The sequence below is a fragment of the Polynucleobacter sp. MWH-HuK1 genome (assembly GCF_018881815.1).
GTDB lineage: Bacteria > Pseudomonadota > Gammaproteobacteria > Burkholderiales > Burkholderiaceae > Polynucleobacter.
Genome location: NZ_JACVPP010000001.1, coordinates 521162 through 635840, shown reverse-complemented (window position 1 = coordinate 635840; position 114679 = coordinate 521162). Strand labels below are relative to the sequence as shown.

Here is a 114679-nt window from a genome sequence, read left to right as displayed (position 1 = left end):
GAAGATGCCGAACGCTGGGCAAGAAGCGTTGAGGTGGAATGGGACAAGGGAACATATACCAACATTCACCAAGCCCAGAAGACTGCTTTTGGCGAACTCATCGAGCGCTACCTACGTGAAGTTACTCCACTGATGCGTGGAGCTAAAGCAGACTCTATTCGCCTCAAAGCCATCATGCGAAAGCCAATTGCTAAAGAAAATATGGCAACGCTCACATCACACAAGATTGCCAAGTACCGTGACCAACGCTTACTCGAGATTAAGCCCAGCACCGTTGTGCGTGAGCTATCCTACTTTTCCTCAATCATTAACCATGCCCGCAGAGAATGGGGTTTAAACATCCCTAATCCTGTTTTGGGAGTGCGGAGACCAGCGCAACCACAAGGCAGGAATCGGGTACTTACCTATGATGAGGAGAGAATTCTGCTCGAAGCATGCACCCCGATAGCCAACCGTAACATTTATACTAAGCCGTTTGTCATCATCGCCATTGAGACTGCGATGCGAAGAGGTGAGATATTGAGCCTTCGTTGGGAGAACATCAATTACCAAACCAGAACAGCCTACCTAGCGCTTACCAAGAATAGTGAGTCTAGAAGGGTTCCACTATCTACAAGAGCCATAGAGACCCTACAGTTACTGCCAAGGAGTATTGATGGAAGAGTATTCCCGATCAACTTTGCAGCCCTAGAAACCAACTTTAAACGGGCTGTAATACGAGCCAAGCTAACTGACTTACGCATCCATGATTTGAGACATACGGCAGCCACCAGACTATCTGAAAAGCTACCAAACTTGCTGGAACTCTCAGCGGTTACTGGACACAAAAGTCTAGCCATGCTCAAGCGTTACTACCATCCAAACGCAGAACAGCTAGCTCTAAAGATCGGATAGCCATTTCGCCAAAATTAAACGAAGCAGCGTAACTGTCTGTATTTATTGATGTTTTCTGAATTTACTCAGAGTTTTCTTCACATAATGGAGGGAAAGAGCAGGTTGATAATAGCTGTTTGAGGCACCCTACTCTTTTTGCTGATATTTCCAGTAGCTACTGAGGAACTGATCATGCTGAGAACCCTGTTGCTGATTCTTCATATAAGTTAAATCTAAGTACATATCATTTGGGTAAGGGTAGAAGACTGGCTCAAAATCAGTCAAAAACTCCTCTGGATCCTTCAGTTGCGGAACTACTCCCAGCACTTCCTCGTAGGCTTCATTCATAGCTATTTGCAATTCAGGTAGATGATGCTCTTGGCAGACAAATGAGTCATGCACAGGCAGGCAGAGAATCCCTTGGCTTAACAATTTCATCATCACCTTTTCGGCTACCTGAGAGTCAATAAATTGATACCGTAGGCCATGACCCTTCCCTTTGATATCTTTTATGATTGGGTGCTTTTTATTGACCCATGCTCCCAACGAAGCCGTATTCATCTCTATCGTTTTAATCTGCCGATTATTTAGCTTAAAGTTACCCCGATCATCATTGATCATGGCATTGATATAAGTCTTAATTACCTTCCTCTTTGATTTATATGGCTCAATGTCCTTGTCATACTCCTTACCGTCAAAACGAAGCCCCAAGTCATATAAGTCACCCTCTGGCAACGGCAAATTAGCCTCTCGGTACATCATCCTTGGATGAAGTTCTGAATAATCTACCTCTACAGTTGGCAAGCCGTTGATAGTGATGTATCTACGATATTCGCTAGGTATGAACTGCCACCAACCCCCGTAAAAACGACCGCCCTTTTGAAAGCTGCCTCTAGAGAAAATTCGCCTTAACTGGACATGGAGATAGTTAAAAATCCGCGGCTTCTTTTTGTTGTCTCCAAAAACTGAATCCAATTGATACTGATCATTTGCCATCTTGGCAATGAGGCCTGCTTCAAGATGATGTTTGTCAATGGATAAACAGATGGCATGCTGGGTAATAAAGCTATTGTAGATTTGGAGATTTTTCCGCCACCTACGTATATCGTTGTTATCCTTAAATTGGCAATAAACTTTTGACTTCGTTTTACGATCAAAGTCCTTAAGGACAATGACATCTCGATGCTTAGGCCCCATTTTTCGCCATACATACTTAGTGCGCTCAAACTCCTGCAAAAGCCTGCCTTTAGCCCGCAACCTAGTCGGAATATTCTCTCCGCCCCAATTTTTTATGCCCTTCTCAAGATCAATCCAGCCAAGAGATTCAAGGGCATCCAACACCCGTAAGACAGCCGTATGACTATATTCAGTCAATTGATGATCTTTACTGCCATAAGCTCCATCACTTTTGGGAACGGCTAATTTACATTGCTTATGCCTACTTCCAAATACTTGATACAGACCTTCGATGATTGAACGAGCAGCAAGTTCGTGAGCAACCAGCATTTTGGCTTGGGGCTTATTTTGCAGCCTTAATCTTGTGAGAAGATGCTCTAAAACAATAGAGATTAACTCCCCGAACATCTGGTCTTCTGGCAAATGAATATATTTCAAATGTAAGTTATACGTCTTATATTGTTTACGCATATTTTTCATTCCGTTCTAACCCGTCAGGTTAAATAACAGTTACCTGTTGAGATCAATAGGTATAAAGCAGGAACAAAAGGAGAGTATTGCTTGGATGACATCTATAGGGTAGCGAATTAATCCGTCAAGAAAGATTTAAAAATCGCTAAACATACAATTAAGCCACTTAAGATTCGATCATCCCCAAATTGATTACAAGCTGTTTTAAAAGCTTAATGCTGGCACTTGTCTCTGCAGATCTTTGACGTTCTGCTTTGGTGCATCCTTTACCTTGATAGTTCCAGTGATCTTGATTTTTTGGAGAAAGCCCGCCATGAAGACGGCAACGGCCATTAAGCATGCCATGCTTCTGGCAATAAGATTCCTTACCTCTGAGCTTAGCCCCACACAACATTCATTGGCCTCTTGAGTGGAATGGCCATCATTTGCTTAGCCTCAAAACGCAATTACCAAAAGCCTCTGTGCCTGATTTAAAACCTAGATCTGCACACTTCTTTTTGGCATCATCCATTCCAACAGTTGCAGGTGGTGATGGTTGATAAGCTGGTGCTTGATAGACCGATACTGGCTTCGAAAAAGTATATTCACTATCCTTATGGCACAAACGAAGTTTGGTTGAGGCCAAGCTTACGCCATCAGGCCAACGAACGTTCGGACTTTGGATTTCAAGACAAGTATTGGTTATGACCAAATCTGGGTAACTTAGTTTCATGGGGGTGTAATAGGAGAAAGTTCCTCCTCCATGCTGGCTACCCGAAATAATTGCACCAGGAGGGTCTGACTTATACATAACCGTAGGTGCGCACCCCGTTAACAACAAAAGAAGCGAAAGCAAAAAGGTTTTGATCTTATTAAATGTTAAAAGCAATTTGTAACAGTTCCTGTGGTACTACAGTTCATTGTTCTGCCGCCAGGCAAAATATATGTTCTATTGGGATTTGGCGGGGTTGGCACTGTGCCATAACTATTATTTGCGTTATAAGCTCCCGAAGCAATCCCCGTCCCCATTTGGAATAATGCCATTCCTGCTGCAACGCTTCGCTGACGTTGTTGCTCATCCAGTTGCGCCTGATACTGCCTTTGTTGTTGCAAATACTGCGCCTGCTGTTGGGCGGCCTGAGATCTTGCCTGATCAATTTGCTGGCGACAAGTTGCATACTCATTTGTTTTGGGCTTAAAACCATATTTTCGACAAGTTGCATCATCTGGATCAGACGCATTCTGGGGAACATTTGCTTCTTTTCGCACAAGCAGCTCTAAAACGCAGCTAGCATAAGCCTCAGTCTTCTTTTTAAAACCTAATTCTGCACAAGTAGCTTCCTCTAGAGATGAATCAATACCGCTAGTCTGGATTGGCTTTTTATTAGAAGACTGCCCCATGATTTGATTATTAGAGCCTAACACTGGTCCAATGTAATTGTTGTCTTGAAAAATTCCATCCAAGACTCGTCCATCAGCAAAATAAAGGACTCCTTTGCCATTCTTCTTGTGATCAGTCCATTCACCAACGTATTTAGATCCATCGGAAGCAGTCCAATACGTACCAGTTCCGCTAATTTTTCCGTCTAACCAGCCACCCTCATACCTATCTCCATTTGAGAAAAAATAACTCCCTTTGCCATTCATTAAATTTTTTTTAAAAGTGCCTACATATTTATCTCCCATCCATGACCCTGGACCATAGGTTAGGCTGCCTTGTCCATGCATATGCCCATCCTTAAACTCTCCAACGTACAAGTCGCCAGCACCAAGCGAATATTTCCCAAAACAATTATTCCACTGATCAGAATATTCACCTTTGCATGCAGGAAGCTTGCTTTGAGCATTTATGTCTAAACATCCAAGCGAAAGTACGGCAAGCATAAAAAAACTGCGAAGCAGTCTATGACCACCAGATTTGGTTGTAATGACGTATTTCTTTTTCATATCCCATGAATATACTCTCACACATATCGAACAAAATACTGGGTAAGCCCCTACCTATTAGTTGGGGGGTATTTTAGGGGGTGGGGGTACGGTAGGGTCTGGGATTCCAAAAATGCACATGGGGGCTGCCAACTCTAACACTGTTAGGGTGACTTAAGCCCTGTGATAACCTTTGTCCAAATGTTGTCCAAGTAAACCTAAAGATTTGGTCAAGATTGAAGTTACAAAGTGTAGAAATGGAAGCCCTCACCGCAGTCCAAGTTGCCCTACTCACAATCTACGATATGTGTAAAGCAGTTGACCGAGGAATGGTAATGGGTGACGTGAAGCTCTTAGAAAAGAGTGGTGGCAAAAGTGGCGAATGGAAGTCTTCATAAAAAACTTCAAGTTCCACCCAAATAAAAGCCGCCTCATGAGCGGCTTTTTAATACTCCAAATTACTTGCTGATTCTGCACTCCGACGGCAACAACTGAGGAATTAAATTAGTCTCCGTTGATCTACATGACCATCCGCCAGCCCAAGCCGCGCCTTCTGGCTTTGACAGATCCAATGGCTTAGGAGAATTGGCATCAGGCTCATTGGTAGGGACTAAATGCAGGGTGTTTTTACCCTCTGGCGCAACACTTACCTGGTAGTCGATTGCAATCGCTCCTGACGGAGTGATTTCAATTAACTTAACGCTGCGAGTTGGTGTAAATGTAAAAGATCCATAGGTTGCCTCATCCATTACCACAGTGCCACGACTTGCAAAGGCCTCGGTTACCGCTAACTTCGCGCTTGAGGATAAATTCATACCTTCCACAACACGACTGCGAGCAATGTAATCTTGATATTGTGGCACTGCTACTGCAACTAAGATGCCAATAATCGCCACAACAACCATCACTTCAATTAAGGTAAATCCAGATTCTGATATTTGATCTTGATGGGTTTTTATATTTTCAAATTGATTGCTGGTACTCTGCATATTTTCTAGCTCCTGAGACGAAATACCTCATGATCCAGTCTACGCCCTTTGCATTCAAGGAATGTCATAAGTAAAAAAGCCGGCTTTGAAGGCCGGCTTTTTTGATTCATTCGTAAGAAAATTAATGCTCTTTTACTGCGTTCTTTTTCTTTAGATAGGTACCAACTAAAATCACAATAGCAACACCAATGATCTCAAAAGCAAGTTTGGCATCACCCATCGCAGCTTGAATACTATCCTTGATAGCAGGATCATCAACCAACATTCCACCGGCTAACAGACCTAAAAGGCCAGCACCTAAAGTAATGATGATTGGGAAACGCTCCATTACCTTCAGCAACATAGCGCTACCAAAGATGATCAATGGAATAGACATTCCCAAGCCAATAATCAACAGGAGCAGGCGAGTCTCTTCTGGACCTTTTTGTGCTGCAGCAGCAACTGCCAATACGTTATCTAGGCTCATTACTAAGTCGGCAATCAAGATCGTACGAATAGCAGCCCAGATGCTGGATTTGGCTTCCATATGCTCTTCACCACCACTATCCGATAAAAGCTGAATACCGATATAGAGCAATAGCAAACCGCCAACAATTTTTAGATAGGGCAAAGTAAGCAATGCTACCGCTGTAATCGTGAGTACGACACGCAAAATAATTGCAGCAGCGCTACCCCAGAAAATCGCTTTCTTTTGTTGTGCTGGTGGCAAATTACGTGACGCCAAAGCGATCACAACTGCGTTATCGCCTGATAGCAAAATATTTGCAACGATGATTGATAGAAGTGCCGCCCAAAAGGTGGCATCTGAAAATGCTGATAAATCCATGGTGTCTCCTACGTTTCTCTTATGTCTTATTTTATTTTTAACTACTGGGCACTACAAAAAGGATGCTGTTTTATCAGCACCCTTTTCCAAAACACTAATTACAACATGGCTTTCAATAAAGCAGCCATTTCTGATGGGTTCCTTGTTACTTTGAAGCCACACTCTTCCATAACCGCAAGCTTGGCATCTGCAGTATCGGCACCACCAGAAATCAACGCTCCTGCGTGACCCATACGCTTGCCTGGAGGCGCTGTTACGCCAGCAATAAAACCAACTACTGGCTTTTTCATGTTGTCTTTGCACCAGCGAGCAGCTTCAGCTTCGTCTGGACCGCCGATTTCGCCAATCATGATCACAGCATCAGTCTCTGGATCTTCATTGAACATTTTCATGATGTCGATGTGCTTCAGGCCATTGATTGGGTCGCCACCAATACCTACTGCTGTGGACTGGCCTAAACCAATTGCTGTCAACTGACCAACCGCTTCATAAGTCAATGTGCCGGAACGACTAACAACGCCAATGCGGCCTTTCTTATGAATATGACCAGGCATGATGCCGATCTTAATTTCATCTGGAGTAATAATGCCTGGGCAGTTAGGGCCAAGTAATAAAGTCTTTTTGCCACCAGCTTTTTCTTTAGCATGCATCTTGTTGCGAACTTCCAGCATGTCACGCACTGGAATACCTTCAGTAATACAAATCACGAAGTCGAGGTCAGCTTCAACCGCTTCCCAAATCGCAGCAGCCGCGCCTGGAGGCGGAACGTAGATAACAGAAGTGGTTGCACCAGTTTGCTGTGCAGCTTCTTTCACGGTTCCATAAATAGGAATATTAAAGATGGACTCGCCAGCTTTTTTAGGATTTACACCGGCAACAAAACAGTTTTTGCCGTTTGCGTATTCCTGACATTTTTCAGTATGGAACTGTCCTGTCTTACCAGTAATACCTTGTGTAATGACTTTGGTGTTTTTATTGATCAAAATAGACATATTGAAATTCCTGGATTATTTGTTTTTGGCAACAGCAGCAACTACCTTAGTAGCAGCTTCAGCCATTGAATCGGCACTAATAATTGGCAAACCAGAGTCTGCAAGAATCTTCTTGCCCAACTCTTCGTTAGTGCCCTTCATGCGCACAACCAAAGGTACTGTGAGGTTTACTGCTTTACATGCAGTAACAACACCGTCAGCGATCACATCACAACGCATAATGCCGCCGAAAATGTTTACCAAAATAGCCTCAACACTCTTGTTCTTCAACATGATCTTGAATGCCTCAGTTACTTTTTCTGCTGTAGCACCGCCGCCAACGTCCAAGAAGTTTGCTGGCTCGCCACCGAACAACTTAATAGTGTCCATCGTAGCCATCGCCAAGCCTGCACCGTTCACTAAACAGCCGATATTGCCGTCGAGAGAGATGTAAGCCAGGTCAAATTTAGAAGCTTCGATTTCGGCAGCATCTTCTTCATCGATATCGCGATAAGCAACGATTTCTGGATGACGGAACAATGCGTTAGGATCAAAGTTGAACTTTGCATCCAAAGCTTTAATCTTTCCGTTGCCTTCGAGAATTAATGGGTTGATTTCAACCAATGATGCATCGGTATCCCAGTAAGTCTTGTAAAGGTTTTTGAATACGTCGCGAGCCATTGGAATAGACGCCTCAGGAACGCCAATACCTTTAGCAACGATATCGCAATCAGCGTCTGTCAGACCAACCATCGGATCAACAAATACTTTAATAATTTTTTCTGGATGAGATTCAGCAACTTCCTCAATATCCATGCCGCCTTCGCTAGAGGCCATGATCACATTCTTTTGTGTGCCACGGTCTGTAACGATACTGAAGTAGTACTCTTTTTTAATATCAGCGCCATCTTCAATTAAGAGACGATTTACTTTTTGACCTTCTGGTCCAGTTTGATGCGTCTTGAGCTGCATTCCCAAAATTTCAGAAGCATACTTCTTTACTTCGTCCATGCTTCTAGCCAATTTCACGCCGCCGCCTTTACCGCGACCACCAGCATGAATCTGTGCTTTCACAACCCATACTGGGCCACCTAATTTTTCAGCAGCTTTGACTGCCTCATCAACACTAAATGCGGGAATGCCGTTAGGAACAGGCACATTAAATTGGCGAAGAAGTTCTTTGCCTTGGTACTCGTGAATTTTCATAATTACTCCGAAACGGTATCTTTTTTAGCAAGCGATGAGGATTAGTAAAACCGATGTCGCCACAATCTCATACTTACTCTAGAAGCTGGCTATATTTGCCAAATTTGAATAAATGCGAACGGCTTGACCGACTCCATAAGTCTATCATGCTGCAACGCCGCAAATAGCGTTTTTCGATCCGTAATTGCCCTAATCAGGGGTTTGTCCGCCTATAACCTTGGCCACAATATCGGATCCAAACCCCTTGGACGCTAGGAATCGGTATTGTCTGGCGCGTTCTTTTTGTTCAGTGGCACGCTGGCCATACTTGCGCATCCAAAGGCCATAAGCACGCTGGAATTCGGTCTCTTTCAGGGCTCCCAGCAATTTGGCTGACTGCCTAGAATCTACCCCCGCCCTTTCAAGTTCGTCGGCAATCTTTCTCATGCCGTAGCGCTCACTGCGGCGGCGAACCAAGGCTTCAGCAAAACGCTCGTCAGACAACCAGCCGCGAGCCTCAAAATCATCCAATACAGCTTCAATCTGAGAATTTCTTGATTCCGGAGTTTGCTCGGCCTGATCTCCACCCAACTTGCCCCATCTAGCCTCAGATTCAGCTAATTTTGTGGCCAAGCCCTTGCGGCTGTATTCCCGGAGCGATAAAAGGCGCAAAGCCCGAGCTTTGAGACTCGGGCTTTGTTTGGACTTTTTATTACCACTTGATTCTGACATTGAAATATTCAACGCAGTTATTCAACTTCTTCCTCAGCCAGCACATCAGTTACCACTGCTGAACCGGCTTTAACACCAAGCTTCTCACGAATCTTTTTCTCGATATCTTGAGAGATGGCTGGATTCTCTTTTAAGAACTCACGAACATTGTCTTTGCCTTGACCAATGCGATCACCGTTGTAGCTATACCAAGAGCCTGACTTTTCAATGAGGTCTGCTTCGACACCCATATCAATGATTTCACCTTCTCTAGAAATACCAGCGCCGTACATGATGTCAAAAATGGCTTCACGGAATGGAGGAGAAACTTTGTTCTTCACAACCTTGACGCGAGTTTCATTACCTACAACCTCATCACCTTTTTTGATGCTGCCGATACGACGAATATCTAAACGCATAGAGGCATAAAACTTCAAAGCATTACCGCCAGTAGTTGTTTCTGGTGAACCAAACATCACACCAATCTTCATACGAATCTGGTTAATGAAGATCACCGTAGTGTTCGTGCGCTTGATTGCGCCGGTCAATTTGCGCAATGCCTGACTCATCAAACGAGCTTGCAAACCAGGGAGGGAATCGCCCATATCGCCTTCAATCTCAGCCTTTGGAACCAAGGCAGCAACAGAGTCGATCACGATTAAGTCAATAGAACCTGAACGCACTAAGGCGTCAGCAATTTCTAAAGCTTGTTCGCCGGTATCCGGCTGAGAGATCAACAAATTATTTACATCAACCCCCAGCTTGCCAGCGTACTGAACATCTAATGCATGCTCTGCATCGATAAATGCGCAAGTGCCACCAAGCTTTTGCATTTCTGCAATTGCATGCAATGTGAGTGTTGTTTTACCTGAAGATTCTGGTCCGTAAATTTCAATTACGCGCCCACGCGCTAGACCACCAACTCCAAGAGCAATGTCTAACCCTAGTGAACCACTTGATACAACCTGAATATCTTCGCTAATTTCAGCGTCGCCCAATCGCATGATTGAGCCTTTACCAAACTGCTTCTCAATTTGCGCCAGCGCTGCTGTTAGTGCTTTTTGCTTGTCTCCGCTCATTCCTTCAAATTCTGAAGAGGCTGATTTTCTTTTGTCATCCAAGGCCATTTTTGATTCCCTTTTCGCTATGTACTGGGCTTTTTCCCGAAGTTTTATCTACTGTGTAACAACTTAGGAGTTACTGTATATAAAAACAGTAGTCTTTGCAAGCGACTTTTAAACGGAATTTACGGATTTTTTATTAAGCCGATCGTGATTGGCACGGTCCCAGTAAAAAAAGAGGGGTATAGCAATAGCCCAGACCACTCCAACAAGGATAAATCCAGTGATTTGACCGCCCGAACCCCAACCTCCAGCGCCCATCCGAATACCAGCCTCATAGGACATGGGACCAGCAATACCCCCTAAAACAGCCCCTAAAACCGGTCTGCCACGCAACCAGGTCAAGGAACCATTAATAGTGGTGGCAACCAGTACCCACAAAACCCACATCCAGAGCGGCGACAAATAAGGGGACGGCCAGTCATCCCGAAAGTCCAGGTAGCCTAGATGCATGATGAGGGTGTCTGCCACCAACCCAAAGAAAAAAGCTTTACATAAGAGGCTTATTTCAGTTTTTGGCGAAGGGGAACGCCAGGCATGAAAGGCTATATAGGCCAAGGTAGCAATAATTGCCCAAAAGACTTGTTTATTGGCCGCGCCCAGAACACAGGCAAACCAACCAAGCTGGAAAATTACAAAGTTCCAAAATTTAGCCATACCAAGCATCCTAAGAAAAAAGCCACTGCCGAGGGGCAATGGCTTTTAGATTTGGTGGCGAATCAGACATTCATATTTGGCTTGTAAGCCATTGATTTATATGAGTGTTCTTCATCACACCTTAATTTATTACTCACAATATTACTCACAATTCTCAATTTGCCCCATTTATTTCCCAAATCATGAGGCGGAAAAATTGGTGCTTGCCATCTTTATAACAGACATCACTTTTTTTCCATTTCCACAACAGCCTATCTATAAAATAAATTGATTACAAAATTCAAAACAATTAAAAGGTTTCAAATGAATATACCTCTAAAGTCTTTAGCGCTAATAATTGGCATTGTTTTGGCAAGTGGATGCACCATCAAAGCAAATGTTACGAAGCATGACGAGCAATCATCTATTGCCGCCAAAAATTTCACACCTCATGAAAAATTAGCCAAGGTTTATTTTTTAACAACCTCCAAAGATAATTGGCTAAGTATTAAAGGAGGCTATTCAGCTGACTTGAAAATCAATGGCGCCTTAATTGGGTCAATAAATGACGACAATGTAATGTATTTCAACCTTGCTCCAGGCACTTATACATTTGAATGGTTTATGCGGTCATCGGATTTCATTGAGAGCAGGGCTACAAGTGTTGAATTACCCTATAGAGTTGCCGCTGGGGATGTTGTTATATTGCGAGGTAAATACAATGCAGGAGGGAGTGCTGGATTTGGTTTAATTGGCGCACTAATTTCACCGCCCAAATACGAAATGGAAATAAGCAAAGATAGAGATTTAATTAAAGAGCTAGTCATTGCCGCTCCGCAAAGTTGTCCACCTACTATTTGCATATCCGCAGACCCCACTGCACAGAAATCTCAAGATAAAAATAAAAGTATTTCAGCCCAAGAGAGGCTGAATGATTTAAATGAGATGCGAAGAAAGGGTTTGATTACACAAAAAGATTACGACACCAAGAAAGCGGAAATACTAAAAAGTATGTAGTAATCAATCTATGATTCAGATGTTGCCATGTAATTCCAATAATTAAATTTTCCAGCCGATAAAAAAGCCACCTAATATTTGGGGTGGCTTTTTTATTAAATCAACTCTTAACTTAGAACTTGTAGCCAATACCAACCAAGAAATTGTAGGCATTTGCACTCGAAGTGACTGACGATGTATAGCTACCGCCACCACCCCATGGCCCGGAACTTGTTTCAGTTTTATTGCCATAACTCATGTAATTGCCCTCACCAAAGGCATACAAATTGCCAGCTATAAATCGTTTATATCCTAAGCCCAGCGAGTAGCCTGTGTAATTTGTTGTGCTTCCACCCGATTCAATACCAGCTCCGGTATATCCAACCTTTGCATAAGCTACGCTTTTGGTATCAATCACAATTCCCGGTGAAAGAAAGAAGTTATAGCCATTCTTGAACTTGTATGTACTACTAAGTGTTGATGGAGAAAGTTGTGAATTTGTATAAGTGGTATTGCCAGACTGTCCAGAAAAAGGTGAATACTCCCCGCCAAATCCCAATAGAAAGGATGGTGTAACTAAAAAGCTATATCCCAATGTTGCTGTACCAGTAAAGTTATTAGTAGTATCAGCGCTAGTGCCCATGTTATATCTTGTTCCACTGGGGCTTGTAATACTTGCGTTTGAGACTGATGGAACGATACTTTGGAAACCCACACCTACCTGTCCATAAAGCCCCTCAAATGATTGAGCAATTGCGCCTGAAGCCGATATAGAACAAAGCGCCGCTACCAATAATTTCCTTTTCATCACATAGCCCCTTTTAAGTGTTATAGATACTATATTAGTTTTAACACTTATAAATAACTTTTTCAACAATTAGTTTCCAATGTACTCAAGTATTCATCACATTAGTCATTAGTCTGTGCAAATGCAAATAAAGGCACAAATAGGACGAAGCCCAATAAACCAGTTTTTATAGATTTCATTACTACCCCGGAATTTCTTTCAATCCAGTACCGAAAAAATACATTAACTCAATTGCAAGCCTATTGATTTAATTGAGTATATTTAGAACCTTTAAATCCTCTGACTCCTTACCATCAGGCGATACAAAAATTATCTTTACAGCCTTTAGCTCAGGCTCACCAGAAGCCTCGAGGGCATTCGTTTGTTTCGGTCTGCCATCAAGCCTATCTGCAAGTTCTTTTATCGCCCAAGGCTCACCTTTTGATGCCAGATTTAACAATTGATCAATGGAAGCCCTTAATCGCCTTCCATCGTCCTGGGCAATAGCTTTTCTTAAAGCATCATTCCACAATCGCCCTTTTTGAGCATTGGTGTTTCCAATGGGTGCGCCACTCATATCACCCCCTTGAAGCCTTGAAATATGAAATGGCTTCAGGAGCCCTATCGTAATCATCAATCCATGATTGAATTTCTTTGCTTTGTAACTCTTTATTTAAAAGCTGATTTAAATTAACGGAATTTGAATTGACTTGAACTAAAGAACCTTTAGGTTGACCTTCAGGTATACCTTTGCCCCCACCTTTTTCCTTGTCTTTTTTTTGCTTCGCACCCTTGATTCCACCGAGGCGCTGCTTTTCTCTTGTCTCTAAATAACCTTTTCTGTAGCCCTCTAGTTCATGTGAAATGATTTGCCCTCCTTGCTGATGAAAAAAGGCAGAATGCAGGTTGGTATAGGCAGATTTCACCTCATCAAAGGTAAATCCTAAAATTTTCGACATATCGACAAATTCCGAGGGAATGCTTCCATTTATCCAGCATTCCATTAAAAGGGTTATGAATAGACCCCTTTCCTTTAATGACATGAGTCTAAATGCTCTATTAGACATAATGTTTGCGGCATAAAAAGGGAAATACGGGACATCTTTAATCATGAGCGGCCTCCTCAAGATTTATGCGATATTCCAATGGGTTTTCTAAAAACCTATGCAACTCTTTGTTTTGATAAAAAGTGCATCGAATGCCTAAACGAATCGGTTTGGGCGCTTTTCCAACCAAACTTAATTGTCTAAATTTTTCTTTTGAGAATGGTACAAAATGTTTTATTTGACTCCAGCGACTCATGCCTATGGTGGGCAAAGTCAATCTTTCATCGGAGCAAGAAGAAATGGGGTAAGGTTTATACATGGCGATTCCATACGAGCAAATGTAAGAGAGCCAACAAAATAAAGTTAGCTGCTTAGCAAAAAAGCTCAATCCCACTGTCTATGGAACGCCAATTTCTACCACAAGTGAATACTAATATTGTTAACTTTTAAAAGCAATAGATTTTCTAGATTGACAAGTCTTTTTAAATTTATCGACTCATGATCAAGCCTTCAATCCATCCAAATAATCCGCCCAAGACTGAAGCATCTTGGCTCTAGGTGCTAAATACTCTGCATAGTTGTAGGCACTAGATACCTTGTCCTTCTCACTATGGGCTAACTGCAATTCAATATGAGCATGGGGGAAGCCTTGTTCATGCAAGATAGTTGATGCAATTCCCCTGAAACCATGCCCAGTCATTTTGGAGTGATAGCCAAGACGATAGAGGGCATAAATCAAAGTGTTATTACTCATTGGCTTCTTGGGATTGTTTGCATTGGGGAATACTAATTCTCTTCCACCAGTTATTTCATGCAATCGTTTGAAAATTGCTAGTGCCTGAGAAGATAGCCGAACGATATGAGGATTTTTCATCTTCATTCTTTCGGCTGGAATCTGCCATACACCCTTCTTGAGGTCTATCTCATCCCACCTTGCACCGATTAACTCCGAGGTCCTAACAAAGGTATAGGCAAGCAACTGCAAGCCAAGTCTAGTGAGTTCAGTTCCAGCAACTTCATTAGTCCCATAGGTATCAATATCCCTAAGCAGGGCTGGTAACTCTTTGGCGGTCACCCTTTTGTAATTCCTTTCAACATGGGGCTTGAAAGCTAAGTTGGCATCAATACTCTTTGCTGGGTTAATTTCAATTAACTCCTCATGCACCGCATAGCTGAAAACCTGTGAGCAAGTGTTCAAGACCCTTCTTGTCATGGAGGTTGCATCTCTTTCCTCCATCTTCTGAATAATCTGTTTCATAGACTTTGAGGTGATTTCACAAATTGGCACATTTTTAACATGGGGAAATATGTTCAATTCCAGCCTTCTCCAAACTCTTTTAGCATGGTCAGAGGTCTTATTAATCTTCCATCTTTCGTGCCATACCTGGGCCACACCTTCAAAAGTGTTCGCTAGGGCTTGCAACTTCTCTTTGGAGGCATGTTTGCGAAATAGGGAAGGGTCTTTGCCTGACTGGAGGATTTTCTTGAGTTCATCCCTATCCTCTCTAGCCTGCTTTAGAGAAACTTCAGGGTAGCCTCTCAAGGAAAGCATCTTTGCTTTGCCTGCAAACCGATATCGATACCGCCAAGACATTGATCCATTGGGCAATACGAGCAAGGAAAGGCCATCCCCATCATTTTGAGCATATTGCTTGGGCTTACCCCTCAAGGACTTAATCAACGAGTCTGTAAGCAGTTTTGAAGCCATTTGAAGCCTTTTTATGAGTAATTTTGGTAGGTAGCTGGAGAATTACTCACATTCCTACTCACATGGGGTTGATATTACTCACATTTCCCATCGTTGACTACAGAAAGCAAAAAACCCCTGAAGGCTTTAATCTTCAAGGGTTTCTTGGGTGATGCTAGGCATCAGTACAACTGAATATGGTGGCGAATCAGGGATTTGAACCCCGGACCTGCGGATTATGATTCCGTCGCTCTAACCAGCTGAGCTAATTCGCCGAAGGTGAGATTTTAGCTTATTTGACCAAAATGCTCAAAAAAACTCCCTTTGGACTCAATATTTAGGCGCATCAAACGATCTTTATCACCAAATCCGGCAAATTATCGATACTGCAACGAACAATGTCCCCACGCACAACTGGGCCGACATTCTCAGGCGTTCCTGAGTAAATAATATCCCCAGGGAACAATTCATTTGCCTCTGAAAGCTTCGAAATCTGCTCTGCGACAGACCAAATCATTTGATCTAGGTTGGCTCTTTGCTTTGTAACCCCATTGACTGAAAGTGCAATTGTTCCCTTGGTGAAATGCCCAACTTGATTCACTGGAAAAATGGGTCCTATCGGTGCAGAGTGATCAAATGATTTACCAATCTCCCAAGGCTTCTTCTGGTCACCCATAAAGCGCTGTAAATCGCGGCGCGTCATATCAAGACCCAAGGCATAACCGTATACATGCTCAAGGGCTTTTTCAACAGAGATATTTCTGCCACCCTTATTTAGCGCTGCAACTAACTCAACTTCGTAGTGATAATTTTTGGTCAGCGATGGATAGGGGTGATCTACTATCTTGTTTGGCGCTACAAACTGAATAGCGTCTGTTGGCTTTTGAAAAAAGAATGGTGGTTCACGCGTTGGGTCTGAACCCATCTCGCGAGCATGCGCCGCATAATTTCTACCGATGCAATAAATACGACGTACCGGAAACTCTGCATTACCGCCTGCAATCGGTATCAATGTTTGAGTTACAGTAAATGGGGTCGTAATTGCATCCGCCCCTTTATGAGCCTGAGCGCCCGCTGCAATACCTGTCAAAGAAAGTGAAGCAACGCCAAGCTTGATTGCATTACGGCGAGTTAACACATCATTATTTTGAACTGACATTACCTATCTCCCTTAATAAACGGACTTTACCGTCTTTCTATTTATTTACACATTACAGCAACATTACACCCGGAAATGGCATTGGTAAATTATTTAATGAGAAAAACACTCTCAGCTTGGTCGCGACCATACAAGACATTAAATTCAATTTTCTTAGCTAAAAAGAGCTTTTTGAGCACCTCATCTTTGTTATCAAAAATAATTGCTGTTTGCTCTGGATAGCGAGAAAAAGGGTCGCTAGTAACATCCACCACTACCCCATCGATCTTGATTTGTTTGATAGAGCGTTTATATAGTCTGTCAGGGCGTATAAAAATAAGACGTTTCACATACTTATCTAATACAAGCTTTTGTCCTTGCTCATTAGTCTTGTAGTAATAGACCAGCTCTTCTTTGCCGTTGGTAGTCATATCGCGTTCTTCATCCCATTTAGCAAAAGCAGCTTGACTGATGAGTAGACTCAGAAATAGAGTGGCAACAAGCTTATAAAAGTGCATCATTTACCTTCTTCAATAGATAACTTGATCTTATCAGTCATTCTTACTTATGCGCCTTCTCACCATCTCCACTGGCAAAGTCATACCTCTATTTGGCAACCATCACCCTGATTACAAATCCGTTGCTTCGGCAATTCGTAAGAAGGCAGTAAGCGACTTAGATAATCCTGCTCCCGTCGACATTACTACTCTTGGCGTTAAAGATGATGAGCAGGCAGACTTATCAGTACACGGTGGCATTGAAAAAGCCATCTATGTTTATCCGGCAGAACATTACGCGTTTTGGAATGAACTTCTGACTCGTGAGACCAAACAGCCCGTTCATTTGGAGCATGGGGCTATTGGCGAAAATTTCACAATAGAAGGCCTGCTAGAAACTGAGGTGTTTGTTGGTGATCAACTACGGATTGGAGAATTAGAATTTTCAGTCGTTAAGCTACGAGAACCCTGCTTTAAATTTAACGCTGCCATGCGTTACAAAGGAGCTTCAAAAGCAATGCTGCAGTCTGGCTTTAGTGGCTGGTATTTGCGAGTAACTAAAACTGGGGTGCTTTCTGCTGGCGCACAAATTGAACTCATCCCAGGATCAAGAGAAACCTCTATCGCACAACAAAATCAAAAGCTCTTAAACAATCGCAATCAAAAAGATTTGTGGGAATAAAAAAACCCGACCATTTCTGATCGGGTTTCTCATTTGTTGCAGACTAAAGAATCTTAGTCACGTGCGTAGATATCTACGTCTTTGGTTTCTTTAACAAACAGCGTACCAATTACCAATGTCATCGTAGCGATGATGATTGGGTACCAGAGACCGTAGTAAATGTTACCGTTTTGCGCAACCAAGGCGAAGGAGATCGTTGGCAACAAGCCGCCGAACCAACCGTTACCAATATGGTATGGCAATGACATAGAGGTGTAACGAATGCGAGTTGGGAACATCTCAACCAACATTGCAGCGATTGGGCCATAAACCATGGTTACCAAGATCACCAAGTACACCAACAAGAGCAATACAGCTACATAGTTAATGCCAGCTGGATCAGCTTTAGCTGGATAGCCAGCAGCATTCAACGCATCACGAATCTGCTTCTTGAACTCAGCATCTTTAGCTTTCAAATCTGCTGGAGCCATGCCTTTTGCTGTGTATCCAGTGATTTCTGCATCACCGATCTTCACAACAGCAGTACTACCGGCTGGGCCAGGAATAGTTGTGTAGCTCGCAGAGTTAGACGCCATCACTTGTTTTGCAATATCGCAAGAACTTGTGAACTTCGCTGTACCAGTTGGGTTGAACTGGAATGTACATTCGTTCACGTCAGCAGTAATCGTTGCTGGTGAAGTTGCCATTGCCTTTTCCAACGCTGGGTTAGCAAAGTGGGTCAAAGCATTAAATACTGAAACTGGTGTATTTGGGATGTAAGTAATGATTGCCAAGAGCAAACCGCCCATGATGATCACTTTACGGCCAATCTTGTCAGACCAAGAACCAAATACTACGAAGAACGGTGTACCGATTACCAAAGAAGCGGCAATCAATAAGTTCGCAGTCTTAGCATCTACTTTCAACACTTGTGTGAGGTAGAACAAAGCGTAGAACTGACCTGTGTACCAAACCACCGCTTGACCTGCAACCAGACCAAACAATGCCAAGATAACAATCTTCAAGTTCTTCCACTGACCGAATGACTCGGACAAAGGAGCTTTTGACAATTTACCTTCTTCTTTCATCTTCTTGAAAGCTGGAGACTCATTCATGGATAAACGAATCCAAACAGAGATCGCCAACAATGCGATAGAAGCGATGAAAGGAACGCGCCAGCCCCAAACATCAAAGTCTGGACCTGTAAATTCACGTGTGAACAAAATCACGAGCAAGGAAAGGAACAAACCTAAAGTAGCAGTTGTTTGAATCCAAGCTGTGTATGCGCCACGCTTACCGTTAGGAGCATGTTCTGCAACATAAGTAGCAGCACCACCGTACTCACCACCCAAAGCCAAACCTTGAAGCATACGCAATGCGATCAAGATCACTGGGGCAGCAACACCGATAGTTGCGTAGTTAGGCAGAATACCTACGATGAAGGTTGCACCACCCATCAATAAGATGGTGACCAAGAACGTATATTTACGTCCGATCAAATCGCCCAAGCGACCGAACACCAACGCGCCGAATGGACGCACGATGAAACCAGCAGCAAACGCTAACAAAGCAAAAATGAAGGCAGAACCTGCATCTAAGCCTGAGAAGAACTGCTTGGCAATAACGGCAGCCAAAGAACCGTAAAGATAAAAGTCATACCACTCAAAAACCGTACCCAAAGAAGATGCAAAAATAACTTTGCGCTCTTCGGCGGTCATTGGGGCTGCTTTGTGTGCTGTAGACATCAGTAGCTCCTAACTATTTTTATTAAATAAAAAACAACGGGTCGATTATGCTTTGAAAAAAACCAAAGAAATCCACTAGTTAGGGTAATTCCCCATCAAATTAACTCGGGGTTTTCCCGAGAAATGTGGATTTGATGCAACGCATTTAAGCCATGATGCAGATAGGGTTTAGCACTAACTTGAAGCAATGCGCCCTTGTGAGGTGCATTTCTGGAAACCAAGGTGCATACCTCTCGAATAACACTTGTTGTACTTCGCTTTAATCGATCAAGTAGTAATCAGAAAGGCATAAGCAAAAAAAATGCCATCAAATAATCATTAAATAAGGAGCAAGGCAAATGAAAAGACGTGACTTTTTGGGTAAGACCGCACTTGGGGCTGCTGCAGGCGTATTGGCCGCACCAGCAATCGCACAATCCATGCCTGAAGTGAAGTGGCGCTGCGCATCTAGCTTCCCCAAAAGCCTAGATACGATTTATGGTGGTGGCGAATTTATTTCTAAACGGGTAGCCGCCTTAACAGACGGCAAGTTTCAGATTCGTATCTTTGGCGCCGGTGAAATCGTGCCAGCATTTGGAACGGTTGATGCCGTTCAACAAGGCACTGTGGAATGTACACATACGGCTGGTTACTATTTTGTTGGTAAAAATAAAGCTTTTGCATTTGACACGACCGTTCCCTTCGGCATGAACCAGCGTCAGCAAAATGCTTGGATGTACTGGGGTGGAGGCCTAAAACTACAGCGTGAATTCTTACGCGACTACAACATCATTTCTTTCCCAGCAGGCAATACAGGAACACAGATGGGTGGTTGGTTCAAGAAGCCAGTAAAAACCGTTGCAGACCTCAAGGGTCTCAAAATGCGTATCGCCGGCCTTGGCGGCGAAGTTATGTCCCGCTTAGGCGCAATCCCACAACAAATCGCTGGTGGTGACATCTATCCAGCCCTTGAAAAAGGTGTTATTGACGCAGCTGAGTGGGTCGGTCCATACGACGATGAAAAACTGGGCTTTTATAAAATTGCGCCTTACTACTACTACCCAGGATGGTGGGAGGCTTGCTCGATGTACTCCATGTACGTCAATATCAAGGAGTGGGAAAAGTTACCTAAACAATATCAAGAAGCTCTGACCTCAGCCTGCGCCGAATGCAATATCGACATGATGGCTGAGTACGATTACAAAAACCCAATTGCTTTGCAAAGTCTAATCAAGAATGGTGTCAAGTTGCAGTCATACTCCACGGAAATTATGAAAGCGGCATCCAATGCGGCTTTCGAAATGTACGAGGAGGAGGCCGCTAAAAATCCATCCTTCAAGAAGATTTACGAGCCTTGGAAAAAATTCCGCAACGATCAAATGTTATGGAACAAAGTTGCCGAACAAACTCTCATGAGCTTCATGCTAACTAATCCAGTCAAATAAACTTTAAGCGAGTAACTGAAATGCCAAAACAATTTTTAGTTTTTGCAAATTTCGTTGATCGCCTAAATGACCGTTTTGGAGTTTTAGCAAGCTGGATGGTTCTTATCGCCGTACTGGTTAGCACCGCAAATGCGCTAATCCGGTACGGCTTTAACATCAGCTCAAACGGTTGGTTAGAAGCGCAATGGTATTTGTTTGCCGGCATGGTGATGTTTGGTGCAGCCACCACATTTCGCCTCAATGAGCATGTTCGTGTTGACGTGCTCTATGCCATGTATCCCAACAAAGTACGCCTCTGGTTGGATTTTTGGGGGGGAATTATTTTCTTTCTACCCATGACCATCATTATTGGTTACTACTCTTGGGAATTCTTTATCACCTCGATTATTCAAAATGAAACTTCAAGCAATCCTGGTGGCCTCATTCGTTGGCCGGTGCGCGGCATTATTACTTTGGGCTTTTTCTTACTAACACTCCAAGGTATTTCAGAAATTATCAAACGCTACGCAGCAATTATCGGCATGATTCAGATCGATCCTAAATACGAAAGACCACTCCAATGATTAGCCAAGATCTAATGGCCCCCATCATGTTTGGGGGTCTGATTGTATTTTTATTAATTGGATATCCTGCTGCGTTTTCTCTAGGCGCTGTTGGTTTATTCTTCTCTTTCATCGGCATCGAGATGGGCATGTTTCAACCCACCTTCTTGCAAGCACTTCCAGACCGAGTCTTCGGCATTCTCTCGAATGACTTGTTGCTCTCGATTCCTTTTTTCACCTTCATGGGTGCGATTCTCGAGAAGTGTGGATTGGCAGAAGATATGCTCGAAGGCTTGGGGCAATTATTTGGCCCCATCCGTGGTGGCTTAGCCTATGCCGTGATTATTGTTGGTGCGATTCTTGGTGCCATTACTGGAACCGTAGCAGCATCTGTCATTGCAATGGGATTAATCTCCCTTCCGGTGATGCTGCGATACGGTTATAACCCGCGAGTTGCTACTGGCGTAATAGCGGCATCAGGCACGATTACGCAGCTCATTCCGCCATCGCTCGTTTTGATTGTGTTGGCTGACCAATTAGGCAAATCAGTTGGCGATATGTATGCCGGTGCTATTGGACCATCTATCATTCAGATAGCACTATTTTGCTTATTCATTTTCTTCTTGTCGATTTTTAGACCTCAAGATGTGCCAGCGCTTCCACCAGAAGCGCGCCCAAAAATTGATTGGAAGTTATTCAAAAAAATTCTCTGGGGCATTATTCCCTCCATTGCGCTGATCTTCTTGGTGTTGGGAACAATCCTGATGGGTCTTGCAACCCCAACTGAAGGTGGTGCCATGGGTTCTGTAGGGGCATTAGTTCTAGCTGCAATGAATAAGCGCTTACAAAAATCTTTAGTCTGGGAAGCAATGACTTCCACTATGCGCATAAATGCAATGGTGATCTTCATTCTGATTGGCTCCACTGTTTTTGGTCTAGCTTTCCGTGGTGTTGATGGGGATTTGTGGATCGAACATCTCTTATCAGGTCTGCCGGGTGGTCAAGTAGGTTTCCTAATTGCGGTGAATTTATTTGTTTTCTTCTTAGCCTTTTTCTTGGATTATTTTGAAATTGCATTCATCATCATTCCACTATTAGCACCCGTGGCAGAAAAGCTGGGCATTGATCTGATTTGGTTTGGCGTGCTTCTTGGCGCCAATATGCAGACCTCATTTATGCATCCACCCTTTGGCTTTGCCTTGTTTTATCTAAGAGGAGTGGCAGATAAAACCGTCAAAAGCTCAGATATCTACTATGGGGCTTTACCATGGGTTGGTTTGCAGCTGATTTTGGTGGCGATCATCATCTTCATTCCAGAAACAGTGACTTACTTTGTGGACAAACCAACTGTTGCCATAGATGCCAATGGTCCATCGATTGATCCGCTGGCTGGTGTCGAGCAAAATGAGATCACCGTAGACTCCAGCGCCGATATCGAGCGACAATTACGAGAAAACAAATAGCTATTACAAATAGCAAAATAAAAAAATAAAGGGGATTTACGATGCAGGCAAAGTGGGGTATTCGTGGGATGGCGGTAGCACCGCACTCCCTCGCTTCTGAATCAGCTTTAGCAGTTCTTAGGGAAGGTGGCAACGCTTTAGAAGCCATGGTGGCGGCAGCCGCAACGATTGCCGTGGTCTATCCACATATGAACTCGATTGGTGGAGACTCTTTTTGGGTCATTCACTCCCCCGGCAAAGCCATGGGTGGTATTGATGCCTGTGGTGCGGCCGCTGGTTTGGCTACCAAGCAATGGTATGCGGAGCGCGGGATCACCAAAGCAATTCCTTTTCGTGGAGCAGTTGCTGCAAATACTGTCGCAGGAACGATATCTGGCTGGGGTGCTGCTCACAAACTCTCCAAACAAGGATTGGGTGGCAAGATTCCGCTATCTCGCTTGCTAGCTGATGCCATTCATTACGCAGAAGCAGGTGTACCGGTTACTTATAGTCAATCAAGCTTGACCGAAAAAAAACGAAAAGAGTTAAGCCCTATCCCGGGCTTCTCCGAAACCTTCTTGGTCAACGGCAAGGCGCCTGCAGTTGGCAGTATCTTTAAACAAGAACGTCTAGCAAAAACCTTGCGTCAAATTGCCACCAAGGGTACGGACGATTATTACCGCGGCGATCTTGCACACCTTCTTGCAAAAGAGCTAACAGACATTGGTAGTCCATTGCGCCTCGGTGACTTGCATCGTCATCACGCCAAACTTATTGATCCCCTTGAACTCAAACATAGTCTGGGTAAGGTGTACAACATGATTCCACCCACTCAGGGTGTTGTGTCATTAATGATCATCGGGATATTGGATCAGTTGAATTTAAAACGCTTTAAAGTCGACAGCGCTGAGTATGTACATCATTGTGTTGAAGCTACCAAGCAAGCATTCAAAATTCGCGATCAATTTGTCACTGACCCTGCGTACATGACAAAAAATGCTCAATCTTTTTTAGCGCCAGCCTTCCTAAAAAAACTTGCCAAGAATATTGATCCCAACAAGGCCTTACCTTGGGGTCAAGGCAAGGGACCGGCCGATACGATTTGGATGGGCGTCATTGACGGTGATGGCAATTGCGTCTCATTCATTCAAAGTATTTATCACGAGTTTGGCGCTGGTATTGTGCTGCCGAAATCTGGTGTGAACTGGCAAAACCGTGGCTGCAGTTTTTCACTTGATCCTAATACACTCAATCATCTTGAGCCCTATCGCAAACCATTCCATACATTAAACCCAGCAATGACCTTATTTAAAGATGGTCGCTCGATGGTTTATGGAACGATGGGCGGTGATGGTCAACCACAAACGCAATGCGCCGTCTTTACCCGCACTGCCACTTACGGCTTAGACCCACAAGATGCCATTAGTCGACCACGCTGGTTGCTCGGTCGCACCTGGGGCCAAACGAGTGATAGCTTAAAACTCGAGTCTCGCTTTAGTCCTTGGGTTGCAAAAGAACTGCATACCTTAGGTCATGAGATAGAAATGCTTGAGGCGTTTGATGAAACCGTGGGACATGCGGGCTGCATTATTCGCGACCCATCCGGCACTTTGCGAGGCGGATGGGATCCTCGCAGTGATGGTGCGGTTAGCGCGTTTTAGTAATAAACATTTTAGGCACGCGCAGATCCCAATAAATAGCGGCTGCGCGTAGTCCAAAAATTCCGAGCATACAGATGACAGAACCTTCAACCACAAACTGTGGCAAAAAGTTCAGCACCAAAACGTAAGCAACACAACCCAAGGTCACCGGAATCGCATAGAGCTCATGCGACATGATTAACGTTTTTCTGCCTGCCAGCACATCACGCAAGAGGCCGCCACCGATCGCGGTTATTACCCCTAGGATGACTGGCGCAACTGGCAAACCAAAATTCATATTCCACGCTTTATCCGCACCCTGAATTGCAAATAATGCAGCACCAAAACCATCGATGTACAACATCCAACGATAAATTTGCGGTTGGGTAAAAAATGATTCTGCGAAAAATGTCAGCACGCTTGCGCCTAAGGCAAGCCATACATATATTTGATTGTCCGACCAGAAAGTAGGCACTTCCAAAATAATGTCGCGAATAGTGCCCCCACCAATGGCGGTAATCAAACCAAGCACTAGAACACCAAAGAGATCAACACCGCGATCAGCAATAGCCAAAACCCCCGTGACCGCAAAGGCCATGGTTGCAATGATGCCGATCCAGAAACTAATCTCTTCCATAACAAAGAGTCTAAAGCACTTTGCTTGCGTACTAACTTGAATGACGATTCTGAATATACTGTTAGCCATGAACTCCGATAAGGCATCGATATGACCCCCAAGCTATATAGCTTTTGGCGTAGCTCTGCAGCCTATCGGGTGCGTATCGCCCTCAACCTTAAGGGTATGGACTACGAAACCATTCCAATCCACCTCAGTAAAAATGGTGGCGAGCAAATGGGTAATTCATATAGCAGCAAAAATCCTAATCGCTTAGTGCCTTTATTTGAAGATGGTCAGAAAAGTATTCATCAATCACTGGCAATTATTGAATACCTTGAAGAGGTTCAGCCTGAGCCGGCACTTCTTCCCAAAGCTGCGTTTGATCGAGCTTGGGTACGCTCAGTTGCGATGGATATCACCAGCGACATTCATCCAATTAATAACATTCGGGTATTGCGCTACCTTATCAAAAAAATCGGCATTAGCAATGAATCGAAAGATGACTGGTACCAGCACTGGGTCAAAGTAGGACTAGAGAGCATTGAAAAACAATTGAGTAATGATTCTAGGGTTGGTAGATTTGCCTTTGAAGATCAACCAAGCTTAATTGATGTCTGCTTAGTGCCTCAGCTATTTAATGCACTAAGTGCAAAAGTAGATGTAGCACCCTACTCCACACTCATGAGGATTTTTCATGAGTGTATGAAGTTGCCCGCTTTTATTGATGCATCCTGGGAAAAACAAATCGATGCTGAAGGATTAAACCCCGTTGCTCCACCACAGAAATAGTGAGAGCGTAAGCAATGAGCTTACGGTAGTAATGAGAACCACTCTCGAAATAATGCTGCCATCTGCCTTGTAGTACTGGGCCAACATAAAAGGTCCGGTGCCAGTGGGCAACGCGCTCAAAATCACAATTGCGCTTACCCATAATTCAGATAGATCCAAAATTGGATCCGCAATAATCCAAGCAACTAGGGGTTGCAGTATTAACTTTGCCAAACTAATACCCCACGCTCTTTCTGGAGCAGCAGTACTTTTTTGCATGAGAAACAAACCAATTGAAACTAAAGCACATGGCGTAGAAGCGGCTGCCAAAAATGAAATCACTTGGGCAACCGGATCATATAAAGTCAATTCGCTAGCAGCCCATATCAAACCGGCGACTGGAGCTATGAGTAATGGATTGGTGCATAAGGATTTAATAACACTTAAGGCAATCTCATGTGACTTCTTGTGTGACAGAATGCCAATCTCAATAAATACTGTTGCCAAGGCAAACATCACGAACACAATAAAAGTAGAAATAATGGCTGGAGCCAACCCATCTTGACCTAGGGCAAGTGCGCACAATGGAATGCCCATATATCCAGTATTTGAATAAGAAGCACTGAGCCCATCAAAGCTAGCGTCAGCTAAGTCACGACGGTGCATCCAACTCACTAGAAGCACCAGGAAAAAGACAATCAAGCAACTCAGGAAAAAAGCAGCGATAAAGCCAGGCTGCCACAGCGTTTGCCAACCGCTATTAGCGGCGAAGTTAAATAGCTGTGCAGGTAAAGCCAGCCAAACAACAAACCGGTTTAACTCAGTTGATGCATTAACGCCTAACTTGCCAGCGCGCCCACCAACATACCCAATCAGTATGAGTAAGAAAACGGGTAGAACTACATTAAATACGTAGAGCAAAATTTATTGGGGAAAGTTAGGCAATCTTTTTCAGCGTCTTGGCATAACGCTGTGCATTTTTCACGTAACGTCCAGCGATGTCATGAACCCCCGCTATTTGCTCAGCAGTGAGTTCCTTCACCGCTTTTGCTGGAGTTCCCAAAATCATGGAGCCGTCCGGAAACTCTTTTCCTTCGGTCACGAGAGCGCCGGCACCCACGAGACAATTTTTACCAATCTTAGCACCATTCAAAATTACTGCGCCAATGCCAATCAAACTGCCGTTGCCAATCTGACAACCGTGCAGCATCACTTGATGTCCAACAGTGACGTTCTTACCAATCACGAGTGGATAGCCAGGATCGGTGTGTAATACGGATGCATCTTGCACATTACTTCCTGCGCCAATTTGAATGAGGTCGTTATCGCCACGGATCACTACTTTGGGCCAGATACTTGCATCTTGATGAAGCTCTACTTTGCCGATCACTTCTGCACTCTCGGCAACCCAAGCGCCCTCAGCTAAATGAGGGGCATTTCCGTCTAGTTCAAATATAGCCATGACTCATTATAGGTATGAATCAGGCTATAGATGAACAGTCTTGCACTAAAAATCAATTACCAATTAGGTTCGCGATCCGGTGTTGAAGAAATACGGTGCACACTCAAATCAGCACCTTCAAATTCTTCTTCTTGAGACATACGAATACCTAGGGTCGCCTTGAGGGCGCCGTACACGACAAAACCACCGATCAGTGCGATACCTACGCCTAAGGCGCTACCAATTAGCTGTCCGGTAAAAGTGATCCCGCCGAGACCACCAAAAGCTTTGGTACCAAAAATACCTGCGGCTAGACCACCCCACAAACCGCACAGACCATGCAGTGGCCAAACACCGAGAACATCGTCCAGCTTCCAGCGGTTCTGCACCAAGGTAAACATATATACAAACAGTCCACCAGCAACTAGGCCAACAAATAAAGCGCCAAGAGGATGCATTAAATCTGAGCCAGCACAAACTGCAACCAAACCAGCGAGAGGGCCGTTATAAGTAAAGCCTGGATCATTACGACCAACTACCCAAGCAGCCAATGTGCCACCAACCATCGCCATCAAGGAATTCATTGCAACCAAGCCGCTAATCTTGTCGATTGTTTGTGCGCTCATCACGTTAAAACCAAACCAACCTACCGCCAAAATCCAGGCGCCTAAAGCCAAGAAGGGAATGCTTGATGGTGGATGAGCAGAAATTTGACCTTCTTTTGTATAGCGACCACGGCGAGCGCCCAAAAGGATAACGGCCGGTAATGCAATCCAACCACCTACGGCATGCACTACAACTGAACCAGCAAAGTCATGGAACTCTTCACCTGTGAGGCCTTTAATCCAAGCCTGAATACCGTAATGTTGATTCCAGGCAATTCCTTCGAAGAAGGGATACACAAAACCTACCAAGATAAAAGTAGCAATAAGCTGAGGATTAAATTTAGCGCGCTCCGCAATGCCACCAGAAATAATTGCTGGAATAGCTGCAGCAAAGGTGAGCAAGAAGAAAAACTTCACTAACTCATAGCCGTTCTTCTCTGCGAGCAACTCTGCGCCTGAGAAAAAGTTCACACCATAAGCAATGCTGTAGCCAATAAAGAAATATGCAATCGTTGAGACTGCAAAGTCCACCAAGATTTTTACTAAAGCGTTTACCTGGTTCTTCTTACGTACAGTTCCCAGCTCTAAAAATGCAAAGCCTGCATGCATGGCAAGAACCATGATTGCACCAAGCAAGATGAATAAAGCATCGCTACCTGTTTTCAAAGTTTCCATGAAATTTTCCCTCTTATTTTTTGCATCATTATGGGGAATAGAAAAACCCAAAGAAGTGCGATTTGCACTTAATTAGTGCATAAATAGATGTATTTATGGTTTATTATCGTTTTTACACACATCTAAGGGAGAACCCATGAAAAAAATTTTATTTGCTTTAGCCGCGATTAGCGCGTTTTCAGGACTAGCTCAAGCTGAAGAAAAAATTCAAGTATTGAGCACTCAAGAGCTCGTCAATGTCTGTAAATTGCCAGCTAGCCCCGAGTCCCGCAGCTTCTGTATTGGCTATACAACCAGTGTTTATGACACCTACTTAATGACTCGTCATCCACAACGAGCTAAACCATTTATTTGTGTAAAACAGCCAGCTCCGCAACGCGATACCGTGATTGCTGACTTTGTTAAATGGGCTGGAGAAAATCCACAAACTGCAGACAAACCTGCTGCAGGTGTAGTTTTAGGATTCTTGGCTGCTCGCTTTCCATGTGGCAAGAAATAATCCAGAGCGCTTAATCAATTCAAAATATTTAAGGAATTTGATATGAAAAAAATTATCGCAATTACTGCAGCAACTTTAGCAATCGCCGGTTGCTCTAATATGAGTAATACAGAGCAACGCACACTCTCAGGCGCCTCCATCGGTGCGGTTGTTGGTGGTGTCGGCACAGCCATTTTCCACGGCAACCCAATATGGGGTGTAGTCGGTGGAGCAGCAGTTGGCGCAGCATCTGGCTATGCATATGATGCTTACAAGAAAAATGAAGGCGCTAATTACGATGCAGGCTACAACGCCGGCAAAAACAATCAACCTAACAAAGCACCAAACTAAGATTAAATCTCTGATCTTTTGAGATTAGAGATTGCAATTCCAAGCCCAGCTTGTATTAATTTACCAGCTGGGTTTTTATTTGGATTTGTCCAGCTAGCGCTTTGTGAATCGGGCACTTATCAGCAATTTCCAATAAGCGCTCTTTTTCTTCAGAACTTAAATTTCCCTTCAGTTGAATCTCACGAGAAAAGATTTCAACATCATCTGTGCGCTCTATGTCTACAGTGACAATGGCATTTTCTAAATTCATTGCTTTGCGACCGGAATACATTTTCAAAGTCATTGATGTGCACGCAGCCAATGCGGCACCAAGATACTCATGAGGACTAGGCCCAGTTCCTTCGCCACCCTTAGTGGTTTCTGCATCCGATAAGAAATGTAAATCACCAGCAGTCAATTTTTGCTGCAGTGGGCCAACGCCAAACTGTGACACAACTTTTCTCATAAGGATCCTAAATAAATAATTGGTAACTGAGTACTATTAAAGATGACTTTAACCGGAATGAGCCTTGCTTGCTTTTTCCACTGTCGGTAGTTGCGCCTTTTTCCAAGCACTAAAACCGCCCTCCAGATGACAAATATTGGGAACACCCATTCTCTGTAGTGTTTGAGTAGATAGAGCAGACCGCCAAGCGGAGGCGCAATACAAAATAAGCTGCTTACCCTCACCGAAAATTGGCTTGTAATAAGGGCTATCGGGATCAACCCAAAACTCCAACATTCCTCTGGGGGCATGAAAAGCATTAGGAATCATTCCTTCTCGCTCCAATTCACGAACATCACGAATATCCACAAACACCACATTAGGGTCTGTTAATAGTTGTTGCGCTTTTTCCAGAGGCAAAGTCTCAATTTCAGTCATTGCACTCTGAATGAGTTCTTGATACCCAATCTTTAATTTCACCAAAATCTCCTAAATTAACAATGTCACATTTTGATTAAGTAACTGTTACCATTCTGCTATGAACTTTACCCCGACAGAACTTGGCGCAAGCATTATTTTTACAATTGCAGTTTTGCATACATTCTGTACTGGCTATTTTGAATCCATCGCTAAAAAATCTCCGCGGCACGCTGGGCTTTGGCACCTTCTTGGAGAAGTAGAAATTGTTTTTGGCTTTTGGGCCGCCATCCTGGTTATCTTCATTTCCTTAAATGATGGTCTGACTACCGCTAAAGAATTTCTCAATAAACGTAACTTCACTGAGCCAATGTTTGTTTTTGCCATCATGATTGTGGCAGGCACAAAACCCATTTTGTATTTTGCGACAAAAATTCTGCATGCCTTAGCTGTAGCGTTGCAATATCTATTGCGTATAAGGAGTGCTCCCGCTTTGTATTTTCTAACGCTGGCTATTACCCCTCTTTTAGGCTCATTCATTACCGAGCCTGCTGCTATGACCCTAGCAGCATTTCTGCTGCGTGATTTGGTCTATCGCCATAAATGCTCAACAACACTAATGTTTGGAACGCTTGGTGTTCTCTTTGTGAATATCTCCATCGGTGGAACACTGACCAATTTTGCGGCACCGCCAGTACTTATGGTGGCCTCTACTTGGGGATGGAGTTCAGCGTTTATGTTTGCCAACTTTGGCATTGAGTCCTGCATAGCCATTTTTATTAACGCTCTAGCAGTCACACTTCTATTTCATCGCCAACTCATTGAACCCGATTCGGATAAGAAAGAAGTCAAAATTCCATTCACGGTAGTTTTGATGCACCTACTTTTCCTGAGTGGGGTAGTCATCTTTGCGCATGACCCGATTATTTTTACCTGGATTCTGTTGTTCTTTATTGGCTACACCATAGCCTATCCAAAACATCAAAGTCCATTGATTCTGAAGGAAGCTTTGCTGGTTGGCTTCTTCTTGGGTGGCTTAGTTGTACTAGGTTCACTACAAGGTTGGTGGCTACAACCCATTCTTGAGGTGATGAGCCCTACTGCAGTGTTCTATGGCAGTCTAGTTCTCACTGCTTTTACTGATAATGCAGCGCTTACTTATTTAGGCTCATTGGTAACTGGGACATCACCAGAATTCAAGCTTGCCTTAGTAGGAGGCGCAGTGGCAGGTGGCGGTCTAACCGTAATTGCCAATGCGCCCAATCCAGCCGGCATTGCCATCCTGCGACAACATTTCCCAAATAGTGCGGTCTCGGCGCTCTACTTATTAATCGCCGCTTTTCCACCCACAATCGTGGCTATCTTGGCTTATCGACTCATCTGAGGTCTCGACAATTATTAGGCAGTAAAATCTGAGCTTCGCCCCCAGCTATAAACCTGAGAACGGCATATGAAAAAGCTCTATATCAAAACCTTCGGCTGTCAAATGAACGAGTATGACTCGGGCAAGATGGCTGACCTATTACATGCCGATGAAGGCATGATCATGACAGATCGGCCAGAAGATGCCGATGTTGTCCTTCTGAATACTTGCTCTATTCGAGAAAAAGCGGAAGACAAAGTTTTTTCAGATTTAGGTCGACTACGCGAACTCAAGAAAACCAAACCCAATTTATTGATTGGTGTTGGTGGTTGCGTTGCAAGTCAGGAAGGCCAGCAAATTGTCAGTCGTGCGCCCTATGTTGATGTGGTCTTTGGTCCTCAAACATTGCACCGCCTCTCCGATCTCATTGCAGAGAGACGGAAAACCGGCATCTCTCAAGTAGATATTTCATTTCCAGAAATTGAAAAATTTGATCATCTACCAGCATCCAGACAAACGCGCGGCTCAGCCTATGTATCAATCATGGAAGGTTGCTCTAAATACTGCAGCTACTGCGTTGTACCTTACACACGTGGCGAAGAAGTTTCTAGGCCTTTTGACGATGTGCTTACTGAAGTAGCCGGACTTGCCAGCAAAGGCGTCAAAGAAATTGTTCTGTTGGGTCAAAACGTCAATGCATACTTAGGCAAGATGGGTAATACCGAAGACGTCGCTGACTTTGCTCTTCTTATCGAATACATCGCTGAAATTCCTGGGGTCGAAAGAATTCGATTTACCACTAGTCATCCTAAAGAATTTACCCAGCGCCTCATAGATGTCTATGCAAAAGTACCCAAGCTAGTAAGCCACTTACACCTCCCTGTCCAACATGGATCAGATGCTATATTGTCAGCGATGAAGCGTGGCTATACCGCATTAGAGTTCAAAAGCATCATTCGCAAAATGCGTGCAGTTCGTCCTGATCTCACTCTATCGAGTGACTTCATTGTGGGCTTTCCGGGTGAGACTGAAGCAGACTTTGAGAAGTTACTCAAGATGGTCGAAGAGTTAAATTTTGACAATAGCTTCTGTTTTATCTTTAGTCCGCGCCCAGGTACACCGGCTGCCAATCTGCATGATGACACGCCTTACGAAGTCAAACTGAAGCGCCTTCAAACATTACTGGCACTTGTTGAGAGACAGGCGAATCAGATTAGCCACAAAATGTTTGGCAATACCGAGCGGGTGTTGATCGAAGGTCTTGCAAAGGACGGCATTAACCTGCAAGGACGTGCTGAAAATAATCGTGTCATTCACTTTGCGGCACCGGATCAAGACATTGAGAGCCTCATCGGTCAGATCGTAGAAATACGCATCACCGAAGTCCTTAACTACACCCTCAGAGGTGAATTGGTGGAAGTAAATGTCAACTAAGAACAAAGTCAATTCTCCCAAATTGAAAATTGACTTGCAATACGCTAGCAGTGCAATTGAATCCACTCTTAACAAAATCGCTTCGCCCGCTTTAATAAAAAAATGGGTTAAGAGTGCAACACCTCTTGGCGGCTTCATAACACTTCGCTTTGTAAATGCTGCCGAAGGTAAAAAGTTAAATCTAGCTTTTCGCCAAAAAGATTACGCAACTAATGTGCTCACTTTTCCTTACGAGCTTTCAAAAAATGCATTGGCAGCAGATATTATTTTCTGTCTGCCTATCTTGCAAAAAGAAGCAAAAGAACAAGATAAATTACTGAAAGCCCATTTGGCGCATTTAGTTGTGCATGGCTGCCTTCATGCTCAAGGCTATGATCACGAAGTTGTCAAAGAAGCAAGGAAAATGGAAACTCTGGAAATCCAAACTCTCCAAAAAATGGGCTTTGACAACCCTTATCAGTAATTTGACTTATTTCTACGCTATTCTTGCTATATGCCTGACCCCAATAAATCCCTCTTAGACCGTTTAGCTGATTTTTTAACTCCTCAGCCGACGGAGCCCAGCGAACGCCGTCAAGAGCTGATTGAAACCCTGCGTGAGGCACAAGCCGAGGGCTTAATAGATGCAGATGCCCTATCCATGATTGAGGGCGTCTTTCAAGTAGGTCAGTTGTGTGCACGGGACATTCTGGTACCCCGCGCCCAAATTGACTGGATCGACATCGGCCAGGCACTTCCTGAGATTATTAAAAATGTGATCGAAGCCGCACACTCTCGCTTTCCAGTATTCGAAGGTAGCCGAGATAATGTTATCGGCATTTTGCTAGCCAAAGATTTATTGCGTCACGCCACAGAAAAAGATTTCCAAGTGCGAGATTGGTTGCGTCCAGCAGTTTTTATTCCTGAATCAAAACGTCTTAGCGTTTTATTACGCGACTTTAAAGATAATCGCAATCACTTAGCGATTGTGGTTGATGAATATAGTGGCGTAGCAGGAATTATTACGATCGAGGACGTTCTTGAGCAAATCGTTGGTGATATTGAAGATGAGCATGACGTTGATGAAGAGGCGGATAATCTCATTGCTCTAGATAACGGCGACATTCGTGTCAAAGGCATTACGGAGCTCGAGCAATTTAATAAAGCGCTGGGCACCCAATTCAAGCTTGAAGATATCGAGACAGTAGCTGGCCTAGTAATCCAAAATCTTGGCCGCGTACCTAAGATGGGTGAGCTCATTGAAATAGACGGCATTGAATTTGAGGTGCAGCGCGCCGATCCAAGGCAAATTCATATTCTGCTTGCACGCCAAACTAATACAAAATCTGACTGAGATTTACCTTGTTTGATCAGCATCCCCATCAGCAACACAAGAGCTTCAAAATATTTTCAGTGTTTATCTTGCTGTTATTGGGGGCGGCACTTGCGCTAGCTGCAGAGCTCCCTTACGGCGGCTGGTTTCAGATTCCTCTTTTAAGCATTCTTTGGTGGCGTTTTGATTCTTACCCTTCACCGTCAGTCAAAAAGCAATTTGCATTAGGCCTCACATTTGGCATTGGCTATTTTGTCGTAGGTCTATGGTGGCTATACATTAGCTTGCATGATGTTGGTGGCATGAATGCGCCGCTTGCTTGCATGGGAGTATTTTTACTTTCAGCTTACGTGGCCATTTACTTTTCAATAGCCACACTAGCCATTCCTTTATTTAAAAAGAATCGGCTCACTGGTTTATTTCTGGCAGCAAGCTGGGTTATTGCAGAATTTTTGCGTGGATATATTTTTACTGGATTTCCTTGGATGGGTTTTGCTGAAACCCAATTTACAGGACCATTCGCCCTCATTGCACCGTTCTTTGGCGGTTTGACTTGCACCTTCCTAGTGGTCTGGACCTCCTGGGAGCTTTATCAAGCTCACAAACATCCAACTTCCAGTGCACTCCTGATTGTGACCGCAATTAGCGTAGCTCAATTTGCCGGCTTATTTACTTTTACTAAGCCCATTGGAGAACCTATTAGCATTCGACTTATTCAGGGCAACTTTGAACAAAGTCTGAAATTTAATCCTCAAGCAATTGGTCAACAGATTGATTTTTATGCCGGTGAAATTACTAAGCAAGCGGCCAATCTCATCATCATTCCTGAGACTGCATTCCCATGGCCTATTCCGAATTTACCAATCGGTTTACTAAATTACCTACAAGATTTCTCCAACGGCAGTAATAGCAATGTTCTTCTTGGTTTAATTGGCGAAGTGCCTGGAGAACTTGGCATGCAATATTCCAATCGCGCTACTGGACTCTCACCAAATGTACCGGCCTATCAATACGATAAAGCCCACCTCGTTCCTTTCGGAGAATTTATTCCGCCTGGATTTCAATGGTTCGTCAAAGCATTTCACGTACCAATGAGCGACTTTGCTAGAGGAAAATTAGATCAACCTCCGTTTGCGATTGTGCGCAAGGGTCAAGCAGATGTTCATGCAGCTATTACGATTTGCTATGAGGATGTCTTTGGTGGTGAGTTGGCCTCTCGAATTCAGCACAGTGCCCAGCCAGTGAATTTACTTATCAATATGACCAATCTTGCATGGTTTGGTGAATCCCAGGCCTCCACACAGCAACTCAGACTATCTCAGCTGCGCTCTTTGGAAACTGGGCTACCTGCTTTGCGCGCCACCAACACGGGCATTACAGCCGTCCTAGGGCCTGATGGCAAAATATTAGAAGCTCTTCCTGAATTTACCCAAGGCACCCTAAGCACCCAAGTCCAAGCCTATTCTGGAAAAACTCCTTATGTTATTTGGGGCAATTTACCGATTTTGGGTCTTTCTTGCCTTCTCTTGCTCTGGGGTCTCATTCGCCATAGACGTTTTTAGGCATTTTTTAACTCTTGGGTGTCCTAGCCATGTAAAATCAATGGCTTAGCCAGGTTAATCATGCTTACTTTTCAGCAAATCATTCTCAAACTTCAAGATTATTGGGACCAGCAAGGTTGTGCCCTATTGCAACCTATCGATCTCGAGGTGGGCGCCGGTACATCCCATACCGCCACCTTCTTACGCGCCATTGGTCCGGAGCCTTGGAAGGCTGCCTATGTTCAGCCCTCGCGTAGACCAAAAGACGGTCGTTATGGTGAAAACCCAAATCGCTTACAGCACTACTATCAATACCAGGTAGTGCTTAAGCCCGCTCCAGAAAATATTCTCGACCTGTACCTAGGATCTCTTGCTGCACTCGGCTTAGACCTTAAAGAAAATGATGTCCGCTTCGTGGAAGATGACTGGGAAAACCCAACACTTGGCGCTTGGGGCCTTGGCTGGGAAGTTTGGCTTAACGGGATGGAGGTGACACAGTTCACCTACTTCCAACAAGTTGGCGGCTTAGATTGCAAACCTGTCCTTGGCGAAATTACTTACGGCATCGAGCGTTTGGCAATGTATATCCAAAACTGCTCCAACGTATATGACTTAGTTTGGGCAGATGGCATCTCTTACGGCGATGTGTATCGCCAAAATGAAGTTGAACAATCTTGCTACAACTTTGAGCACTCCAATACCGATTTACTCTTTGCTAACTTCACAAACTATGAAATTGAAGCAAAGCGTTTGATGGAAGTTCCACTTGCGCTACCTGCATACGAAATGGTTTTAAAAGCAGCTCATACATTTAACTTGTTAGATGCGCGTGGCGCAATCTCCGTTACAGAGCGTGCGGCCTATATTGGACGCATTCGTAATCTCTCTCGTGCTGTTGCCCAAGCTTACTTTGAGTCTAGAGAAAAGCTGGGTTTCCCAATGTGTCAACGTCAAGCTAAAGCTCAGGCTTAAGCGCATCGAGATTTCTGCACTCCATCTATGAGCACACCTAATTCAAAACCACAATCAGCCACTTTATTGATTGAGGTATTTACCGAAGAACTGCCTCCAAAGTCATTGCGTCGTCTAGGTGACGCCTTTAGCGAAGGTATCTTCACAGCACTTAAGTCTGCTGGCCTTACAACTGAGGGCTCTAAAGTTACTAGCTTTGCAACACCACGCCGTTTAGCAGTTCAAATTACAGATGTTTTAGATCAAGCACCGGACTATCCCGTACGCGAAAAATTACTGCCAACGAGCATTGCATTTGATGCTGAAGGCAAAGCAACTCCTCCCTTGCTTAAAAAATTAAGTTCCCTTGGATATGCGGATGTTGATCTCACCACACTAGAAAAAGCTGGTGAAGGTAAAAACGAAGCTCTCTACCTTAATGTCATTGCTAAAGGAGCTGCGCTTGAGAAAACTTCTCAAACTGCGCTTGAGCAAACATTAAACAAGCTACCCATTGCAAAAATGATGCACTACCAAGTGCTACAGAAAAATGGTCAATTGGCAGACGTGCAGTTTGCCCGCCCTGCTCACCGCATCATTGCACTTCACGGTGGCGTCGTTCTCAATATCAGCGCTTTAGGCATTGATGCCGCCAATCAAACCGAGGGGCATCGCTTCTTAGCTCCTGGCAATGCAACGGTTTCTAGTGCAGATCAATACGAAACAGATTTGCAATTCAAGGCCAAGATTATTCCTAGCTTTAACCTACGTCGCGCACAAATTGAAGCTGCACTTTTAAAGGCGGCTGGCGATGATTTGGTTTTGATGCCTGATAGCCTTTTGGATGAGGTAACTGCCCTCGTCGAATGGCCAGCAATCTATGAGTGCCACTTCGATCAAGAATTCTTAGAGGTTCCACAAGAATGCTTAATTTTGACAATGCAAACCAATCAAAAATACTTTGCATTAACCGATAAGCAAGGTAAATTACGCAATCGTTTCTTGATTGTTTCCAATATTGAAACAAATAAGCCTAATGCGATTATTTCTGGCAATGAACGTGTTGTGCGTCCTCGCTTATCAGATGCTCGCTTCTTCTTCCAGCAAGATCAAAAACGTCCTTTAGCTTCACGTGTAGCTGACCTTAGTAAGGTGGTGTATCACAATCAATTAGGAAACCAGCTTGATCGTACCAAGCGCGTTCAGAGTCTAGCTATAGGCATTGCTAAAAAATTAAGTGCCGATGAAAAGCTGGCATCGCGCGCTGCCGAAATTGCTAAAACAGATTTATTAACCGATATGGTTGGCGAGTTCCCAGAACTTCAAGGAATTATGGGTCGTTATTACGCCACACACGATGGCGAGAATGCTGATGTTGCAAGTGCCTGCAGTGAGCACTACATGCCGCGCTTTGCTGGCGACACACTGCCGCAAACCCAAACTGGAACTATCTTAGCAATTGCTGACAAACTAGAAACTCTAGTTGGCATTTGGGGTGTTGGTCTAGCGCCAACTGGCGATAAAGACCCATATGCATTGCGCCGTCATGCTCTTGGTATTTGCCGTTTGCTCCTAGAAAAAAATCTTTCGCTCAAATTGCCTGAACTCATTGAACTGGCTCGTGCGCAGTTTCCGCAGGTTGATGTGCAAGAGAAGGCAAAGGCTGTCGATATCTACGCCTTCATCATCGATCGCTTGCGCGCCTATTTGCGTGATCAATCGGTCGCTGGCAAAGCATTTACTAGCGCGGAAATTGATGCTGTCTTAAGTCAAGATCCAGCTCAAATTAATGATCTGATCGAACGCTTGACTGCATTGCGTGAATTTAATGCCCTTGCCGAAGCTGCCCAGCTTGCCGCAGCCAATAAGCGCATTAGCAATATCCTCAAGAAAACAACTACCGCCATCCCTGCGACCTGCTCAGTAAAATTACTACAAATTCCAGCTGAAGCCGCATTACATCAAGCCCTTGAAGCGGTTACACCCGCAATCAATGCGGCTTATGAAAAACGTCAATTTGTAGAATTATTGAGATCTCTTGTAGCGCTAAGTGGTCCAATTGATCAATTCTTCGCGGATGTAATGGTCATGGATCCGGATCCTGAGCTGCGCGATAACCGCTTAGCCCTTCTGCAACAACTTCACCAGAAAATGAATCTCGTTGCCGATCTCGGCAAATTAGCATGAGCACCGGCTCTTCTAAACTGATCATCCTCGATCGCGATGGCGTAATCAATGAAGACAGTGATGAATACGTCAAGTCGGTGGATGAATGGATTCCACTTCCAGGCAGTCTTGAGGCAATTGCCCTGCTTAATCAAGCAGGCTACCAAATTGCAATAGCAACAAATCAATCCGGCCTCTCCAGAGGCTACTTCACTATTAATGATTTGCATGCGATGCATGGCAAGATGGAAAGCTTACTTAAGCCGTTAGGTGGTCGCATCGATAGCATCTTCTTTTGCCCCCATCAGGATGCACATCAATGCGATTGTCGTAAGCCTGCGCCTGGCCTAATGAAAGAAATTGCTTTGCGCTACAAAAAGACGGATAGCATAAAGCCGCTTACCGGCACTCCTATTGTGGGTGATTCTTTGCGCGATCTTCAAGCTGGAGTTGCTTTGGGGGCATCACCCCACTTGGTTCTCACTGGCAAGGGCGAAAAGACACTGGCTAAAGGTAACCTACCAGATGGCACTCAAATACATGCCGATCTCTTGGCTTTTGCCAATGCACTACTTTTAGAAGATAAGGTCTAAATACATCATGCAATTCATTCGCTCGATTCTCTTTGCCTTATTTTTAGTAGTGTTCACCCCGATTTGGTCTGTGTTGTGCATGCTGGCATTTCCTTTTTTAAGTCCTGAAAACCGCTATACCTTTATTGGACTCTGGAACAAAATCGTTATTGCGCTACTGAAGCCGCTGTGTGGAATTCATTATGAAATCCGTGGCATGGAAAATATGCAAGCAGTGCTCAATGAGCGCGTCATCATCCTTAGCAAGCACCAGTCTGCTTACGAGACGATCGCCTATATTGCCTTACTACCAAAACAACTTTGTTTTGTGTTTAAGCGTGAGCTACTCTGGATTCCATTCTTTGGTTGGGCATTAGCCTTACTCAAAATGATTCACATTAATCGCTCTAACAAACAGACTGCAGCCCATTCTGTAGCCACTCAAGGGCGCAAGCGCTTAAGCGAGGGCAAATGGATCATGCTCTTTCCAGAGGGCACCAGAACAGCTACCGGCTCAACCAAACCTTATCGCAAAGGCGGTGCACGCCTAGCTAGCGCTACTGACGCACTTGTCATCCCCATTGCACATAATGCTGGGCGCTGCTGGCCAAAAAATAGCTTTATCAAGAATCCAGGCACAGTCATTTTTTCAATAGGGCCTGCGATTAGCTCAGCCAATAAGTCAGCAGAACAGCTTCAGAAAGAGGTTGAAGGTTGGATTGAATCAGAGATGCGCGTTATTGATCCAAGCGCATACAAATAAGAATTAGTTTGAAATCTTGAGTACTTCAGCAATTCATAATGCTGACTTAAGAAGCTAAAACCTTAGCCCATTCAATATAGCGATCCACTGAAATATCTTGTGCTCTTGCTTTGAGCTCAATTTCAGTTAGATTAAGCCTGTCAGCAAACGCTTGTAAATTAGTTCGAAGCATTTTTCTTCTCTGGGAAAAGGCTGCGGCAACTACTTTTTCCAAAGCGCTCCACTGAATATCAGTCAATGTGAAATTCCTTCTCGGAATCATTCGTACCACAGCTGAATTCACCTTGGGCTGCGGATCAAAAGCTTCAGGCGGAACTTCCAGAACCAAGTCCATGTCGTAACGAGCTTGCAGCATGACAGAAAGACGACTGAAATCAGAACTTCCTTCCTTAGCAACCATTCGCTCCACAACTTCTGCTTGCAACATAAAAACTTGTTCATCAATTGAAGCTGCAGCAGAAACTAAATGAAATAGCAGTGGTGAAGAGATGTTGTAAGGTAGATTACCAACTACCTTACATAAGCCTTTCTTACCAGAACGATTCTGCGCCCATGCCAAGAAATCAAACTTCAGGGCATCTCCCTCGATCACCGTTAATCCTTTGAGATTCTTCTCATTCCAGAAGGCGACTAGATCACGGTCAATCTCTAGCAGATCCAAGTGATCAAGATTCTCCAGCAAAGGTAGTGTTAGCGCCCCGAGACCAGGACCAATCTCAATCACATGAGCCTCAGCACTTGGGTTAATCAGAGCAACAATGGAATAAATAACTCCGTTGTCCTGTAAAAAGTTTTGACCAAATCGTTTACGTGCACGATGCATGTATTAGGGTTGCTTTCTTTGATTTACAGCCAATTGATACGCCAAACGTAAAGCCTCAAGCATGCTGCCGGAATCAGCAATACCTTTGCCAGCAATATCTAATGCAGTGCCATGATCTACTGAGGTACGAATAATCGGCAAGCCCAAGGTTATATTTACACCATTGCCAAAAGTGACAAACTTAAAAGGCGCTAAACCTTGGTCGTGATACATCGCAATGAAGGCGTCTACTGTTGCAATTGATTCAGGATCAAACATTGTGTCGCCTGGATAAGGGCCAGATACCTGAATACCCATGGCCTTAGCTGCTTCAATTGCAGGCACAATGATTTCAATTTCTTCGCGCCCCAAGTAGCCAGACTCTCCAGCGTGTGGATTTAAGCCAGCCATACGAATCACTGGGTTTGCTATGCCAAATTTTTCCCGCAAATCTCGATTAACAATTTGAATTGTTTCTAATATCAAATCGTAACTGAGGGCTTTTGGAACATCTTTCAACGGCACATGGGTAGTCACTAAAGCCACCCTTAAATCTCTGGGGGACTTAAGCCCTAAAAATCCAGTTGGCAACGGTGCGCACAACATCATGACCACATGAGAGCTATAGCATCGCTGCGCAAGGTGTTCGGTATGCCCCGTAAAAGGAGTGCCAGCATCGTTAATAATGCTTTTATGTAGCGGCGCAGTTACCATCGCATCAAAACGACCTTGCTGACAACCATTGATTGCTTGATCCAATAGACTGATCACATACCGAGCATTTTTAGAGTTTAAAACTCCTGAAATAACAGGCGTTTCAAGCTTAATAGATTCAACCTGCAATCGACCAACCAATGTTGGATCCATATTTTTTGGCAGGGTCAATAACTGATCATCGCCGAGCAAGGTAATGACAACATCCTTGTGTTCGCGCAAAAAATCGAGGGCAGCAGCAAGAGAAACCTCAGGCCCAATACCGGCTGGCTCGCCGGTGCTTACAGCCAGATTAACGAGAGGCGCTACTTGCTTCATCATCCACGTTCAAAATTTTGACAGTGGCGTTATCACGTAATTCGCGCATCCACTCTTGATAGGCTTGATCAAATTTTCTTTCGCGGATAGCTGCGCGCGCAAATTGACGCTGCTTCTCTACAGTCAGTTGACCTTCACGACGATCCATTACCTGAATCAAATGCCAACCGAATTCAGATTTAACTGGATTGCTGACCTCACCAATTTGCAAACGATTCATGGCCTGCTCAAACTCTGGAACTAAGTCGCCAGGACTCATCCACCCCAGATCACCACCATTTGGCGCTGAACCATCTTCAGAGTATTTTTTAGCCAGCTCAGCAAAATCTGCCGTCTTAGCGCGAACCTGATCGCGATATCCCTGCAAGCGTCTCTCTGCATCTTGATCAGTCAAGCCAGGACGATTACGCAGCAAAATATGGCGCGATAAGGTTTGTGTAATAGGAATATTTTGCGGTGTGGTTGAGCCAGCATCAGGTGCGGCTGCCTGCTGAGGGGGTGCACTCGCTCCTGCTGCTCTGCGGTCCAAAACTTTAAGGACGTGGTAACCAGCAGGACTCTTTACAACTGCATTGGCAACTTGTCCACCGCCAGTATTTCGAATCGCATCATAAAACAACTGCGGTAGACGATCGGGAGTACGGTAACCCAAATCTTGAAACTTAATCTTGGGATTTTCTTTTGCAGCCATAGCGCCCAACTGCAAGAAATCAACATCACCTCGTGCATCTCGCAATAGAGCATCCGCTTTCTTTTTGGCCTCAGCCTGAGCTCCAGCACCAGCTCCGACATCTACAGGAATAAAGATTTGAGCAACATCAATTTCTTCTGGCTCGCCCTTAGCAGCTGGCGCTGATCTTTGCGCACCACCAGAAGTCATTGCCCTGGTCCGCTCGGTAATAAAGTTTTCGATTTCAGCATCAGATATTTTGATCTTGGCCTCTACCTCACGCTCTCGATAACGGGTAATCATCACATCATCACGCAGCAATTGTTTATAGCGCTCAAAAGTCGATCCCGAAGCAATAACTTTTGCTTTGAATTCTGCAACAGTTAATTTATTTTTTGCCGCTATATCACTAATGATCTTGTCGAGTTCTTTATTGCTAACAGCAATACCTTCTTGCTCAGCATTTTGTAATTGAATTTTTTCTAATATCAGTCGATCTAGAATTACTTTTCGTGCTGACCCATCCTCTGGTAACTTCACACCCTGCTTTTTTAGTGCCGCAATTCGATCATCAATTTCTTTGCGAGTGACAAAACCCGTATTGACTACAGCAGCCACACCATCAATATTACGAATCTTGCTCTCAGCAACAGCATTTGATTTTGCTACATCTTGAGCAAATGTGGCATTCACAAATAATCCTAAGCCAACAAATATGGCGTGAGCGCTAATCTTTTTAAAACGATTCATACAAAGCATCATTGATAGTTCTCGTATGTTGAAGGTGGTATAGGCTTAGAGGTGGGCATATATCCAGGAACATTTAACCTCATGATATCAACTGGATTGCTGCCGGCGCTACCAAAGCCCCTAAATTCGATTTGAAATAGCACCTGAGTGGTGGTTATTTGAGATGTATTCAAAACTTGAGAGTAGGCTCCGCGGAAAGTCCAGCAATCTCTGCTCCACTCCAGTGCTAATAGGCTATTTAATGTCTTAGTAGTCAACGCGTCATATCCCCACCGACCTAAGACGGATACCTCCCTTGTAATAGGCCATTGCCCAGAAATATTGTATTGGTCTGTGGTGGTTGCTGCAGGCACAAACGCCTGGTTATTTTGAATAGATGCTTGCACTGGTGGAGACCAAACATTGCGATACCCGAAATTTAAGCTTCTACCTTGAGTTGGACGCCAGCTACCACCAACAGTGCTTTGTACAAAACGATTGAGTTGGGTGTTGTATTGCCCAAAAATATCTGCACTAAAGTTGCCCAACAATCGAACCGATCCAGAGCCTAAGGTATCTGAATAGGTGGTGGGGTTAGCAATTGTGCCATTCAAGCCAACCCGCTGCCCTGTAAATTGTTGCTTTTGAGCTAATGTGACATTGGCACGTTCTGCTCCGGTATTTGCTTCAATCATGCGACTCGTGAGACCCAGAGTGGCTGCATTGTTGTCAGCTATACGGTCATTACCAATAAAAGTATTTTCACTAAAAATTTGTGAGATACCAAAGCCAGCATCTGCCGTATCAAATAAAGGAGTTTGCGCCTGACTTTGGAATGGCGTGTACACATACAGAGCACGAGGCTCCATAGTCAAAAGCATATCGCGACCATAAAAACCTTTTAGTTCAGCAGCATCTCTTTCAAAAGCTAATCCTGAATCTAAGCTTAAAGTTGGAATCGTGAAGCCTTGAGCTACCGGCGCACCAGTTGCTGTAAATGGTGTGGCGTTATACATATTTGACTGAAAACTCACTTTTGGAGTGATGTAATAGCCTGGTGTTATTTGTGGCAGAGCCATAGCACCCTTGATCACCGTTCTATCTGCCTGACTGTAAACACCCGGAGCAGTAGCTGCTAAGTTGCCACCGATGTTGTACGAGAAGCGCGTGTAGTCAGCAGAAAAAGTGGTTGCAGGTCCAGTAGGCAAGGTTACGTACTTTCCGCTGGTATCAGCAACCGCAGGAGTAAGTCGATTGTTATAGGTAGCGGTAATGTTTGGCAATACGTTATAAGGGGCTTGTACTGTAACAGTGGGATCTGGCTGCAAAGTTTGAAACGTTAATGCTCTAGCTGATACAGCCCAGTTACTCAAGCTTCCAGTCAGACCTTTGGTTGTTCCCACCTCTTGACGAAACTGACTTGTAACAGCCCCCGCAATACTTTGCGAGAAATCGGTTGGATATAGATTGTCAGAAACACGAGACATATTGGCGTAGCCCGACCATGAGCCTGGCAATGGAATTCCGCCGGGTGCTACACCGCCACTGAAAACTTGTCGCTGCTGCCAGTCATAACGCCAGCGATCTGTTCCTGTTTTATTGTCATGCGCCAAATAATCCCCAGCCAATGTACCGCTGTACTTGCTGTCTAGAAAGCGGTAATTTGCACCTATCTGCAAACCACGCTCACTCATATAACGCGGAAGAATCAACAAATCTCTATTTGGCGCAATATTGACGTAGTACGGCTGGGTAGCATCAAAACCATTATTAGAGTTATATCCTGCAACCGGAGCCAGAATGCCGGTGCGCCTCTGATTGGATGTAGGCGCAGTGAAATAAGGTACATATGCAATTGGCACATCGAAGAAACGCATCACACCATGCGTGCCAACCATTTCTTTTTGTTCGTTATCAATCTCTAAAGTACTGGCCGAAAAATACCAATCCATATTTTGCGGTGTACATGTGGTGTAAGTAGCTTTATCAAAAACAAAAATATCGGAGTTTTCAATAGTCAGCTTTTTTGCCGATCCGTTACCACGGGTATCGCGAAACTCATATGTAGGCGTCTCCATCTCGCCTTCACGTGCATCCACTTTAAATTGAGCGGTTGGCCCTTTAAAAGTAGTGTTCCCTTTTGTTAGTTCAGCATTTCCAACTAAATCTGCAATATCAGTATCAGGGTCGTAAATAATTTCATCCGCCTTAATCACTCCGCCGTTACGACGCATTTGTGCACGACCCTTGAGCTTCATCTTACGGTCAACAACGCCCTCAATGACATCACTGGATGTAAACGTTAGCGCTTTACTATCGTCAATAGGCAGGCCAGTACGTAACTGGTCATCCAACTTTAAAACAGTCACATTGCCACGATCTGGCAATAAGACAGTGTTCGAGTTAGCCTGTGCATTTGGGGGTAAAGGAGCTGGAGCCTGCGCATACCCCTGAAAAGCAAATTGCAGCAATACCACCCCCGTCATTACGCGCAGGGTTACATGCCAAAAAAGAGGGGCGCAAAGGCCGGCGCGACGGCGATAATGACTCATAGATCCAGACCCGCCTTATTATACGAATCGACCATGACTGACTCACGCCTAAATACCCTCCGAAACTGGCTAAAAGCCCTAGAAGCTAACTGGCAATTAGATCTTGACTCCTTAGTGCCAGCTTCAGCCGATGCCAGCTTTCGACGCTATTTCCGAATTACATCTAAAAACCCCAGTTTTGGGACTTTGATCGTAATGGATGCACCACCCCAACATGAACCCTTAGATACCTTTATTAAGGTCGATTTATTGCTCTCGGAAGCAGGCTTAAATGTGCCAAAAATACTCGAGCAAAATATTGCTGAAGGCTTTTTACTATTAAACGATTTGGGCACTAAAACCTACCTAGCTGAATTGAATAATGAGACTGCAGATCATCTGTATAAAGATGCAACTCATGCGCTAGTTTTAATGCAGTTGGCAAGCAAGTCTGGTGTCCTACCAAACTATGACGAAGCATTGTTGCAACGTGAGCTTGATTTGCTTCCTGAATGGTATTTAAAGAAACATCTCGGCATTGAACTCAATGCACAACAAATTGATCAACTAAAAAAATCATTTGGGCTGATTATTGAAAATAATTTAGCTCAAGCAAAAGTCTATGTTCATCGCGATTACCACTCGCGCAATTTAATGGTGACAGAAAAAAATAATCCTGGAGTTATTGACTTTCAGGATGCGGTTTATGGTCCCATTACCTATGATGCCGCCTCTCTTTGGCGCGATGCCTATATCGCATGGCCAGAAGAACAAGTGATAGATTGGGTGATTAAATTCTGGGAGGCAGGCCGTAAGGCAGGGCTGCCGATGCCAGATGATTTTGGTCACTTCTATCGTGATTTTGAATGGATGGGTTTGCAACGCCACCTCAAGATACTTGGTATCTTTGCACGGCTATACCATCGCGACGGCAAGGACGGCTATCTCAAAGATATTCCTCTCGTGCTTGAGTATGCAATTGCAACAGCCAATCGTTATATTGAATTAAAGCCTTTGGCTCGTATTCTGGAATCGACTCGCACTCATAAAGACTAGTTAGATATACATGACGAATAAGAGCAATCTCATTCCTTGTTTTTTACTGGCTGCTGGTAGAGGTGAGCGCATGCGCCCTCTCACAGACGTCTTACCCAAACCCTTGTTAACCATTCAGAATAAATCTTTACTAGCTTGGCATTTAGAAGCTTTAGCTAAGACAGGAATACAGAATGTCGTCATTAACCATGCTTGGTTGGGTGAAAAAATCGAGGAAGCTCTCGGTAACGGTCGGCAATTTGGTCTCAGCATCCAATACTCCCCTGAGGGCAGCGCTCTAGAGACCGCGGGTGGTATTTGTAAGGCATTGCCCATCATTGCACCAGATGATTACTTTCTGGTCATCAATGGAGATGTATTTAGCCCGAATTTACCCGTAAGCACGCTATTGGAAACAGCCTCCAGAATGCGTGCTGACTCCAGTAAGCCATTAGCGCACTTATTCATGGTTCCCAACCCAGTGCAACACCCTGAAGGGGATTTTTACCTGCAGGGTTCCACTGTGGGAGACGCTGAGTCCATAGACAGTGAGAAGCTCACCTTCTCAGGAATTGGGATTTATCACAAAGACCTCTTTAAAGACCTGGAATTCGGGGCGCCTGCCAAGCTAGCTCCCTTGCTGAGAACCGCGATGGAGCAAAATAAAGTGACTGGTGAAAAATATACCGGTCCATGGCACGATGTAGGTACACCACAACGCTTACAAGAGCTTAATGCAGCATATGAATAAACCAGATATTTATCAGCTTCGTCGAAATGTCTTAGCAAAACAAATATTTGCTAAGACTGGCGGAGGAATTGCAGTCGTTTCAACAGCACCTGAAATTGCTCGCAATCGCGATAGTGAATTTCCATATCGTCACGACAGCGACTTTTACTACCTGACGGGCTTTGAAGAGCCAGGCGCAACTCTTGTAATGAAAGTTGCTGGCGATGGAAAGAATCTTCAGCTTCAATCTCATTTATTTTGCAGACCCAAAGATCCCGAGAGAGAAATTTGGGATGGCATTCGTCTTGGCCCTGAAGCAGCCCCTGAAGTTTTAGGTATTGAATATGCACACAGTAACCAGGAGCTCGATCGAAAACTGGGAGAGCTATTGGCAGATCAAGACGCAGTCTATATTCGCCTTGCCGAAAGTGCTGAGGCTGATAGACGCTTGCGACATTGGATGAAACAAGTTCGCGGTCAAGCCCGCTCAGGCGTGAACCCACCATCAGAGTTTCACGATATCGAGGCGCTTATTCATGAAATGCGCCTATTTAAAGATGCGCATGAAATTGACATCATGCGCCGTGCTGCCGCTATCTCTGCTCGTGCACATATCCGCACCATGCAAATCTGCAAGCCTGGTATGCGCGAGTACCAACTCGAAGCTGAATTGCTCCATGAGTTCCGCAATAGCGGTGCGCAAAGCGTTGCCTACAACAGTATTGTTGCTACTGGCGCTAACTCTTGCATCCTGCACTATCGAGCAGGCTCAACTGAATTACGTAGCGGCGAACTTTGCTTAATTGACGCTGGTTGCGAACTAGATGGTTATGCATCTGATATCACTCGAACATTTCCAGTGAACGGAAAATTTACTGGCCCACAACGTGCTCTATACGACATTACATTAGCAGCGCAAGAAGCAGCGGTTGCGATGACCAAACCTGGCAATACTTTCATGCAGCCGCATGAAGCGGCACTGAAAGTTTTAACCCAGGGCCTACTTGATGAGAAGTTGCTCAATCTTGCCGATCTAGGCTCGCTTGAAAATGCCATAGAAACAGGCGCTTATCGCCGCTTCTACATGCACCGCACCTCACATTGGCTAGGCATGGATGTTCATGACGTAGGCTCCTATCGGGAAGCTAGTCATGATTTATCTACTGAAGATAAGCCATGGCGCGTCCTCAAGAGTGGCATGGTAATGACGATTGAGCCTGGCCTCTATGTCAGACCAGCTGATGATGTGGATGAGAAATTTTGGAATATTGGCATTCGCATTGAAGATGATGCAGTGCTGAATGATTCTGGATGTGAATTGATTTCTCGTGGCGTCCCTGTCAAGGCAGATGAGATTGAAGCGCTCATGAAAAACGCATAAAGACATTCGAATAAAAATGATTTCATCTAGTTGCGATATATTGATTCAAGGCGGTGGCCCGGTTGGACTTGCTTGTGCCGCGTGGACTCTTCAGAAGTTTCCAGATGCAAAGATCACACTACTAGATCGCAATCCAATTAATGATGACGATTTAGCGAATGCTGATAGCCGTGGGATTGCGCTATCACATGGCAGCAAGCTATTACTAGATACGATCAATGCTTGGCCAAATCGCTCTGCACAAATTCATCGCGTACATGTTTCACAAGCTGGACGTTTTGGTAGAGCTCTGATGACCCGCGAAGAACTCAATCAAGATGCACTAGGACACATCATTCGCTATCGCGATATCCACATCACTCTTCGCCAGGCATTAAGGTCCATTCAAGCAAAGTGTCCAAACTTTGTTTGGCGACATTCTGATAAAGAAGCGGAAGAAAATAATATCCACGCCAAATGTATCGTGCATGCTGAAGGCGGCTTATTTAAAAAACAAGATTGGGTTGAATCTGGTCGCGACTATGGTCAGTCAGCCTTAGTAGGGTTAGTAGAAGTTGAAAATGCAGCGCCCCATCAAGCTTGGGAACGTTTTACTGCTGAAGGTCCATTGGCTATTTTGCCAAGTCATTATGGTCCCAATATTTTGAATCTGGTTTGGTGTGGTTCACCAGAGTCATCGGGATATCGCTTGCAACTCAGTGATACTAACTTCTTAAAAGAGCTAGAGAAAGAATTTGGTTCACGCATTGGTCGCTTTCGGAAAATTCAGGATCGTCGTTTATATGAACTTGGCTTGAACTATCGCAAAGAAATTACAAAAGACAGTGAAGTATGGATTGGTAACGCCGCTCAAACTTTGCACCCAGTAGCTGGCCAAGGTTTAAATCTGGGCTTACGAGATGCCTTCTTGCTGGCAGAAAAATTAGTTAGCGTATTTTCTGGTTCAGCAGAAGATCAATCCCCAGTAGATATTCAAAATGCACTTCAGGGTTACGCCCAAAGCCGCAAAATTGATAGAACAACTACGATTGGCCTAACAGACTTCATGGCCAGGGTATTTACCTCTAATATTGCTCCAGTAGTGGTAGCCCGTGGACTGGCGCTAAGCGCCCTTCAGTGGCTTCCACCGTTAAAGACGGCCCTAGCTCGCCAGATGATGTTTGGTAGGCGCTAAAAGGCTTAAATAGCCTTCAAAATACAAGTATTCCCAGTTTGATCCAAAGCAAGGAATCTGCCTAAAAAATAGGCAGATTTCGGGTCGACTGTGCTAAAGTGTCATGCTTTCCGCCCAAGCCCCCATTTAGATGAATATTGGCCCTCACACCCTCGCAAATAGATTATTTGTGGCCCCAATGGCTGGGGTGACGGACCGTCCATTTAGGCAATTGTGTAAAAAATTAGGTGCTGGCTATGCGGTCTCTGAAATGGTGGCATCTAATGCCCTGCTTTGGAAAAGCGAGAAAACACAACGCCGCGCAAATCATGTTGGCGAATTCAAACCGATCGCGGTACAAATCGCTGGGGCCGATCCCGCAATGATGGCAGCTGCGGCAAAAATTAACGTAGATCATGGTGCACAAATTATTGACATCAATATGGGCTGCCCTGCAAAGAAAGTATGCAACGTTGCTGCTGGTTCCGCACTATTGCGTGATGAGCCTTTGGTGCAGCAAATTTTAGAAGCTGTTGTGAATGCTGTTGGTGTTGGACCAGATGCAGTACCAGTCACCTTAAAGATTCGTACCGGTTGGGATCGCGAACATAAAAATGCAATTGAGATTGCACGTCTTGCAGAACAGTCTGGTATCTCTATGCTGACAGTCCATGGTCGTACTAGAGCTGATCTATATCACGGTGAAGCTGAGTATGAAACTATTACTGCAGTCAAAAATAATGTAAGCATTCCAGTGGTTGCTAATGGTGACATCAATAGCCCAGAGAAAGCAGAGCAAGTTTTAAAGATCACGGGGGCTGATGCCATCATGATCGGACGTGCGGCACAAGGTCGCCCTTGGATCTTTCGTGAGATCAATCATTACCTTAAAACTGGTGGTAAGTTGCCAACCCCTGAGATCAATGAGATTCAGGCGATTATGAATGCCCACCTCCTAGATCACTATGAGTTCTATGGTGAACATATCGGCCTTCGCACAGCTCGCAAGCACATCGGCTGGTATTGCAAAGGTTTACGAGATTCTCATGCCTTCCGTCAGCGCATGAACACTGCTGATGATTGCAAAACCCAATTAAAAATGGTGAATGATTATTTTGATGAGATGAAATTACATTCTGAACGCTTGCTATTTTTAGAGGCAGCTTAATTTATACCGAATCACCGCTGTATTTTTTGTATTTTTATTTTCTTGTTTTTGTATTGATAGATTGTTATGACTAATAAGCACCCAATTACCGAATGTATTGAAACCCAATTACAGGGCTACCTAAATGACCTCAAAGGCACAGCTCCAACTGATATTTATCAAATGGTCTTAGCTGTTGTAGAAAAACCGATGTTGGAATTAGTCATGCAACATGCCAAACACAATCAATCACTGGCAGCCCAATATCTAGGCATTAACCGCAACACGCTCCATAAGAAGCTCGTTGAGCATCAGCTACTGAAGTAAACATTCATCACAAAGTCATTTCTTTTAATTAAACCCTCCGAAAACTATGATCCGTACAGCCCTTCTCTCCGTATCCGATAAAAATGGCATTGTGCCTTTTGCTAAAGCCCTCCATGAGCAAGGTATTAAGCTTATTTCTACTGGCGGCACCGCAAAACTTCTAGCTGAAAATAATCTACCAGTAGTTGAAGTTTCTTCGCTAACAAAATTCCCAGAGATGCTCGATGGTCGCGTAAAAACCCTTCACCCTATGGTGCACGGCGGATTATTGGCTCGCAGAGATTTCCCGGAGCATATGGCCGCCCTAAAAGAGCATGGAATCGACACCATCGATATGCTCGTCATCAATTTGTACCCATTCAATGAGACGGTAGCTAAAGATAATTGTTCATTTGAAGATGCTGTAGAGAATATTGATATTGGTGGCCCTGCTATGTTGCGAGCCGCTGCAAAGAACCATCAAGACGTCACGGTTTTGATCTCACCGGAAGATTACGCCCCAGTATTGGCGGAGATAAAAGCCAACAAGAATACTGTTTCTTACAAAACAAATTTAAGTTTGGCAAAAAAAGTATTTGCACATACCGCTCAATATGACGGTGCTATTGCCAATTACCTCTTTGCATTGGGTGATGACTTAGATCACAAGGCACGTTCCGCTTATCCAGAAACTTTGCATCTTGCTTTTGAAAAAGTGCAAGAAATGCGTTACGGCGAGAACCCGCACCAATCTGCTGCTTTCTACAAAGATATCTATCCAGCAGATGGCACGCTAGCCAATTACAAGCAACTACAAGGTAAAGAACTTTCCTATAACAACATTGCGGATGCTGACTCCGCCTGGGAATGCGTGAAGAGCTTTACTGGTAACGCTGGTGGGGCAGCTGCTTGCGTCATCATCAAACATGCCAATCCTTGTGGTGTAGCTGTTGGCGCTAGCGCTCTCGAAGCCTATCAAAAAGCATTTAAGACCGACCCAAGCTCAGCCTTTGGCGGCATTATTGCCTTTAACGTTCCTTGTGATGGCGCGGCAGCAGAAGCGATCTCCAAGCAATTCGTAGAAGTATTAATTGCTCCTAGCTTTAGTGATGAAGCAAAAGCCATCTTTGCTGCCAAACAAAATGTGCGTCTTTTAGAGATTCCATTGGGCACTGCATTTAATACGTTTGATTTCAAACGCGTTGGTGGTGGTTTACTCGTGCAATCGCCCGATGCCAAAAACGTTCTCGAAAATGAAATGCGTGTTGTTAGCAAGCGTCTACCAACCCCAAGCGAAATGCACGACATGATGTTTGCATGGCGCGTTGCTAAATTTGTGAAGTCCAATGCCATCGTCTATTGCGCTAACGGTATGACCCTCGGTATTGGCGCAGGTCAAATGAGTCGCGTTGACTCTGCACGTATGGCCAGTATTAAGGCCGAGAACGCGGGCTTAAGCCTTAAAGGTTCTGCTGTTGCAAGCGATGCCTTCTTCCCGTTCCGTGATGGTTTAGATGTAGTCGTCAATGGTGGTGCAAGTTGCGCCATTCAGCCGGGCGGCAGCATGCGTGATGATGAAATTATTGCGGCTGCGAATGAGCATGGTATTGCCATGATCTTTACTGGCACACGTCACTTCCGTCACTAAGCAAACAGGCAGTAATAAGCAAACTTATGCGCTGGATAGGAATTGACCCAGGTTTACGTACAACCGGTTTTGGCGTCATTGATGTCGATGGCCAAAAACTGACTTACGTAGCTTCTGGGACGATCGAAAGCGGTGATCCAGCTAAGGGCCTTCCTGAACGTTTAGGCACTCTCTATGCCGGCATTAAAGAGGTGCTAGAGACTTACCATCCTGAGTCAGCTGCAATTGAAGAGGTTTTCTTAAATGTGAATCCTCGTTCAACGCTCATGCTAGGTCAAGCAAGGGGTGCTGTGATCGCTGCCCTCGTATCTGAAAAGCTTCCTGTAGCCGAGTACAGTGCTCTACGCGTGAAACAAGCCATTGTTGGCACTGGCAGGGCTGCCAAGCCGCAAGTGCAGGAGATGGTTAAGCGCTTATTAAGACTAAATCGCGTACCCGGAACAGATGCCTCAGATGCATTAGGCGTTGCTATCTGCGCCGCCCATCATGCTCAGATGCCAAAAGTAATTACTTCTGCTTTGGCGCCGAAGTTAGCATCTAAAAAACGTAGCAAGTAAAAACACACTTCACAGGTTAAGATCTCTACATGATTGGTCGCATTCAAGGCACTCTCGTTTCAGTCCATCCCCCTCGTCTTTTGGTCGATTGCCAAGGCATTGGTTATGAGGTTGATGTACCCATGAGTACTCTTTATCAACTTCCTCAAGCTGGTCAAAAAATTACGCTTCTTACGCACTTTCAAGTACGTGAAGATGCACAACAACTATTTGGCTTTGCTACCGAGACTGAGCGCGAGGCATTTAGACAGCTAATTAAAATTAGCGGTGTTGGTTCCCGCACAGCACTAGCAGTCCTCTCTGGCATGAGCGTCAATGAGCTCGCTCAAGCCATCGCCCTTCAAGAGGCAGGGCGATTGACGCAAGTACCTGGCATTGGCAAGAAAACCGCTGAACGTCTTTGCCTAGAACTCAAAGGTAAGTTAGCCCCAGACCTAGGTATTACGGGCGAAAAACCGCAAGCAATTGAAGCTAGCAGCGAAGTGTTGCAAGCCCTGCTTGCTCTGGGCTATTCAGAAAAAGAAGCGCTCATGGCACTAAAGCAAATTCCAGCTGATACCTCTGTTTCTGATGGCATCCGCATGGGTCTGAAATATTTATCTAATGCTTGACCCCAAATAGAAGTAATCCCTAATAAGCACTACACTTGTAGCATGGCAATTCATACAGACGATCTGAGCTCAATTCCTGAAGATTTACCTGAGGATAATGGCCGCATTGTGAGCGGCTCAGCCGGCAATGCTGAGGCCGTCTTTGAAAGAGCGCTACGCCCAAAACAACTTGATGAGTATGTAGGTCAAACTAAAGCGCGCGCCCAATTAGAGATTTTTATCAGCGCCACAAGAGCTCGTCAAGAAGCTTTGGATCATGTTCTCTTATTTGGACCCCCTGGTCTTGGCAAAACCACCTTGGCACACATCATCGCCAGAGAGCTTGGCGTCAACTTACGCCAAACAAGCGGCCCTGTTTTGGATAGGCCTGGCGACCTCGCTGCGCTACTTACCAATTTAGAAGAAAATGATGTTCTCTTTATTGATGAGATCCATCGGCTCTCACCCGTAGTTGAGGAGATTCTTTACCCAGCACTAGAAGATTACAGCCTTGACATCATGATTGGTGAAGGTCCTGCAGCACGCAGTGTAAAAATTGATCTCAAGCCATTCACACTCATTGGTGCAACTACCCGTGCCGGCATGCTTACCAACCCATTGCGTGATCGCTTTGGTATTGTGGCAAGACTTGAGTTCTACACCACCGAAGAGCTGACCAAAATCATTAATCGCTCAGCCAGCTTGCTCAAGGCTGATATTGACCCTGATGGCTCAATAGAAATTGCTAAGCGTGCTCGCGGTACTCCGCGTATCGCAAACCGATTACTACGTCGTGTACGTGACTATGCTGAAGTTAAAGGCACAGGCACGATTACTAAAGCTATGGCCGATGCTGCGCTTAAGATGCTGGATGTTGATCCTAGTGGTTTTGATGTCATGGATAGAAAATTGCTAGAAGCCATCTTGCATAAATTTGATGGTGGCCCTGTAGGTATTGATAACTTGGCAGCAGCTATTGGCGAAGAGCGCGATACGATTGAAGATGTTCTTGAGCCTTATTTGATTCAACAAGGCTACCTACAAAGAACCTCGCGTGGCCGAGTAGCGACGCGCCAGACTTATGAGCACTTTGGTCTAACGCCGCCAAGTAGTAATGCCAGCCTGGATATTTAAGCTAGCGTCACTCTCGCAAACTTCCGTTTGCCCACTTGGACAACATAAGTTCCCGCTTCAACTTTAAGCTGTTTATCAGCAATCGTTGCACCATCAATCTTCACACCGTTTTGCTCAATATTGCGATTGGCTTCCGATGTTGATGGAGCTAATCCAGCAGCTTTCAAAAGATTAGCTATTTGCATTGGCGCCCCAGAGAGATTTACCTCTGAAATGTCATCCGGTACGCCGCCTTTAGCGCGATGATTAAAGTCTTCTAACGCTTTTTCTGCAGCAGCTTGTGAATGGAAGCGTGTCACGATTTCTTGTGCGAGCAGTACTTTGCAATCTTTTGGATTTCGGCCAGCAGCAACTTCTTGCTTCATCAAATCAATTTCAGCCATTGGGCGGAAAGAAAGCAAGGTGAAGTAATCCCACATCAATTCATCGGAGATGCTCAAAAGCTTGCCAAACATTTCTCCCGCTGACTCGCTGATGCCAATGTAATTACCTTTAGACTTACTCATCTTATCCACGCCATCTAAACCAACTAACAGTGGCATTGTCAAAATACATTGAGGCTCTTGGCCATATTCACGCTGGAGTTCGCGCCCAACTAAGAGATTGAATTTCTGATCGGTGCCACCGAGCTCTAAGTCACTCCTTAAGGCAACGGAGTCGTAACCTTGCATTAATGGGTACAAGAACTCATGTACAGAGATGGGTACGCCACTACGGTAACGCTTTGTAAAGTCGTCGCGCTCCAACATCTGCGCAACGGTATATCGCGCTGCTAACTGAATCATGCCGCGCGCACCTAATGGATCACACCATTCGCTGTTGTAACGCACTTCAGTTTTAGAAGGATCAAGCACCATGCTCGCTTGACGATAGTAAGTCTCAGCATTAACCGCAATTTCTTCTGCAGTTAATGGTGGGCGAGTAGCGTTTCGCCCAGATGGATCACCAATCATGCTGGTGAAGTCACCAATCAGGAAAATAACTGTGTGACCTAAATCTTGCAACTGGCGCAATTTGTTTAGAACAACTGTATGACCCAAATGAATGTCGGGCGCCGTTGGATCTAAACCTAATTTGATTCGCAATGGTGTCTTAGTAGCCTGACTACGAGCCAACTTCTGAACCCAATCTGCCTCAACCAATAATTCTTCGCAGCCACGCTTAGTCACTTCAAGCGCTGCAAAGACTTCGGGGGTCAAAGGATATTTTTGTTCTGGTTTGGCCGTCATGCTGATTCGGATTGCTGATTCAGTTAAATTAGTAGTTAAATTGCTAAAGCATAATTGTCGCATTCCTGAGAACTACATGAAAAAACCCCATTCCCTCTATATCGGACTAATGTCTGGCACCAGCTTGGATGGGATAGATGCCGTTTTGGCCAAGATTGGCCCAAGCGGGGAGGCAAGCGCTCTGGATGCGATCAGTGCTCCGTTTTCTCCAGAGCTAAGAAAATCCCTATTCGAGCTCCAAAGCCCTGGGCCAAACGAGCTGCACCGAGAAAAACAGGCTGGAAATACCCTGGCATTGGCTTATGCGCAAGCCGTAGGCCAATTACTCAATAAAGCGAATTTGCAGGCGGCAGATATTGCTGCAATCGGCGCTCATGGACAGACCATTCGTCACCAACCACATCTTGGCAATATGGCCTATACCCACCAAACGCTCAATCCAGCCATCTTGGCAGAAAAAACGGGTATCGATGTCATTGCTGATTTTAGAAGCCGAGATTTGGCTGCTGGTGGAAATGGCGCGCCTTTAGTCCCAGCGTTTCATGCACAGCAGTTTGTAGAAGATAAAAATTTAGCAATCCTCAACATTGGCGGCATTGCTAACTTCACACTACTTCCCAAAGATGGGCAAGTGACCGGTTTTGATTGTGGTCCAGGAAATATGTTGATGGATGCCTGGATACATGAACATCAAGGCAATACATTTGATGAGAATGGAAACTGGGCATTACAAGGCAAAGTTAACGAAGCATTGCTTGCAAAGATGTTGGCCGATCCATTTTTTTCAAAAGCGCCACCTAAGAGCACAGGCAGAGATGACTTTCATCTAGGATGGTTGCAAGAAAAAATTGGTAACGAAAATTACCTCTCTGAAGACGTGCAAGCAACCTTGCTTCATCTAACAGCACACTCCGCCCTAGAAGCTCTAGCGCGTTATGCCCCGCAAACCCAGAAGCTGATTATCTGTGGTGGTGGCGCCAGAAATATAGCGCTTATGAATTTATTCAAGGTTAAAGCGCAACATTTCTTTAAACACCCCCTAGAGATTACAACTAGCGATTCTGCCGGGATCGATCCGCAACTAGTTGAAGGTCTTGCATTTGCATGGCTTGCATGGGCTCATAAAGAAAAACGGCCAGCAAATTTGCCAGCCGTTACGGGAGCGAAGGGCCCTAGAATTCTGGGCGCTTGTTATCCTGCTTAAATAACTAAACTTTTTTCTTAAGCAGAGAAAGAAGATCCGCAGCCACAAGTTGTTTGCGCATTTGGATTTTTAATCACAAACTGTGAGCCGTTGATATCTTCTTTGTAGTCGATCTCAGCGCCAACCAAATATTGGAAGCTCATTGAATCTACTAACAATGTAACGCCATTCTTTTCAAAGAGAGTGTCATCTTCATTTACAGCGTCATCAAATGTGAAACCATATTGGAAGCCTGAGCAACCACCGCCTTGCACGAATACACGGAGCTTTAATTCTGGATTACCTTCTTCTGCAATCAAGTCAGCCACTTTTGCAGCGGCGCTATCCGTGAACACCAAAGGGGTTGGTGGCTCAGCTAAATCTTGTGCGGTTTGCGTAGCTAATTCGGTCATGATTCACTCCTAATTCAAAAGGGTTTGTCTTATTTTAGGCTTTTAATGCCCAGTTTGCTGAAGGGTCATTACGGGGACACGGCTATCTGGGTGAGACCCGTAGTCTCGGGCAAGCCAAACATGAGGTTTAAACACTGAACCCCTTGTCCTGAGGCCCCCTTCACCAAATTGTCCTCAACCACCAAAATGACCAAAGTATCACCACCGCCTGGACGATGGATTGCAATCCGAATGCCGTTGCTTCCACGTACTGAACGTGTTTCTGGGTGACTGCCTACAGGCATCACATCAACAAATGGCTCATCTTTGTAGAAAGTCTCATACAACTTTTGATAATCTACATCTTTACCAGCATCAGTCAAACGCACATACAAGGTCGAATGAATACCTCTAATCATCGGCGTTAAATGCGGCACAAAGGTCAGGCCGATTTGATCATGACCAGCAATTGCTTTTAAGCCTTGCTCAATTTCTGGAAGATGGCGATGTCCTTTAACACTATACGCCTTAAAGTTGTCAGCAGCCTCCGACAATAGTGTGCCAATCTCCGCCTTACGTCCGGCACCCGAAGTGCCCGACTTCGAATCAGAAATAATATGTGTACCGTCAATCAAATGCTTGCCACCAGTCGATCTTGGTGACAGCAGAGGTGCGAGGCCAAGCTGGACAGATGTTGGGTAGCAACCCGCTAAACCAACTACGCGGGCTTTTTTAATTGCTTCGCGATTAATCTCTGGCAGACCATAAACAGCCTCAGCCAAAATCTCTGGGCAGCCATGCTCCATGCCATACCACCTGGAAAATTCTTTCACATCCTTCAAACGAAAGTCTGCAGCAAGATCTAAAACCTTGACGTTGTTGGCGAGTAATTCTTTTGCCTGTGCCATAGCAACACCATGTGGAGTCGCAAAAAACACTGCATCGCATTCGCTTAATTTAGCTTCATCAGGCGTTGTGAATTTCAGATCAACACGACCACGCAAAGATGGGAACATCTCAGCCACAGGCATACCCGCTTCTGTGCGAGAAGTAATTGCAGCAAGTTTTACCTCGGGATGCTGCGCCAATAAACGCAACAACTCCACTCCGGTGTAACCAGTGCCGCCTACGATGCCAACTTTAATCATGCCATTCTCCAAAATACCTACTGATGAACTTTATTTCTGTAATACCTAGATTGTAGAAACAAAAAGGGCCGCTTGCGCGACCCTTTCGATAAAACTTGAGCGACTGAAAGAATTAGCGCTTGCTGAACTGCTTACGGCGACGCGCGCCGTGCAGACCAACTTTTTTACGCTCAACTTCACGAGCATCGCGAGTTACCAAACCTGCTTTAGACAGTGTTGGCTTCAAAGCGTTGTCGTAGTCGATCAATGCACGAGTAACACCGTGACGAACCGCACCAGCTTGGCCGGTTTCACCACCACCAGAAACGTTTACTTTGATATCAAAGGTCGTTAGATGGGCCGTGAGAGCCAAAGGCTGACGAGCGATCATGCGTGATGTTTCACGAGCAAAATATGCATCAATAGGCTTACCATTAACAATGATGTCGCCTTTGCCAGATTTAATGAATACGCGCGCAACAGAACTCTTGCGGCGACCAGTACCGTAATTCCAATTTCCGTAATTAATAGCCATTTGGTTTCCTTAAATCTCTAACGCTTTTGGCTGTTGAGCCGCATGCGGATGATTGGCGTCGCCATAGACTTTTAATTTCTTAATCATGGCATAGCCTAGTGGGCCTTTTGGCAACATACCCTTCACAGCCTTCTCCAAAGCGCGACCTGGGAAACGGTCTTGCATCTTGTCGAAGTTAGTCGAGCTAATACCACCTGGGTATCCGCTGTGACGGTAATAAATTTTGTTCAAGCCTTTTGTGCCTGTGACACGAAGCTTAGAAGAATTGATAACGACAATAAAGTCGCCAGTATCAACGTGTGGAGTGTATTCAGGCTTGTGCTTGCCGCGTAGACGGAGTGCCACTTCACTGGCGACACGACCGAGGACTTTGTCCGTAGCGTCAATCACGAACCATTCATGCACTACCTCATGGGATTTTGCAGAAAAAGTTTTCATGATTTCTCAAATTGTTATGGTCAAAAAAAAATTACTCCAACGAAACTACGTCCACCTTGGCCCTGCTTATGTTTGCAAGCTCGCAGATTCTGCAATTTAACTGGTACTACAAATTACCGCTGACCGGCTCAGTAATTCAGTAAAGCCTTGAATTGTAACCTAAAAAAAACCCAGGAACTGGTCCTGGGCTGGAATCCACCTATGTTTGGGTGGAGGAGACACTTGGAGGTAAGTCGCAGTCTTATACAAGACTGACTACCAATATGGTTATTCTACACAAACAATATGGTGCAACGCAAGAAAATTGACCAAAATCAATTTTGTGATGTTTTTTGGCTATTTCTGCCAGCAAACGGCATGCCTTAAATATTGGTAAACTATTGATAATATTGATTAATTTTGTAAGTTAGGGATCACTACTATGGAATGTCGAGTAACTTGGTTGGGTAATAGCGGCATGGCTTTTTCAGCTGAAACTGGTAGCGGGCACCTCGTCAACATGGATGGGGCCCCAGAAGCGGGTGGCAGAAACCTAGCTCCAAGGCCAATGGAGCTCCTTTTAGCCGGTGCGGGCGGCTGCTCTGCATTTGATGTGGTTTTAATCCTACAAAGGGCCCGTCAGGCCATTAGCGGGTGCGAAGTAAACCTCCAAGCAGAACGCGCCACAGAAGACCCCAAAGTGTTCACCAAGATCAATTTGCACTTCATCGTCAAAGGAAAAGGCCTGGATCAGGCTAAAGTGGATCGCGCCGTAAAACTTTCTCACGAGAAGTACTGCTCCGCCACCACCATGTTAGCCAAAACTGCAGAATTAACTTACAGCGTAGAAATCATTTCAGAATAAGTGCAGAGTCAATCGATAAGCCGGATTCTGTCGCCTAGATTTGCATCTAGGGGCAATCATTCCTCTAGGCCGGCAGTTACCTGACGGCTCAAGCTCCCTACCCGCAGACTCAGCGGGACGCCTCATCGCCTGCTTACTTGGGATTGCTCCAGGTGGAGGTTACCGCGTTTCACCGTAACTAAATACGCTCGTCTCTGTGGCCCTATTCCTCACGTCGCCGTGGATGGCCGTTAGCCATCACCCTTCCCTATGGAGTCCGGACTTTCCTCCCCCTCAATAAAGAGGCGGCGATTGCCCAATTGACTCTGCGCCTGCAGTCTAACGCAGTCAGAGCAATTTGGCTAAGAAACTAATGAATTGAGTTTTTTAAACGAGTGACCAAGCAATCGTTTCGCCGGCGCGCAATGGAACGATGGTGGCATCACCCAAAGGCAATTCCATTGGAATGTTTTGTGTTTGTTTTGCCAAAGTAATTTTTTTACTATTGCGTGGCAAAGAATAAAAGTCAGGACCGAAGAAACTAGCAAAGCCTTCCAACTTATCTAGCTTGCCAACACTCTCAAATGCTTCGGCATATAAACCCAATGCGTTAAATGCGCTGTAGCATCCCGCACAACCACAGGCAGCTTCTTTGGTGCCCTTGGCATGCGGCGCACTATCAGTTCCTAAGAAGAAGCGAGAGTTACCACTTGTAGCAGCCTTCAAAAGCGCCACTCGATGCTCTTCACGCTTTAGAACTGGCAAGCAATAATTGTGTGGACGAATACCGCCCGCAAAAATCGCATTGCGATTCATGAGCAAATGCTGAGGAGTAATAGTTGCCGCAATCGTATTTTTTCCAGCAGTCGCTGCATCACGTACATAGTGCGCTGCTTGTTTGGTGGTGATGTGCTCAAACACAATTTTTAGATCAGGAAATTGTTTTCGCAGAGGCTCTAATACCGTATCAATAAATACTGCTTCACGATCAAAGATATCGATATCAGCACTTGTCACTTCACCATGAACCAGGAGTGGCATGCCAACAGCCTGCATTGCCTCTATAGCAGCATAGCAATGTTTGAGGTCACTCACACCAGCGTCGCTATTGGTGGTTGCGCCTGCAGGGTAGAGCTTGAATGCAGCAATACCTGCATCCTTAGCCTTGCGGACTTCATCCGCAGAAGTGTTATCAGTGAGATAAAGAGTCATCAAAGGTTTAAAATCTGTAACGCCCAGCAATTTCAAATTTGCTTCAATGCGTGACTGATAAGCTTTTGCCAAATCCACAGTGGTAACTGGTGGCTTGAGGTTTGGCATGATGATGGCACGTGCAAATTGACGGGCAGTATCTGCCAATACATCCTTCATGACTTCACCATCACGAATATGCAAATGCCAATCGTCCGGCTGGGTTAATTCAATTTTTGTAGGGCTATTGGACATATTATTTATTAAGCAAGATGATGCGGAAGTCATTCACATTTGTAAGTGTAGGGCCAGTTTCTACTAAAGCATCCAATTCTGCAAAGAAGCCGTAACAATCGTGTGCCAATAAGAATTTTTCTGGTGCAAGACTTGAGCTTAGGCTAGCTTGACGGATGCCAGTATCAAACCAAGCGCCAGCATTCTTTTCGCTGCCATCAATACCGTCAGTATCTGCAGCCAAGGCAGCCAATTTAGGAAAATCGCTTGATGCCGCAAAGAGTGAGAGCAAATACTCGCTACAACGACCACCACGTCCTTTGACGCCAGCAGGAATAGTCACAGTGCATTCACCGCCAGAAATTAAGGCTAGCGGCTTATCAATTCCCTTGGCTACATAGTCGCGCACTAAGGCAGCCTGCTCTAAACCAACCCTCTGTGCCTCCCCGGTAATCCTGTCGCCCAAAATAACTGGCTCATAGCCTTGCTGGCGAACATACTCAGCGGCCGCCTCGAGGCTTTTATAGGCAGTTGCAATGACATGATTCGAAACTTGACCATCAACTAAATCAATATCTTTCAAGGTCTCAGGGATCTCTCCTGCTAAACCTCGCTTGAGATGATCAAGAACAGATGCCGGAATAGCGGATGTATCTAAATCGTATTTTTGCAAAATATTAAGTGCATCTAAATACGTAGAGTAATCAGCAGCACATGGACCGCTAGCAATATCTGCAGGTGAGTCACCTGTGACGTCAGAAATCAATAAAGCTTCTACTCTTGCGCCACATGCAATCGCAACCCTGGCTAAGTTGCCACCCAAAATTGCAGATAGGTGTTTGCGCACCACATTCATTTCTTCAATAGGGGCACCACTTCGCAATAGTGCTTCTGTGGTCTTGCGCATGTCATCAATAGAGACGCCATCTTGAGGCAAAGTTAGAAGACTTGAGCCCCCACCGGATACCAAAGCGATCAATACATCACCTTGCTCCAATTGCTTTGTTAATGCCAATACTTCCTTAGCTCCATCCATGCCAGTTTGATCAGGCACTGGATGCCCAGCCTCAACAATCTTAATCTGGGTAGTTGGCGAGCTATGGCCGTAACGCGTCAGTACAACACCTTCCAATTTTGCCTGCGGCCAATTCGCTTTTGCATAAGCTTCAAATGCGCTAGCCATAGATGCACTGGCTTTACCGGCACCCACAACTAAACAGCGTCCTTTAGGTTCTTGACCCTTTGGAAATATCTGCGCTAAATACTGCGGAACAATCACTTGTGGATCAGCAACTGCCACAGCAGCAGCAAATGCATTTTTCAAAATTGCTTCGGTGCTTTTAGCGATTGGGGTCGAAGATTTGTACAGGGTCATAAAGCTATTCTAATCAACAGTGGCACGCTCTTGCATCTGCCACATCTCAGCATACTTGCCATTTACTGAAAGCAACTCCTCATGGGTTCCATGCTCCACAATTTGTCCATGATCCATTACCAAAATTTGATCTGCATGAATGATGGTTGAAAGACGATGGGCAATGATGAGTGTCGTTCGGTTCTTGGCTAAGCTGAGAAGCTCTTCTTGAAAAGCTCGTTCGGTTTTAGAGTCAAGCGCTGAAGTAGCTTCATCAAAAATCAGCATTGCAGGTTTCTTTAAGAGTGTTCTCGCAATAGCAACCCTTTGCTTCTCACCCCCTGATAACTTCAGACCCCGCTCGCCAACTTGAGTGTCATAACCCTCGGGCAAGCGCTTAATAAAGCCATCAATTTGCGCAGCTCTGGCCGCCTCTTGTATCTCTTCTTTAGTTGCAGAAGGATTGCCATAAGCTATGTTGTATCCAATTGTGTCATTAAATAAGACTGTATCTTGCGGCACGATACCAATAGCTTTGCGCAAACTAGCCTGAGTGACATCCTGAATATTTTGACCATCAATCAAAATCTTTCCTGATTGAACATCGTAAAAACGGAACAACAATCTTGCAAGAGTACTTTTACCAGCGCCACTTTGACCAACCACCGCTGTAATCGTCCCAGCAGAAATATTGAAGCTCACATCGCGGAGAATTTCACGCTTAGCATCATAGTGAAACGATACATGCTCAAACCGCACGTCTGGACCACGATCATGATTTTCAATTTGAAGTGTCTTAGCATCCGGTGAATCAGCTATCTCTTTATCAGTATTGAGCAAAGAAAACATGCGATCCATGTCGGTTAATGATTGCTTAATCTCTCGATAAATCACGCCCAAGAAGTTCAGGGGGATATAGAGCTGAATCATTAAAGTATTAACCAATACCAAATCACCCAAAGTCATGGTGCCATTAACCACACCAACTGTAGCGCGCCAAAGAATTAGCATTAAACCAACTGCAATAATGATTTGCTGTCCAAGATTCAATACGGCCAAAGTCTTTTGTGACTTCACTGCAGCCGATTGATAACGGAGAAGATTTTCATCGTAACGACTGGCTTCAAATGCCTCGTTACCAAAGTACTTCACTGTCTCGAAATTTAACAAAGAATCAATCGCCTTTTGATTGGCTTTCGAATCCATATCATTCATCGTGCGGCGGAAATGCGTGCGCCACTCAGTAACTACAACTGTGAAAACGATATAAAGAACTAAGGCAACTAAAGTGATCGCAGCAAACCAAATATCGTAAGAATAGGCAAGGTAGCCTAAGACCAAACAAAACTCAATGAGTGTTGGCAGAATGCTATAGAGAGAATAAGAAATCAGTGACTGTATGCCGCGTGTGCCGCGCTCAATATCTCGGCTTACGCCACCAGTCTGACGCGCAAGATGAAAGCTTAGTGCTAAGGAGTGCAAGTGCTCAAAAACTTGAAGCGCTACTTTACGAACCGCGTTCTGGGTGACCTTAGCAAACAATGCTTCGCGAAGCTCTGTAAAGACGGATGCAAAAATTCTTAAGAAGCCATAAGCAACAATAATTCCCAGAGGAACAACCAAGAGCGCTTGCGGTGAATTGACATTGATATTTAAAGAATCAATTAAGTCTTTCAACACAATTGGTATACCAATATTGGTAACCTTGGCGGCAATCAAACAGCTAAGGGCAATCAAGACCCTAAAGCGATATTCCAAAAGATAAGGTAGTAGGTCGCGAATAACGCGCCAGTCACCGCGCCCCGCTGTTTTTGAATCTGCACTGCCGTAATGATGCCCCGATGAATGTCTCATCGCTCTATCTTATTCCTTATTCGCGCTAGCTTTAGTCTGCTGAAATAATTTTAGAATTGCCTCTCCATTGCTAGGAGAAAAACATTTTTTAGCAGCCTCTTGGTATGGGAGCCATTCATAGGCTAAATGCTCTCTAGGGGCTAGCGTAATGGGGGTGTTATTGGGAACTTCTAGTGAGAACCAGTGTTCAGTATTGCGAGTGACACCAGGCGCATAACGAGAACGCCAGGCAGGATAGATTTCATATTCGATCTGGTGATGCATATTTTGCAATGCATCTTTTGGCAATCCCTTTACCGCAATACCTGTCTCTTCAAATACTTCACGGGCTGCTGCAAAAGCAAGATCCTCATCAATAGCGTCCAGACTACCAGTAACAGACTGCCAAAAGCCAGCTCGATCTGCACGCTCTATCAATAAAACATCCCTATTCGATTTATAGATAACTACTAAAACCGAAATAGGGATTTTCAAAGCGGATCTAAAAATGCTACTGAAGTTTTTTAAGCAGCAGGTGCAGCTTGACGCAAACGAATGTGCAGTTCACGCAACTGACGTTCATCCACTGGACTAGGCGCTTGAGTTAATAAACACTGCGCACGTTGAGTTTTAGGGAAGGCAATCACATCACGAATCGATTCAGCACCGGTCATCATGGTGACGATACGATCTAAACCAAAGGCAATACCACCATGCGGAGGCGCGCCATATTGGAGAGCATCTAACAAGAAGCCAAACTTCGCTTGCGCTTCTTCCGCATCAATCTTCAATGCGCGGAATACTTGGCTTTGCACAGCCTCTTGGTGAATACGCACAGAACCACCACCAATCTCACTACCGTTTAACACCATGTCATAAGCCTTGGCTAGGCACTTACCTGGATCAGATTCCAAGTACTGCATATGCTCATCTTTAGGGCTGGTGAATGGATGATGGCAAGCAACCCAACGTGCTTCGCCTTCATCGTAATCAAACATTGGGAAGTCAACTACCCATAATGGCTTCCAGCCTTCCGTAAATAGCCCATGCTCTTTACCCCAAGCAGATTGGCCGATACGCAGACGTAGATTTCCGATTGCGTCGTTGACCACTTTTTCTTTATCAGCACCGAAGAAAATAATGTCGCCATCTTTTGCACCAGTGCGCTTCAAGATGCCTTCAATCGCAGCGTCATGCAAATTCTTCACGATTGGTGACTGCAAACCATTGCGGCCTTCAGTCACAGAGTTGACCTTAATCCAGGCCAAACCTTTAGCGCCATAGATGCTAACGAACTGGGTGTAGTCATCGATTTCGCTACGGCTAATTTCAGCACCACCAGGCACACACAATCCCACTACGCGACCACCAACTTGGTTCGCTGCGCCTGAAAACACTTTGAAATCAACATCTTTCATCAAATCTGTCAGTTCAGTGAACTCAAAGTTCACACGCAAATCTGGCTTATCAGAGCCAAAGCGCGCCATACCTTCTGAGTAAGGCATTGTTGGGAATGGGTTCGGCAACTCGACATTCATTGTCTTTTTGAAAATATGACGAATCATGTTTTCAAATAAATCGCGAATCTCTAACTCGCTTAAGAAAGCAGTTTCACAGTCGATCTGCGTAAACTCAGGCTGACGATCTGCGCGTAAGTCTTCATCTCGAAAGCACTTTGTAATTTGATAGTAACGATCAAAGCCGGCCACCATTAACAACTGCTTAAATAATTGAGGAGACTGTGGCAATGCAAAGAACTGGCCATCATGTACGCGTGATGGAACTAAATAATCACGCGCACCTTCTGGAGTACTCTTAGTGAGCATTGGTGTTTCGATATCGATAAATCCTGCGTCATCTAAATAACGACGGCACTCCATGGCTACGTTGTAACGCAAGCGCAAATTCTTTTGCATTTGTGGACGACGTAAATCTAAGACGCGATGAGTCAAACGAGTGGTCTCAGATAAATTCTCATCATCAATTTGAAATGGCGGTGTTACAGATGCATTCAAGATCACCAAGCTATGGCAAAGAATTTCTACTTTTCCACTAACTAAATCTACATTTTCAGTACCAGCAGGACGCGCACGCACAAGACCTTTGATCTGTATGCAGAACTCGCTACGCACTTGCTCAGCAAGAGCGAACATCTCTGGGCGATCTGGATCGCAAACCACTTGAACAAAACCTTCACGGTCACGCAAGTCAATAAAAATAACGCCTCCGTGGTCACGGCGACGATTCACCCAACCAGAAAGAGTGACTTCTTGACCAATCAGTGAATCGGTTACCTGGCCGCAGGTATGGCTTCGCATCGACATAAAAATTTCCTATAAATCAAAAATGGTGTGGTAACTGCGTTGCAGCTATGCCACTAGAACTATTGGGTGGAACAGAGCCCATGGAAACAATATGTTTCAGAGCCTCTTCCACGCTCATCTCCAATTCAATCGTTTGTGCGCGGGGCACAATCATGAAAAAACCAGAGGTAGGGTTAGGGGTTGTTGGCAAAAATACGTTGACGTAGTCTTCACCTAATTTTGTAGTCACTTCTTTTGCAGGTGTACCTGTTTGGAAGGCTATCACCCATGAATCCGCATGAGGATAACGAATTAACAATGCTTTACTAAAAGCTTGGCCGCTTCCGGAAAATAAAGTGGAAGAAACCTGCTGAACACTTGAATAAATAGAGCGAACAATTGGAATGCGATTGATCTGCTTATTCCACATCCGAATCCACCACTGACCGGCAAAACTAATTGCCAATAAACCAGTGGCCATAATCACTGCGATCACAATCAAAATACCAACGCCAGGTAACTCGCGGAAATGTTGCAAATCTCCGGCAAATTGACGTGGGAAGACAGCAATGATGGCATGCATGACAGAGCCAAATACGCCGTCAAGTAGACCCAAGCCCCAAGCAATCACCCAGATGGTGATCGACAATGGTGCCCAAACGAGGATGCCAGCGATAAAGTATTTTTTCATGTGTTCTGCCTAACCCGCTATTTTAGCGGGTTAGCAGCCAATCAGGGAGAGACTAATAAAAGCCTAGGCTGATAATCAAAATTCCAGCCAAAAACCCGCCAGCAAAGAGCAAAGCGCCAGCCAGTAGGCGGTGAGTGCGTCTTTCTTGGAGCAAAAGGGCCTTTAAAACCTCAATTTCGCCATTTTGGTCTTTTGCGGGATGTCGAGCCTGAGCCAAGCTATCCGCTATCAAGCGAGGCAATCTAGGCAGAATCTTGGCCCAGGTAGGCGCCTCCTCCTTCAATCCATCCAATAAACCACGCCATCCCAATTGCTTGCTGACCCACTTCTCCAGAATCGGCTTGGCTGTTTTCCAAAGGTCCAGGTCGGGGTCAAGTTGACGGGCCAACCCCTCCACATTCAAGAGAGTTTTTTGTAATAAGGTCAGTTGCGGCTGAATTTCTACTTTAAAGCGACGTGAAGTTTGGAATAAACGCATCAACACGATACCCAAAGAAATTTCTTTTAGCGGACGGTCAAAATAAGGCTCACAGACCGAACGTACTGCGCCCTCCAATTCTTCAACACGAGTATTGGCTGGGACCCAGCCTGACTCGATATGCAATTCAGCAACGCGTCGGTAATCACGATTAAAGAACGCTAAGAAGTTCAGTGCTAAATAGTTTTTATCAGTCTCACTTAATGCGCCAACGATTCCAAAATCCAATGAAATAAAACGGCCAAATGTTTCTGGTTCTAAGCTAATCATGATGTTGCCAGGGTGCATATCTGCATGGAAGAATCCATACTCAAACACCTGGGTAAAAAATATCTCTACGCCATCTGCAGCCAGCTTTTTAAAGTCAACCCCAGCCTCTCGCAGTGCGGCAGTCTTTCCAATTGAGATGCCATACATCCTCTCCATCACAATGACATTGGTATGACAAAGATCCCAATACATTTCCGGAATCATGAGTTTCTGAGAGTCTACAAACTGCCTGCGCAATTGACTTGCATTAGCAGCCTCGCGCATGAGATCCAACTCATCATGCAAATACGTATCAAACTCTGCTACGTTTTCACGCGGCTTTAAACGGCGACCATCTTCAGAACTTTTCTCAATGACCTTGGCAAGGTCATACATCAACGCCAGATCGCTATTAATCACAGGCAAAATACCGGGACGCAGAACTTTGATAGCTACTGCACGACCCTCCCACTCAGGATGTTTATGTGTTCCACGCAAGACTCCAAAGTGCACCTGCGCCACTGAGGCACTAGCAACAGGAGTCGCATCAAAACTAATAAAAACTTCCTCAATTGGTTGCCCAAGATCTTTCTCAATTAAGCGACGAGATTCCTCGTTTGAGAAAGGTGGTACTTGATCCTGTAGCTTAGCCAACTCATTAGCAATATCTTCTGGCAATAAGTCTCGACGCGTAGAAAGAACCTGTCCAAACTTCACAAATATCGGGCCTAGTGCTTCTAGCGTTAATCGAATACGCTCACCTCTAGGTAAATGTTTGCCAGGAGAGGCCCAACAAAGCATTGTTAAGAAACCACGGCGAATGCCTGGCCTTAAAAGATCACGAAGCAATGGCAACAAGCCATAACGCCAAGCAGTAAAAAAGATGAAGTAAAGACGAGCAATGCGATGCACGATTATTTAGCCTTTTGCTCTAGAAGTTGAATGCGCTTTTCTATGCGATCAACCGATTCGCGTAATTCACTTAATTCAGATTTACGAACCATAAAATCTCTTTTATTTAAAAGCACTTTTCTCTCTTCGCTGACGTACTCCACTACATTGTCCAGTAAATCACCTGCAGCAGAGCGAGTGGCGGAAACAAACTTTTTTCCCTGTCTTACGGCAAAGTTTGCAGGTGCATCACCGACTAGACGCGCTAAGTCTTCCTCGTACTCCCAACGCAACTGTCCAGCAAGACGACCCAATAGTTGAGCCAAATCTGCATCGCCAGTTATTTTTACTGCCTTGAAGGCTTGCTCGCGCAATGAACCTGTGCTTCCAGCCAAATCACTCAGCGCTTTTGAGGAAACCTCTAAAGTAAGTGTAGGAGTCTCAATCTCTTTTAGGGTGGCCAATAAACCATCGGGCTTTATCTCAAAACACAAGTCGCCCAGCGGAAGCTGCAACAAAATGGTTTTATTAGCATGGCGAGCCAACTCAGTACATGCCCATAGCTCACTAGCTAAAACATGGTTAATCCCCCGGCAGGCAGCGCCAGAAGCAATCGTATGGGTGGTTGAGAAATATGTGTTCATAAGTGTAAAAAACCCGCACAAGTGCGGGTTTTCCGACGGCAAGTACCTAAAGCTTAAACCAACTGGGTGATGCCCGCCAGTACCCAGCCACCAGGGCCCTCTACTGGCTTACTTAGATTCCAAATTTCGGAGAAGTCGCTCGCAGGCGCGCCCTGTTGCTCACGAATCATGCCGCTGAACTGAACGCTACAGAAATAATGACCGTCAGCCGTCTCAATTCCCAAGAGTTGAGCATTGATAGTGACGACATCGGTTTGATTACTTGCATCAGTACGACCCGCTAGATCCTGCTGAATCGTGGCAAACATTTCTGGGGTTGTAAATTCTCGCAAAGAAGCAAGATCGCCTCGATCCCATGCTTTTTGCAAGGTTACAAAATATTGTTTTGCATTCTCAAGGAATGTTTGCTGATCAAAACCAGGAGGCAAGGTTGATTGAAATGGCTCAGGCTCTGCACTGACTCCACCAAATGCGTTTGCAGCAGGAGTAAAAGCCGGCTCCTGTCTTGATGGCTGATCCAAGCCAGTGCGCTGCATTCCATTAGAGGAAAAATTAGGGCTTTGACCTGCGCTAGACATTTTGGGCATGAGCTTGCGCATCACGAACATAATTACAAAGCCTGCTAAAACAGCAATCAGCAAACCAGTAATCAAAGAAGAGGCTGCCTCACCCAGACCAAAATGGGACAAGAGGTAACCAATACCCAAGCCGGCAGCTAAGCCGCCCAAAATGCCACCCATTCCGCCAAAACGACTAGGCGCAGGAGCTTGTGGAGCTGGAGCAGGTGCAGCAGGCTGAGCCTGCTGTGCAGGTTTTTGTACTGGCGCAGCTTGCTTTTGAATTGGTGCGCTTGGTGCTCTACCTACACTTTTACCACCACCTAATCGAGCAGCATCAGCATGACCCACTGTTGCAAAAATTAAAGTAAAACTTAAAAGTATTGCTTTAAAAAAATGTTTATTCATGAATCTGCACTCCCTCTTATAACTGCCGAATTTCTTTATTTATTAAGGCTATGAAAACTATACAACTATCAGTATTTAATACCAATATGTAGGGCAACGATACCCCCAGTCATCCTATGGGTTTCTACTTCATCAAAACCTACTCCTAACATCATTTCTTTAAGAGTTTGGGCATCAGGATGCATGCGAATGGATTCTGCCAAATAGCGATAACTCTCTGAATCTTGCGCAATCTTCTCGCCCAACCATGGCAAAACCTTAAAGGAATAGGTGTCATATACCGGCTGTAAAAAGGCATCTGGTTTAGAAAACTCCAACACTAAAACCCGTCCCCCCGGCTTTATCACGCGACGCATTTCGTCTAAAGCAACTTCTTTGTGCGTCATATTGCGTAAACCAAAGGCAACCGTCACCACGTCAAAATGATTATTAGGGAATGGAATCTTTTCTGCATCAAACTGCACACAAGGCAAAGCCATTCCGCGATCTAAGAGTCGATCGCGACCAACCCCCAGCATGGAAGCATTAATGTCGCTAAGCCAAACTTGAGCGTCTGGGTTGCGACCCCAGTCAGCTGCTTTTGCAAAAGCTGCCGCTAAATCACCTGTACCGCCAGCAATATCTAAAACTTTTTGACCAGGACGAACATTAGCGCGTGCAATCGTAATTTTTTTCCAAACACGATGTAAGCCAAATGACATCAAGTCATTCATCACGTCATATTTACTAGCTACTGAGTGAAATACTTCAGCAACCTTACCAGCCTTCTCAGCCTCGTCAACGCTTTGATAACCAAAGTGCGTTTTACTCATTAGCGACTTCCACAAGAATGACCGCCTGACTGTCCTGTCTGCACCATAGGCGCATCACGATCAAGTCCTGCAGCAGCCAATTTATCCAAATGCTCTTTCCATAATTGCTCTTGGTTTTCGCATAAGAAATATAAAAAATCCCAAGAGTACAAACCTGAATCATGTCCATCAGAAAAACTTGGCTTGAGAGCGTAGTGGCCAACGGGCTCAATATTCGCAATCAAGACATCACGCTTACCGGTTTGCAAGGTTTCTTGCCTGGGTCCATGACCTTGTACCTCAGCGGAGGGAGATAGAACTCTCAGAAACTCAAAGGGCAACCTATAAGTCTGACCATTCTCGTATGAGAGCTCTAGAACCTTGGACTGTTGATGCACAACGATGCTAGTTGGAATCATTAAACGAGAACCCTCTCAATACCGCCTTGGTTGGCTTTAGCAACGTAGTCCTGCATCCAATCTTTCCCTAACAACTTCTGCGCCATCTCTACTACGATGTAATCCGCTGTCGTGTCGCTGTCTGCATCAAAACGAGTCAGGCCCTGTAAGCAGGATGGGCAGCTAGTCAATACTTTAACGTCACCTGTGAAATCGCCTTTACGCAATTCATTGGCAGCTTTTTCCATTTCGATCTGCTTGCGGAAACGAACTTGCGTAGAGATATCGGGACGAGTCACGGCCAATGTTCCAGACTCACCACAGCAACGATCGTTTTTAGCGATGGCTTTGCCATCTTCAAGTTGAATTAACTCATTGACCGTCTTCAAAGGATCTTGCAACTTCATTGGTGAGTGGCAAGGATCGTGATACATATATTTCACGCCAGTGACGCCAGAGAGCTTCACACCCTTCTCAGCCAAGAACTCATGAATATCAATAATGCGGCAGCCTGGGAAAATCTGCTCAAACTGATAACCAGCCAACTGGTCATAACAAGTGCCACATGAAACTACGACGGTCTTGATATCCAAGTAGTTCAGAGTATTAGCAACACGATGGAATAAGACTCGGTTATCCGTAATCATCTTCTCAGCTTTATCAAAGTCACCATTGCCGCGCTGTGGGTAGCCGCAGCAAAGGTAGCCTGGAGGAAGCACTGTTTGTACGCCTACATTCCACAACATAGCCTGAGTAGCTAAGCCTACTTGCGAGAACAAACGCTCAGAGCCACAGCCCGGGAAATAAAACACCGCCTCAGTATCTGCAGAAGTTGTTTTAGGATCCCGAATAATTGGCACGTAGTTAGCGTCTTCAATATCCAATAAAGCACGAGCGGTTTTCTTAGGTAAATTGCCTGGCATCTTCTTATTAACAAAGAAGATCACTTGTTCTTTAACGCTCGGCTTACCCACAGTCGCAGGCGGGTGTGCTGTTTGTTGTTTAGCAAACTTACGCAAGACATCATTACCCAAGCGCTGCAACTTGTAACCCCAACTAATCATCGTTTTGCGCGCAAGATGAATGGTCTCTGGGCTAGTCGCATTAAGGAAGAACATCGATGCAGCAGTACCAGGATTAAAACGTTGCTGACCCATCTTACGCAGTAAATTACGCATGTTCATGGTGACGTCACCAAAGTCAATCTTGACCGGACAAGGCGTTAAACACTTGTGACATACAGTGCAATGCGCAGCTACATCGTCAAACATTTCCCAATGACGAATAGAAACACCACGACGTGTCTGCTCTTCATACAAGAAGGCTTCAATCAATAGTGAGGTTGCCAGAATCTTATCGCGTGGGCTGTAGAGCAAGTTTGCACGCGGCACGTGTGTAGAGCACACTGGCTTACATTTACCGCAGCGCAAGCAATCTTTCACGCTATCAGCAATCGCGCCAATATCGCTTTGCTGCATGATGATTGACTCATGACCCATCAAGCCAAAGCTTGGAGTGTAGGCCATGCTCAGATCTGCATGCGGCATTAACTTGCCTTTGTTAAAGCGGCCTTCTGGATCAATGCGATTCTTATAGCTACGGAAGTCTTTTAGCTCGACTTCGGTTAAATACTCTAATTTGGTAATACCAATACCATGCTCGCCAGAAATCACGCCATCAAGTGAGCGCGCTAACTTCATAATGCGATCTACGGCACGATGAGCATCTTGCAACATCTCATAATCATCTGAGTTGACAGGAATATTGGTATGAACATTACCGTCACCCGCATGCATATGCAAAGCTACAAACACACGCTTACGCAAAATGTTTTTATGAATGGCTTCTAACTCAGTAAGGATGGGCTCAAACGCTAGACCACCAAAGATGATGCGCAACTCTGAACGTACTTCTTCTTTCCATGAGGCACGCAAGCTGTAATTTTGTAGTTGCGGGAAATACGTATCCATCTGCGTGAGCCAATCAGCCCAACGAGTACGCACCTTAGCAATTAACTCCAACGCCTGTTGAACACGATCGCCCAAGATTTCTGCTGTTGGAATCTCATACTCAGCATCACTCTTACCAAGTGGTAAAGTGCTCTTCTTCAAGAAAGCCTCTAGACCATCGAGCACTTGCAGCTTGTTTTTGAGAGAGAGCTCAATATTGATGCGATCAATACCATCGGTGTACTCGCCCATACGCGGCAAAGGAATTACGACGTCTTCATTAATCTTAAATGCGTTGGTATGACGGGCAATCGCTGCTGTACGAGCGCGATCTAGCCAAAACTTCTTACGTGCTTCTGCGCTAACAGCAACAAAGCCTTCGCCAACTCGTAAGTTGGCCATACGCACTACTTCACTAGTTGCAGCGGCAACGGCCTCTTCATCATCGCCAGCAATATCGCCAATCAGCACCATCTTAGGCAAGCTATTGCGCTTAGATTTTGTTGAGTAACCAACCGCCCTTAAATAACGATCATCTAAATGCTCAAGACCAGCCAAAATTGGCCCACCTTGTTTGCTAAGGCCATCTAAGTAAGCCTTAATTTCTACGATACTTGGAATAGCTTCGCGTGCTTGACCAAAAAACTCCAAACAAACCGTGCGCATGAATTTGGGCATACGATGCAACACCCAAGTTGCGCTGGTAATTAAACCATCGCAACCTTCTTTTTGTACGCCAGGCAATCCTGATAAAAACTTATCAGTAACGTCTTTTCCTAAACCTTCTTTACGGAAACGTTTGCCTTCAACTTCTAATAATTCTGTTTTGAGGATACGTTCACCAGGCTCGCTTGTTCCTTCCGACCAGGTAAGCTGAAAACGTACGATTGCCGCATCATGAATCTTGCCCATGTTGTGATCAAGACGCACAACATCTAACCAGTTGCCCTGTGGATCAACCATGCGCCAGCTAGCGAGATTATCTAAAGCTGTTCCCCAGAGAACCGCTTTTTTACCACCAGCATTCATTGCAATATTGCCGCCAATACAGCTGGCATCCGCAGAGGTGGGATCAACAGCAAACACAAGTCCAGCATGCTCCGCAGCATCTGCTACGCGGCGAGTAACAACGCCCGCGCCAGTAAAGATAGTCGACACTTCGCGTTCAAGGCCGGGAAGTTTTTTAGCTTTGACGCCACCAATATCTTGCAACTTCTCAGTGTTAATGACTGCAGACATTGCATAGAGCGGAATTGCGCCTCCGGTATAACCAGTGCCGCCTCCACGAGGAATAATGGTCAAACCTAATTCAACACAAGCTTTTACTAAGCCTGGGATTTCAGATTCGTAATCAGGCTTTAAAACAACTAGCGGAAACTCAACGCGCCAATCGGTTGCATCAGTAACGTGAGCAGCACGAGATACACCATCAAAGCAAATATTGTCAGCAGCAGTATGACGGCCCAACTCTTTTCGGGCACGCCTACGAATGCCTTCAACTTCTTTAAAGCCATTTTCAAAATTTTCAATTGCGCGATAGGCAGCGCTTAGTAAAATTTCTACCTGATCTGCAGAGTCGCCGCCATTTCGCTTCTTGACTTCGCCCAAGCGATGCCAAAGAGCATCGATTAATTGCTTGCGACGATTTGGACTATCGAGCAAGTCATCTTGCAAGAATGGGTTACGTTGAACTACCCAAATATCACCGAGAATTTCAAACAACATCCGCGCAGAACGGCCAGTACGGCGAACGCCACGTAAGTTATTTAGAACGCGCCATGACTCCTCACCCAATAGACGAATAACAATCTCTCGATCGGAAAAGGAGGTGTAGTTGTAGGGAATTTCACGCAAACGGGGGGAACCCGCCTCAGCGTCCAACAACTGGTTCAAAGCTAGTGGGGCGTTCATAGCGACATATTTGATAAATAAGCATTTTAATAGAGCAATCCTGATACTGGCAGTATTCCAAGAAAGCTGCTCCCTAAATAGATAAACCCTTGCAAATCTAAGGGCTTAGGAACCATCCGTGGTACGCTCATCGGATGGCAACGAACTATTTAAAGAAAATTTTATCGGCTCGCGTATATGACGTAGCCAGAGAAACCGAGCTTCAGCCCGCCCCCGAGCTGACAAAGCGTTTGGGCAACCAGGTTCTCCTTAAAAGAGAGGATAACCAGCCGGTTTTCTCCTTCAAACTGCGTGGCGCCTATAACAAAATGGCTCATTTGCCCCCGGAAGCCCTAAAACGCGGGGTTATTGCTGCCTCCGCAGGCAATCATGCCCAAGGTGTTGCCCTATCGGCAGCCAAAATGAAGTGCAAGGCCGTCATCGTCATGCCGGAAACCACTCCTAGCGTCAAGATTGATGCGGTTAAGGCTCGAGGCGGATCTTGGGTCGAAATCATCCTTCATGGCGAGTCCTATAGTGATGCCTTCAAGCATTCTGAAGTTTTGGGTAAAAAACGGGGCCTCACTTTTGTTCATCCTTTTGACGATCCGGATGTCATTGCAGGCCAGGGAACTATCGCCCACGAAATTTTTACCCAATATGAAAAACCAATCGATGCAGTATTTGTAGCCATTGGTGGTGGTGGCCTGATTGCAGGCATTGGCGAATACATCAAAGCAGTTAGCCCAAAAACCAAAGTAATTGGCGTTCAAGCCTCAGACTCAGATGCTATGAATCAATCGCTCAAAGCGAATAAGCGCATTGAGATGAAAGATGTCGGCCTATTCTCGGATGGTACTGCTGTGAAACTCGTCGGCAAAGAAACATTTCGCATTTGCAAAAAAGTAGTTGATGAAATTATCACTGTCGATACAGACGAAATCTGTGCAGCAATTAATGATGTTTTCACCGACACTCGCAGCATTCTTGAGCCTGCTGGTGCGCTTGCTATTGCTGGCATGAAGAAGTACGTTGAGAAAAAACGTATCAAGAAGAAAACCCTAGTGGCTGTTGCTTGCGGGGCGAATATGAACTTTAGCCGCCTGCGCTTTGTAGCCGAACGCGCAGACGTTGGCGAGTTCCGCGAAGCCGTATTTGCAGTGACCATTCCCGAGGAGCGTGGCTCCTTCAAACGCTTCTGCGAATTGCTTGGCAAACGCAATGTAACTGAATTTAACTATCGTATTGGCGATCAAAGTAAAGCGCATATTTTTGTAGGCATCAGCACACAAAAATCAGGGGATAGCGAAGCAATTGCAAAGCATTTCCGCAAAGCAAAGTTTGCAACGATTGACCTCACTCATGATGAATTAGCAAAGTCACATTTACGCCACATGGTGGGCGGACATTCTGCGCTTGCTAAAGATGAATTGCTCTATCGCTTTGAATTTCCGGAGCGTCCAGGCGCTTTGATGAAGTTCCTCACCAGCATGGCACCAAACTGGAATATCAGCTTGTTCCATTATCGCAATCATGGCGCTGACTATGGACGCATTTTGGTTGGCCTTCAGGTCCCCAAGAATGAGCAGAAGAAATTCCAAAGCTTTTTGGCTGGTCTAGGCTATCCACATTGGGATGAGAGCAATAACCCCGCATATCGCCTATTCCTTAAATAAGAGCAGCACGCGAGACGACTACCAGCAATGTCATACACACTCACCGGAAAACTCGTCGTCGCGATCTCGTCACGCGCCCTATTCGATTTCGAAGAAGAAAACCGCATCTTCGAGTCAACCGATGACAGCGCGTATATGAAATTACAGCTTGAGCGTTTGGGTGAAGCAGCTCAAAAGGGGGTCGCCTTTCCGCTAGTTAAGAAGCTACTCGCCTTTAATGAAGAGGGTGAGCAGCGAGTTGAAGTGGTAATTCTTTCTCGGAACGATCCGGTAAGTGGCCTACGCGTTTTCCGCTCTGCAGAGCATCACGGCCTACATCTTGAGCGTGGCGTTTTTACTAGAGGTCGCCCACCATACCACTACCTTCGCTCACTGCATGCCAATCTCTTTTTATCTGCAAATGAAGATGATGTACGCGCAACGATTGATGCTGGATTTCCTGCGGCGCGCGTCTTTCCGGAATCCAGCAAAACAGCAGAGTCTCACCCGAATGAAATCCGCATTGCCTTTGACGGTGATGCGGTACTCTTTTCCGATGAAGCAGAACAAGTGTTTCAGAAAAAAGGGCTTGAGGCCTTTGTTGATCATGAGAGCAAAAAGGTCGATATTCCCTTACCTCCAGGCCCATTCAAACCCTTGCTTGAAGCGCTCCACAGACTACAGCGCTCCACCAGCGAAAATGGCATGCGTATTCGTACTGCACTAGTGACAGCGCGTTCAGCACCTGCACACGAGCGCGCCATTCGTACCCTAATGGCATGGGGTATTGATGTTGACGAAGCAATGTTCTTAGGCGGCCTCTCGAAGAGTGAGTTCTTAAGAGAATTTGAGCCGGACTTCTTCTTTGACGATCAAACTGGTCACTGCCAATCTGCTGCATCTGTTGCCCCAACAGGGCATGTTGTATCAGGCGTATCAAATAAACCCAAAGCCAAGTAATAGAAAAATAAACGACGTTATTTATGGCAACACTTCCCCTCGGACAATCTACACAATATCCAGATCAATATGATCCAAGCTTACTATTTCCCATTCCAAGAATAGAAAATCGCAAGAAAATTGGCATTAAAGAGAATCAAGCGTTGCCGTTTGTTGGTATTGATATTTGGAATGCCTTCGAACTGAGCTGGCTCAACAAAAAAGGAAAGCCACAAATTGCATTGGCGGAATTTCAAATTCCGGCTGACTCACCCAACATGATTGAGTCCAAATCCTTCAAGTTGTATCTCAACAGTCTTAATAGCGCACGCTTTGAAGATGAAAGTGAAGTTAAAGAAAGATTGATTGCCGACCTATCAGAGGTTGCTGGCAGCAAAATTACTACACGCATCAACTCTTCGGACGCAATCTCCAAAAAAGGGATGCAAGAAATGGGCGGCATCTTGATAGATCGCCTAGATATTGAGGTTGACCCAAACCTTCCCGCAGATCCATACTTGCTGGGCGTGAATGAATCCTTTGGGCCAATTGAGCAATGCCTTGTTTCCCATTTGCTCAAATCTAATTGTCCCGTGACAGGTCAACCAGATTGGGCAAGCGTACAAATCCGCTATCAAGGCAGGCCAATTCTGGAAGAAGGTTTATTACGCTATCTCATTGGCTTTAGACAATTAGGTGAGTTTCATGAGCATTGCGTAGAAACCATCTTTACGGATATCAAGCGTCAATGCAAACCAGAGAAGCTTTCTGTGTATGCACGTTACACACGACGTGGTGGCTTGGATATCAACCCTTTCCGTACCGACTACAACTCTCCGTGGCCTGAAAATATTCGTCACGCAAGACAGTAGTTAAATAAAAACCCCTTGCAGGAAATCCTAAAAGGGGTTTTTGCTATTACGGCATTCAGCGCATTAGTTGATTTTGCTTAAAACGGAATATCGTCGTCCATTGCGCCCAGTGAGGCAGCATTTGAAGCTGCTGGAGCAGACTGCTCAGCCGGCTTTGAGCGGCTGTAGCTTTCGCCACCATCACCACTGCCGCCAACTGGCTTACCACCAAGCATTTGCATAGTTTCTGCAACGATCTCTGTGGAATACTTTTCTTGGCCGCTAGCGTCAGTCCATTTGCGAGTACGCAAACGACCTTCAACATAAACCTGTGAACCCTTTTTGAGGTACTGACCAGCTATTTCTGCAAGCTTGCCGAAGAATGCAACACGGTGCCATTCTGTGGTTTCTTTCATTTCGCCAGTTTGTTTGTCTTTGTAGCGGTCAGATGTTGCTACTGAAATGTTTGTAACAGCGTCGCCGCTTGGCATATAACGCGTTTCTGGATCGCGTCCTACGTTACCTACGATGATGACCTTATTTACCGAAGCCATGTTGTCTCCCGAAGAAAAATACTACTGTTATTGCTGCTAAAAAATAAACTGCTCGCTTTAATTTAATCTATGAAGCTGCGGTTATGTCTTTGTGGCTACATCCTTTGATTCTGTTGCTCTCGTTGGCATTTCACCCATCGACCAAGCAATTATAAGCCAGCAAACCAAGAGCGCCGCACCCATTGCAAAGACCGATAAATCACCATGGCTATCCATTAAATAACCTCCAATTGCAGCCCCAGAGAACAAGCCAATCGATTGCGTAGTGTTGTAAACACCTAGGGCAGTGCCCTTAGATTCTTTTGCAAAACGTGACACTAAGGATGGCTGCAAAGCCTCCAGCAAATTAAAGCCGACAAAATAAATCAACAGCGCAATCGCTATAGACATGACTGAATTAGCTTGAGTGAATACTGTTTCAGCAATCAACAACAAAACAATAGCCACTAACAATACCGTTCTTAATTTCTGCTTCTTCTCGCCATAAATAATTGCAGGGGCCATGAAGACAAATGACAACAATACAACTGGAAGATAAATTTCCCAATGGGAAGAGAGCGGTAAACCAGCTTGCACCAAAAGTCTTGGTACCACCAAGAACATAGCCACTTGAGTTGCATGCAATACAAATACGCCGAGATTCAAACGCATCAACTCTGGACGAAAGAAAACTTCTTTTAAAGACGCTTGTTGAACTTTTGCTTCTGGCTTACTTGTCGGCAAGATGAAGTAAGTAACAAACATCGCAATGACACCCAAAACCGCCAGAACAATAAAAATTCCGCTCAGACTAATCGCGCGATAAATCGGGGCGGCGATCACTAAAGAAAGAGCAAATGAGAGGGCAATACTGCCGCCAACCAAGGCCATGGCTCGAGTTCGAACTTGTTCGCGGGTTAAATCAGCCACCCAGGCTGAAATAGCTGCTGAAACTGCGCCTGCCCCCATAATTCCCCGGCCAATAGCAATCCACAACAAATCATCTTTAGCGGCACAAATCAGGGCGCCAGCTACAAATAAGGAGAGCCCCCATAAAACGACTGGTTTACGCCCAATTCGGTCCGATAAACGCCCCAAAGGGATATAAAAACAGGCCTGAACAATATTGAATATCCCGAGTGCCAAACCCACCCAAAGGGCATGCTCGCCACCAGGCAAGCCTCGCGCATGAATGCTGAAGATGGGCAAGAGCAGAAATAAGCCCAACATACGGAGGCCAAAGATGCCTGCTAAGGCCAGAGTGGAGCGAAGTTCAGAAGGATTCATGGGAAAGAGCTATATTAACAAGTTACGCTAAAAAATCATGAATAACGAAATCAAGATCCGCGGTGCCCGCACCCATAACCTCAAAAACATCAATCTAGACATCCCTAGAGAGAAATTAGTCGTCCTCACTGGTTTATCCGGCTCAGGCAAAAGCTCATTGGCTTTCGACACTCTCTATGCGGAAGGCCAGCGCCGATACGTTGAGTCTCTCTCGGCTTACGCACGTCAGTTTTTACAACTCATGGAAAAACCAGACGTTGACACGATTGAAGGGTTATCACCAGCGATTTCGATTGAGCAAAAAGCAACTAGCCACAATCCGCGCTCTACCGTTGGTACCGTTACTGAAATTCATGATTACTTGCGTTTATTATTTGCACGTGCAGGAACGCCGCATTGCCCAGATCATGATCTTCCATTAGAAGCGCAAAGCGTTTCGCAAATGGTCGATACCGTGTTATCGATGCCAGAAGATACAAAGTTGATGATTCTGGCTCCCGTTGTAAGCGAACGTAAAGGCGAATTCGTTGACCTCTTCCAAGACTTACAGGCACAAGGCTTTGTTCGCTTTCGGGTGCGTTCTGGCGGCGGTACAGCCAATGCTGCTAAGGCGGAGATCTTTGAAGTTGATCAACTACCAACACTAAAGAAAAACGATAAGCACTCGATTGAAGTAGTTGTAGATCGCATTAAAGTTCGACCAGATATTCAGCAACGTTTAGCAGAATCTTTTGAAACTGCTTTACGCCTCGCTGATGGTAAAGCCATGATTGTTGATATGGATACCGGCAAAGAGATGATTTTCTCTAGCAAGTTTGCTTGCCCAGTGTGCTCATACTCTTTACAAGAATTAGAGCCTCGCCTCTTCTCTTTTAATAATCCAATGGGCGCCTGCCCATCGTGTGACGGCCTTGGCCACCAGTCCTTCTTTGATCCAAAACGAATCGTTGCTCATCCAGATCTATCGCTGGCATCAGGAGCGATTAAAGGCTGGGATCGTCGTAATCAGTTCTATTTCAAGTTGCTACAGACCTTAGCTAAGCATGGTGGCTTTGATGTAGAAAAACCATTTGAGACACTCAATAAGAAACAGCAGGACCTTATTCTATTAGGCTCTGGCGATGTCACTATTCCTTTTGAATACATCAACGAGCGTGGCAAAAATAGTATTCGCGAGCATGCTTTCGAGGGTATTGTTGCCAACTTTGAAAGACGCTATCGCGAAACTGACTCAATGACAGTGCGTGAAGAATTATCACGCTATCAAAACGTACAAATATGCCCAGAATGCAATGGCAGCCGCTTACGCAAGGAAGCTCGCTTTGTCAAAGTGGGTGAGAAAAAACAATCGCGCGCTATCTATGAAATCAGTGCCCTACCTCTTAAAGAGGCAAAAGAATATTTTGAAGCGCTTGAGCTCAAAGGTGCTAAACGAGAAATTGCCGACAAGATCGTTAAAGAAATTAGCGCACGTCTACGCTTTTTAAATGACGTAGGCCTTGATTACCTTTCTCTCGAGCGTAGTGCAGATACTCTTTCAGGTGGTGAAGCGCAGCGTATCCGCCTAGCAAGCCAGATTGGCTCTGGCTTAACGGGCGTCATGTACGTCTTAGATGAACCATCGATTGGCCTGCATCAACGTGATAATGACCGTCTAATTGGTACCCTCAAACACTTGCGTGATTTAGGCAATAGCGTCTTAGTGGTTGAACATGATGAAGATATGATTCGTGCATCTGACTGGGTGATTGATATTGGTCCTGGAGCAGGCGTTCATGGTGGAGAAATTGTTGCTCAAGGCACTCCGGCAGAAGTAGAAGCAAATACAAATTCCTTAACTGGCGCATACCTCTCTGGTCGCGAAGCTATCGCAGTTCCAGAAAATCGCATCCCAGTGAATGATCGTTTTTTAGAAATCATTGGTGCACGCGGCAATAATTTGCAATCAGTGCATGCCAAGATTCCAGTTGGCTTATTGACTTGCGTTACTGGCGTATCGGGCTCCGGTAAATCAACCCTAATTAATGACACCCTGCATCATGCTGTAGCCCAGCACTTATATGGCTCCAATGCGGAGCCAGCAGCACACGATGCAATTAAAGGTTTAGAGCATTTTGATAAAGTCATTAGCGTTGACCAGTCACCGATTGGCAGAACACCACGCTCCAACCCAGCTACTTATACGGGGCTCTTTACTCCAATCAGAGAACTCTTTGCAGGTGTTCCCGCTTCACGTGAACGTGGCTATGAGGCAGGCCGTTTCTCCTTTAACGTTAAAGGTGGTCGCTGCGATTCTTGTGAAGGCGATGGCGTTCTCAAAGTAGAAATGCATTTCTTGCCGGATGTCTATGTTCCTTGCGATGTGTGTCACGGTAAACGCTACAACCGCGAAACTTTAGACATTCGTTACAAGGGTAAGAATATTCATGAAGTGTTATCGATGACTATCGAACAAGCACATGAATTCTTCGAAGCCGTACCCGTTGTTAAACGCAAACTTAAGACCCTATTAGATGTTGGCTTAGGCTATGTTCAGCTTGGACAAAGCGCAACCACCTTATCCGGCGGTGAAGCGCAACGCGTAAAACTTTCTCTGGAGCTTTCCAAGCGCGATACCGGTAGAACTTTATATATATTGGATGAACCGACTACTGGCTTGCATTTCCATGACATCCAGTTGTTATTGACAGTCATTCAAACACTCAAGAAACAGGGCAACACAATTGTCATCATTGAGCACAATCTCGATGTCATTAAGACGGCGGATTGGATTATCGATTTAGGCCCTATGGGTGGTGCTGGTGGCGGGCAGATTATTGCTACTGGGACACCAGAAGATGTAGCTAAGAATGAATTGAGCTTTACAGGCCACTACTTAGCCCCTTTGCTAACTCGCAAAGCGCCAGTGCCGAGCAAAAAGAAAAAATAAGGTGCTATCCGATCTCAGAGTAATTTAGCTTCAGCTAAATCCGTTGCTTCTGAATTGCCTGAGATCACCAAAATATCATTGGCCTCGAGCGTAAGGTCAGGGGTGGGATCCAACTTCACGTAATCGGCATTACGAGCCTTACGACGGACAGCCTGGACATTCACGCCATCTACCTCTAGATCAAGCTCGCCCAAAGTTTTACCAATTGCTTGTGAATTCGGTAAAAGCGTTATCGCATGCAAGCGCCAAGATTCATTCGAACCAAAATCATCATCTGCCGAACCTCGGAAGTAACCCCTCAATAGGCTATAGCGCTCTTCACGCGCTGTGGTGATACGTCGCACTACCTTGCGCATTGGCACGCCCATAATCAATAAGACATGGGAGGCGATCATCAAACTACCTTCAATCAGTTCAGGCACTACTTCTGTGGCGCCAGCTGCTTGCAGCTTGGCAATATCCGCATCATCTCGAGTACGTACCAGCACAGTCATACCTGGCCGTAAGTGTTCAACCTGACGAAGAACGCGCATACTTGCGGCAGTATCAGCATAGGTAATCACTACCGCTTTGGCTCTGGAGAGGCCAGCAGCAACTAAATAATTTTCACGACTTGCATCGCCATAAACCACATTGTCACCAGCAGCTGCAGCTTCTTTGACGCGATCTGGATCTAAATCTAAGGCAATGTACGGAATTTTTTCTTGATCAAGCATGCGTGCCAAACTCTGACCCGAACGACCAAAACCACAAATAACGACATGGTTTTCATTACGCACACTCTTAGCAGCAACACGTGTCAATGCAAGAGATTGCAATAGCCATTCATTACTAGAGAAGCGCATTGCAATGCGATCGCTATATTCAATTAGGAATGGTGCGCAGAACATCGAGATCAACATAGCTGCTAATACCGCTTGACTCAAAGTGGGATCAATCAAATCCAAACCATCAATTTGATTGAGCAACACAAAGCCGAATTCACCGGCCTGAGCCAGGCATAAACCGGTTCTAATGGAAATGCCCGGGCTTGAGCCAAAGACTCTAGACAACAGAGCGATAAGGCCAAACTTAAAGACAAGTGGCCCGATTAACAAAACTAGAACAAGCATCCACTGCTCACGAATGACATTGAAATCCAACAACATGCCAATCGTAATAAAGAAGAGTCCCAGCAAGACATCGCGGAATGGTTTGACGTCTTCTTCCACCTGATGACGATAAGGTGTTTCAGAAATCAACATGCCCGCCAAGAAGGCTCCGAGTGCTAGAGATAAACCAAAATGTTCTGTTAACCCCGCCATGCCGAGCACAATCAATAAGAGGTTCAGCATGAACAACTCTTGTGAGCGCAACTTCGCAACCAACCTAAACCAGCGACTCATCAGTGTTTGGCCTATGAAAAAAATCAAGACCAAAGCAATCGTAATTTTGATAGAAGCTGTTGTTAGCGCAACAAACAAGTCCGAAGGATTTTTTCCGAGAGATGGCAATAAGATCAAAAGGAATACAACTGCCAAATCCTGGAATAGCAAAATACCCACAACGTTGCGACCATGTTCAGTTTCTAATTCGGCACGATCCGAAATCAATTTAGTCACAATTGCTGTAGATGACATTGCCAACGCGCCACCTAAAGCAATAGCAGCATGCCATGAGATGGGGTAAATCCAATTCATTAATAAGCTTGCGGGGATTGCTAGCAGCATTGTCAGAATGACTTGACTGCCGCCCAGGCCAAATACGATAGATCGCATTGCCCTCAGCTTGTGGAGGTTAAATTCCAGCCCGATCGAGAACATCAAGAAAACGACGCCAAATTCCGCTAAATACTTAACGGTGGCTGAGTCATTAGCCAAACCCAAGGCATGGGGACCAATCAGCACTCCAATGGCCAAATAGCCCAAAATAGGGGGCAAGCCAAAATAGCGGAAAATAACTACTCCGGCCACACCCGAGGCCAGGAGAATGAGGGTTAATTGAAGGACTGACGGCATATACTTACCCGATGATAGCTAAGACTCGTGAACGTACCCTAAAGCTTGCGCGCGACACCCTCAGTATTGAGGCTGCTGCACTGCAAACAATGCGAGATCGCCTTGAAGGCGTCAATGCTGACGCCCTTGTGCTGGCGGTTGAACTCTTACATGCCTGCAAAGGCCGAATCGTGGTGTCCGGAATAGGAAAATCTGGCCATATTGCTCGCAAAATTGCCGCAACCTTTGCATCTACCGGCTCTCCTGCCTTTTTTGTTCACCCCGCTGAGGCCAGCCATGGTGATCTCGGGATGGTTACTAGAGACGATGTTTTTGTTGCACTATCGAATTCTGGTGAAACAGATGAACTTCTGACAATCGTACCTATTGTGAAGCGCACGGGCGCCAAACTCATTGCACTAACTGGCGCACCAAATTCTTCTCTTGCCAATTTGGCGGATGCCCATCTGGATACCAGTGTTGAAAAAGAAGCTTGTCCATTAAATCTTGCGCCCACCACCAGTACTACTGCAGCATTAGCAATGGGTGACGCATTGGCTGTTGCATTACTTGATGCCAGAGGATTTAAAGCTGAAGACTTTATTCGATCTCATCCTGGTGGCAGACTAGGTCGCAAACAACTCATGCACGTCAGTGAAGTGATGCGCAGTTTTGCAGATACCCCAAAGATCTCGGTCGATGCATCACTGCAAGATGCCTTATTAGAGATGACATCAAAACGCATGGGTATGGTAGTGATTCTAGATGCCAACCAAAAAGTGTTTGGCATATTGACCGATGGCGACTTACGTCGCCTTCTAGAAAAAACTACCAACCTAGATGGCATCAAACTCGAGAGCGCAACTACCGCCGATCCTCGCACCATCCCAGAAGTACTGCTGGCCGAAGAAGCGATTGAGATGATGGAGAAGCATCGCATCAATCATCTAGTGGTTACTGATGACAAAGGCCATTTATTAGGCGCCTTAAATCTACATGATTTATTTGCAGCCAAAGTTATTTAACCTCCTTAGCAATCGATCCATTCATGCCCAGCGCCTTTAGTACTCATAACACCAACCCGTTAGCCCAATATCCCCAAGCCTGGGAGCGTGCAGGCAAGGTAAAACTCTTAGTTCTAGACGTAGATGGCGTCCTAACGAATGGTCAAGTGTGGATTGGTGCCGATGGTAAAGAATCTTTAAAAGCCTTTGATATTCAAGATGGCTTGGGCATCAAATTATTAGAGCAATGTGGCATTCCTACCGCAATCATCACTGGCAGAAATTCCAAAATGGTTTTGGCCCGCTGTGAAGAGCTCGGAATTAAATATGTCCACATGGGCGTTGAAAACAAAGCTATTGCATTGGCAGAGGTCCTCAAATCCTTAGGACTCACTTCAGCAGATTGTGCTGTTATGGGCGACGACTGGCCAGACATGCAAATGATGAAGGGGGCAGCATTGCGAATTTGTCCAGCGCAAGGCCATGAAGCCGTAAAAGAATTTGCTCACTTAGTTACTACCCGTAACGGCGGCAATAGCGCCGTGCGTGAAGTGTGTGATCTCATTCTCAAAGCGCAGAATCGCTACGAAGAATTACTAGCCAAGGCTCGTAGCTAAGCAATGCAGTTGAATCCCCAACAAATTAAGCTTGGTATTGGTCGTACGCTGTTGCGTCTAATGCCGTTAATTTTGATGGGCGCCCTTACGCTAGCCACTTTTTGGTTAGTACAAAAAAATACTCCGCCGGAAAAATCTCCTCTAGAGCGAGTACGACTGCATGAGCCTGATTACACCATTAAAGATGGCGCGCTATCTGCGCTAAATGAATTGGGAAACACTAAATATCGAATTCTGGGGGTAAAGGTAACCCACTATGATGATGACGCATCCATCGATATTCTGACGCCCCGCATGCGTTTGTTTCAAGCCGATAAGGCGCCGGTAACAGTCAAATCCGACACCGGGCATCTCGATGGTGATCTCACCATTTTGGATTTATACGATAACGCTAGTATTTTCCGACCCGCTCAAGATGCTACTGCAACGCAGCCAGCCACCTTAAGAATGTTAGCCAGCTCTAGTTATTTCAAAGTTTTAATTAATGATGACATTATTGAAACTAATCGACCCATTATCCTGGAGCAGGGAATGTCGATCATGCACTCCACAGATGGTGGAGTATTCAATAATGTTGAACAAAGTATGGTACTCAGTGGTCAAGTTAAGGGGCGCATTGAACGCGCTCCACGGAGAAATCCATAATGCGCATGATTCATTGCCGGCACACTCGCATCCTTATTGGCTGCCTTGCATTAGGACTCACTGTAGCGAGTCTAGCGCGCGCTGAAAAAGCAGATCAAGACAAGCCTGTCATTTTGGAAGCAGAAAAAGTTTCCGTAAACGACGTTAAACAAATTTATGACCTCAACGGCCAAGTTCTCCTCATTAAAGGCAGTATTATTGTTACCGGTGAAGATGGGCACATTACAGTTGACCCTCAAGGCTATGAATTTGTTGATGTCATTGGCAATCCCAATGAGGTAGCCAGTTTCAGGCAACGTCGCGAAGGGCCTGCAGATGAATTTATGCAAGGGCGTGGCGCCCAGGTTACCTATGATGCCAAAACAGAGTTTCTAACAATCACTGGTGACGCCAGCCTGAAACGCTTGCTCAATATGCAAATGCTCGATCAATTGAAGGGCTGGAAAATTGAGTACGATGATGTAAAGCAGTACTATCGTGTCATCCCTCCAAAGGATGCAAAGCCAGAAGACCTACCACTAGCAAGAGCCATCCTTTCACCAAGACGAAAAGCAACATTAGAGAAATGACAGCGGATTTAACTCAAGCCAATAATGCGCCCACACTCAGCGCCCATAACCTACAAAAACGTTATGGCTCAAGAACTGTGGTTCGAGACGTATCCGTTCAAGTGCGTTGCGGAGAGGTTGTAGGTTTGTTGGGCCCTAATGGAGCAGGTAAAACAACATCCTTCTACATGATTGTTGGTCTCGTTCCCCTAGATGGCGGGAATATTGTTCTTGATGGTGCAGATATTACACACCTACCAATTCACGAGAGAGCCCGCATGGGGCTTTCTTATTTACCGCAAGAAGCCTCTGTATTCCGAAAACTCAACGTAGCTGAAAACATCCAAGCTGTACTTGAGCTCCAAGTTCAGGGAGGCAAACCCCTCAGCAAAGGTGAGATTGCCAATCGCCTAGATGAGCTCTTGGGCGAACTTCAGATTAGCCACCTACGCAATAATCCAGCCCTTTCCCTTTCGGGCGGCGAGCGTAGGCGCGTTGAGATTGCAAGAGCTCTTGCTTCCCAGCCTAAATTTATTTTGTTAGATGAACCATTTGCCGGTGTTGACCCTATTGCCGTTGGGGAAATTCAGCGAATCGTTCGCTTCTTGCGAGACCGTCAAATTGGGGTTCTGATCACCGATCACAATGTCCGTGAAACCCTAGGCATCTGCGACCACGCTTACATCATCAGCGAAGGTAGCGTGCTAGCCGAAGGGAAACCAGATCAGATTATTCAAAACGATGCTGTTAGAAGAGTCTACCTAGGCGAAAACTTCCGGATGTAAGCCCAGTAAGGCTTCCGACCTTTTTAGCAATAAAAATCGCTTCACCCTCTTGGTTTTCAGCAAATTCGCTGATACGCTGGAGGTTCATGGTTTATTTTTCCAAAAAAAACAGCTCAAAAAATTTCAGGGGCCTGCTGCGCACCCCAGGCATCAGTATGCGCACGCATCAATAGTATCTATACAAGGAGTTGCTAATGAATTTAAAAATTAATAGCCGTCATGTAGAAGTTACACCCGCAATGCGCTCACACCTTGAGGCAGGGCTAGCCAAAATTCGTAAGCACTTTGACCATGTGATTGATGCGTCCGCCTTCCTGATAGTAGATAAGGCCAAGGAAAAGGATCTTCGCCAAAGCGCTGAGATCACTATTCACCTTAAGGGGAAGGACTTGTTCGCTGAAGCACATAACGCCGACCTCTACCATGCGATGGATGCGGTGGTAGATAAACTGGAGCGTCAAGTCGTTAAACACAAAGAAAAGGTCCAAGATCATCACCACGAAAAGCATTTTGAGTGATCTCTTTTGTCAGGACACCTATAATCAATTCACATGAATGCCCTGACCCATCTTTTCACTCCCGACTGCATTGCATTGGACGTACCTGCCAAAAGTAGGGTCGATGCATTTGCAGCCGCTGGAGAGCTATTTGCCAAACAAACTGGGATTGATAAAAATTCTGTAGTTGAGTTCCTTAATGCACGCGAAGATTTAGGCTCTACCGCTCTTGGTGCTGGGGTGGCTATTCCACACGGCCGAGTTAAAGGCTTGAAACAGCCAAGCGCTGGCTTTATGAGACTCCAAGACCCTATTGAGTTTGCGGCCCCCGACGGCGAACCAGTCTCAATTCTGATTTTCTTACTGGTGCCTGAAAAGGCGACGCAACAGCATTTAGAAATCCTATCTTCAATTGCTCAACTGCTATCAGACGCAGATGCACGCCAAACTTTGCTTTCCTCTACAGACCCCTCAAAAGTTTGCGACCTCCTACAACGCTGGGGTAAAGCAAAATGACTCAGCCATTACTCCTGGATGGAGTAACTGCTCAGCAGATTTTTGATGACAATGTTTCAGAGTTAAAACTTTCTTGGATTGGTGGTCTCGAGGGTGCTGATCGCACTTTTCCACCTGAGGCTGTAAAAGCAGCTGCCGCCAGCTCCGACTTAGTGGGGCACTTAAACCTTATCCACCCAAGCCGTATACAAATTTTCGGCGAGCAAGAGGTTGACTATCACGCCGCTCTAGAGCCAAAACAAAAACAAGAACAAATTGCGAGCCTGATTTCTAAAACGCCGCCTTGCGTCATCGTAGCCGACGGCAAGAGCGCAGACCCTGATTTACAACTTTTCTGCCAACGTTCTTCAACGCCTTTATTCACTACTGCAATTTCTGCTGCAGAGGTAATTGATCATTTACGAATCTACCTAACCAAAATTGGTGCACCTCAAATCACAATGCACGGTGTCTTTATGGATATCTTGGGTCTGGGCGTCCTACTCACCGGTGAATCCGGTCTTGGCAAGAGCGAATTAGGTCTTGAGTTGATCTCAAGGGGTCATGGCCTGGTTGCGGATGATGCGGTTGATTTTGCGCGTCTTGGACCAGACTACATTGAGGGTCGCTGTCCTGTTATCTTGCGTAACTTACTTGAGGTTCGTGGATTAGGTTTATTGGATATCCGGACAATCTTCGGTGAAACAGCTGTTCGTCGCAAATTAAAACTTCGCTTGATCGTGCAACTTGTACGTAGAACTGATGGTGCATTTGAGCGTTTACCGCTTGAAGCCCAGCACGTTGATGTCTTGGGTATTCCAATTCGTACGGTCAAAATTCAGGTTGCTGCAGGTCGCAACTTAGCCGTTCTGGTTGAGGCAGCGGTCCGTAATACGATTTTGCAATTGCGTGGCATTGATACGCTCAAGGAATTCATTGAGCGCCAACGTCTGCAGATGAATGCAGAGGCTGACTCCATTAAGTCACAGGGTCGCTTACTTTAAGTTATGCAAATTAATCTGATTACCGGAATCTCAGGCTCAGGTAAATCAGTAGCCCTGAGGGCTTTTGAAGATGCCGGCTATGACTGCGTTGATAACCTTCCCGTTTCTCTTTTAGAAAATCTCATCTCCACTCTAGAAAATGAGCAGTGCGAGCGAGTTGCGGTTGCCATAGATGCTCGTCGAGGACAATCTATTGCCGACTTACCATCTATTCTTGAGAACTTACGCAAAAATCATCAGGTCCGAGTTGTATTCTTAAATGCCGATACCAATACTTTGGTGCAACGCTTTTCAGAAACACGTCGTCGCCACCCTTTATCTACCAATGCTAAGCAATCTCAATCAGCAACGCTCATTGAGGCTATTGATAATGAACGTAGCCTACTAGAGCCCTTACGCGCTCAAGCACACAGCATTGACACCAGTAACATTCCCGCCCATGCGCTGCGATCTTGGATTCAAGATCTTCTCAAAGACAAGCCTGTTGGCTTAACTGTGGTGTTTGAATCGTTTGGCTTTAAAAAGGGCGTACCTAGCGAGGCAGATCTCGTTTTTGATGTGCGCTGCCTACCCAACCCTCACTACGACAAAGTCCTAAGACCGCTTACTGGCAATGACAAACCCGTTAAAGAGTTTTTAGCAAAAATTTCAGAGGTAGTGAACATGGAGGCGGACATTACGCAGTTCATTCATCGCTGGCTACCGCATTACATTGCCGATGGGCGCAGTTATCTAACGGTAGCTATTGGCTGTACTGGTGGTCAACACCGGTCGGTTTATTTGGTCAATCGCTTAAGTGAATACTTTCGCAGCCAAAAAGACTTCAGCAACTTACAGCTTAATTTTTTAGAGCGTCACCGCGAACTAGACTCAATCCCTGTAGCAAAGTCTTGATCGGTTGGGGTAAGCCATAGCGCCCCAACTGATTTAGGGGAACCCACCTTAGACCTGGATTTGAAAATGCCAACTCTTTTGAGCAGTTTGCTTGCCATATATGCATCCAAAGACGTCTATGAGTAAATACATGCTTAATTTCATTTGTCTTATGGAAGGGCTTACAAGCCTTTGCAAGGACTAAAGTCTTTTCTTGAGGCATTGCAGCTTGAAATAATTCCTGCGAGCTTAAATCGGCATCTTTAGAGCCTGGCACCCTAGGCTTCCAGACTGATTCAGGCAAAGACCAGAGGCCGCCCCAAATCGCTTTACTAGGACGCTTTTGCAGCAGGACAGAATTACCCGAACGGATCAACAATATATTGCAGTCGAATTCAGGAGATTTCATTTTCTTGGTTTTTTGCGGCAGCAGAAGCACTTGATCACTCAAGTTAGCCTGGCAGTCTTTTGTGAAAGGACACTTTTTTTCAGAGCCCAAACAAACTGGTTTACGTGCCGTGCACCAGGTTGCACCGAAGTCCATCAAGGCTTGTGTATATACCGGCATATCAACAGATTTTTTTGGCAGCAAATCTGTTGCCATATTCCAAAGTTGTTCATTCACTGCCTTGTCCTGAATGCTGCCCTCAACCGCGAATAAACGCGCCAAGATGCGCTTAACATTAGCATCCAAAATAGGTGCACGCTCATGAAATGCAAAGGCAGCGACCGCGCCCGCAGTGGAGCGACCGATACCTTTTAATTGCTCAAGTAAGGCGGGGTCACTTGGAAAATTACCCCCGAACTCTGTCATGACTTGCTTTGCACATAAGTGCAAATTTCTAGCGCGAGAGTAGTAACCCAAGCCAGCCCATTCGGCTAGTACTTCATCAATATCAGCAGCGGCTAATTTTTTTACTGTCGGAAATCGTTTCATAAAGCGTGGATAGCGCTCAAGGACCGTCGCAACCTGAGTTTGCTGCAGCATAATTTCTGATACCCATACCGCGTACGGATCCCGATTGCCTTGCCACGGCAAGCCAGAGCGCCCGCTGACGCCATGCCAAGCAATTAACTTTGACGCAAAGGTGTTAATCAGCGCTTTTGACATTGCGGACAAAAGTAGGTGGAGCGCTGACCCTGCACTATCTGGTTAATGGGTGTTTTGCATACCTTGCATGGCAAGCCCTTGCGATCATAGACCTTGGTTTGAACCATGAAATGTCCTGGGTCGCCATCGCTATTCACAAAATCTTTTAGTGAGCTACCGCCAGCATCAATCGCTTTTTTCAGTATCAATCTGACAGCCTTTGCAAGACGCGAACATTGTGGTCGAGTTAATTTACCAGCCGCTTTAGCCGGATGAATACCCGCCTCAAATAAGCTTTCGGAACAATAAATATTACCGACACCGACAACTGCTTCGCCTGCCAAAAGAAATTGTTTAACTGCAACACTACGCTTGCGCGAACATTGATACAAAATCTCCGCGCCCAATTCTCCCGAAAACTCTGGAGAGAATGGCTCCACCCCAAGCTTTTGCAAAAGCGTAAATTTTTCAATAGGGCCCTTAGATTTGGGGTGCCATAAAACAGCGCCAAATTTTCTAGGGTCATGCAAACGCAAGCTTAACTTACCAAATTCCAGCGTTACTCGATCATGGGTCTTCAAAGAATCTGAACTTGGCAACACTCGCAAGGTTCCCGTCATCCCCAAATGAATGAGTAAATAACCCGTATCCATTTCCAACAGGAGATACTTGCCGCGACGCTTTATGGTGCTTACCTTTTGTCCAGGCAAGGATTTACTCAGACTGGCGGGGACGGGCCAACGCAAGCGCCCATCAATGATTTTGACGGCGGTAACTTTGCGTCCCTCAAGGTGGGGCGCAATTCCTAATCGTGTGACCTCTACTTCTGGAAGTTCTGGCATAAATGGATTGTAGATTCGCGGATTAGAATGTGCTTATGAGTAAATTCGCACTGAAACCTCTAATACAGGCTTTATTCCTGGCGACCGTAGCTGGTGTAGTCATTTCACACGCCCAAGCGCAGCCACGGGCAAATGGATTACAAACTGGTGAAGCCATCTTTGAGGTGCTTGCCTCTGAAATCGCTCTCCAGCGTGGTGAGGCTGGCTTGGCCTACAACACCTACCTAGAGATGGCACGCCAATACAAAGATCCTAGGCTAGCCCAAAGAGCGATGGAAATAGCGATTGCGGGTGGCTCGCCAGACCTAGCTATGCAAGCCGCCAAGACTTGGGATGAACTATCTCCAGCCTCAGATTCAAAGCCGAAAGAAGTCTTAGTGACTCTTCTGATTTTGAGCAATCGTTGGTCTGATGCAGTTAAGCCAGCCATTGCCTTACTACGACAACAAACTCCGGCGAAACAAGAAAACACTCTTTTGCAATTACAAGCACTGCTTGCTAAAGCAAAAGATGAATCAGATGCACTACGTGCGTTTTATGAAATCGCGTCAACAGTCAAAATTGCTTCCAAAGATCCTGGCTTGCTCTACACCTATGCGATGTCTGCGGAAAAAGTCGGTCGCATCGATGTCATGGAAAAAACCTTGCGCGATATTTTGCGCAAATACCCAAATGATGTGAATTCTTTAAATGCTCTCGGCTACTCCCTGGCTGATCGCAACGTACAACTACCAGAAGCGTTAACATTAATTAGCAAGGCACACCAACTATCACCAAAAGACAGTTTCATTTTGGATAGCTTGGGTTGGGTGAATTTTCGCTTAGGAAAAAACGCTCTTGCCTTAGAGCAACTGCAACAAGCATTTGCTATGAAACCAGAAGCAGATATCGCTGCCCATGTTGGAGAGGTTTTGTGGGTTATGAATCGTCAGAGCGAAGCAGAAGAGATCTGGCGACAAGGTCAAAAATTGGATGCTAACAACCCAACACTCAAGGAAACACTCAAGCGCTTTAAACCTGACTGGACTAGAGATGATCAAACAGCCAAAGGTTCTTGGGATGGTCGTTTCGCAGTCAAAGTTATTGGCTTAACTGAAACACAAAACCAAGGTGGCTCAGGCGGATTTACCTTAACGCAAGATTCGTTAAAAGATGTTCTAGAGATCCGCAATCCTATGGGTGGGTCAATTGCAAAAATTACCATCACACCAGGTGAAGCTACTCTGGAGAGCGATGGCAAGGTAGTGGCAGCGGTAGACGCTGACACCCTAGTACAAAACACCTTAGGACTCCCTCTGCCAGCAAGGGGTCTATCTAACTGGTTAAGAGGTGAAGTTCGCGCTGGTAGTGAAGCAAGCGTTGATAGAAATGCCAAGGGCCAGGTAAACAAAATTAGTCAAGATGGCTGGGATCTACTTTATACGTGGAGCAATAGCGGTCGCCTAGAGAAGCTCACTATGACACGCAGCTCGAATATTGGTTCCATTGATATTCGCCTTGTATTTGACAGACCGAATGATTAAGTAAGAAGAATATGGTGAGCCTAGATTCTTTATCCCTTCGCTCGCCAGCTAAGCTCAATCTTTTTTTGCACATTGTTGGACGCAGAGATGATGGCTATCACCTACTTCAATCTGTCTTTCAACTTATTGACTGGTGTGACACGCTCCACTTAAAACGCATTCCTGAAAAGGAAGTGCGCCGAGTAAACCCCATCCCCGGAGTTACACCTGAACAAGATTTAGTAGTACGCGCTGCAAACTTGTTGAAAGATTTTTGCAAGCTTGAGGCTGGGGTTGAAATTGATCTACAAAAAGAAATTCCGATGGGCGCAGGAATGGGTGGCGGATCCTCTGATGCAGCAAGCACATTGATTGGTCTCAACGCGCTCTGGAATCTCAATCTACCCAATGAAACTCTTTGTAATTTGGGTTTAAAGCTAGGGGCTGATGTCCCATTCTTTATTTTTGGCAAAAATGCCTTTGTTGAAGGTATTGGGGAGAAAATTCAGGAAATTTCCCTTGAAACCCCTCTTTTTTTGGTCATCTTCCCCAACCAGGGAATTGCTACCGCTAGTATTTTTCAGGACCCAGAATTGACCCGAGATCACGCTCAGATTACAATTGATGGCTTTCTTGCATCGCCATTGTTGTTTCAATCAAATGATTGTCAGGCTGTAGCGATGCGGATTTGCCCAGAAGTGAAGCAAGCTTTGGATTGGATTAACCAGGCGGTACCGGGCTCTCAGCCCCGTATGTCTGGATCTGGAAGTAGCGTTTTTGCAGTCTTAGACCCTAAGACTGACACCGCAAAACTAGAAAATCTGCTTCAAAATCTTCCTAAAGGGTGGGTAGGTCGGGTTGTTCGGGGGCTAAATAAAAATCCCGCTTACAATTTGATTTCTTCAGATTGACCTGTAGGGGAATCGCCAAGCTGGTTAAGGCACTGGATTTTGATTCCAGCATGCGAAGGTTCGAATCCTTCTTCCCCTGCCAAAGACTGTAGAAACAACAAAGAAAACCTTTTGACCCCACAAAACCCTTAAGACTATGTCCTCCATAAGCGCAGATTTATTGACTCTTTTCACAGGCAACGCAAATCCCGTTTTGGCCGAGGCTGTAGCAAAAGAACTCAATCTCCCGATGGGTAAAGCCTTTGTTGGCCGCTTCTCAGATGGCGAGATTCAGGTAGAAATTCAAGAAAACGTTCGCGGGAAAAATGTCGTAGTGATCCAATCAACCTGTGCGCCTACAAATGACAGCTTGATGGAGCTCATGATCATGATTGATGCCCTGAAACGAGCCTCCGCAAGCCGCATAACCGCAGTGATTCCTTACTTCGGCTATGCCCGTCAGGACCGCCGCCCCCGCTCTGCCCGAGTCGCGATCTCCGCACGTATCGTAGCCAACATGCTCCAGTCTGTTGCTGGCATTGAGCGCGTTTTGACAATGGACTTGCATGCCGACCAGATTCAAGGCTTTTTTGATATCCCAGTAGATAACATCTACGCCTCTCCAGTGCTATTGGCAGACCTACAGGCCCAAAAGACCCAAAAAGACCTCATCATTGTGTCTCCAGACATTGGCGGCGTAGTTCGTGCCCGTGCGATGGCTAAGCAATTAGGCACTGATTTGGCGATTATTGATAAACGTCGCCCTAAAGCCAACGTATCCGAAGTGATGCACCTTATCGGCGAAGTAGAAGGTCGCCACTGCGTAATCATGGACGACATAATTGATACCGGCGGAACCCTCTGTAAAGCCGCTGAGGCCCTCAAAGAGCGCGGCGCTAAGGGCGTAACCGCCTACTGTACTCACGCCGTGCTCTCAGGCGGTGCTGTGGCCCGTATTGCAGCTTCTGAGCTAGATGAATTGGTTGTTACTGACACCATTCCCCTGACTCCAGAGGCTATGAAAGTAGCAAAAATTCGCCAATTAAGCGTCGCTCCAATCCTCGCTGAAACCCTTTCCCGCATTAGTAAGGGTGATTCAGTGATGTCGATGTTTGTTGAATAAGCCAAAAATCACCGTTTTACCCCGGTTTTTGGCAGTTTTAAGCCTTTTGTAGGCAAAAACGTCCTTTCCCACGATATAATCGAAGGCTTTTCTGTTTGGTCGCGAACGGAAATTAACCTTAACTAGGGAATTTAATATGAAAGTTGTAGCCTTTGAAAGAAGCGTACAGGGAACGGGTGCGAGCCGCCGTCTGCGCAATTCCGGAAAAACTCCGGGAATCGTTTACGGTAGTAAAGATCCAGCCTTAGTCATTGAGTTGGACCACAACGCGTTGTTCCATGCTCTCCGTAAAGAAGCATTCCACTCATCTATTTTGGATTTGGAAATTGGTGGCAAGACACAGAAAGTATTGTTGCGCGATTACCAAATGCATCCATTTAAGCCATTGGTATTGCACATTGACTTCCAGCGCGTATCCGCGACTGAGAAAGTTCATATGCGCGTTCCATTGCACTTCACAAATGCTGACACTTCAGCTGCCGTGAAATTGCAAGGGGCAGTTATCAGTCACGTTGCTACTGAGTTAGAAGTATCTTGCTTACCAGCAGACTTGCCAGAGTTCATCGAGGTGGACTTGGCTAAGATTGAAGTTGGTCATGGCATTCATGCCAAAGACATCGCATTGCCAAAAGGTGTTACCTTGGTATTGCATGTTGAGCAAGAGAACCCAGTGCTTGCTAACGCACGTATCCCAGCAGTTAAAGCCGCTGAGCCTACCGATGCGCCTGCTGCACCTGCCGCTGCAGCTCCTGCTACTGAAGCACCAAAGGATAAAGCTTAATTCATTAGCTAGATCACTTGCACTAGAAGGCCTGCGCAAGCGGGCCTTTTTTATTGCCCCAAGTTTTCATTCTTTTTTGGCGAAATACTTTTATATCTTTAAACTCTCAACATGACTAAATTAATTGTTGGCTTAGGCAACCCTGGAGATGAGCATGAAGAAGATCGGCATAACGCTGGCTTCTGGTTTGTCGACGCCTTAGCAAAACAATTGGGCGTTCGTTTTGAATCAGAGAAACGCTTGCATGGAAAAGTAGCAAGAGCAAAATGGGAAGGTGAAGACCTATTTCTACTAAAGCCGAGCACTTACATGAATCTGAGTGGTCAATCCGTTGGCGCGCTATGTCGCTTTCACAAAATTACCCCTGAAGACATTTTGGTGGTGCAAGATGAGTTGGATCTCAAACCAGGTACTGCACGCCTAAAACTAGGCGGGGGCACAGGTGGTCACAACGGCTTAAAAGATATTCAGGCGCATTTAAGTACTCCGAATTATTGGCGTTTACGCCTGGGCATTGGTCACCCTAGAGATGTGGCAGGCGATGGCCGCGCCATGGATGTTGCAGATTACGTATTGCGTAGACCGCAATTAGCCGAACAGAAACTCATCGATGCCAGCATTGAAAATGGCTTACAAATTTTGTCGCTCTTTTTGAAGGGCGACACCCAAACCGCCATGATGGAGCTGCACTCGAAGGGCTAACCACCCATAAGCCAGTCAGTTAGACTGGGTTGACTTTCTTATTGGCAGTTAAAAGCCTGAACTTCACCATCAACTGCTCTTGAGATTCAACAAACTCGTGATTGAACGGAATACAGTCTACGGGGCAAACTTGGCGGCACTGAGGCGCATCGTAATGCCCCACACATTCCGTGCATTTATTGGGATCGATTTCATAAATCTCTAGGCCCATATAAATTGCATCATTAGGACATTCTGGCTCACACACATCGCAGTTGATGCATTCGTCCGTAATCATTAAAGCCATGATTTAGTCGCCAAATTTCATTTGGTCACTCTTTGTTCTGAGCACCAGAGGCAATTTTTTTCACAAGCCATTTTTCCACTGAAGGGAAAACAAACTTGCTCACATCACCACCCATCGATGCAATTTCACGCACAAAGGTTCCGGAGATGAATTGATATTGATCAGATGGAGTTAAAAACAAAGTTTCAACATCAGGCAATAAATAGCGATTCATACCCGCCATTTGGAACTCGTACTCGAAGTCAGAGACGGCGCGCAATCCACGCACAATCACGCGCGCATTGTGCTCACGCGCAAAATCTTTCAATAAGCCAGTAAAGCCCACAACCTTGACGTTGGGATAGTGACCAAGCACTTCTTTGGCAATATCAATGCGCTCTTGCAATGTAAAGAATGGACGCTTACTGCGGCTATCAGCAACACCCACAATCAGCTCTGTGAAAATGCTAGATGCACGACGCACCAAGTCCTCGTGACCACGAGTAAATGGATCAAATGTTCCAGGGTATACAGCTACAGTCATAATATTCCTAAGGCTTTATCAGCTACAGGCAAGAGTTTAGCCTCTTCCACCCCGAAATAGACAAGCTTTTACCTGTCCAGCCTCTAAGTATTTTCCACAATGCCAATCTGGCAGCAGGGCTTCTATCTCCTCGCGCGGACGACTTGATGGAAATTCGACATAAATACCGCCTCCAGAGGCGTCATCACACACTCTTCCCGCCTCAATCACGGCTCGATCTAACAGGGTCGATTCCTGAAATGGTGGATCAATAAAAATTAAGTTGCTGGAGCGATCTGCTTGTTGCTTCAAAAACTCTAAGCTATCTCGTTGCAATATTTCTACAACTCCAACAGCGGGTGATGACTGCAGTAAAGCAAAGTTAGTCTTTAAGTTTGCGTGAGCCTTCTTATCCTTCTCCAGCAAGATCACTAATTGCGCCCCTCTTGATGCAGCCTCAAAACCTAAGGCGCCAGTACCAGCAAAAAGATCTAAGCAACACAAACCTGACAAATCCTGCCCCAACCAATTAAATAGCGTCTCTCGGATTCTGTCAGTTGTGGGACGCAGACCCGGCAAATCTAAAACAGTTAGCAGACGACTCCTCCAGTTGCCCCCAATAATCCGAACTTTCTTGGGTGGTTCCGTATTCAAAGGCTTATTCGCTTTATTGGACTTATTTATTTTTTTGCTCCCAATACAACGATCTTCATGCGATCCATTGCCAGATATTTTTGGAACGAAGCTTTAACTTGCTCCAATGTCACTGCTTCAACTTGCTTAGTCCAAACATCCATGGTGTCGAGAGGCAAATCATTCCAGGCAATGGAAGAAACGTTATCCAATAATTTACGATTGTTATCTATTCGTAGTGGATAGCCATTGATTAAGTTTGATTTAGCGGCTTCGAGTTCGGATGGAGTGGGGCCATCAGCAATAAATTGAGCGATAGTGGTGCTCATCACATCTAAAGCAAGGGTGGCTTGATCACTCTTAGTTTGTAGACCAGCTTGAAAAATACCGTTTTCTTTTCCTGGGGCAAAGTAACTAAATACGCTATATGCCAAGCCACGCTTCTCGCGCACTTCAGACATTAGGCGAGAAACAAAACCGCCGCCGCCCAAAATGTAATTGCCAACGAGTAACGGGAAATAATCAGGATTGTTACGGGCTACGGCCGTCATTCCCATTGCAATATGGGCCTGCTGGGCATCAAACGGAATTTGAATTTCTCGTTGAGCCAAAGCCTCTATTGGGGAACGCTGCAGATCGGGCAACTTCGCAATAGCTTGGCCAGATTCAGGAATCTGCTTTAACAAATTCTGTACGATTTCTGCGGCCTGGGTACGATCTACATCCCCCACAATGCTCACAATCATGCGATCACCGCGATAAAACTGCTTATGAAATTGTTTGAGGTCATTCGTGTTTATAGAACCAACTGACTGCACCGATGGTGAGTCAGCTAAAGGATAGTTTCCATAAACTGATTTTTTAAAACGTCGCTCCAATACAAATTCTGGCTTTGTTTCTGCTTCACGCAAGCTCGTGATTGTTCTTTGCTTCTCACGCTCAACGATTTTCGGATCATAGGTGGGCGAGCTCAACATGGCTGCAGCTAACTGCACCGCTCTATCACGCAAGTCTTTTCTACTGAGGCTACGAATACGCAGAATTGCTCTCTCACCACCCACCGATAAACCAATATTGGCGCCCAAATCAGCAATTTCATCGGCTATTTGAGCCTCCGTTAACAAGCCCTTATCGCCTCTAGCGCCATAATTCATCAGGCCTGCAACCATATCAGCCACGCCGCTTTTACCAGAAGGATCATAGCGGTCACCCGCATCAATACTGACCTCAATATCGACCATGGGCAATGCTTCAGTCTGGACTAAATAGGCTTGAGCGCTCTTATAGGAGTCCAATTTCTCAATCGGCAATATTGCGTAAGCATTACTCAGCAAACCAAAACCTAGTAGACAAGCTGAAGTGATTCTCAAGAAGGCATTCATTGTTTACCCCCCTTGTCAGCAGATATACGAGCCTGCGGATCCAAAACGGCAATCGTCAAACCCTCGTCAACCAAATATTTTTTTGCAACTGCTTGGACTTGTTCTGGAGTAATGGTCTGCATTTTCTCCAACATATATTTAATGTCTTTCCAAGAAAAACCTGCCATCTCGGTAGAACCGATTTCCATTGCCTGACCAAAGATAGAGTCACGCTTATAAATTTGATCGGACAATATACGCACCTTAATTCTCTTAAGCTCGGATTCCAATATTCCTTTTTGCTTTACCTCATCAAGTGCCTTCCGAATACTTGTCTGAGCCTGGTCAACTGTCTTACCTTTGGCCATCGTTGCGCCAATCAAAAATAACTCTGGGCCGCGAGAGACCATGTCATACCCCACGCCAACATCATTTACCACTTTTTCTTGCTTAACGAGAATGCGATTGAGGCGGGCATTGTCATAACCATCTAGAACGGCTGTGAGCAGCTCTAATGCATATGGCTCAACATCATCAAGCTTCCCAGACTCCAGGCGGGGCACCTTCCAGGCCATAGCTAGCTGAGCATTATCCGCGGGTGCTTTTACCCGAACCTGCTTAATTCCTTTTTGAGGCGGCTCAATTTGAGGTTTGCGAACTGGCAATTCGTGAGTAGCAGCTGCGCCGTAATATTTTTCCACCATAGCCAAAACTTGTTTTACGTCCACATCACCAGCTACTACTACTGTTGCATTATTTGGCGCATACCAACTGCGATACCAATCCCGTGCATCTACTGGCTTCATATTTTGCAAATCATTCATCCATCCAATCACGGGATGACGATACGGTGAACTCATGTAAGCAGTTGCCATCAGTGACTCATTGAGCAAACTACTTGGATTATCTTCGGTACGTAAGCGACGCTCTTCCATGACAACTTGAATTTCTTTAAAAAACTCTGCGTCGTCAAAATTGAGATTAGACATACGATCAGCCTCAAGCTTGATCACGTTTTCTAGCTTTGATTTTTCAACTTGCTGAAAGTATGCTGTGTAGTCACGGGATGTAAATGCATTTTCGCGCCCGCCTACAGCCGCTACCAATCGTGAAAACTCACCAGACTTCACCTTATGCGTGCCCTTAAACATCATGTGTTCAAGCACGTGGGCAACACCAGTCTTACCATTGACCTCATCCATAGAGCCGGCTCGATACCAGACCATATGAGCGACTGTTGGTGCGCGATGATCTTCTCTGACAATCAATTTCAGGCCATTCTTCAACTTATATTCATGCGTATCAGCAGGTTGAGCACCAGCAGCCCAACTCATTTGAGTAAATAGGATGAATAAAAAGGAAATTCGAAGTAAATTAGAAAGCATCTGCTAAATCACCATACTTTGAGAATTAAATTGATAAGATGCATGATTTAAATTGTATCGATTATGTTCGGCTTACGTAAAACCCTCGGATCCCTTTTTAAATCAAGCAAGATTGATGAATCTTGGTTTGACACTTTGGAAGAATCGCTAATACAAAGTGATGTGGGCCTTCCTACGACCGAACAACTCATCGGCAAACTACGTAAAGCAGCAAAATCGGAGAAAGCCTCCAACCCCGAAGAGCTGCAAGCGCTCCTCATTCAAGAAGTCAACTCACTGCTTACTTCTATTGAGCCATTACCTAACCCACTCTTCACTAGTGATAAGCGTAACACTCCAGAGGTATGGTTAGTTGTAGGGGTAAACGGTGCCGGAAAGACTACAACTATTGGCAAACTCTGCCGACTCTTTCAGTCTCAAGACAAATCAGTTCTCCTAGCTGCTGGCGACACCTTCAGAGCGGCCGCTCGTAACCAGCTTCAAGAGTGGGGTGGACGCAATCAAGTGGATGTGATCACCCAGGAAGGTGGTGACGCTGCCGCTGTTGCGCATGATGCGATTCATGCAGCCGTCTCTCGCAAGAATGACATTCTTATTATTGATACTGCAGGTCGTCTGGCAACACAGGACAATCTGATGGAGGAACTCAAGAAGGTGAAACGAGTCATTGGCAAAGCGCTCCCTGGAGCGCCTCACCACACACTGCTCGTTTTGGACGGCAATACCGGGCAGAACGGCTTAAGTCAGGTAAAGGCATTTCATGCTGCCCTAGGCCTTACTGGAATCATCGTAACTAAGTTAGATGGCACTGCTAAAGGCGGTGTTATCTGCGCCCTTGCCCACACCCTACAAGAAGACCCAAAACCCGCTGTTCTAGCTCTAGGTAAAGGCGAGGGAATTGATGATTTAGCCCCCTTCACAGCAGGGCAATATTCTTCGGAATTATTCAATTAAATCAATAGCTTATTAAGCTTAAAAACAATTAGCACTCTCTTGACAAGAGTGCTAAAATATAACTCTATCAATACCTCATATTTATAAGAAAAAATGGTTCAAAAGAAATCTGACAAACCGAATTTGCAAACGCTGCCAGTCGCGCAGACTGCGGCGGCGTCTGCATTTCCAATGCTGCCAACTCTTGGGGTTGGCACTCTCGATTCATATATTGCGTACGTTAATCGTGTACCGATGCTCAGCGCTGCGGAAGAGTTACACCTTGCGCAGGAATTTCGTCGCACAGAAAATGTGGATGCTGCTAAAACTTTAGTACTGTCACATTTGCGTTTAGTAGTTTCTGTTGCTCGCCAATATCTTGGCTATGGCATTCCACACGCAGACTTAATTCAAGAAGGCAATATCGGCTTGATGAAAGCAGTAAAACGCTACGACCCTAACAATGGTGCTCGCTTAGTGTCTTATGCGATTCATTGGATCAAAGCAGAAATTCATGAGTACATCCTCAAAAACTGGCGTCTGGTTAAAACTGCGACCACAAAAGCACAACGTAAATTGTTCTTTAACTTGCGCAGCAATAAACCCACCTTAAGCGCACTAACCCCGAGTGAAGTAGATGCTTTAGCTAAAGCACTTGATGTCAAAGGTTCTGACGTTAAAGAAATGGAAATGCGTCTTGCTGGCGGAGATGTTGCGCTGGAAGGTGATGATGGCGATGATGACTCGGCCTACGCCCCTATTCAGTGGCTAGCAGACAACTCACAAGAGCCTACTGCGCGTATTGCTAGCGCTGAAGCTGATGCACTTCAAGGCCCTAAATTAGATCAAGCACTGATGGCTTTAGATGAGCGCAGTCGCAATATTGTGCGGTCTCGTTGGTTGGCGATGGATGCTGACGGTAATGGCACCAAGACATTGCATGATCTTGCTGATGAGTACGGCATCTCAGCTGAACGTGTTCGCCAAATTGAAACGGCTGCACTCAAAAAAATGCGTAGCTTGCTGCAAGCAGCCTAAACAAAAAAAGAGCTCGATTCAGAACCCTTTTCCTTACTTTAGAAGCTCTTTCAAATCATGTGCCAAGGTCTCTGGACCTTGTGCATGTTTGATATATAAACGTAGGCGACCCTCTGGATCAAATGCATAGCTACCTGCTGAGTGATCCATCGTGTACGAGCCCGGCTTAGCGCCTGGTACCTTCTTGTAATAAATCTTGAAGTCCTTGGCGACCTTCTCTAATGCAGCTTCATCCGCTGGACGTAGGCCTAAGAAGCGTGGATCAAATGCAGGAACGTACTGCTTCAAAATCTCCGCTGTATCCCGCTCCGGATCTACCGTCACAAAAAGCACTTGAACCTTATCTGACTGGGGCCCCAGGAGAGTCATGACTTGCTGCATCTCGGTCAAGGTTGTTGGGCAGATATCAGGACACTGGGTATAACCAAAGAACATTACAACTACTTTGCCCTTAAAGTCAGCCAAGGTTCTGACTTTTCCATCTGGATCCAGCAAACTAAAGTCTTTACCAAATGCTGTGCTACCGGTGATATCAATGTTTTTGAATTCCGGCTTTGGGCTACAAGCAGTTAGTACAAAACACAGAATTGCTAGAAAGCAAACACGTAGAAAATTCATATGGATCTCAGAGGAAATAGTGATCTACTAAAAGGGCTGCAAAAAGTAGCGATAGATAGGTGATAGAAAAGCGGAATGTTTTCTTGGCCAAAGCATCACTATAAGAAACAAATAACGCAACGACGTAAGCCAAGAACATTAAACCTAGAATAATGGCTGATATTAAGTACACTATACCGCTCATGCCGTAGATATAAGGCAACATCGTGGCAGCAATCAAGATCAGGGTGTAAAGCACGATATTGAGAAGCGTGAAACGCTCGCCATGAGTTACCGGCAACATTGGCAAACCCGACTGCACATAGTCATCACGGCGGTATAAAGCTAAAGCCCAGAAATGTGGGGGCGTCCATACAAAAATGATCAGAACTAACAGCCATGCTTCTGCTGAGAGAGTATTGGTTACTGCCGCCCAGCCCAGTGCGGGTGGCATAGCACCAGACAATCCACCAATCACAATATTTTGTGGTGTTGCGGGCTTTAGTAACCAGGTATAAATCACCGCATAACCAACGAAAGTAGCTAGAGTTAGCCACATCGTCAACGGGTTACAGAAGTTCCACAAAATAACCATTCCGAGCGAGCCCAAAATGATGGAAAAAATAATGATGTGAAATGGTGTGACTTCACCAGTAGCGGATGGACGCCAAGAAGTTCGCTTCATTTTGGCATCAACAGCTTGCTCTATTAGACAATTCACCGCAAACGCAGCACCGGCTAAAAGCCAGATCCCAGCAATACCGCCGATAAGAACTGGGTAAGGCACCATGCCAGGTGTGGCCAAGAACATGCCAATAACAGCACAAAATACGGCGAGCTGAGTCACTCTAGGTTTAGTTAAAACCCAATATTGACGCCAACGCGGCAGAGCCACTGACGCGTTTGTTTTAGAGTCACTCATATTTATGCCATCTTCTTTTGAATGAAAGGCTTCCAGGAGGCCCAATTACTCATTCTGACTAAACAGAATACCAAAGCAGCAGAGCCAGCGGTATGCAATAAAGCGGCTAATAAGGGCCACTGGAAGACCACATTAGAAATACCAGTCACGATCTGCAGCAGCAGTACAGCCAATAACAGCTTAGCTACCAAACTAAGACCAAATAGAGCTGGGGTTGCCAGCTTTAACGCTTTGAGGCCCAAAGTGCCTAGGACAATCAACACCAAGACCGCAAAAAGCCGATGTGCCCAATGAATGGTTTGCAGGGCTACGGGTGAGATAAATTCACCTTGTGCATTTAAACCTAATTGACGCCAAAGCGTAAAGCCTTCGCTCCAATTGGTTTCTGGCCATACGCTTCCCATACAGGTCGGAAAATCTGGACATGCTAAAACGGCGTAATTAGTGCTCACCCAAGCACCCAAGAAAATCTGGATAAAGAGAACTACGAAAGAAAGGGTGAGAAACTGCGCTGAAATAGGTCGAATACGAAGAACGCGAACTGCAGAAAGTTTTTCTTCCCAAGATTGTTGCGCATACAGGGTGAGGAAGGACAACAAAACTAAGGCCAACATCAAATGAATCGTGACAATAATAGGTTGTAACTTGAGGGTCACAGTCCAAGCACCAAAAGCACCTTGCACGCAAACCAATACAAGTAAACCGAGACTACCCAGTAAAGGATTTTTTCCTAGAGACTTGAGCTTACTGAGGGCAATTCCCACCTGCACCAAAATGAGTGCGCCTACAGTCATCGCCAAATAGCGATGAATCATTTCGATCCAAGCCTTAATCACAGTTACAGGGCCAGTAGGCATGGCGCTTTCAGCCCGCTGAATCTCGGTCAGCGCATGGAATGGATTGGAGGTGCCATAACATCCAGGCCAGTCGGGACAGCCTAAGCCTGAGTCGGTAAGACGTGTAAATGCTCCAAACACGATTAGATCAAAAGTCATAAAGACCAATACCCAATTGAGTTTTTGGAAAAAGCTATAGCCTGGCTTTCTCCAAAGATAGAGCAGCGGCAGGCCTGCAAAAATAATTGCGATGGCAGCTAACTCTAAAAATAAAATCAAACTCGGCATTACAAATTCTCGCCCTTATGATTTAACTTCAAGAGTTTTTCTAGATCTTTCTTCATGCCAGCGAACTCTTTAGGAGAGTTTGTCACTGGGAAGTACATCATCTTTGCGGGACTTGGGTCTACTAACTGAATCTGCTGACCCGCACCCTCTTTATTGAGCCATGCCTCAAAGTCAGAACGAAGTTTAGGATCCGACGGAAGGGAAACAAGTTTGAAGCCTGCAGATTTTTCGTCATACGCTTTAATGACTTCTGGATCAACAGGCTGGCCATCTGTGTTCACCCATAAGAGCTGGAGGCGACCACCCTCTCTCCCCATGGCAACCTTAACTTGACGCATCAAAAATAAGGCTTCAATACATTTCTCATCCTTAACTTTGCATTCGCCAGCAGGACGAGCAATTAAAAGACTCCACTTACCTTTTGTGGGCGTATCAAGCCATGCCGTATTGAATTCTTGAGCTGGGTAAACAAGAGTGCCCAAATTGGTTTTACCGCCAGCAGGCTTAATCACGTAATACGTAAAATAGGATGCGATTACTGGAGAGGCGCAAGCCAACAGTAACAACAGCATCTGAATACGACCACGACGGGTACGCGCATTAATAGCAGCTGAATCTACCTGTGATGCCGGAATTAATAACTCTTTATCACTCACCCTTGATCCCCTCGATGCCTTTGACTAAAATCCTGACGTCTGTATTGACGCAACCCTGTAACTAACCAAAATAGGAAGCCAGCAAAAGCCAAAGCAAACCACTGGAATGCATAAGCATAATGGCGATCGACTCCGCTTGTCAGGGGCGGCCACTCACGTAGCAAACCGTCATCCGAGCCAACCTCAACCTCACGCAAAATAAATGGGGCTTGCGTCCAACTATGCAACTTAGCTTCAGACACTAAGTCAAAATTTTGCTCAATTCTAGGCTTACCAGGGTCAACAACACCCTTACCGCCACCTAGTTCATAAACCTTGCCGGGCTGAGCAAAAACGATACCCTCAACATTGACTACCTTATTTGGCGTCTGAACAGGTGGCAAGGTCTCACGATTTTCATTATTGCGTGGCGCCCAACCCCTATTAACCCAAAGAATCTCATCCTTGCCATCCAGTCTTAAAGGCATCATCAGATAGAAACCCGATTGCGAAGTAGTGCTGCCAGCAGGAGGGGTGGGTCTAGGCCGGTTATCCAGCCAAATGGCTGCCTCGGGAATGTATTGACCTCTAGCAATCATGCGGCGCTCACGAGCCTCCTCTAAAGCCCAAGGACCAGCATTCGCACTTAAGATGGGCATTTGTTGGCGAGCCAACAAATTGGCGGCCAAGGCAATTTTGGTATCCGCTCTATTCAGCTGCCAAATACCCGCTCCACAGCCAATCGCAATCACGATCAAGGCTGATACAGTAGCAACTATGCGCTTTGTAATGAGAGCAGTAAAAAGACTATTCAAGAGATTTAATAATAAGGATTTGTGATGAAGTGGATTATTCCAATTGTCCTACTAATGATTGTTTTTAGCTTAGGATCGGCTTTGTATTACATGATGAAAGATAGGGGCAATAGCTCACGCATGGTCCACTCACTCATGCTGCGTATCGGACTATCTATCGCACTATTTGCCGGAATTCTACTGGCCCACTACTTTGGATTCATTGAGGCTACTGGAATTAAAGTGGGCACCAATTAAACGGCGCTTCTCTTTGAGGGCTTAAAAACAAATCGGGGCTTTAGGCCCCGATTTTTATTGGATTACATCCAGTAAACAGCGATGTATAAGCCAAGCCAGACTACGTCAACGAAGTGCCAATACCAAGCAGCGCCTTCAAACGCGAAGTGGTGTTTAGAAGTGAAATCACCGCGAATCATACGACGCAAGACAATCGCCAACATCGTGCCACCAAGGAAAACGTGGAAGCCGTGGAAGCCAGTCAACATGAAGAATGTGGAACCATAAATGCCTGAAGTTAGCTTCAAGTTCAACTCATGATATGCATGGTAGTACTCATAAACTTGGAAGCCCAAGAAGATGAGGCCCAAACCAACAGTTGCAGCCAAGCTAATGATGGCTTTCTTCATATGGTTCTCTACTAAAGCATGGTGAGCGATAGTAATCGTTACACCAGAGCTCAAAAGCAACAATGTGTTGATTGTTGGAATTGGCCAAGGACCCATAGTGGTGAATTTCTCAACCAAACCAGCAGGACCGTCATTTGGCCAAACAGCTTGGAAATTAGGCCAAAGCAACTTGCTTTCTACATCACCCATCCAAGGCATCGCAATATTTCGCGCATAGAACAAAGCTGCAAAGAATGCGCCAAAGAACATGATTTCAGAAAAGATGAACCAAGCCATCGACCAACGATAAGAGATGTCTACGTTGACACCATTCTTGCCTGCATTGGATTCTGCAATCGTATCGCCAAACCAGTTATAGAGAACGTAGAGAACAAACGCAACGCCCGCGAGGGTCAAAGGTCCGCCCCAAGAGGCATGATTTACCCATCCAGAAATACCAAAGCCAAAAGCAATTAAGCCAAAAGCGGCCATTGCTGGATGTCTAGATAGTCCAGGGACGAAATAGTATGGGGTTGAATTGGATGACATCTTATTCTCTCTATTCAATCAAAAAATAATCAATGGGACACAACTACTTTCACTATCAACAGAAGTACGCCCATAAAAATCAAGGCGCCAATAACCCCTGCAATGATAATGTGCACAAAACTCAATGAAGCAACATCTTCCTGCAAACCTGACTTCTTACGCACCCCCAAAAAGCCCCACATCACGGCTTTCATAGACTGCATAAAACTACTTTTCTTTTTCATGAAGCCAACCTTGATTTTGGAGCTGGTGGCGTACCACCTAAACCTAACTCAAAGAAGGTATATGACAAAGTAATTGTTTTTACATCATCCGGCAAACCTGCATCGATTACAAAGACTACCGGCATCTTTTTTGTTTCTTTTGCTGCTAGCGTTTGCTCCTGAAAGCAAAAACATTCTAATTTCGTAAAAAACTCCGTTGCGCTTTTAGGCGCATAACTTGGTATCGCTTGAGCGCGTACTGGGCGATTTTGATTGTTAGTTACCTCATAAACAATCTCAGTCATTTCACCAGGATGCACTTCTAAAAAATTCTTTACTGGCTTAAATGTAAACGGGCCACGGCTATTTGAATCAAACTCAATAGTTACTGTACGAGCATAGTTAACCTGAGTATTACCTACCTTATTAGGACTGAAGGCTCTAACACCATAATCATTCTTGCTTGTTACTACGTTAATTCCAGTGACCTCACACAAGGCCTTGTACATTGGAACTAAGGCATAACCAAAACCAAACATCATCACAGCTGCAATTAAGAGCTTCAACAAAATTTGGCGGTTGAGTGCTTGATCGATCACCATGTCTTCAAGGGATTAACCCAACAAGCTTCGTTTAATCAAAATGCCTATAAAAAAGGTTGCTACAACGCTCAACAGGATGAAGCCCATCCTGCGATTATTCGCAGCAAGGGCTTGCTTACCTGATGAATTAAATTCCTGCTTCACGCATCTGCTCTGCGCTAGGCGGAGTTTCAAAAGTGTGATGTGGCGCTGGTGAAGGCACTGTCCACTCAAGACCTTTGGCTCCATCCCAAGGCTTCATTGGCGCTTTTTCACCCTTACCGTTATAGGCTGGCAATACAACGAAGAGCAAGAAGTAAACCTGCGCTAAACCGAAGCCCAATGCACCAATCGATGCAATCGCATTGAAATCAGCAAACTGAGTTGGGTAGTCAGCATAGCGACGTGGCATACCTGCTAAGCCCAAGAAGTGCATTGGGAAGAAAGTAATGTTGAAGAAAATCATGGAAGCCCAGAAATGGATCTTGCCGCGAGTTTCACTAGCCATGTAGCCAGTCCACTTTGGACACCAGTAGTAAAAACCGGCAAACATCGCAAATAATGAACCTGCCACTAATACATAGTGGAAGTGAGCAACGATGTAATAAGTGTCCTGAATACCAATATCAATTGGCGCCATCGCACAGATCAAACCAGTAAATCCACCCATAGTGAAAACGAAGATAAAGCCGATAGCCCACAACATTGGAGTTTCAAAGGTCATTGAGCCTTTCCACATTGTTGCTACCCAGTTAAAAATCTTCACACCAGTTGGGACGGCGATCAACATGGTTGCGTACATAAAGAACAATTGACCTGTTACTGGCATACCAGTTGCAAACATGTGGTGAGCCCAAACGATGAATGACAAGATCGCAATAGATGCGGTTGCATAAACCATTGAGCTGTAACCGAACAATGTTTTTCTAGAGAAAGCAGGAACGATTTCACTGATGATTCCGAATGCTGGAAGAATCATGATGTAAACCTCTGGGTGACCGAAGAACCAGAAAATATGCTGGAACATGATTGGGTCGCCACCGCCAACTGCGGAGAAGAATGAAGTACCGAAATGACGGTCAGTCAGAACCATCGTAATTGCGCCAGCCAATACAGGCATCACAGCAATTAACAAGTAAGCAGTGATCAACCATGTCCAGCAGAACATTGGCATCTTCATTAATGTCATACCAGGAGCGCGCATGTTCAAAATAGTTACGATGATGTTGATCGAACCCATGATCGATGACGCACCCAATAAGTGGAGTGCAAAAATCGCCATGTCCATGCCAGGACCCATTTGCGAAGTCAATGGAGCATAAATAGTCCAACCCCCTGATGGAGCGCCACCAGGAACCAAGAATGAGCTCAACAACAATGTTGCTGCTACAGGAAGAATCCAGAAGCTAAAGTTGTTCATACGGGCAAATGCCATATCAGATGCGCCGATTTGCAAAGGCACCATCCAGTTAGCGAAACCAACGAAGGCCGGCATAATCGCGCCGAACACCATCACCAAACCATGCATGGTAGTTAGTTGATTAAAGAATTCTGGGCGCA

The 114679-nt window shown here is 45.3% G+C and carries 117 protein-coding genes, 2 tRNA genes, 1 other RNA gene and 1 pseudogene (2 of these 121 cut by a window edge); 54 read left to right on the top strand and 67 right to left on the bottom strand.

All coding sequences use genetic code 11. The annotated features are described in order from the left end of the window. On the top strand, positions 1–894 hold the 3' portion of the coding sequence (locus ICE93_RS03390; RefSeq protein ID WP_216185615.1) for a site-specific integrase. Its footprint begins 90 nt before the window's first position; only the last 894 of its 984 coding nucleotides appear in the window; the start codon falls outside the window, past its left edge; it ends in the stop codon at positions 892–894. Between the two features lie 126 nt (positions 895–1020). On the opposite strand, the gene ICE93_RS03385 is transcribed toward ICE93_RS03390, so the two are convergent. The 4 genes from ICE93_RS03385 to ICE93_RS03375 form a co-directional block, all read right to left on the bottom strand. Beyond that, positions 1021–2520: a hypothetical protein gene (locus tag ICE93_RS03385; protein WP_216185613.1), complete on the bottom strand. Its 1500-nt coding sequence runs from the start codon at positions 2518–2520 to the stop codon at positions 1021–1023. A gap of 204 nt (positions 2521–2724) precedes the next feature. After that, the gene (locus ICE93_RS11375) at positions 2725–2853 is read right to left on the bottom strand and encodes a hypothetical protein (protein WP_255554471.1); all 129 of its coding nucleotides are present in this window, start codon (positions 2851–2853) and stop codon (positions 2725–2727) included. A gap of 88 nt (positions 2854–2941) precedes the next feature. Further along, positions 2942–3232, bottom strand: coding sequence for a hypothetical protein (locus ICE93_RS03380; RefSeq protein ID WP_216185611.1), 291 nt, complete (start codon positions 3230–3232; stop codon positions 2942–2944). A gap of 146 nt (positions 3233–3378) precedes the next feature. Further along, on the bottom strand, positions 3379–4446 hold the full coding sequence (locus ICE93_RS03375) for an MORN repeat-containing protein (protein ID WP_216185610.1): 1068 nt from the start codon (positions 4444–4446) through the stop codon (positions 3379–3381). Positions 4447–4676: 230 nt separating this feature from the next. On the opposite strand from ICE93_RS03375, the pseudogene ICE93_RS03370 reads away from it, so the two are divergent. Further along, a pseudogene (locus ICE93_RS03370) lies at positions 4677–4823 on the top strand (cyclic pyranopterin monophosphate synthase MoaC); the annotation flags it as partial. A 60-nt stretch (positions 4824–4883) separates the two neighbouring features. Here ICE93_RS03370 and ICE93_RS03365 read toward each other — a convergent pair. The 7 genes from ICE93_RS03365 to ICE93_RS03335 form a co-directional block, all read right to left on the bottom strand. Further along, positions 4884–5414, bottom strand: a complete 531-nt coding sequence (locus tag ICE93_RS03365; protein WP_216185608.1) for a pilin — start codon at positions 5412–5414, stop codon at positions 4884–4886. Positions 5415–5535: 121 nt separating this feature from the next. After that, a complete protein-coding gene (locus ICE93_RS03360; RefSeq protein WP_216185606.1) occupies positions 5536–6240 on the bottom strand; it encodes a TerC family protein in 705 nt (234 codons plus the stop codon). A gap of 98 nt (positions 6241–6338) precedes the next feature. Continuing rightward, positions 6339–7232, bottom strand: coding sequence for a succinate--CoA ligase subunit alpha (gene sucD, locus ICE93_RS03355; RefSeq protein ID WP_216185604.1), 894 nt, complete (start codon positions 7230–7232; stop codon positions 6339–6341). Between the two features lie 15 nt (positions 7233–7247). Continuing rightward, the gene (sucC, locus tag ICE93_RS03350; RefSeq protein ID WP_011903667.1) at positions 7248–8417 is read right to left on the bottom strand and encodes an ADP-forming succinate--CoA ligase subunit beta; all 1170 of its coding nucleotides are present in this window, start codon (positions 8415–8417) and stop codon (positions 7248–7250) included. A gap of 189 nt (positions 8418–8606) precedes the next feature. After that, positions 8607–9128 carry a recombination regulator RecX gene (gene recX, locus ICE93_RS03345; protein ID WP_216185602.1) on the bottom strand — a complete coding sequence of 174 codons (522 nt, stop codon included), beginning with the start codon at positions 9126–9128 and terminating at the stop codon, positions 8607–8609. A 17-nt stretch (positions 9129–9145) separates the two neighbouring features. Continuing rightward, on the bottom strand, positions 9146–10234 hold the full coding sequence (gene recA / locus ICE93_RS03340) for a recombinase RecA (RefSeq protein ID WP_216185600.1): 1089 nt from the start codon (positions 10232–10234) through the stop codon (positions 9146–9148). A gap of 108 nt (positions 10235–10342) precedes the next feature. Next, the gene (locus ICE93_RS03335) at positions 10343–10885 is read right to left on the bottom strand and encodes a DUF2878 domain-containing protein (RefSeq protein WP_216185598.1); all 543 of its coding nucleotides are present in this window, start codon (positions 10883–10885) and stop codon (positions 10343–10345) included. A gap of 303 nt (positions 10886–11188) precedes the next feature. Between ICE93_RS03335 and ICE93_RS03330 the strand changes: the two genes are divergently transcribed. Beyond that, on the top strand, positions 11189–11881 hold the full coding sequence (locus tag ICE93_RS03330) for a hypothetical protein (protein ID WP_216185596.1): 693 nt from the start codon (positions 11189–11191) through the stop codon (positions 11879–11881). 112 nt (positions 11882–11993) lie between these two features. Here ICE93_RS03330 and ICE93_RS03325 read toward each other — a convergent pair whose 3' ends face one another. The 7 genes from ICE93_RS03325 to ICE93_RS03295 form a co-directional block, all read right to left on the bottom strand. Then, positions 11994–12668, bottom strand: coding sequence for an outer membrane protein (locus ICE93_RS03325; protein WP_216185594.1), 675 nt, complete (start codon positions 12666–12668; stop codon positions 11994–11996). A gap of 247 nt (positions 12669–12915) precedes the next feature. Next, complete coding sequence (locus tag ICE93_RS03320) at positions 12916–13224, bottom strand: hypothetical protein (protein WP_216185592.1); 309 nt, start codon at positions 13222–13224, stop codon at positions 12916–12918. A 1-nt stretch (position 13225) separates the two neighbouring features. Beyond that, positions 13226–13759, bottom strand: coding sequence for a DUF1376 domain-containing protein (locus ICE93_RS03315; protein WP_216185590.1), 534 nt, complete (start codon positions 13757–13759; stop codon positions 13226–13228). Positions 13760–14195: 436 nt separating this feature from the next. After that, positions 14196–15401 (bottom strand): tyrosine-type recombinase/integrase, encoded by a 1206-nt coding sequence (locus tag ICE93_RS03310; RefSeq protein WP_216185588.1) that lies wholly within the window; start codon positions 15399–15401, stop codon positions 14196–14198. Positions 15402–15578: 177 nt separating this feature from the next. Beyond that, positions 15579–15655 (bottom strand) — tRNA-Met (locus ICE93_RS03305). 71 nt (positions 15656–15726) lie between these two features. Beyond that, entirely contained in the window at positions 15727–16539 is an 813-nt protein-coding gene (locus tag ICE93_RS03300; protein WP_216185586.1) for a fumarylacetoacetate hydrolase family protein, read from the bottom strand. 89 nt (positions 16540–16628) lie between these two features. Next, on the bottom strand, positions 16629–17039 hold the full coding sequence (locus ICE93_RS03295; RefSeq protein ID WP_216185584.1) for a hypothetical protein: 411 nt from the start codon (positions 17037–17039) through the stop codon (positions 16629–16631). 46 nt (positions 17040–17085) lie between these two features. Between ICE93_RS03295 and ICE93_RS03290 the strand changes: the two genes are divergently transcribed. Continuing rightward, a complete protein-coding gene (locus ICE93_RS03290; protein WP_216185582.1) occupies positions 17086–17697 on the top strand; it encodes an MOSC domain-containing protein in 612 nt (203 codons plus the stop codon). Between the two features lie 53 nt (positions 17698–17750). Here ICE93_RS03290 and ICE93_RS03285 read toward each other — a convergent pair whose 3' ends face one another. Then, positions 17751–19421: an MFS transporter gene (locus tag ICE93_RS03285; protein WP_216185580.1), complete on the bottom strand. Its 1671-nt coding sequence runs from the start codon at positions 19419–19421 to the stop codon at positions 17751–17753. A gap of 338 nt (positions 19422–19759) precedes the next feature. On the opposite strand from ICE93_RS03285, the gene ICE93_RS03280 reads away from it, so the two are divergent. The 4 genes from ICE93_RS03280 to ggt are packed head-to-tail and all read left to right on the top strand — an operon-like array spanning position 19760 to position 24490. Next, on the top strand, positions 19760–20845 hold the full coding sequence (locus ICE93_RS03280; RefSeq protein WP_216185578.1) for a TRAP transporter substrate-binding protein: 1086 nt from the start codon (positions 19760–19762) through the stop codon (positions 20843–20845). Between the two features lie 20 nt (positions 20846–20865). Beyond that, positions 20866–21408 (top strand): TRAP transporter small permease subunit, encoded by a 543-nt coding sequence (locus ICE93_RS03275; RefSeq protein ID WP_216185576.1) that lies wholly within the window; start codon positions 20866–20868, stop codon positions 21406–21408. Then, positions 21408–22850 (top strand): TRAP transporter large permease subunit, encoded by a 1443-nt coding sequence (locus ICE93_RS03270; protein ID WP_370624621.1) that lies wholly within the window; start codon positions 21408–21410, stop codon positions 22848–22850. Before ICE93_RS03275 ends, ICE93_RS03270 begins: the two co-directional genes overlap by 1 nt. Positions 22851–22891: 41 nt before the next feature. Then, on the top strand, positions 22892–24490 hold the full coding sequence (gene ggt, locus ICE93_RS03265; RefSeq protein WP_216185573.1) for a gamma-glutamyltransferase: 1599 nt from the start codon (positions 22892–22894) through the stop codon (positions 24488–24490). Here ggt and ICE93_RS03260 read toward each other — a convergent pair. Further along, complete coding sequence (locus ICE93_RS03260; protein WP_255554468.1) at positions 24477–25175, bottom strand: trimeric intracellular cation channel family protein; 699 nt, start codon at positions 25173–25175, stop codon at positions 24477–24479. The genes ggt and ICE93_RS03260 overlap by 14 nt on opposite strands. A 21-nt stretch (positions 25176–25196) precedes the next feature. Here ICE93_RS03260 and maiA point away from each other — a divergent pair, with 21 nt between their 5' ends. Continuing rightward, entirely contained in the window at positions 25197–25877 is a 681-nt protein-coding gene (maiA, locus tag ICE93_RS03255; protein ID WP_216185571.1) for a maleylacetoacetate isomerase, read from the top strand. Here maiA and ICE93_RS03250 read toward each other — a convergent pair. The 3 genes from ICE93_RS03250 to ICE93_RS03240 are packed head-to-tail and all read right to left on the bottom strand — an operon-like array spanning position 25848 to position 28577. Then, complete coding sequence (locus tag ICE93_RS03250) at positions 25848–26777, bottom strand: AEC family transporter (protein WP_216185569.1); 930 nt, start codon at positions 26775–26777, stop codon at positions 25848–25850. The two genes, maiA and ICE93_RS03250, sit on opposite strands and share 30 nt — an antisense overlap. 16 nt (positions 26778–26793) lie before the next feature. Continuing rightward, complete coding sequence (locus tag ICE93_RS03245; RefSeq protein WP_216185567.1) at positions 26794–27318, bottom strand: gamma carbonic anhydrase family protein; 525 nt, start codon at positions 27316–27318, stop codon at positions 26794–26796. A gap of 56 nt (positions 27319–27374) precedes the next feature. Beyond that, positions 27375–28577: an ammonium transporter gene (locus ICE93_RS03240; protein ID WP_216185565.1), complete on the bottom strand. Its 1203-nt coding sequence runs from the start codon at positions 28575–28577 to the stop codon at positions 27375–27377. A gap of 136 nt (positions 28578–28713) precedes the next feature. Here ICE93_RS03240 and ICE93_RS03235 point away from each other — a divergent pair, with 136 nt between their 5' ends. Together ICE93_RS03235 and ICE93_RS03230 are read left to right on the top strand one after the other, a co-directional pair. Next, entirely contained in the window at positions 28714–29076 is a 363-nt protein-coding gene (locus ICE93_RS03235) for a Rap1a/Tai family immunity protein (protein WP_216185563.1), read from the top strand. Between the two features lie 42 nt (positions 29077–29118). Then, the gene (locus ICE93_RS03230; RefSeq protein WP_216185561.1) at positions 29119–29406 is read left to right on the top strand and encodes a glycine zipper domain-containing protein; all 288 of its coding nucleotides are present in this window, start codon (positions 29119–29121) and stop codon (positions 29404–29406) included. Between the two features lie 55 nt (positions 29407–29461). Here ICE93_RS03230 and ICE93_RS03225 read toward each other — a convergent pair whose 3' ends face one another. Both ICE93_RS03225 and ICE93_RS03220 read right to left on the bottom strand, forming a co-directional pair. Further along, positions 29462–29851 (bottom strand): OsmC family protein, encoded by a 390-nt coding sequence (locus tag ICE93_RS03225; RefSeq protein WP_216185559.1) that lies wholly within the window; start codon positions 29849–29851, stop codon positions 29462–29464. A gap of 48 nt (positions 29852–29899) precedes the next feature. Continuing rightward, the gene (locus ICE93_RS03220; RefSeq protein ID WP_216185557.1) at positions 29900–30310 is read right to left on the bottom strand and encodes a rhodanese-like domain-containing protein; all 411 of its coding nucleotides are present in this window, start codon (positions 30308–30310) and stop codon (positions 29900–29902) included. Between the two features lie 58 nt (positions 30311–30368). Between ICE93_RS03220 and ICE93_RS03215 the strand changes: the two genes are divergently transcribed. The 9 genes from ICE93_RS03215 (at position 30369) to ICE93_RS03175 (ending at position 40349) form a co-directional block, all read left to right on the top strand. Beyond that, on the top strand, positions 30369–31631 hold the full coding sequence (locus tag ICE93_RS03215) for a putative Na+/H+ antiporter (protein WP_216185555.1): 1263 nt from the start codon (positions 30369–30371) through the stop codon (positions 31629–31631). A gap of 66 nt (positions 31632–31697) precedes the next feature. After that, a complete protein-coding gene (gene miaB, locus ICE93_RS03210) occupies positions 31698–33044 on the top strand; it encodes a tRNA (N6-isopentenyl adenosine(37)-C2)-methylthiotransferase MiaB (protein ID WP_216185553.1) in 1347 nt (448 codons plus the stop codon). After that, positions 33034–33507: an rRNA maturation RNase YbeY gene (gene ybeY / locus ICE93_RS03205; protein ID WP_216185551.1), complete on the top strand. Its 474-nt coding sequence runs from the start codon at positions 33034–33036 to the stop codon at positions 33505–33507. The genes miaB and ybeY overlap by 11 nt, the downstream gene beginning before the upstream one ends. Positions 33508–33537: 30 nt before the next feature. Then, on the top strand, positions 33538–34377 hold the full coding sequence (locus ICE93_RS03200) for an HlyC/CorC family transporter (protein ID WP_216185549.1): 840 nt from the start codon (positions 33538–33540) through the stop codon (positions 34375–34377). Between the two features lie 59 nt (positions 34378–34436). Then, positions 34437–35918, top strand: coding sequence for an apolipoprotein N-acyltransferase (lnt, locus tag ICE93_RS03195; RefSeq protein WP_370624586.1), 1482 nt, complete (start codon positions 34437–34439; stop codon positions 35916–35918). A 60-nt stretch (positions 35919–35978) separates the two neighbouring features. Then, positions 35979–36869: a glycine--tRNA ligase subunit alpha gene (gene glyQ / locus ICE93_RS03190; RefSeq protein WP_216185545.1), complete on the top strand. Its 891-nt coding sequence runs from the start codon at positions 35979–35981 to the stop codon at positions 36867–36869. 27 nt (positions 36870–36896) lie between these two features. Continuing rightward, positions 36897–39035, top strand: coding sequence for a glycine--tRNA ligase subunit beta (gene glyS / locus ICE93_RS03185; protein WP_216185543.1), 2139 nt, complete (start codon positions 36897–36899; stop codon positions 39033–39035). Further along, complete coding sequence (gmhB, locus tag ICE93_RS03180; RefSeq protein WP_216185541.1) at positions 39032–39607, top strand: D-glycero-beta-D-manno-heptose 1,7-bisphosphate 7-phosphatase; 576 nt, start codon at positions 39032–39034, stop codon at positions 39605–39607. Before glyS ends, gmhB begins: the two co-directional genes overlap by 4 nt. 7 nt (positions 39608–39614) lie before the next feature. Next, positions 39615–40349 (top strand): 1-acyl-sn-glycerol-3-phosphate acyltransferase, encoded by a 735-nt coding sequence (locus tag ICE93_RS03175; RefSeq protein WP_216185539.1) that lies wholly within the window; start codon positions 39615–39617, stop codon positions 40347–40349. Positions 40350–40395: 46 nt separating this feature from the next. Here the strand turns inward: ICE93_RS03175 and rsmA are convergent, their stop codons facing one another. The 4 genes from rsmA to ICE93_RS03155 are packed head-to-tail and all read right to left on the bottom strand — an operon-like array spanning position 40396 to position 46134. Then, positions 40396–41172, bottom strand: a complete 777-nt coding sequence (gene rsmA, locus ICE93_RS03170) for a 16S rRNA (adenine(1518)-N(6)/adenine(1519)-N(6))-dimethyltransferase RsmA (RefSeq protein WP_216185537.1) — start codon at positions 41170–41172, stop codon at positions 40396–40398. Between the two features lie 3 nt (positions 41173–41175). Beyond that, positions 41176–42183, bottom strand: coding sequence for a 4-hydroxythreonine-4-phosphate dehydrogenase PdxA (gene pdxA, locus ICE93_RS03165; protein ID WP_216188240.1), 1008 nt, complete (start codon positions 42181–42183; stop codon positions 41176–41178). Beyond that, positions 42158–43603, bottom strand: a complete 1446-nt coding sequence (locus tag ICE93_RS03160; protein ID WP_255554467.1) for a peptidylprolyl isomerase — start codon at positions 43601–43603, stop codon at positions 42158–42160. Before ICE93_RS03160 ends, pdxA begins: the two co-directional genes overlap by 26 nt. Positions 43604–43611: 8 nt before the next feature. Then, positions 43612–46134 carry an LPS-assembly protein LptD gene (locus ICE93_RS03155; RefSeq protein ID WP_216185535.1) on the bottom strand — a complete coding sequence of 841 codons (2523 nt, stop codon included), beginning with the start codon at positions 46132–46134 and terminating at the stop codon, positions 43612–43614. 33 nt (positions 46135–46167) lie between these two features. Between ICE93_RS03155 and ICE93_RS03150 the strand changes: the two genes are divergently transcribed. From ICE93_RS03150 to ruvB, 10 genes are all read left to right on the top strand, one after another. Continuing rightward, on the top strand, positions 46168–47169 hold the full coding sequence (locus tag ICE93_RS03150; RefSeq protein ID WP_216185533.1) for an aminoglycoside phosphotransferase family protein: 1002 nt from the start codon (positions 46168–46170) through the stop codon (positions 47167–47169). Positions 47170–47179: 10 nt separating this feature from the next. After that, on the top strand, positions 47180–47899 hold the full coding sequence (murU, locus tag ICE93_RS03145; protein WP_216185530.1) for an N-acetylmuramate alpha-1-phosphate uridylyltransferase MurU: 720 nt from the start codon (positions 47180–47182) through the stop codon (positions 47897–47899). Then, positions 47892–49259, top strand: coding sequence for an aminopeptidase P N-terminal domain-containing protein (locus tag ICE93_RS03140; protein WP_255554466.1), 1368 nt, complete (start codon positions 47892–47894; stop codon positions 49257–49259). Before murU ends, ICE93_RS03140 begins: the two co-directional genes overlap by 8 nt. Positions 49260–49275: 16 nt before the next feature. Further along, entirely contained in the window at positions 49276–50433 is a 1158-nt protein-coding gene (locus ICE93_RS03135) for an FAD-dependent monooxygenase (RefSeq protein WP_216185525.1), read from the top strand. A gap of 130 nt (positions 50434–50563) precedes the next feature. Beyond that, positions 50564–51580, top strand: a complete 1017-nt coding sequence (dusB, locus tag ICE93_RS03130; protein ID WP_216185523.1) for a tRNA dihydrouridine synthase DusB — start codon at positions 50564–50566, stop codon at positions 51578–51580. 66 nt (positions 51581–51646) lie between these two features. Continuing rightward, on the top strand, positions 51647–51886 hold the full coding sequence (locus ICE93_RS03125; RefSeq protein WP_128112754.1) for a helix-turn-helix domain-containing protein: 240 nt from the start codon (positions 51647–51649) through the stop codon (positions 51884–51886). A gap of 46 nt (positions 51887–51932) precedes the next feature. Next, positions 51933–53513 (top strand): bifunctional phosphoribosylaminoimidazolecarboxamide formyltransferase/IMP cyclohydrolase, encoded by a 1581-nt coding sequence (gene purH, locus ICE93_RS03120; protein WP_216185521.1) that lies wholly within the window; start codon positions 51933–51935, stop codon positions 53511–53513. Between the two features lie 26 nt (positions 53514–53539). Beyond that, on the top strand, positions 53540–54070 hold the full coding sequence (gene ruvC, locus ICE93_RS03115) for a crossover junction endodeoxyribonuclease RuvC (protein ID WP_216185519.1): 531 nt from the start codon (positions 53540–53542) through the stop codon (positions 54068–54070). Positions 54071–54099: 29 nt separating this feature from the next. Further along, entirely contained in the window at positions 54100–54681 is a 582-nt protein-coding gene (ruvA, locus tag ICE93_RS03110) for a Holliday junction branch migration protein RuvA (RefSeq protein ID WP_216185517.1), read from the top strand. Between the two features lie 72 nt (positions 54682–54753). Further along, positions 54754–55794 carry a Holliday junction branch migration DNA helicase RuvB gene (ruvB, locus tag ICE93_RS03105; protein ID WP_370624620.1) on the top strand — a complete coding sequence of 347 codons (1041 nt, stop codon included), beginning with the start codon at positions 54754–54756 and terminating at the stop codon, positions 55792–55794. On the opposite strand, the gene tyrS is transcribed toward ruvB, so the two are convergent. Further along, entirely contained in the window at positions 55791–57023 is a 1233-nt protein-coding gene (tyrS, locus tag ICE93_RS03100) for a tyrosine--tRNA ligase (RefSeq protein ID WP_216185513.1), read from the bottom strand. The two genes, ruvB and tyrS, sit on opposite strands and share 4 nt — an antisense overlap. Positions 57024–57099: 76 nt before the next feature. Between tyrS and ICE93_RS03095 the strand changes: the two genes are divergently transcribed. Beyond that, complete coding sequence (locus tag ICE93_RS03095) at positions 57100–58227, top strand: anhydro-N-acetylmuramic acid kinase (RefSeq protein ID WP_216188238.1); 1128 nt, start codon at positions 57100–57102, stop codon at positions 58225–58227. 17 nt (positions 58228–58244) lie between these two features. Here ICE93_RS03095 and erpA read toward each other — a convergent pair whose 3' ends face one another. From erpA to rplM, 4 genes are all read right to left on the bottom strand, one after another. Further along, positions 58245–58619, bottom strand: a complete 375-nt coding sequence (gene erpA, locus ICE93_RS03090) for an iron-sulfur cluster insertion protein ErpA (RefSeq protein ID WP_088526457.1) — start codon at positions 58617–58619, stop codon at positions 58245–58247. A 68-nt stretch (positions 58620–58687) separates the two neighbouring features. Continuing rightward, positions 58688–59746, bottom strand: a complete 1059-nt coding sequence (argC, locus tag ICE93_RS03085) for an N-acetyl-gamma-glutamyl-phosphate reductase (RefSeq protein WP_216185511.1) — start codon at positions 59744–59746, stop codon at positions 58688–58690. A 112-nt stretch (positions 59747–59858) separates the two neighbouring features. Then, positions 59859–60260, bottom strand: coding sequence for a 30S ribosomal protein S9 (rpsI, locus tag ICE93_RS03080; RefSeq protein WP_011903720.1), 402 nt, complete (start codon positions 60258–60260; stop codon positions 59859–59861). Between the two features lie 9 nt (positions 60261–60269). Further along, a complete protein-coding gene (rplM, locus tag ICE93_RS03075) occupies positions 60270–60698 on the bottom strand; it encodes a 50S ribosomal protein L13 (protein ID WP_011903721.1) in 429 nt (142 codons plus the stop codon). Positions 60699–61119: 421 nt separating this feature from the next. Here rplM and ICE93_RS03070 point away from each other — a divergent pair, with 421 nt between their 5' ends. Beyond that, entirely contained in the window at positions 61120–61542 is a 423-nt protein-coding gene (locus tag ICE93_RS03070; RefSeq protein ID WP_216185509.1) for an OsmC family protein, read from the top strand. On the opposite strand, the gene rnpB is transcribed toward ICE93_RS03070, so the two are convergent. The 13 genes from rnpB to ICE93_RS03005 all read right to left on the bottom strand — a co-directional run bounded on the left by rnpB (position 61543) and on the right by ICE93_RS03005 (position 77403). Next, an RNA gene (gene rnpB, locus ICE93_RS03065) (RNase P RNA component class A) lies at positions 61543–61849 on the bottom strand. It abuts the gene before it with no gap. Between the two features lie 59 nt (positions 61850–61908). After that, a complete protein-coding gene (gene pyrC, locus ICE93_RS03060) occupies positions 61909–62967 on the bottom strand; it encodes a dihydroorotase (protein WP_216185507.1) in 1059 nt (352 codons plus the stop codon). A 1-nt stretch (position 62968) separates the two neighbouring features. After that, on the bottom strand, positions 62969–64321 hold the full coding sequence (locus ICE93_RS03055) for a glycerate kinase (protein WP_216185505.1): 1353 nt from the start codon (positions 64319–64321) through the stop codon (positions 62969–62971). Between the two features lie 9 nt (positions 64322–64330). Next, entirely contained in the window at positions 64331–66154 is a 1824-nt protein-coding gene (locus ICE93_RS03050; RefSeq protein ID WP_216185503.1) for an ABC transporter ATP-binding protein/permease, read from the bottom strand. Positions 66155–66163: 9 nt separating this feature from the next. Then, a complete protein-coding gene (gene nudB / locus ICE93_RS03045; RefSeq protein WP_216185501.1) occupies positions 66164–66628 on the bottom strand; it encodes a dihydroneopterin triphosphate diphosphatase in 465 nt (154 codons plus the stop codon). Between the two features lie 29 nt (positions 66629–66657). Beyond that, complete coding sequence (gene aspS / locus ICE93_RS03040; RefSeq protein WP_216185499.1) at positions 66658–68457, bottom strand: aspartate--tRNA ligase; 1800 nt, start codon at positions 68455–68457, stop codon at positions 66658–66660. Positions 68458–68473: 16 nt separating this feature from the next. After that, positions 68474–69127, bottom strand: coding sequence for a DUF502 domain-containing protein (locus ICE93_RS03035; RefSeq protein ID WP_216185497.1), 654 nt, complete (start codon positions 69125–69127; stop codon positions 68474–68476). 52 nt (positions 69128–69179) lie between these two features. After that, on the bottom strand, positions 69180–70766 hold the full coding sequence (ubiB, locus tag ICE93_RS03030; protein ID WP_216185495.1) for a ubiquinone biosynthesis regulatory protein kinase UbiB: 1587 nt from the start codon (positions 70764–70766) through the stop codon (positions 69180–69182). Between the two features lie 2 nt (positions 70767–70768). Continuing rightward, on the bottom strand, positions 70769–71389 hold the full coding sequence (locus ICE93_RS03025) for an SCP2 domain-containing protein (RefSeq protein WP_216185493.1): 621 nt from the start codon (positions 71387–71389) through the stop codon (positions 70769–70771). Positions 71390–71442: 53 nt separating this feature from the next. Next, positions 71443–72354, bottom strand: coding sequence for a Tim44 domain-containing protein (locus tag ICE93_RS03020; RefSeq protein WP_216185491.1), 912 nt, complete (start codon positions 72352–72354; stop codon positions 71443–71445). A gap of 68 nt (positions 72355–72422) precedes the next feature. Further along, positions 72423–73166 (bottom strand): bifunctional demethylmenaquinone methyltransferase/2-methoxy-6-polyprenyl-1,4-benzoquinol methylase UbiE, encoded by a 744-nt coding sequence (gene ubiE, locus ICE93_RS03015; RefSeq protein WP_216185489.1) that lies wholly within the window; start codon positions 73164–73166, stop codon positions 72423–72425. Further along, complete coding sequence (locus tag ICE93_RS03010; protein ID WP_216185487.1) at positions 73166–73564, bottom strand: gamma-butyrobetaine hydroxylase-like domain-containing protein; 399 nt, start codon at positions 73562–73564, stop codon at positions 73166–73168. The genes ubiE and ICE93_RS03010 overlap by 1 nt, the downstream gene beginning before the upstream one ends. Further along, positions 73564–77403, bottom strand: coding sequence for an FAD/FMN-binding oxidoreductase (locus ICE93_RS03005; RefSeq protein WP_216185485.1), 3840 nt, complete (start codon positions 77401–77403; stop codon positions 73564–73566). Before ICE93_RS03005 ends, ICE93_RS03010 begins: the two co-directional genes overlap by 1 nt. A 134-nt stretch (positions 77404–77537) precedes the next feature. Between ICE93_RS03005 and ilvA the strand changes: the two genes are divergently transcribed. The 3 genes from ilvA to queF are packed head-to-tail and all read left to right on the top strand — an operon-like array spanning position 77538 to position 80848. After that, the gene (gene ilvA / locus ICE93_RS03000) at positions 77538–79058 is read left to right on the top strand and encodes a threonine ammonia-lyase, biosynthetic (protein ID WP_216185482.1); all 1521 of its coding nucleotides are present in this window, start codon (positions 77538–77540) and stop codon (positions 79056–79058) included. Between the two features lie 27 nt (positions 79059–79085). Continuing rightward, the gene (locus tag ICE93_RS02995) at positions 79086–79997 is read left to right on the top strand and encodes a 5'-nucleotidase (RefSeq protein ID WP_216185480.1); all 912 of its coding nucleotides are present in this window, start codon (positions 79086–79088) and stop codon (positions 79995–79997) included. A 23-nt stretch (positions 79998–80020) separates the two neighbouring features. After that, entirely contained in the window at positions 80021–80848 is an 828-nt protein-coding gene (gene queF / locus ICE93_RS02990) for an NADPH-dependent 7-cyano-7-deazaguanine reductase QueF (protein WP_216185478.1), read from the top strand. Between the two features lie 77 nt (positions 80849–80925). On the opposite strand, the gene ssb is transcribed toward queF, so the two are convergent. Together ssb and ICE93_RS02980 are read right to left on the bottom strand one after the other, a co-directional pair. Then, positions 80926–81381, bottom strand: coding sequence for a single-stranded DNA-binding protein (gene ssb / locus ICE93_RS02985; protein ID WP_068319607.1), 456 nt, complete (start codon positions 81379–81381; stop codon positions 80926–80928). An 81-nt stretch (positions 81382–81462) separates the two neighbouring features. Further along, on the bottom strand, positions 81463–82647 hold the full coding sequence (locus tag ICE93_RS02980) for an MFS transporter (protein ID WP_216185476.1): 1185 nt from the start codon (positions 82645–82647) through the stop codon (positions 81463–81465). A 37-nt stretch (positions 82648–82684) separates the two neighbouring features. Between ICE93_RS02980 and uvrA the strand changes: the two genes are divergently transcribed. Next, positions 82685–85576 carry an excinuclease ABC subunit UvrA gene (gene uvrA, locus ICE93_RS02975; RefSeq protein ID WP_216185474.1) on the top strand — a complete coding sequence of 964 codons (2892 nt, stop codon included), beginning with the start codon at positions 82685–82687 and terminating at the stop codon, positions 85574–85576. Positions 85577–85590: 14 nt separating this feature from the next. Here uvrA and ICE93_RS02970 read toward each other — a convergent pair whose 3' ends face one another. After that, the gene (locus ICE93_RS02970; RefSeq protein ID WP_216185472.1) at positions 85591–87573 is read right to left on the bottom strand and encodes a monovalent cation:proton antiporter family protein; all 1983 of its coding nucleotides are present in this window, start codon (positions 87571–87573) and stop codon (positions 85591–85593) included. An 11-nt stretch (positions 87574–87584) separates the two neighbouring features. On the opposite strand from ICE93_RS02970, the gene ICE93_RS02965 reads away from it, so the two are divergent. From ICE93_RS02965 to rapZ, 9 genes are all read left to right on the top strand, one after another. Next, positions 87585–88577, top strand: a complete 993-nt coding sequence (locus ICE93_RS02965) for an SIS domain-containing protein (RefSeq protein ID WP_216185470.1) — start codon at positions 87585–87587, stop codon at positions 88575–88577. Positions 88578–88600: 23 nt separating this feature from the next. Next, positions 88601–89173, top strand: coding sequence for an HAD family hydrolase (locus tag ICE93_RS02960; RefSeq protein WP_216185468.1), 573 nt, complete (start codon positions 88601–88603; stop codon positions 89171–89173). 3 nt (positions 89174–89176) lie between these two features. Continuing rightward, positions 89177–89818 (top strand): LPS export ABC transporter periplasmic protein LptC, encoded by a 642-nt coding sequence (lptC, locus tag ICE93_RS02955; RefSeq protein WP_216185466.1) that lies wholly within the window; start codon positions 89177–89179, stop codon positions 89816–89818. Next, positions 89818–90387 (top strand): lipopolysaccharide transport periplasmic protein LptA, encoded by a 570-nt coding sequence (gene lptA / locus ICE93_RS02950; RefSeq protein WP_216185464.1) that lies wholly within the window; start codon positions 89818–89820, stop codon positions 90385–90387. Before lptC ends, lptA begins: the two co-directional genes overlap by 1 nt. Beyond that, on the top strand, positions 90384–91151 hold the full coding sequence (lptB, locus tag ICE93_RS02945) for an LPS export ABC transporter ATP-binding protein (protein ID WP_216185462.1): 768 nt from the start codon (positions 90384–90386) through the stop codon (positions 91149–91151). Before lptA ends, lptB begins: the two co-directional genes overlap by 4 nt. 194 nt (positions 91152–91345) lie before the next feature. Continuing rightward, positions 91346–91669, top strand: a complete 324-nt coding sequence (gene hpf / locus ICE93_RS02940) for a ribosome hibernation-promoting factor, HPF/YfiA family (protein ID WP_216185460.1) — start codon at positions 91346–91348, stop codon at positions 91667–91669. 33 nt (positions 91670–91702) lie between these two features. Further along, entirely contained in the window at positions 91703–92164 is a 462-nt protein-coding gene (locus ICE93_RS02935) for a PTS sugar transporter subunit IIA (RefSeq protein WP_216185458.1), read from the top strand. Then, positions 92161–93147 carry an HPr(Ser) kinase/phosphatase gene (gene hprK, locus ICE93_RS02930; RefSeq protein ID WP_216185456.1) on the top strand — a complete coding sequence of 329 codons (987 nt, stop codon included), beginning with the start codon at positions 92161–92163 and terminating at the stop codon, positions 93145–93147. Before ICE93_RS02935 ends, hprK begins: the two co-directional genes overlap by 4 nt. A gap of 3 nt (positions 93148–93150) precedes the next feature. After that, on the top strand, positions 93151–94041 hold the full coding sequence (rapZ, locus tag ICE93_RS02925) for an RNase adapter RapZ (protein WP_216185454.1): 891 nt from the start codon (positions 93151–93153) through the stop codon (positions 94039–94041). Here rapZ and mutY read toward each other — a convergent pair. After that, on the bottom strand, positions 93986–95131 hold the full coding sequence (gene mutY / locus ICE93_RS02920; RefSeq protein WP_216185452.1) for an A/G-specific adenine glycosylase: 1146 nt from the start codon (positions 95129–95131) through the stop codon (positions 93986–93988). The two genes, rapZ and mutY, sit on opposite strands and share 56 nt — an antisense overlap. Further along, on the bottom strand, positions 95116–95952 hold the full coding sequence (gene mutM / locus ICE93_RS02915; protein WP_216185450.1) for a bifunctional DNA-formamidopyrimidine glycosylase/DNA-(apurinic or apyrimidinic site) lyase: 837 nt from the start codon (positions 95950–95952) through the stop codon (positions 95116–95118). The genes mutY and mutM overlap by 16 nt, the downstream gene beginning before the upstream one ends. Before the next feature lie 35 nt (positions 95953–95987). Here mutM and ICE93_RS02910 point away from each other — a divergent pair, with 35 nt between their 5' ends. From ICE93_RS02910 to pth, 6 genes are all read left to right on the top strand, one after another. After that, the gene (locus tag ICE93_RS02910; RefSeq protein ID WP_216185448.1) at positions 95988–97475 is read left to right on the top strand and encodes a lipoprotein insertase outer membrane protein LolB; all 1488 of its coding nucleotides are present in this window, start codon (positions 95988–95990) and stop codon (positions 97473–97475) included. Between the two features lie 11 nt (positions 97476–97486). Next, the gene (gene ispE, locus ICE93_RS02905; RefSeq protein WP_216861296.1) at positions 97487–98365 is read left to right on the top strand and encodes a 4-(cytidine 5'-diphospho)-2-C-methyl-D-erythritol kinase; all 879 of its coding nucleotides are present in this window, start codon (positions 97487–97489) and stop codon (positions 98363–98365) included. A gap of 5 nt (positions 98366–98370) precedes the next feature. After that, positions 98371–98447 (top strand) — tRNA-Gln (locus ICE93_RS02900). 54 nt (positions 98448–98501) lie between these two features. Next, on the top strand, positions 98502–99467 hold the full coding sequence (locus tag ICE93_RS02895; protein WP_216861295.1) for a ribose-phosphate pyrophosphokinase: 966 nt from the start codon (positions 98502–98504) through the stop codon (positions 99465–99467). A 136-nt stretch (positions 99468–99603) separates the two neighbouring features. Further along, entirely contained in the window at positions 99604–100248 is a 645-nt protein-coding gene (locus ICE93_RS02890; protein WP_216185446.1) for a 50S ribosomal protein L25/general stress protein Ctc, read from the top strand. Positions 100249–100359: 111 nt separating this feature from the next. After that, complete coding sequence (gene pth / locus ICE93_RS02885) at positions 100360–100950, top strand: aminoacyl-tRNA hydrolase (protein WP_216185444.1); 591 nt, start codon at positions 100360–100362, stop codon at positions 100948–100950. A 19-nt stretch (positions 100951–100969) separates the two neighbouring features. Here pth and ICE93_RS02880 read toward each other — a convergent pair whose 3' ends face one another. From ICE93_RS02880 to ICE93_RS02860, 5 genes are read right to left on the bottom strand one after another with little or no spacing between them, the layout of a single operon-like run. Next, positions 100970–101236: a YfhL family 4Fe-4S dicluster ferredoxin gene (locus ICE93_RS02880; protein ID WP_216185442.1), complete on the bottom strand. Its 267-nt coding sequence runs from the start codon at positions 101234–101236 to the stop codon at positions 100970–100972. Between the two features lie 25 nt (positions 101237–101261). Further along, the gene (gene coaD / locus ICE93_RS02875) at positions 101262–101759 is read right to left on the bottom strand and encodes a pantetheine-phosphate adenylyltransferase (RefSeq protein ID WP_068319648.1); all 498 of its coding nucleotides are present in this window, start codon (positions 101757–101759) and stop codon (positions 101262–101264) included. Between the two features lie 36 nt (positions 101760–101795). Further along, the gene (rsmD, locus tag ICE93_RS02870) at positions 101796–102392 is read right to left on the bottom strand and encodes a 16S rRNA (guanine(966)-N(2))-methyltransferase RsmD (protein WP_216185440.1); all 597 of its coding nucleotides are present in this window, start codon (positions 102390–102392) and stop codon (positions 101796–101798) included. 26 nt (positions 102393–102418) lie between these two features. After that, entirely contained in the window at positions 102419–103753 is a 1335-nt protein-coding gene (locus tag ICE93_RS02865) for a pitrilysin family protein (RefSeq protein ID WP_216185438.1), read from the bottom strand. Beyond that, positions 103750–105066, bottom strand: a complete 1317-nt coding sequence (locus ICE93_RS02860; RefSeq protein WP_255554464.1) for a pitrilysin family protein — start codon at positions 105064–105066, stop codon at positions 103750–103752. Before ICE93_RS02860 ends, ICE93_RS02865 begins: the two co-directional genes overlap by 4 nt. 114 nt (positions 105067–105180) lie before the next feature. Here ICE93_RS02860 and ftsY point away from each other — a divergent pair, with 114 nt between their 5' ends. Then, on the top strand, positions 105181–106071 hold the full coding sequence (gene ftsY, locus ICE93_RS02855; RefSeq protein ID WP_216185434.1) for a signal recognition particle-docking protein FtsY: 891 nt from the start codon (positions 105181–105183) through the stop codon (positions 106069–106071). Between the two features lie 93 nt (positions 106072–106164). Beyond that, positions 106165–107088, top strand: coding sequence for an RNA polymerase sigma factor RpoH (rpoH, locus tag ICE93_RS02850; protein WP_216185432.1), 924 nt, complete (start codon positions 106165–106167; stop codon positions 107086–107088). 33 nt (positions 107089–107121) lie between these two features. Here the strand turns inward: rpoH and ICE93_RS02845 are convergent, their stop codons facing one another. The 5 genes from ICE93_RS02845 to ICE93_RS02825 are packed head-to-tail and all read right to left on the bottom strand — an operon-like array spanning position 107122 to position 111181. After that, positions 107122–107706, bottom strand: a complete 585-nt coding sequence (locus ICE93_RS02845) for an SCO family protein (RefSeq protein WP_216185429.1) — start codon at positions 107704–107706, stop codon at positions 107122–107124. Positions 107707–107713: 7 nt separating this feature from the next. Next, the gene (gene cyoE / locus ICE93_RS02840) at positions 107714–108607 is read right to left on the bottom strand and encodes a heme o synthase (RefSeq protein WP_216185427.1); all 894 of its coding nucleotides are present in this window, start codon (positions 108605–108607) and stop codon (positions 107714–107716) included. 2 nt (positions 108608–108609) lie between these two features. Beyond that, a complete protein-coding gene (locus tag ICE93_RS02835) occupies positions 108610–109731 on the bottom strand; it encodes a heme A synthase (protein WP_216185424.1) in 1122 nt (373 codons plus the stop codon). Then, positions 109731–110387 carry a hypothetical protein gene (locus ICE93_RS02830; protein ID WP_216185420.1) on the bottom strand — a complete coding sequence of 219 codons (657 nt, stop codon included), beginning with the start codon at positions 110385–110387 and terminating at the stop codon, positions 109731–109733. Before ICE93_RS02830 ends, ICE93_RS02835 begins: the two co-directional genes overlap by 1 nt. Beyond that, the gene (locus ICE93_RS02825; protein ID WP_255554463.1) at positions 110384–111181 is read right to left on the bottom strand and encodes an SURF1 family protein; all 798 of its coding nucleotides are present in this window, start codon (positions 111179–111181) and stop codon (positions 110384–110386) included. Before ICE93_RS02825 ends, ICE93_RS02830 begins: the two co-directional genes overlap by 4 nt. 24 nt (positions 111182–111205) lie before the next feature. On the opposite strand from ICE93_RS02825, the gene ICE93_RS02820 reads away from it, so the two are divergent. Next, positions 111206–111418 carry a twin transmembrane helix small protein gene (locus ICE93_RS02820; RefSeq protein WP_216185417.1) on the top strand — a complete coding sequence of 71 codons (213 nt, stop codon included), beginning with the start codon at positions 111206–111208 and terminating at the stop codon, positions 111416–111418. A gap of 62 nt (positions 111419–111480) precedes the next feature. On the opposite strand, the gene ICE93_RS02815 is transcribed toward ICE93_RS02820, so the two are convergent. The 5 genes in view from ICE93_RS02815 to ctaD are tightly spaced (at most 29 nt apart) and all read right to left on the bottom strand, a layout consistent with a single transcriptional unit that may run on beyond the window. After that, the gene (locus ICE93_RS02815) at positions 111481–112335 is read right to left on the bottom strand and encodes a cytochrome c oxidase subunit 3 (protein WP_216185414.1); all 855 of its coding nucleotides are present in this window, start codon (positions 112333–112335) and stop codon (positions 111481–111483) included. Between the two features lie 29 nt (positions 112336–112364). Continuing rightward, positions 112365–112559: a DUF2970 domain-containing protein gene (locus ICE93_RS02810; RefSeq protein WP_068319664.1), complete on the bottom strand. Its 195-nt coding sequence runs from the start codon at positions 112557–112559 to the stop codon at positions 112365–112367. Beyond that, positions 112556–113140, bottom strand: coding sequence for a cytochrome c oxidase assembly protein (locus tag ICE93_RS02805; protein WP_068319666.1), 585 nt, complete (start codon positions 113138–113140; stop codon positions 112556–112558). The genes ICE93_RS02810 and ICE93_RS02805 overlap by 4 nt, the downstream gene beginning before the upstream one ends. 12 nt (positions 113141–113152) lie before the next feature. Beyond that, positions 113153–113368 carry a cytochrome oxidase small assembly protein gene (locus ICE93_RS11475; RefSeq protein ID WP_370624584.1) on the bottom strand — a complete coding sequence of 72 codons (216 nt, stop codon included), beginning with the start codon at positions 113366–113368 and terminating at the stop codon, positions 113153–113155. Beyond that, positions 113268–114679: the 3' portion of a cytochrome c oxidase subunit I gene (gene ctaD, locus ICE93_RS02795; protein WP_216185408.1), read on the bottom strand. It continues 208 nt past the right edge of the window; the window shows 1412 of its 1620 coding nt (coding positions 209–1620); the start codon falls outside the window, past its right edge; its stop codon occupies positions 113268–113270. The genes ICE93_RS11475 and ctaD overlap by 101 nt, the downstream gene beginning before the upstream one ends.

Excerpts from the sequence above, each read along its gene's own strand:
- ICE93_RS03385 (WP_216185613.1), bottom strand. The coding sequence starts at position 2,520 with ATGCGTAAACAATATAAGACGTATAACTTACATTTGAAATATATTCAT.
- ICE93_RS11375 (WP_255554471.1), bottom strand. The coding sequence starts at position 2,853 with ATGGCCGTTGCCGTCTTCATGGCGGGCTTTCTCCAAAAAATCAAGATC.
- ICE93_RS03380 (WP_216185611.1), bottom strand. The coding sequence starts at position 3,232 with ATGAAACTAAGTTACCCAGATTTGGTCATAACCAATACTTGTCTTGAA.
- ICE93_RS03375 (WP_216185610.1), bottom strand. The coding sequence starts at position 4,446 with ATGAAAAAGAAATACGTCATTACAACCAAATCTGGTGGTCATAGACTG.
- ICE93_RS03365 (WP_216185608.1), bottom strand. The coding sequence starts at position 5,414 with ATGCAGAGTACCAGCAATCAATTTGAAAATATAAAAACCCATCAAGAT.
- ICE93_RS03360 (WP_216185606.1), bottom strand. The coding sequence starts at position 6,240 with ATGGATTTATCAGCATTTTCAGATGCCACCTTTTGGGCGGCACTTCTA.
- sucD (WP_216185604.1), bottom strand. The coding sequence starts at position 7,232 with ATGTCTATTTTGATCAATAAAAACACCAAAGTCATTACACAAGGTATT.
- sucC (WP_011903667.1), bottom strand. The coding sequence starts at position 8,417 with ATGAAAATTCACGAGTACCAAGGCAAAGAACTTCTTCGCCAATTTAAT.
- recX (WP_216185602.1), bottom strand. The coding sequence starts at position 9,128 with ATGTCAGAATCAAGTGGTAATAAAAAGTCCAAACAAAGCCCGAGTCTC.
- recA (WP_216185600.1), bottom strand. The coding sequence starts at position 10,234 with ATGGCCTTGGATGACAAAAGAAAATCAGCCTCTTCAGAATTTGAAGGA.
- ICE93_RS03335 (WP_216185598.1), bottom strand. The coding sequence starts at position 10,885 with ATGGCTAAATTTTGGAACTTTGTAATTTTCCAGCTTGGTTGGTTTGCC.
- ICE93_RS03330 (WP_216185596.1), top strand. The coding sequence starts at position 11,189 with ATGAATATACCTCTAAAGTCTTTAGCGCTAATAATTGGCATTGTTTTG.
- ICE93_RS03325 (WP_216185594.1), bottom strand. The coding sequence starts at position 12,668 with ATGAAAAGGAAATTATTGGTAGCGGCGCTTTGTTCTATATCGGCTTCA.
- ICE93_RS03320 (WP_216185592.1), bottom strand. The coding sequence starts at position 13,224 with ATGAGTGGCGCACCCATTGGAAACACCAATGCTCAAAAAGGGCGATTG.
- ICE93_RS03315 (WP_216185590.1), bottom strand. The coding sequence starts at position 13,759 with ATGATTAAAGATGTCCCGTATTTCCCTTTTTATGCCGCAAACATTATG.
- ICE93_RS03310 (WP_216185588.1), bottom strand. The coding sequence starts at position 15,401 with ATGGCTTCAAAACTGCTTACAGACTCGTTGATTAAGTCCTTGAGGGGT.
- ICE93_RS03300 (WP_216185586.1), bottom strand. The coding sequence starts at position 16,539 with ATGTCAGTTCAAAATAATGATGTGTTAACTCGCCGTAATGCAATCAAG.
- ICE93_RS03295 (WP_216185584.1), bottom strand. The coding sequence starts at position 17,039 with ATGATGCACTTTTATAAGCTTGTTGCCACTCTATTTCTGAGTCTACTC.
- ICE93_RS03290 (WP_216185582.1), top strand. The coding sequence starts at position 17,086 with ATGCGCCTTCTCACCATCTCCACTGGCAAAGTCATACCTCTATTTGGC.
- ICE93_RS03285 (WP_216185580.1), bottom strand. The coding sequence starts at position 19,421 with ATGTCTACAGCACACAAAGCAGCCCCAATGACCGCCGAAGAGCGCAAA.
- ICE93_RS03280 (WP_216185578.1), top strand. The coding sequence starts at position 19,760 with ATGAAAAGACGTGACTTTTTGGGTAAGACCGCACTTGGGGCTGCTGCA.
- ICE93_RS03275 (WP_216185576.1), top strand. The coding sequence starts at position 20,866 with ATGCCAAAACAATTTTTAGTTTTTGCAAATTTCGTTGATCGCCTAAAT.
- ggt (WP_216185573.1), top strand. The coding sequence starts at position 22,892 with ATGCAGGCAAAGTGGGGTATTCGTGGGATGGCGGTAGCACCGCACTCC.
- ICE93_RS03260 (WP_255554468.1), bottom strand. The coding sequence starts at position 25,175 with ATGGCTAACAGTATATTCAGAATCGTCATTCAAGTTAGTACGCAAGCA.
- maiA (WP_216185571.1), top strand. The coding sequence starts at position 25,197 with ATGACCCCCAAGCTATATAGCTTTTGGCGTAGCTCTGCAGCCTATCGG.
- ICE93_RS03245 (WP_216185567.1), bottom strand. The coding sequence starts at position 27,318 with ATGGCTATATTTGAACTAGACGGAAATGCCCCTCATTTAGCTGAGGGC.
- ICE93_RS03240 (WP_216185565.1), bottom strand. The coding sequence starts at position 28,577 with ATGGAAACTTTGAAAACAGGTAGCGATGCTTTATTCATCTTGCTTGGT.
- ICE93_RS03235 (WP_216185563.1), top strand. The coding sequence starts at position 28,714 with ATGAAAAAAATTTTATTTGCTTTAGCCGCGATTAGCGCGTTTTCAGGA.
- ICE93_RS03230 (WP_216185561.1), top strand. The coding sequence starts at position 29,119 with ATGAAAAAAATTATCGCAATTACTGCAGCAACTTTAGCAATCGCCGGT.
- ICE93_RS03225 (WP_216185559.1), bottom strand. The coding sequence starts at position 29,851 with ATGAGAAAAGTTGTGTCACAGTTTGGCGTTGGCCCACTGCAGCAAAAA.
- ICE93_RS03215 (WP_216185555.1), top strand. The coding sequence starts at position 30,369 with ATGAACTTTACCCCGACAGAACTTGGCGCAAGCATTATTTTTACAATT.
- miaB (WP_216185553.1), top strand. The coding sequence starts at position 31,698 with ATGAAAAAGCTCTATATCAAAACCTTCGGCTGTCAAATGAACGAGTAT.
- ybeY (WP_216185551.1), top strand. The coding sequence starts at position 33,034 with ATGTCAACTAAGAACAAAGTCAATTCTCCCAAATTGAAAATTGACTTG.
- ICE93_RS03200 (WP_216185549.1), top strand. The coding sequence starts at position 33,538 with ATGCCTGACCCCAATAAATCCCTCTTAGACCGTTTAGCTGATTTTTTA.
- glyQ (WP_216185545.1), top strand. The coding sequence starts at position 35,979 with ATGCTTACTTTTCAGCAAATCATTCTCAAACTTCAAGATTATTGGGAC.
- glyS (WP_216185543.1), top strand. The coding sequence starts at position 36,897 with ATGAGCACACCTAATTCAAAACCACAATCAGCCACTTTATTGATTGAG.
- gmhB (WP_216185541.1), top strand. The coding sequence starts at position 39,032 with ATGAGCACCGGCTCTTCTAAACTGATCATCCTCGATCGCGATGGCGTA.
- ICE93_RS03175 (WP_216185539.1), top strand. The coding sequence starts at position 39,615 with ATGCAATTCATTCGCTCGATTCTCTTTGCCTTATTTTTAGTAGTGTTC.
- rsmA (WP_216185537.1), bottom strand. The coding sequence starts at position 41,172 with ATGCATCGTGCACGTAAACGATTTGGTCAAAACTTTTTACAGGACAAC.
- pdxA (WP_216188240.1), bottom strand. The coding sequence starts at position 42,183 with ATGAAGCAAGTAGCGCCTCTCGTTAATCTGGCTGTAAGCACCGGCGAG.
- ICE93_RS03160 (WP_255554467.1), bottom strand. The coding sequence starts at position 43,603 with ATGAATCGTTTTAAAAAGATTAGCGCTCACGCCATATTTGTTGGCTTA.
- ICE93_RS03155 (WP_216185535.1), bottom strand. The coding sequence starts at position 46,134 with ATGAGTCATTATCGCCGTCGCGCCGGCCTTTGCGCCCCTCTTTTTTGG.
- ICE93_RS03150 (WP_216185533.1), top strand. The coding sequence starts at position 46,168 with ATGACTGACTCACGCCTAAATACCCTCCGAAACTGGCTAAAAGCCCTA.
- murU (WP_216185530.1), top strand. The coding sequence starts at position 47,180 with ATGACGAATAAGAGCAATCTCATTCCTTGTTTTTTACTGGCTGCTGGT.
- ICE93_RS03140 (WP_255554466.1), top strand. The coding sequence starts at position 47,892 with ATGAATAAACCAGATATTTATCAGCTTCGTCGAAATGTCTTAGCAAAA.
- ICE93_RS03135 (WP_216185525.1), top strand. The coding sequence starts at position 49,276 with ATGATTTCATCTAGTTGCGATATATTGATTCAAGGCGGTGGCCCGGTT.
- dusB (WP_216185523.1), top strand. The coding sequence starts at position 50,564 with ATGAATATTGGCCCTCACACCCTCGCAAATAGATTATTTGTGGCCCCA.
- ICE93_RS03125 (WP_128112754.1), top strand. The coding sequence starts at position 51,647 with ATGACTAATAAGCACCCAATTACCGAATGTATTGAAACCCAATTACAG.
- purH (WP_216185521.1), top strand. The coding sequence starts at position 51,933 with ATGATCCGTACAGCCCTTCTCTCCGTATCCGATAAAAATGGCATTGTG.
- ruvC (WP_216185519.1), top strand. The coding sequence starts at position 53,540 with ATGCGCTGGATAGGAATTGACCCAGGTTTACGTACAACCGGTTTTGGC.
- ruvA (WP_216185517.1), top strand. The coding sequence starts at position 54,100 with ATGATTGGTCGCATTCAAGGCACTCTCGTTTCAGTCCATCCCCCTCGT.
- tyrS (WP_216185513.1), bottom strand. The coding sequence starts at position 57,023 with ATGACGGCCAAACCAGAACAAAAATATCCTTTGACCCCCGAAGTCTTT.
- ICE93_RS03095 (WP_216188238.1), top strand. The coding sequence starts at position 57,100 with ATGAAAAAACCCCATTCCCTCTATATCGGACTAATGTCTGGCACCAGC.
- erpA (WP_088526457.1), bottom strand. The coding sequence starts at position 58,619 with ATGACCGAATTAGCTACGCAAACCGCACAAGATTTAGCTGAGCCACCA.
- argC (WP_216185511.1), bottom strand. The coding sequence starts at position 59,746 with ATGATTAAAGTTGGCATCGTAGGCGGCACTGGTTACACCGGAGTGGAG.
- rpsI (WP_011903720.1), bottom strand. The coding sequence starts at position 60,260 with ATGGCTATTAATTACGGAAATTGGAATTACGGTACTGGTCGCCGCAAG.
- rplM (WP_011903721.1), bottom strand. The coding sequence starts at position 60,698 with ATGAAAACTTTTTCTGCAAAATCCCATGAGGTAGTGCATGAATGGTTC.
- ICE93_RS03070 (WP_216185509.1), top strand. The coding sequence starts at position 61,120 with ATGGAATGTCGAGTAACTTGGTTGGGTAATAGCGGCATGGCTTTTTCA.
- pyrC (WP_216185507.1), bottom strand. The coding sequence starts at position 62,967 with ATGTCCAATAGCCCTACAAAAATTGAATTAACCCAGCCGGACGATTGG.
- ICE93_RS03055 (WP_216185505.1), bottom strand. The coding sequence starts at position 64,321 with ATGACCCTGTACAAATCTTCGACCCCAATCGCTAAAAGCACCGAAGCA.
- ICE93_RS03050 (WP_216185503.1), bottom strand. The coding sequence starts at position 66,154 with ATGAGACATTCATCGGGGCATCATTACGGCAGTGCAGATTCAAAAACA.
- aspS (WP_216185499.1), bottom strand. The coding sequence starts at position 68,457 with ATGTCGATGCGAAGCCATACCTGCGGCCAGGTAACCGATTCACTGATT.
- ICE93_RS03035 (WP_216185497.1), bottom strand. The coding sequence starts at position 69,127 with ATGAAAAAATACTTTATCGCTGGCATCCTCGTTTGGGCACCATTGTCG.
- ICE93_RS03025 (WP_216185493.1), bottom strand. The coding sequence starts at position 71,389 with ATGAACACATATTTCTCAACCACCCATACGATTGCTTCTGGCGCTGCC.
- ICE93_RS03020 (WP_216185491.1), bottom strand. The coding sequence starts at position 72,354 with ATGAATAAACATTTTTTTAAAGCAATACTTTTAAGTTTTACTTTAATT.
- ubiE (WP_216185489.1), bottom strand. The coding sequence starts at position 73,166 with ATGAGTAAAACGCACTTTGGTTATCAAAGCGTTGACGAGGCTGAGAAG.
- ICE93_RS03010 (WP_216185487.1), bottom strand. The coding sequence starts at position 73,564 with ATGATTCCAACTAGCATCGTTGTGCATCAACAGTCCAAGGTTCTAGAG.
- ICE93_RS03005 (WP_216185485.1), bottom strand. The coding sequence starts at position 77,403 with ATGAACGCCCCACTAGCTTTGAACCAGTTGTTGGACGCTGAGGCGGGT.
- ilvA (WP_216185482.1), top strand. The coding sequence starts at position 77,538 with ATGGCAACGAACTATTTAAAGAAAATTTTATCGGCTCGCGTATATGAC.
- ICE93_RS02995 (WP_216185480.1), top strand. The coding sequence starts at position 79,086 with ATGTCATACACACTCACCGGAAAACTCGTCGTCGCGATCTCGTCACGC.
- queF (WP_216185478.1), top strand. The coding sequence starts at position 80,021 with ATGGCAACACTTCCCCTCGGACAATCTACACAATATCCAGATCAATAT.
- ssb (WP_068319607.1), bottom strand. The coding sequence starts at position 81,381 with ATGGCTTCGGTAAATAAGGTCATCATCGTAGGTAACGTAGGACGCGAT.
- ICE93_RS02980 (WP_216185476.1), bottom strand. The coding sequence starts at position 82,647 with ATGAATCCTTCTGAACTTCGCTCCACTCTGGCCTTAGCAGGCATCTTT.
- uvrA (WP_216185474.1), top strand. The coding sequence starts at position 82,685 with ATGAATAACGAAATCAAGATCCGCGGTGCCCGCACCCATAACCTCAAA.
- ICE93_RS02970 (WP_216185472.1), bottom strand. The coding sequence starts at position 87,573 with ATGCCGTCAGTCCTTCAATTAACCCTCATTCTCCTGGCCTCGGGTGTG.
- ICE93_RS02965 (WP_216185470.1), top strand. The coding sequence starts at position 87,585 with ATGATAGCTAAGACTCGTGAACGTACCCTAAAGCTTGCGCGCGACACC.
- ICE93_RS02960 (WP_216185468.1), top strand. The coding sequence starts at position 88,601 with ATGCCCAGCGCCTTTAGTACTCATAACACCAACCCGTTAGCCCAATAT.
- lptC (WP_216185466.1), top strand. The coding sequence starts at position 89,177 with ATGCAGTTGAATCCCCAACAAATTAAGCTTGGTATTGGTCGTACGCTG.
- lptA (WP_216185464.1), top strand. The coding sequence starts at position 89,818 with ATGCGCATGATTCATTGCCGGCACACTCGCATCCTTATTGGCTGCCTT.
- lptB (WP_216185462.1), top strand. The coding sequence starts at position 90,384 with ATGACAGCGGATTTAACTCAAGCCAATAATGCGCCCACACTCAGCGCC.
- hpf (WP_216185460.1), top strand. The coding sequence starts at position 91,346 with ATGAATTTAAAAATTAATAGCCGTCATGTAGAAGTTACACCCGCAATG.
- ICE93_RS02935 (WP_216185458.1), top strand. The coding sequence starts at position 91,703 with ATGAATGCCCTGACCCATCTTTTCACTCCCGACTGCATTGCATTGGAC.
- hprK (WP_216185456.1), top strand. The coding sequence starts at position 92,161 with ATGACTCAGCCATTACTCCTGGATGGAGTAACTGCTCAGCAGATTTTT.
- rapZ (WP_216185454.1), top strand. The coding sequence starts at position 93,151 with ATGCAAATTAATCTGATTACCGGAATCTCAGGCTCAGGTAAATCAGTA.
- mutY (WP_216185452.1), bottom strand. The coding sequence starts at position 95,131 with ATGTCAAAAGCGCTGATTAACACCTTTGCGTCAAAGTTAATTGCTTGG.
- mutM (WP_216185450.1), bottom strand. The coding sequence starts at position 95,952 with ATGCCAGAACTTCCAGAAGTAGAGGTCACACGATTAGGAATTGCGCCC.
- ICE93_RS02910 (WP_216185448.1), top strand. The coding sequence starts at position 95,988 with ATGAGTAAATTCGCACTGAAACCTCTAATACAGGCTTTATTCCTGGCG.
- ispE (WP_216861296.1), top strand. The coding sequence starts at position 97,487 with ATGGTGAGCCTAGATTCTTTATCCCTTCGCTCGCCAGCTAAGCTCAAT.
- ICE93_RS02895 (WP_216861295.1), top strand. The coding sequence starts at position 98,502 with ATGTCCTCCATAAGCGCAGATTTATTGACTCTTTTCACAGGCAACGCA.
- ICE93_RS02890 (WP_216185446.1), top strand. The coding sequence starts at position 99,604 with ATGAAAGTTGTAGCCTTTGAAAGAAGCGTACAGGGAACGGGTGCGAGC.
- pth (WP_216185444.1), top strand. The coding sequence starts at position 100,360 with ATGACTAAATTAATTGTTGGCTTAGGCAACCCTGGAGATGAGCATGAA.
- ICE93_RS02880 (WP_216185442.1), bottom strand. The coding sequence starts at position 101,236 with ATGGCTTTAATGATTACGGACGAATGCATCAACTGCGATGTGTGTGAG.
- coaD (WP_068319648.1), bottom strand. The coding sequence starts at position 101,759 with ATGACTGTAGCTGTATACCCTGGAACATTTGATCCATTTACTCGTGGT.
- ICE93_RS02865 (WP_216185438.1), bottom strand. The coding sequence starts at position 103,753 with ATGAATGCCTTCTTGAGAATCACTTCAGCTTGTCTACTAGGTTTTGGT.
- ICE93_RS02860 (WP_255554464.1), bottom strand. The coding sequence starts at position 105,066 with ATGAGTTGGGCTGCTGGTGCTCAACCTGCTGATACGCATGAATATAAG.
- ftsY (WP_216185434.1), top strand. The coding sequence starts at position 105,181 with ATGTTCGGCTTACGTAAAACCCTCGGATCCCTTTTTAAATCAAGCAAG.
- rpoH (WP_216185432.1), top strand. The coding sequence starts at position 106,165 with ATGGTTCAAAAGAAATCTGACAAACCGAATTTGCAAACGCTGCCAGTC.
- ICE93_RS02845 (WP_216185429.1), bottom strand. The coding sequence starts at position 107,706 with ATGAATTTTCTACGTGTTTGCTTTCTAGCAATTCTGTGTTTTGTACTA.
- cyoE (WP_216185427.1), bottom strand. The coding sequence starts at position 108,607 with ATGAGTGACTCTAAAACAAACGCGTCAGTGGCTCTGCCGCGTTGGCGT.
- ICE93_RS02835 (WP_216185424.1), bottom strand. The coding sequence starts at position 109,731 with ATGCCGAGTTTGATTTTATTTTTAGAGTTAGCTGCCATCGCAATTATT.
- ICE93_RS02820 (WP_216185417.1), top strand. The coding sequence starts at position 111,206 with ATGAAGTGGATTATTCCAATTGTCCTACTAATGATTGTTTTTAGCTTA.
- ICE93_RS02815 (WP_216185414.1), bottom strand. The coding sequence starts at position 112,335 with ATGTCATCCAATTCAACCCCATACTATTTCGTCCCTGGACTATCTAGA.
- ICE93_RS02810 (WP_068319664.1), bottom strand. The coding sequence starts at position 112,559 with ATGAAAAAGAAAAGTAGTTTTATGCAGTCTATGAAAGCCGTGATGTGG.
- ICE93_RS02805 (WP_068319666.1), bottom strand. The coding sequence starts at position 113,140 with ATGGTGATCGATCAAGCACTCAACCGCCAAATTTTGTTGAAGCTCTTA.
- ICE93_RS11475 (WP_370624584.1), bottom strand. The coding sequence starts at position 113,368 with ATGGAGCCAAAGGTCTTGAGTGGACAGTGCCTTCACCAGCGCCACATC.